102 protein-coding genes, 12 tRNA genes, 1 other RNA gene, 4 pseudogenes and 1 riboswitch (1 of these 120 cut by a window edge) are annotated in these 113636 nt (G+C 69.1%); of the genes and pseudogenes, 62 read left to right on the forward strand and 57 right to left on the reverse strand.

The features are described 5' to 3' along the window. Positions 1-584, reverse strand: partial view of an endonuclease/exonuclease/phosphatase family protein gene (locus AB0M87_RS18075; protein ID WP_365853919.1) — the 5' portion only. The gene continues 226 nt to the left of window position 1, outside the view; the window shows 584 of its 810 coding nt (coding positions 1-584); its start codon is at positions 582-584; its stop codon lies off the left edge, out of view. Positions 585-676: 92 nt separating this feature from the next. Between AB0M87_RS18075 and AB0M87_RS18080 the strand changes: the two genes are divergently transcribed. After that, a complete protein-coding gene (locus AB0M87_RS18080) occupies positions 677-1438 on the forward strand; it encodes a TetR/AcrR family transcriptional regulator (RefSeq protein WP_365853921.1) in 762 nt (253 codons plus the stop codon). A 50-nt stretch (positions 1439-1488) separates the two neighbouring features. On the opposite strand, the gene AB0M87_RS18085 is transcribed toward AB0M87_RS18080, so the two are convergent. The 4 genes from AB0M87_RS18085 to AB0M87_RS18100 form a co-directional block, all read right to left on the reverse strand. Next, entirely contained in the window at positions 1489-1959 is a 471-nt protein-coding gene (locus AB0M87_RS18085) for a PPOX class F420-dependent oxidoreductase (RefSeq protein ID WP_365853923.1), read from the reverse strand. Positions 1960-2044: 85 nt separating this feature from the next. After that, positions 2045-2863, reverse strand: coding sequence for a YceI family protein (locus tag AB0M87_RS18090; RefSeq protein WP_365853926.1), 819 nt, complete (start codon positions 2861-2863; stop codon positions 2045-2047). Between the two features lie 126 nt (positions 2864-2989). Then, the gene (locus AB0M87_RS18095; protein WP_365853928.1) at positions 2990-5524 is read right to left on the reverse strand and encodes an MFS transporter; all 2535 of its coding nucleotides are present in this window, start codon (positions 5522-5524) and stop codon (positions 2990-2992) included. A gap of 50 nt (positions 5525-5574) precedes the next feature. After that, entirely contained in the window at positions 5575-6045 is a 471-nt protein-coding gene (locus AB0M87_RS18100; protein WP_365853930.1) for a MarR family transcriptional regulator, read from the reverse strand. A 211-nt stretch (positions 6046-6256) separates the two neighbouring features. Here AB0M87_RS18100 and AB0M87_RS18105 point away from each other — a divergent pair, with 211 nt between their 5' ends. Then, complete coding sequence (locus tag AB0M87_RS18105) at positions 6257-6469, forward strand: hypothetical protein (protein WP_365853933.1); 213 nt, start codon at positions 6257-6259, stop codon at positions 6467-6469. A 90-nt stretch (positions 6470-6559) separates the two neighbouring features. On the opposite strand, the gene AB0M87_RS18110 is transcribed toward AB0M87_RS18105, so the two are convergent. The 7 genes from AB0M87_RS18110 to AB0M87_RS18140 all read right to left on the reverse strand — a co-directional run bounded on the left by AB0M87_RS18110 (position 6560) and on the right by AB0M87_RS18140 (position 10515). Further along, on the reverse strand, positions 6560-7411 hold the full coding sequence (locus AB0M87_RS18110) for an RNA polymerase sigma factor SigF (RefSeq protein ID WP_365853935.1): 852 nt from the start codon (positions 7409-7411) through the stop codon (positions 6560-6562). Positions 7412-7623: 212 nt separating this feature from the next. Beyond that, on the reverse strand, positions 7624-8475 hold the full coding sequence (locus AB0M87_RS18115; RefSeq protein WP_365853937.1) for an RNA polymerase sigma factor SigF: 852 nt from the start codon (positions 8473-8475) through the stop codon (positions 7624-7626). 243 nt (positions 8476-8718) lie between these two features. Further along, positions 8719-8883 carry a hypothetical protein gene (locus tag AB0M87_RS18120; RefSeq protein ID WP_365853939.1) on the reverse strand — a complete coding sequence of 55 codons (165 nt, stop codon included), beginning with the start codon at positions 8881-8883 and terminating at the stop codon, positions 8719-8721. 127 nt (positions 8884-9010) lie between these two features. Beyond that, positions 9011-9095 (reverse strand) — tRNA-Ser (locus tag AB0M87_RS18125). A 49-nt stretch (positions 9096-9144) separates the two neighbouring features. Then, positions 9145-9609: a tRNA adenosine(34) deaminase TadA gene (tadA, locus tag AB0M87_RS18130; protein WP_365853941.1), complete on the reverse strand. Its 465-nt coding sequence runs from the start codon at positions 9607-9609 to the stop codon at positions 9145-9147. A 17-nt stretch (positions 9610-9626) separates the two neighbouring features. Further along, the gene (locus tag AB0M87_RS18135; protein WP_365854141.1) at positions 9627-10154 is read right to left on the reverse strand and encodes a hypothetical protein; all 528 of its coding nucleotides are present in this window, start codon (positions 10152-10154) and stop codon (positions 9627-9629) included. Positions 10155-10308: 154 nt separating this feature from the next. Then, entirely contained in the window at positions 10309-10515 is a 207-nt protein-coding gene (locus AB0M87_RS18140; RefSeq protein WP_365853943.1) for a hypothetical protein, read from the reverse strand. Positions 10516-10609: 94 nt separating this feature from the next. Between AB0M87_RS18140 and upp the strand changes: the two genes are divergently transcribed. Beyond that, positions 10610-11245, forward strand: a complete 636-nt coding sequence (upp, locus tag AB0M87_RS18145) for a uracil phosphoribosyltransferase (RefSeq protein ID WP_365853945.1) — start codon at positions 10610-10612, stop codon at positions 11243-11245. 70 nt (positions 11246-11315) lie between these two features. On the opposite strand, the gene AB0M87_RS18150 is transcribed toward upp, so the two are convergent. From AB0M87_RS18150 to AB0M87_RS18170, 5 genes are all read right to left on the reverse strand, one after another. Further along, positions 11316-11945, reverse strand: a complete 630-nt coding sequence (locus AB0M87_RS18150) for a LytR C-terminal domain-containing protein (RefSeq protein WP_365853947.1) — start codon at positions 11943-11945, stop codon at positions 11316-11318. 93 nt (positions 11946-12038) lie between these two features. Continuing rightward, on the reverse strand, positions 12039-12335 hold the full coding sequence (locus AB0M87_RS18155) for a type II toxin-antitoxin system VapB family antitoxin (protein ID WP_328537923.1): 297 nt from the start codon (positions 12333-12335) through the stop codon (positions 12039-12041). 81 nt (positions 12336-12416) lie between these two features. Then, complete coding sequence (locus AB0M87_RS18160) at positions 12417-13061, reverse strand: TetR family transcriptional regulator (protein ID WP_365853950.1); 645 nt, start codon at positions 13059-13061, stop codon at positions 12417-12419. Between the two features lie 361 nt (positions 13062-13422). Beyond that, the gene (locus tag AB0M87_RS18165) at positions 13423-14361 is read right to left on the reverse strand and encodes an AraC family transcriptional regulator (protein ID WP_365853952.1); all 939 of its coding nucleotides are present in this window, start codon (positions 14359-14361) and stop codon (positions 13423-13425) included. Between the two features lie 43 nt (positions 14362-14404). Then, a complete protein-coding gene (locus AB0M87_RS18170) occupies positions 14405-15328 on the reverse strand; it encodes an NADP-dependent oxidoreductase (RefSeq protein WP_365853954.1) in 924 nt (307 codons plus the stop codon). A gap of 204 nt (positions 15329-15532) precedes the next feature. Here AB0M87_RS18170 and AB0M87_RS18175 point away from each other — a divergent pair, with 204 nt between their 5' ends. After that, the gene (locus AB0M87_RS18175; protein WP_365853956.1) at positions 15533-15931 is read left to right on the forward strand and encodes a VOC family protein; all 399 of its coding nucleotides are present in this window, start codon (positions 15533-15535) and stop codon (positions 15929-15931) included. A 20-nt stretch (positions 15932-15951) separates the two neighbouring features. Here the strand turns inward: AB0M87_RS18175 and AB0M87_RS18180 are convergent, their stop codons facing one another. Further along, a complete protein-coding gene (locus tag AB0M87_RS18180; protein ID WP_365853959.1) occupies positions 15952-17457 on the reverse strand; it encodes a SulP family inorganic anion transporter in 1506 nt (501 codons plus the stop codon). 266 nt (positions 17458-17723) lie between these two features. Next, a complete protein-coding gene (locus AB0M87_RS18185) occupies positions 17724-19094 on the reverse strand; it encodes an MFS transporter (protein ID WP_365854143.1) in 1371 nt (456 codons plus the stop codon). Positions 19095-19525: 431 nt separating this feature from the next. On the opposite strand from AB0M87_RS18185, the gene AB0M87_RS18190 reads away from it, so the two are divergent. Both AB0M87_RS18190 and AB0M87_RS18195 read left to right on the forward strand, forming a co-directional pair. Next, positions 19526-20284 carry an IclR family transcriptional regulator C-terminal domain-containing protein gene (locus tag AB0M87_RS18190; protein WP_365853961.1) on the forward strand — a complete coding sequence of 253 codons (759 nt, stop codon included), beginning with the start codon at positions 19526-19528 and terminating at the stop codon, positions 20282-20284. Positions 20285-20506: 222 nt separating this feature from the next. Continuing rightward, positions 20507-21692, forward strand: a pseudogene (locus AB0M87_RS18195) (PP2C family protein-serine/threonine phosphatase). A 187-nt stretch (positions 21693-21879) separates the two neighbouring features. Here AB0M87_RS18195 and AB0M87_RS18200 read toward each other — a convergent pair. Beyond that, positions 21880-22071, reverse strand: a complete 192-nt coding sequence (locus AB0M87_RS18200; protein WP_365853964.1) for a DUF2795 domain-containing protein — start codon at positions 22069-22071, stop codon at positions 21880-21882. Between the two features lie 125 nt (positions 22072-22196). After that, on the reverse strand, positions 22197-22634 hold the full coding sequence (locus tag AB0M87_RS18205) for a DUF2267 domain-containing protein (RefSeq protein ID WP_365853966.1): 438 nt from the start codon (positions 22632-22634) through the stop codon (positions 22197-22199). A gap of 270 nt (positions 22635-22904) precedes the next feature. Between AB0M87_RS18205 and AB0M87_RS18210 the strand changes: the two genes are divergently transcribed. The 4 genes from AB0M87_RS18210 (at position 22905) to AB0M87_RS18225 (ending at position 25173) form a co-directional block, all read left to right on the forward strand. Beyond that, a complete protein-coding gene (locus AB0M87_RS18210; RefSeq protein WP_365853968.1) occupies positions 22905-23315 on the forward strand; it encodes an SRPBCC family protein in 411 nt (136 codons plus the stop codon). Positions 23316-23344: 29 nt separating this feature from the next. Continuing rightward, positions 23345-23839 (forward strand): cupin domain-containing protein, encoded by a 495-nt coding sequence (locus AB0M87_RS18215; RefSeq protein ID WP_365853970.1) that lies wholly within the window; start codon positions 23345-23347, stop codon positions 23837-23839. Positions 23840-24008: 169 nt separating this feature from the next. Continuing rightward, positions 24009-24350, forward strand: a complete 342-nt coding sequence (locus AB0M87_RS18220; RefSeq protein ID WP_365853972.1) for a hypothetical protein — start codon at positions 24009-24011, stop codon at positions 24348-24350. Between the two features lie 127 nt (positions 24351-24477). Then, the gene (locus AB0M87_RS18225; RefSeq protein ID WP_365853974.1) at positions 24478-25173 is read left to right on the forward strand and encodes a 1,4-alpha-glucan branching protein; all 696 of its coding nucleotides are present in this window, start codon (positions 24478-24480) and stop codon (positions 25171-25173) included. Between the two features lie 77 nt (positions 25174-25250). On the opposite strand, the pseudogene AB0M87_RS18230 reads toward AB0M87_RS18225, so the two are convergent. Together AB0M87_RS18230 and AB0M87_RS18235 are read right to left on the reverse strand one after the other, a co-directional pair. Beyond that, a pseudogene (locus AB0M87_RS18230) lies at positions 25251-25667 on the reverse strand (HNH endonuclease); the annotation flags it as partial. Between the two features lie 78 nt (positions 25668-25745). Continuing rightward, positions 25746-26627 carry an SDR family oxidoreductase gene (locus tag AB0M87_RS18235; protein ID WP_365853976.1) on the reverse strand — a complete coding sequence of 294 codons (882 nt, stop codon included), beginning with the start codon at positions 26625-26627 and terminating at the stop codon, positions 25746-25748. Positions 26628-26712: 85 nt separating this feature from the next. On the opposite strand from AB0M87_RS18235, the gene AB0M87_RS18240 reads away from it, so the two are divergent. The 3 genes from AB0M87_RS18240 (at position 26713) to AB0M87_RS18250 (ending at position 29178) form a co-directional block, all read left to right on the forward strand. Next, positions 26713-27291: a helix-turn-helix domain-containing protein gene (locus AB0M87_RS18240; RefSeq protein ID WP_365853978.1), complete on the forward strand. Its 579-nt coding sequence runs from the start codon at positions 26713-26715 to the stop codon at positions 27289-27291. 1331 nt (positions 27292-28622) lie between these two features. Beyond that, positions 28623-28892, forward strand: coding sequence for a type II toxin-antitoxin system Phd/YefM family antitoxin (locus tag AB0M87_RS18245; protein WP_365854145.1), 270 nt, complete (start codon positions 28623-28625; stop codon positions 28890-28892). A 4-nt stretch (positions 28893-28896) separates the two neighbouring features. Then, entirely contained in the window at positions 28897-29178 is a 282-nt protein-coding gene (locus AB0M87_RS18250) for a type II toxin-antitoxin system RelE/ParE family toxin (RefSeq protein WP_365853980.1), read from the forward strand. A 992-nt stretch (positions 29179-30170) separates the two neighbouring features. On the opposite strand, the gene cutA is transcribed toward AB0M87_RS18250, so the two are convergent. The 5 genes from cutA to AB0M87_RS18275 form a co-directional block, all read right to left on the reverse strand. Next, positions 30171-30494 (reverse strand): divalent-cation tolerance protein CutA, encoded by a 324-nt coding sequence (cutA, locus tag AB0M87_RS18255; RefSeq protein ID WP_365853982.1) that lies wholly within the window; start codon positions 30492-30494, stop codon positions 30171-30173. A gap of 200 nt (positions 30495-30694) precedes the next feature. Further along, positions 30695-30874 carry a hypothetical protein gene (locus tag AB0M87_RS18260; RefSeq protein ID WP_365853984.1) on the reverse strand — a complete coding sequence of 60 codons (180 nt, stop codon included), beginning with the start codon at positions 30872-30874 and terminating at the stop codon, positions 30695-30697. Positions 30875-31386: 512 nt separating this feature from the next. After that, the gene (locus tag AB0M87_RS18265) at positions 31387-31812 is read right to left on the reverse strand and encodes a PIN domain-containing protein (RefSeq protein ID WP_365853986.1); all 426 of its coding nucleotides are present in this window, start codon (positions 31810-31812) and stop codon (positions 31387-31389) included. Then, positions 31809-32090 (reverse strand): CopG family transcriptional regulator, encoded by a 282-nt coding sequence (locus AB0M87_RS18270; protein WP_365853988.1) that lies wholly within the window; start codon positions 32088-32090, stop codon positions 31809-31811. The genes AB0M87_RS18265 and AB0M87_RS18270 overlap by 4 nt, the downstream gene beginning before the upstream one ends. A gap of 104 nt (positions 32091-32194) precedes the next feature. After that, positions 32195-32500: a hypothetical protein gene (locus AB0M87_RS18275; RefSeq protein WP_365854147.1), complete on the reverse strand. Its 306-nt coding sequence runs from the start codon at positions 32498-32500 to the stop codon at positions 32195-32197. A 481-nt stretch (positions 32501-32981) separates the two neighbouring features. Here AB0M87_RS18275 and AB0M87_RS18280 point away from each other — a divergent pair, with 481 nt between their 5' ends. Together AB0M87_RS18280 and AB0M87_RS18285 are read left to right on the forward strand one after the other, a co-directional pair. Beyond that, positions 32982-33173, forward strand: coding sequence for a hypothetical protein (locus AB0M87_RS18280; RefSeq protein WP_365853990.1), 192 nt, complete (start codon positions 32982-32984; stop codon positions 33171-33173). Between the two features lie 158 nt (positions 33174-33331). Beyond that, positions 33332-34015, forward strand: coding sequence for a hypothetical protein (locus tag AB0M87_RS18285; RefSeq protein ID WP_365853992.1), 684 nt, complete (start codon positions 33332-33334; stop codon positions 34013-34015). A gap of 96 nt (positions 34016-34111) precedes the next feature. Here AB0M87_RS18285 and AB0M87_RS18290 read toward each other — a convergent pair whose 3' ends face one another. Together AB0M87_RS18290 and AB0M87_RS18295 are read right to left on the reverse strand one after the other, a co-directional pair. Continuing rightward, a complete protein-coding gene (locus AB0M87_RS18290) occupies positions 34112-34648 on the reverse strand; it encodes a hypothetical protein (RefSeq protein ID WP_365853994.1) in 537 nt (178 codons plus the stop codon). 55 nt (positions 34649-34703) lie between these two features. Next, positions 34704-37076: a hypothetical protein gene (locus tag AB0M87_RS18295; RefSeq protein WP_365853996.1), complete on the reverse strand. Its 2373-nt coding sequence runs from the start codon at positions 37074-37076 to the stop codon at positions 34704-34706. A gap of 348 nt (positions 37077-37424) precedes the next feature. On the opposite strand from AB0M87_RS18295, the gene AB0M87_RS18300 reads away from it, so the two are divergent. Next, on the forward strand, positions 37425-37892 hold the full coding sequence (locus AB0M87_RS18300) for a GntR family transcriptional regulator (protein WP_365853998.1): 468 nt from the start codon (positions 37425-37427) through the stop codon (positions 37890-37892). Continuing rightward, positions 37889-38461: an HD domain-containing protein gene (locus tag AB0M87_RS18305; RefSeq protein ID WP_365854000.1), complete on the forward strand. Its 573-nt coding sequence runs from the start codon at positions 37889-37891 to the stop codon at positions 38459-38461. Before AB0M87_RS18300 ends, AB0M87_RS18305 begins: the two co-directional genes overlap by 4 nt. On the opposite strand, the gene AB0M87_RS18310 is transcribed toward AB0M87_RS18305, so the two are convergent. Together AB0M87_RS18310 and AB0M87_RS18315 are read right to left on the reverse strand one after the other, a co-directional pair. Further along, the gene (locus AB0M87_RS18310) at positions 38449-38922 is read right to left on the reverse strand and encodes an NUDIX domain-containing protein (RefSeq protein WP_365854002.1); all 474 of its coding nucleotides are present in this window, start codon (positions 38920-38922) and stop codon (positions 38449-38451) included. The two genes, AB0M87_RS18305 and AB0M87_RS18310, sit on opposite strands and share 13 nt — an antisense overlap. Before the next feature lie 2 nt (positions 38923-38924). Continuing rightward, complete coding sequence (locus tag AB0M87_RS18315; protein WP_365854004.1) at positions 38925-39683, reverse strand: helix-turn-helix transcriptional regulator; 759 nt, start codon at positions 39681-39683, stop codon at positions 38925-38927. 658 nt (positions 39684-40341) lie between these two features. Here AB0M87_RS18315 and AB0M87_RS18320 point away from each other — a divergent pair. From AB0M87_RS18320 to AB0M87_RS18380, 13 genes and pseudogenes are all read left to right on the forward strand, one after another. After that, on the forward strand, positions 40342-40638 hold the full coding sequence (locus AB0M87_RS18320; RefSeq protein WP_365854006.1) for a hypothetical protein: 297 nt from the start codon (positions 40342-40344) through the stop codon (positions 40636-40638). Next, entirely contained in the window at positions 40635-41654 is a 1020-nt protein-coding gene (locus AB0M87_RS18325; protein WP_365854008.1) for a DUF2637 domain-containing protein, read from the forward strand. Before AB0M87_RS18320 ends, AB0M87_RS18325 begins: the two co-directional genes overlap by 4 nt. Continuing rightward, the gene (locus tag AB0M87_RS18330; protein WP_365854010.1) at positions 41651-42295 is read left to right on the forward strand and encodes a GGDEF domain-containing protein; all 645 of its coding nucleotides are present in this window, start codon (positions 41651-41653) and stop codon (positions 42293-42295) included. Before AB0M87_RS18325 ends, AB0M87_RS18330 begins: the two co-directional genes overlap by 4 nt. Then, positions 42295-42683 (forward strand): annotated as a pseudogene (locus AB0M87_RS18335) (RRQRL motif-containing zinc-binding protein). The gene AB0M87_RS18330 and the pseudogene AB0M87_RS18335 overlap by 1 nt, the downstream one beginning before the upstream one ends. A gap of 141 nt (positions 42684-42824) precedes the next feature. Beyond that, positions 42825-45047 carry a cell division protein FtsK gene (locus AB0M87_RS18340; protein ID WP_365854012.1) on the forward strand — a complete coding sequence of 741 codons (2223 nt, stop codon included), beginning with the start codon at positions 42825-42827 and terminating at the stop codon, positions 45045-45047. Between the two features lie 139 nt (positions 45048-45186). Beyond that, positions 45187-45438, forward strand: a complete 252-nt coding sequence (locus AB0M87_RS18345; RefSeq protein ID WP_365854014.1) for a hypothetical protein — start codon at positions 45187-45189, stop codon at positions 45436-45438. 155 nt (positions 45439-45593) lie between these two features. Continuing rightward, positions 45594-45782: a hypothetical protein gene (locus AB0M87_RS18350; RefSeq protein ID WP_365854016.1), complete on the forward strand. Its 189-nt coding sequence runs from the start codon at positions 45594-45596 to the stop codon at positions 45780-45782. An 11-nt stretch (positions 45783-45793) separates the two neighbouring features. Then, on the forward strand, positions 45794-46408 hold the full coding sequence (locus AB0M87_RS18355) for a hypothetical protein (protein ID WP_365854018.1): 615 nt from the start codon (positions 45794-45796) through the stop codon (positions 46406-46408). A gap of 1 nt (position 46409) precedes the next feature. Next, positions 46410-46733, forward strand: a complete 324-nt coding sequence (locus AB0M87_RS18360; protein WP_365854020.1) for a hypothetical protein — start codon at positions 46410-46412, stop codon at positions 46731-46733. A gap of 85 nt (positions 46734-46818) precedes the next feature. Next, a complete protein-coding gene (locus AB0M87_RS18365) occupies positions 46819-47745 on the forward strand; it encodes a bifunctional DNA primase/polymerase (protein WP_365854022.1) in 927 nt (308 codons plus the stop codon). Further along, entirely contained in the window at positions 47742-49136 is a 1395-nt protein-coding gene (locus tag AB0M87_RS18370; RefSeq protein ID WP_365854024.1) for a phage/plasmid primase, P4 family, read from the forward strand. The genes AB0M87_RS18365 and AB0M87_RS18370 overlap by 4 nt, the downstream gene beginning before the upstream one ends. A gap of 124 nt (positions 49137-49260) precedes the next feature. Beyond that, the gene (locus AB0M87_RS18375) at positions 49261-49506 is read left to right on the forward strand and encodes a helix-turn-helix domain-containing protein (RefSeq protein WP_365854026.1); all 246 of its coding nucleotides are present in this window, start codon (positions 49261-49263) and stop codon (positions 49504-49506) included. Positions 49507-49515: 9 nt separating this feature from the next. Further along, entirely contained in the window at positions 49516-50775 is a 1260-nt protein-coding gene (locus AB0M87_RS18380; RefSeq protein ID WP_365854028.1) for a tyrosine-type recombinase/integrase, read from the forward strand. Positions 50776-50868: 93 nt separating this feature from the next. On the opposite strand, the gene AB0M87_RS18385 is transcribed toward AB0M87_RS18380, so the two are convergent. Beyond that, positions 50869-50953 (reverse strand) — tRNA-Ser (locus AB0M87_RS18385). 74 nt (positions 50954-51027) lie between these two features. On the opposite strand from AB0M87_RS18385, the gene ffs reads away from it, so the two are divergent. From ffs to AB0M87_RS18415, 6 genes are all read left to right on the forward strand, one after another. After that, positions 51028-51122: signal recognition particle sRNA small type (gene ffs, locus AB0M87_RS18390), an RNA gene on the forward strand. A gap of 57 nt (positions 51123-51179) precedes the next feature. Continuing rightward, positions 51180-53456: a DNA polymerase III subunit gamma and tau gene (locus tag AB0M87_RS18395; protein ID WP_365854030.1), complete on the forward strand. Its 2277-nt coding sequence runs from the start codon at positions 51180-51182 to the stop codon at positions 53454-53456. Positions 53457-53528: 72 nt separating this feature from the next. Continuing rightward, positions 53529-54779, forward strand: coding sequence for a phosphoribosylamine--glycine ligase (gene purD, locus AB0M87_RS18400; protein ID WP_365854032.1), 1251 nt, complete (start codon positions 53529-53531; stop codon positions 54777-54779). Between the two features lie 245 nt (positions 54780-55024). Next, the gene (locus AB0M87_RS18405; protein ID WP_365854034.1) at positions 55025-56677 is read left to right on the forward strand and encodes a hypothetical protein; all 1653 of its coding nucleotides are present in this window, start codon (positions 55025-55027) and stop codon (positions 56675-56677) included. A 231-nt stretch (positions 56678-56908) separates the two neighbouring features. Beyond that, the gene (locus AB0M87_RS18410) at positions 56909-58369 is read left to right on the forward strand and encodes a N,N-dimethylformamidase beta subunit family domain-containing protein (RefSeq protein WP_365854036.1); all 1461 of its coding nucleotides are present in this window, start codon (positions 56909-56911) and stop codon (positions 58367-58369) included. A gap of 237 nt (positions 58370-58606) precedes the next feature. Then, a complete protein-coding gene (locus tag AB0M87_RS18415) occupies positions 58607-59506 on the forward strand; it encodes a phosphoribosylaminoimidazolesuccinocarboxamide synthase (RefSeq protein ID WP_365854038.1) in 900 nt (299 codons plus the stop codon). A gap of 60 nt (positions 59507-59566) precedes the next feature. Here AB0M87_RS18415 and AB0M87_RS18420 read toward each other — a convergent pair. The 8 genes from AB0M87_RS18420 to AB0M87_RS18455 all read right to left on the reverse strand — a co-directional run bounded on the left by AB0M87_RS18420 (position 59567) and on the right by AB0M87_RS18455 (position 64182). After that, positions 59567-59639 (reverse strand) — tRNA-Gly (locus tag AB0M87_RS18420). A 22-nt stretch (positions 59640-59661) separates the two neighbouring features. Further along, positions 59662-60306 (reverse strand): response regulator transcription factor, encoded by a 645-nt coding sequence (locus tag AB0M87_RS18425; protein ID WP_365854040.1) that lies wholly within the window; start codon positions 60304-60306, stop codon positions 59662-59664. Beyond that, entirely contained in the window at positions 60303-61661 is a 1359-nt protein-coding gene (locus AB0M87_RS18430; protein ID WP_365854042.1) for a histidine kinase, read from the reverse strand. The genes AB0M87_RS18425 and AB0M87_RS18430 overlap by 4 nt, the downstream gene beginning before the upstream one ends. 16 nt (positions 61662-61677) lie before the next feature. Next, on the reverse strand, positions 61678-62445 hold the full coding sequence (locus AB0M87_RS18435; protein ID WP_365854149.1) for an ABC transporter permease: 768 nt from the start codon (positions 62443-62445) through the stop codon (positions 61678-61680). An 11-nt stretch (positions 62446-62456) separates the two neighbouring features. Further along, positions 62457-63365 carry an ABC transporter ATP-binding protein gene (locus AB0M87_RS18440; RefSeq protein ID WP_365854044.1) on the reverse strand — a complete coding sequence of 303 codons (909 nt, stop codon included), beginning with the start codon at positions 63363-63365 and terminating at the stop codon, positions 62457-62459. A 108-nt stretch (positions 63366-63473) separates the two neighbouring features. Beyond that, positions 63474-63546, reverse strand: a tRNA-Gly gene (locus AB0M87_RS18445). Between the two features lie 101 nt (positions 63547-63647). Beyond that, positions 63648-63719, reverse strand: a tRNA-Gly gene (locus AB0M87_RS18450). A gap of 145 nt (positions 63720-63864) precedes the next feature. Further along, a complete protein-coding gene (locus AB0M87_RS18455; protein WP_365854047.1) occupies positions 63865-64182 on the reverse strand; it encodes an Lsr2 family protein in 318 nt (105 codons plus the stop codon). Positions 64183-64524: 342 nt separating this feature from the next. Between AB0M87_RS18455 and purS the strand changes: the two genes are divergently transcribed. The 7 genes from purS (at position 64525) to purM (ending at position 72416) form a co-directional block, all read left to right on the forward strand. After that, a complete protein-coding gene (gene purS, locus AB0M87_RS18460; protein ID WP_365854049.1) occupies positions 64525-64776 on the forward strand; it encodes a phosphoribosylformylglycinamidine synthase subunit PurS in 252 nt (83 codons plus the stop codon). Further along, positions 64773-65453 carry a phosphoribosylformylglycinamidine synthase subunit PurQ gene (gene purQ, locus AB0M87_RS18465; protein WP_365854051.1) on the forward strand — a complete coding sequence of 227 codons (681 nt, stop codon included), beginning with the start codon at positions 64773-64775 and terminating at the stop codon, positions 65451-65453. The genes purS and purQ overlap by 4 nt, the downstream gene beginning before the upstream one ends. Next, on the forward strand, positions 65450-67699 hold the full coding sequence (gene purL / locus AB0M87_RS18470) for a phosphoribosylformylglycinamidine synthase subunit PurL (RefSeq protein ID WP_365854053.1): 2250 nt from the start codon (positions 65450-65452) through the stop codon (positions 67697-67699). Before purQ ends, purL begins: the two co-directional genes overlap by 4 nt. A gap of 231 nt (positions 67700-67930) precedes the next feature. After that, complete coding sequence (locus tag AB0M87_RS18475; RefSeq protein ID WP_365854055.1) at positions 67931-68752, forward strand: sterol carrier family protein; 822 nt, start codon at positions 67931-67933, stop codon at positions 68750-68752. Between the two features lie 72 nt (positions 68753-68824). Beyond that, positions 68825-69625: an META domain-containing protein gene (locus AB0M87_RS18480; RefSeq protein ID WP_365854057.1), complete on the forward strand. Its 801-nt coding sequence runs from the start codon at positions 68825-68827 to the stop codon at positions 69623-69625. Between the two features lie 80 nt (positions 69626-69705). Then, a complete protein-coding gene (gene purF / locus AB0M87_RS18485; RefSeq protein WP_365854059.1) occupies positions 69706-71232 on the forward strand; it encodes an amidophosphoribosyltransferase in 1527 nt (508 codons plus the stop codon). Positions 71233-71330: 98 nt separating this feature from the next. Next, positions 71331-72416, forward strand: coding sequence for a phosphoribosylformylglycinamidine cyclo-ligase (gene purM, locus AB0M87_RS18490; RefSeq protein WP_365854061.1), 1086 nt, complete (start codon positions 71331-71333; stop codon positions 72414-72416). Positions 72417-72587: 171 nt separating this feature from the next. Here the strand turns inward: purM and AB0M87_RS18495 are convergent, their stop codons facing one another. Together AB0M87_RS18495 and AB0M87_RS18500 are read right to left on the reverse strand one after the other, a co-directional pair. After that, the gene (locus tag AB0M87_RS18495) at positions 72588-72839 is read right to left on the reverse strand and encodes a DUF3073 domain-containing protein (RefSeq protein ID WP_365854063.1); all 252 of its coding nucleotides are present in this window, start codon (positions 72837-72839) and stop codon (positions 72588-72590) included. Positions 72840-73118: 279 nt separating this feature from the next. Beyond that, positions 73119-74213: a Glu/Leu/Phe/Val dehydrogenase dimerization domain-containing protein gene (locus AB0M87_RS18500; protein ID WP_365854065.1), complete on the reverse strand. Its 1095-nt coding sequence runs from the start codon at positions 74211-74213 to the stop codon at positions 73119-73121. Between the two features lie 162 nt (positions 74214-74375). On the opposite strand from AB0M87_RS18500, the gene AB0M87_RS18505 reads away from it, so the two are divergent. Together AB0M87_RS18505 and bldC are read left to right on the forward strand one after the other, a co-directional pair. After that, positions 74376-75218, forward strand: coding sequence for a hypothetical protein (locus AB0M87_RS18505; protein ID WP_365854068.1), 843 nt, complete (start codon positions 74376-74378; stop codon positions 75216-75218). A 489-nt stretch (positions 75219-75707) separates the two neighbouring features. Continuing rightward, positions 75708-75914 carry a developmental transcriptional regulator BldC gene (gene bldC / locus AB0M87_RS18510; protein WP_003949541.1) on the forward strand — a complete coding sequence of 69 codons (207 nt, stop codon included), beginning with the start codon at positions 75708-75710 and terminating at the stop codon, positions 75912-75914. A 570-nt stretch (positions 75915-76484) separates the two neighbouring features. Here the strand turns inward: bldC and AB0M87_RS18515 are convergent. Continuing rightward, positions 76485-76559: transfer RNA gene (locus AB0M87_RS18515), tRNA-Asp, on the reverse strand. A 110-nt stretch (positions 76560-76669) separates the two neighbouring features. Beyond that, entirely contained in the window at positions 76670-80599 is a 3930-nt protein-coding gene (gene hrpA, locus AB0M87_RS18520; protein WP_365854070.1) for an ATP-dependent RNA helicase HrpA, read from the reverse strand. Positions 80600-80712: 113 nt separating this feature from the next. Here hrpA and AB0M87_RS18525 point away from each other — a divergent pair, with 113 nt between their 5' ends. Then, the gene (locus tag AB0M87_RS18525) at positions 80713-81771 is read left to right on the forward strand and encodes an ABC transporter permease (RefSeq protein ID WP_365854072.1); all 1059 of its coding nucleotides are present in this window, start codon (positions 80713-80715) and stop codon (positions 81769-81771) included. Positions 81772-81825: 54 nt separating this feature from the next. Here the strand turns inward: AB0M87_RS18525 and AB0M87_RS18530 are convergent. The 4 genes from AB0M87_RS18530 to AB0M87_RS18545 all read right to left on the reverse strand — a co-directional run bounded on the left by AB0M87_RS18530 (position 81826) and on the right by AB0M87_RS18545 (position 83758). Next, positions 81826-81899, reverse strand: a tRNA-Phe gene (locus AB0M87_RS18530). Between the two features lie 22 nt (positions 81900-81921). Beyond that, positions 81922-81996 (reverse strand) — tRNA-Asp (locus AB0M87_RS18535). A 38-nt stretch (positions 81997-82034) separates the two neighbouring features. Continuing rightward, positions 82035-82107: transfer RNA gene (locus AB0M87_RS18540), tRNA-Glu, on the reverse strand. 181 nt (positions 82108-82288) lie between these two features. Continuing rightward, positions 82289-83758 carry a metallophosphoesterase gene (locus AB0M87_RS18545; RefSeq protein WP_365854074.1) on the reverse strand — a complete coding sequence of 490 codons (1470 nt, stop codon included), beginning with the start codon at positions 83756-83758 and terminating at the stop codon, positions 82289-82291. Positions 83759-83895: 137 nt separating this feature from the next. On the opposite strand from AB0M87_RS18545, the gene AB0M87_RS18550 reads away from it, so the two are divergent. From AB0M87_RS18550 to AB0M87_RS18575, 6 genes and pseudogenes are all read left to right on the forward strand, one after another. Beyond that, positions 83896-84246: a metallopeptidase family protein gene (locus AB0M87_RS18550; RefSeq protein WP_365854076.1), complete on the forward strand. Its 351-nt coding sequence runs from the start codon at positions 83896-83898 to the stop codon at positions 84244-84246. An 823-nt stretch (positions 84247-85069) separates the two neighbouring features. Then, positions 85070-87355, forward strand: coding sequence for a DEAD/DEAH box helicase (locus tag AB0M87_RS18555; protein WP_365854078.1), 2286 nt, complete (start codon positions 85070-85072; stop codon positions 87353-87355). Between the two features lie 146 nt (positions 87356-87501). Continuing rightward, positions 87502-89049: pseudogene (locus AB0M87_RS18560) on the forward strand (amino acid permease). A gap of 151 nt (positions 89050-89200) precedes the next feature. Beyond that, positions 89201-89273, forward strand: a tRNA-Lys gene (locus AB0M87_RS18565). A gap of 265 nt (positions 89274-89538) precedes the next feature. Then, complete coding sequence (locus AB0M87_RS18570) at positions 89539-90915, forward strand: S53 family peptidase (RefSeq protein ID WP_365854080.1); 1377 nt, start codon at positions 89539-89541, stop codon at positions 90913-90915. Between the two features lie 65 nt (positions 90916-90980). Then, positions 90981-91054: transfer RNA gene (locus AB0M87_RS18575), tRNA-Met, on the forward strand. An 80-nt stretch (positions 91055-91134) separates the two neighbouring features. Here the strand turns inward: AB0M87_RS18575 and AB0M87_RS18580 are convergent. Next, positions 91135-91836, reverse strand: a complete 702-nt coding sequence (locus AB0M87_RS18580) for a DUF4386 domain-containing protein (protein ID WP_365854082.1) — start codon at positions 91834-91836, stop codon at positions 91135-91137. A gap of 77 nt (positions 91837-91913) precedes the next feature. Between AB0M87_RS18580 and AB0M87_RS18585 the strand changes: the two genes are divergently transcribed. The 6 genes from AB0M87_RS18585 (at position 91914) to AB0M87_RS18610 (ending at position 96746) form a co-directional block, all read left to right on the forward strand. Next, positions 91914-92441 carry a MarR family winged helix-turn-helix transcriptional regulator gene (locus tag AB0M87_RS18585; RefSeq protein ID WP_365854084.1) on the forward strand — a complete coding sequence of 176 codons (528 nt, stop codon included), beginning with the start codon at positions 91914-91916 and terminating at the stop codon, positions 92439-92441. Positions 92442-92486: 45 nt separating this feature from the next. Further along, positions 92487-92560: transfer RNA gene (locus tag AB0M87_RS18590), tRNA-Met, on the forward strand. An 86-nt stretch (positions 92561-92646) separates the two neighbouring features. After that, positions 92647-93027 carry a hypothetical protein gene (locus AB0M87_RS18595; RefSeq protein WP_365854086.1) on the forward strand — a complete coding sequence of 127 codons (381 nt, stop codon included), beginning with the start codon at positions 92647-92649 and terminating at the stop codon, positions 93025-93027. A gap of 124 nt (positions 93028-93151) precedes the next feature. Continuing rightward, on the forward strand, positions 93152-94303 hold the full coding sequence (locus AB0M87_RS18600) for a PP2C family protein-serine/threonine phosphatase (protein ID WP_365854152.1): 1152 nt from the start codon (positions 93152-93154) through the stop codon (positions 94301-94303). Between the two features lie 213 nt (positions 94304-94516). Then, positions 94517-94658: riboswitch (cyclic di-AMP (ydaO/yuaA leader) on the forward strand. Between the two features lie 11 nt (positions 94659-94669). Then, positions 94670-95737: a M23 family metallopeptidase gene (locus AB0M87_RS18605; RefSeq protein WP_365854088.1), complete on the forward strand. Its 1068-nt coding sequence runs from the start codon at positions 94670-94672 to the stop codon at positions 95735-95737. Between the two features lie 64 nt (positions 95738-95801). After that, a complete protein-coding gene (locus tag AB0M87_RS18610; RefSeq protein WP_365854090.1) occupies positions 95802-96746 on the forward strand; it encodes an aldo/keto reductase in 945 nt (314 codons plus the stop codon). A gap of 5 nt (positions 96747-96751) precedes the next feature. On the opposite strand, the gene AB0M87_RS18615 is transcribed toward AB0M87_RS18610, so the two are convergent. The 4 genes from AB0M87_RS18615 to AB0M87_RS18630 form a co-directional block, all read right to left on the reverse strand. Next, positions 96752-98104, reverse strand: coding sequence for a PrsW family intramembrane metalloprotease (locus AB0M87_RS18615; protein WP_365854154.1), 1353 nt, complete (start codon positions 98102-98104; stop codon positions 96752-96754). A gap of 114 nt (positions 98105-98218) precedes the next feature. Beyond that, on the reverse strand, positions 98219-99055 hold the full coding sequence (trmB, locus tag AB0M87_RS18620; RefSeq protein WP_365854092.1) for a tRNA (guanosine(46)-N7)-methyltransferase TrmB: 837 nt from the start codon (positions 99053-99055) through the stop codon (positions 98219-98221). Positions 99056-99125: 70 nt separating this feature from the next. Continuing rightward, complete coding sequence (gene lhgO, locus AB0M87_RS18625) at positions 99126-100370, reverse strand: L-2-hydroxyglutarate oxidase (protein WP_365854094.1); 1245 nt, start codon at positions 100368-100370, stop codon at positions 99126-99128. Positions 100371-100474: 104 nt separating this feature from the next. Beyond that, positions 100475-101896 carry an MFS transporter gene (locus AB0M87_RS18630; protein WP_365854096.1) on the reverse strand — a complete coding sequence of 474 codons (1422 nt, stop codon included), beginning with the start codon at positions 101894-101896 and terminating at the stop codon, positions 100475-100477. A 572-nt stretch (positions 101897-102468) separates the two neighbouring features. Here AB0M87_RS18630 and AB0M87_RS18635 point away from each other — a divergent pair. Further along, positions 102469-104544, forward strand: coding sequence for an asparagine synthase-related protein (locus AB0M87_RS18635; protein ID WP_365854098.1), 2076 nt, complete (start codon positions 102469-102471; stop codon positions 104542-104544). Positions 104545-104661: 117 nt separating this feature from the next. On the opposite strand, the gene AB0M87_RS18640 is transcribed toward AB0M87_RS18635, so the two are convergent. Both AB0M87_RS18640 and AB0M87_RS18645 read right to left on the reverse strand, forming a co-directional pair. Beyond that, positions 104662-106617 (reverse strand): sigma-70 family RNA polymerase sigma factor, encoded by a 1956-nt coding sequence (locus tag AB0M87_RS18640; RefSeq protein ID WP_365854100.1) that lies wholly within the window; start codon positions 106615-106617, stop codon positions 104662-104664. 190 nt (positions 106618-106807) lie between these two features. Next, positions 106808-107620, reverse strand: a complete 813-nt coding sequence (locus AB0M87_RS18645) for a helix-turn-helix domain-containing protein (protein ID WP_365854102.1) — start codon at positions 107618-107620, stop codon at positions 106808-106810. 326 nt (positions 107621-107946) lie between these two features. Here AB0M87_RS18645 and AB0M87_RS18650 point away from each other — a divergent pair, with 326 nt between their 5' ends. Next, on the forward strand, positions 107947-109323 hold the full coding sequence (locus AB0M87_RS18650) for an NAD(P)/FAD-dependent oxidoreductase (RefSeq protein WP_365854104.1): 1377 nt from the start codon (positions 107947-107949) through the stop codon (positions 109321-109323). A 144-nt stretch (positions 109324-109467) separates the two neighbouring features. Beyond that, a complete protein-coding gene (locus tag AB0M87_RS18655; RefSeq protein WP_365854106.1) occupies positions 109468-111108 on the forward strand; it encodes an ATP-binding SpoIIE family protein phosphatase in 1641 nt (546 codons plus the stop codon). Between the two features lie 45 nt (positions 111109-111153). Here the strand turns inward: AB0M87_RS18655 and AB0M87_RS18660 are convergent, their stop codons facing one another. Further along, positions 111154-112422, reverse strand: a complete 1269-nt coding sequence (locus AB0M87_RS18660; protein ID WP_365854156.1) for an MFS transporter — start codon at positions 112420-112422, stop codon at positions 111154-111156. A gap of 178 nt (positions 112423-112600) precedes the next feature. On the opposite strand from AB0M87_RS18660, the gene AB0M87_RS18665 reads away from it, so the two are divergent. Further along, positions 112601-113149: a MarR family transcriptional regulator gene (locus tag AB0M87_RS18665; protein ID WP_365854108.1), complete on the forward strand. Its 549-nt coding sequence runs from the start codon at positions 112601-112603 to the stop codon at positions 113147-113149. Positions 113150-113636: the final 487 nt, after the last annotated feature.

Below are 113636 nucleotides of genomic sequence, written 5' to 3' on the forward strand. Positions count from 1 at the left end.
AGGATCTTGCGGCCGCTGTCCTCGGCCATGATGCGCCGGGTGTCCGCGACCTGGGCGACCCGTACCGAGGGGTCGGCGCGGTAGTCGAGGTGGGTGACGTAGACGTGCAGCGGTACGCCCCGCACACGCAGGACGACCTCACCGAAGCCGGGAGCGGGGGCCGGGACCGGGTCGGGGACCTGGGTGGAGAGGCGGGTGATCTCGTGGTTGGTGGCGCCGAGGATGCGGTACCTGGAGAGCACCGCGACGCCGAACTCACGCCCGTCGATGCGGTAGATCGGCGCGAACGACACGTGCATGCCGAGCCGCTGCGCCAGCTCGCCCGCGAGGTCGCGCCACTCGCTGCGGGCGTCCCAGTGCACGTCGACCTCCTCCAGGCCGATGACGTCGGCGTGCAGCGCGCGCAAGGCCTTCTCCTGGCGGTCCAGATCGAAGACGTTGTCCATACCGGCGCCCGCATGGATGTTGTAGGAGGCGACGCGCAGCGGAACATCGCGGCCCTGGGCCTGCGCCGGCGGCACCGCGGTTGCCGCCAGGAATCCCGCGGTCAGCAGCACTTCAGCGGCACGACGAGTCGGCTTCATCAGCCGACGGTACCCGGGCACGCGAGGGGTAGCCGGTAACGGCGTCATAACATCGGTACGGGGCGGATCCCGAATCTCGGAGGAGGCATGCCATGGCGACTGCGGCCGACCGTGCGAAGGGCCCGGCCCGGACCAGTGTCTGGCTGGGCGGGAAGGCGGCACGCACACCCCGTGCGGACCAGCCGGCCGGTCTGAGCCTGGAGAAGATCACTGCGGCCGCCGTCCGGCTGCTGGACTCCGAGGGCCTGTCGAAGTTCTCCATGCGCCGTCTGGCGTCCGAGCTCGGGGTGACGGCCATGTCGGTCTACTGGTACGTGGACACCAAGGACGACCTCCTGGAACTCGCCCTGGACGCGGTGCTGGGCGAGCTGTCCATCCCGGACCTCGACGACGGTGGCCAATGGCGCGGGCAGCTGCGTCAACTCGCGTCCGGCTACCGCGCGGTACTGGTGCGGCATCCCTGGGTCTCGCGGCTCATCGGGGAGTTCCTCAACATCGGCCCGCATGCGGTGGCCTTCTCCGCGGCGGCTCAGCGGGTGATGCGCAGCAGCGGTCTCCCGCTGCACGGCCAGGCCGGCGGACTGTCCGCCGTCTACCAGTTCGTGTACGGGTTCGGCACGGTCGAGGGACACTTCAGGGACCGCTGCGAGCGGGCCGGGATGAGCCAGGACGCGTACTTCCGGCAGGCCATGGGCACGATCAGCGAACAGCCGCGCCTCCGCGAGACGTTCGAGGAGACGCAGAACGTTCGGGAGGCGGGCGGCGGTGACACGGTCGAGGAGATGCGCGAAAGAGACTTCCGGTTCGCGCTCGATCTGCTGATCGCCGGCATCGAGGCCAAACGGGCGGGCTAGCGTTCCTCCGCAGGCCGGGGCAGGTCAGCTGCCCTCCGCCGGCCGGGCGGTCAGCCGCTCTCCGCGAGCCGGGCCGGGAAGCCACCGGTCGCGATCGGGCTCCAGCGCTCCGGGGTGATCCGGATGATCGACTTGCCCTGCTTCACCATGGCGGCGCGGTACTCGTCCCAGTCCGGGTGCTCACCCGAGATGTTCCGGAAGTACTCGACGAGCGGCTCCACGGAGTCCGGCGCGTCGATGACCTCGGCCTTCCCGTCGACCTGGACCCACGGCCCGTTCCACTCGTCGGACAGCACGATCACGCTCACCCGTTCGTCGCGCTTGGCGTTGCGGGTCTTGGCGCGCTCGGGGTACGTGGACACGACGATCCGGCCGGAGTCGTCCACCCCACAGCTCAGCGGGGACCCCTGAGGACGCCCGTCGGCGCGGGTGGTCAGCAGGATCGCCCGGTGCCTGGGCCGTACGAACTCCAGGAGCTGCGCCAGCTCGACGGGGGTGTTGGTTGCGATGTTGGGTGCCATGGCCCCCACGTTAGCCAAGGCGTCCCGGACTGTCCGGCTGGACAGTCCGGGACGGTGGCCGACGGGTGAGCCGGGGCGGCGGGAGTCAGACCGCCGGCAGCGAGTCCCCCTGCACCGCCTGGATGTCGAGTTCGACCTTCAGTGTGGTGCCGATCGCCGAGATCCCCGCCTGGACCACCTGGTTGTAGTTCATGGCGAAGTCCTCGCGGCGCAGTTCCGCCGTGGCGTGGAAGGCGGCGCGGACGCCGCCCCACGGGTCGGGTCCGGTGCCGAGGTAGGTCAGATCCAGGTCGACCTCGCGCTGCACGCCGTGCAGGCCCAGTTGGCCGTGCACGGTCCAGCGGTCGGGGCCGGCCGGGGTGACCCCGGTGCTGCTGTAGGTGATCTGCGGGAAACTCTCGACGTCCAGGAAGTCCGGGGACTTCAGGTGGCCGTCCCGCATGCCGTTGCCGGTGTCGATCGAGCCTGCCGCGATGACCGCCTCGACCCGTGACTTCTCGACGTCCTCGGCGATCTCGACGCGGCCCACGAACTCGGTGAAGCGGCCGTGCACGCTGGAGATGCCCAGGTGCTGGGCGACCGCGCCCACCGAGGAGTGCGCGGGGTCGAGCGTCCAGGTGCCGGGCGGTGGGAGTTCCACGCCGCCCTGCCGGGCCAGCACCACGGTGCCGACATCGGCACGGCCGCCGGCCGTGACGAACGCGGTCGAGGCGGCGGGGGCATAGCCCACGGCCGTCACGATGACGGTGTGCGGGCCCGGCGCCAGCGGCGCGTCCGCGAGCACCGCACCGTTCTCGTCCACGGCCTCCCGCAGCACCTGGTTGCCGGTCATGTCGGTCACGGTCACCACGGCGTGCTGTACGGCCCAGCCGTCGCGCGTCCGTACCTGTGCGCGAAGTCCCATCCCGTTCTCTCTCCTCCAGAAATGTGGGCCCCGGGCGATGGTGGCGGGCCGTCCCCTGCTCGCCACCATCACCTCCGGGGCCCATGCCCCACATCCGCTGGGGCAGCTTGTTGCCGCGGGCCGGTCCTACTCGCCCGGGTGGGCGAGTTCGATGTCGTGTCCGTCGACGCCGCTGCCCGCGACCGTCAACGAGCCCGCCACCGGGGGGTAACCGGTCGCGATGAGTGTGTACTCGCCCGAGTTGAGGTCGGCGAAGCCGTACGCCCCGTCATCGCCGGTGGTCGCGGTGGCGATCACGTTCCCGGCCGCGTCGACCAGGGTCACCCGCGCGTCGGGCAGTGGGCGCCGGTCGGCTCCGCCGCGTACGACGCCCTGGACCAGGGCGCCGGACTGCAGAGCGGCCTCGATCCGGGTGACGCCCTGACCGCCGATCTCCACCGGCAGCGCCATCGGCCGGAAGCCGGACGCGTTGACCGCGACGGTCACCGATCCGGGGATCAGCTCGGCGAAGGTGAACTCGCCCTGCGCGCCGGACTTTCCGGTGGCCAGTACATCGCCCCGGACGTCGGTGACGACGACCATGGCGCCCTCGATGGGCGTGCCGGCGTCGGCGGCCCTGACCAGACCGGCGAGGCCGCTGGTGCCGGAGAGCAGGATGTCGTACGAGAGTTCCTCGTCGGACACCACCACGGTGGACGCCTGCGGCTGGAAGCCGTCGGCCGACGCGATCAGGACATACGAGCCGGAGCCCGGCGCGTCCACCGCGTAACCACCGTCGGCCTGCGAGACCGCACGGCCCAGCTGGCGCCCGGCCAGCGAGATCAGCGTGACGGCCGCATGACCGACGGGTGCGCCTTCGGCGCCTCGGACCACACCGCGAATGGCGATGCCGGAGGTGGGGGCGGGCTGCATCGGCATCGTCTCCTCAGGCCGGACACTGGAAACGTTCGGAACTTGTGGAACGCTCGGGACACTCTCCACCGCGACGGGGGCGACCGCGTCGGGAGCCACCTCGGTGGTCTGCGCGGGCGCTTCCGCTTCCGCCCCGACCTCGGCAGGCACCGGGTCCGGAGCGCCCACGGCGCGGGTCCGCAGCGGGATCTCCTTGATGAACAGGGTCACCAGGAAGGCGATCAGCGCACAGGGGGCCGCGAACAGGAAGATGTCGGCGACACCGTGCCCGTAGGCGCTCTCCATGATCGTGCGGAGCGGGTCGGGCAGCTTGGAGAGATCGGGGACCGAACCGTCGCCCGCCGCCTTGGAGGCCAGCGCGGCGCCCTTCGGACCGAGGTCGGTGAGGCCGTCGGTGACGAAGTGGGTGACGCGGTTGGCGAGCACCGCACCCAGCGCCGAGACGCCGACCGCACCACCGAGTGAGCGGAAGAAGGTCACGGTGGAGGACGCCGAACCGAGGTCCTTCTGGGAGACCTGGTTCTGCGTGCAGAGCACCAGGTTCTGCATCATCATGCCGATGCCGAGACCCATCAGTGCCATGAAGATCGCCACGTGCCAGTACGCCGTGTCGTACCGGATGGTGGAGAGCAGGCCGAGTCCTGCCGTGACCAGCAGACCGCCGCTGACCAGCCAGGCCTTCCAGCGGCCGGTCCGGGTGATGAACTGGCCCGAGACGGTCGACGAGATGAACAGACCGCCGATCATCGGGATCGTCATCACACCGGACATCGTCGGCGACTTGCCGCGCGCCAGCTGGAAGTACTGGCTGAAGAAGACCGTGCCGGAGAACATCGCGACACCGACGAACAGCGAGGCGATCGAGGCCAGCGTGATCGTGGGGTTGCGGAAGAGCCGCAGCGGGATGATCGGCTCACTCGCCTTGGACTCGATGAGAACGAAGAGCAGGCCGAGAACAAGGGAACCGCCGACCATGGCGTAGGTCTGCCAGGAGATCCAGTCGTACTTGGTACCGGCGAAGGTGATCCAGATCATCAACAGCGACACGGCCGCCGCGACGAAGAAGGCGCCGGCCCAGTCGACCTTGACCTCGCGCTTGATGACCGGGAGCTTCAGGGTCTTCTGGAGCACGATCAGCGCGACGATGGCGAACGGCACACCGGCGTAGAAGCACCAGCGCCAGCCGAGCCAGCTGGTGTCGGTGATGACACCGCCGAGCAGCGGTCCGCCGACGGTCGCGACTGCGAAGGTGGCGCCGAGGTAGCCGCTGTAGCGACCCCGCTCGCGCGGGGAGATCATCGCGGCCATCACGATCTGCGCGAGGGCGGAAAGACCGCCGACACCGACGCCCTGGACGACGCGGAAGATGATCAGGGTCGAGGAGTTCTGCGAGAGACCGGCCGCGGCCGAGCCGAGCACGTAGGTGCTCAGGGCTATCTGGACCAGCAGCTTCTTGCTGAACAGGTCGGACAGCTTGCCCCACAGGGGGGTGGTCGCCGTCATCGCGAGGAGCGATGCGGTGACGACCCAGGTGTACGAGGACTGGCTGCCGTGCAGGTCGGAGACGATCTTGGGCAGCGCGTTGGTGACGATCGTCGACGACAGGATCGCGACGAACATGCCGAGCAGCAGACCGGAGAGCGCCTCCATGATCTGCCGATGAGTCATCGGCGCGCTCTCATCGGGGGAGGCACTTCCCCCGTGCTTGGCGTGGCCGCCCCGCACACCTGCCGGTGTGGTCGTAGCCATGAAATTCCTCTGTCTCTACTTACGTGGGCTTTGCGGGTTCGAGCGGGGTGTTAAACAGGCGTTCCGGTGTGTTCGGGCCGACCGGCCCAGGCCCGGCAGTCGCCGAAGCTGCTGCGCAGTCGGGCCAGCAGTGAGTTGAGCTGTCCGACTTCGTCGTCGGACCAGTCGCTGAGGGTCCGAGCGAGCGTCGCGATATGGCGCTCGGCGAGGTCGTTGAGCATGTCGGCCCCCGCGGCGGTGAGCCGCAGGATGCGGGAGCGCTTGTCGGCGGGGTCCGCGGACCGCTCGATCCAGCCGCGCTCCGCGACGTGGGCCACATGCCGGCTGGTCACCGACATGTCCACGGCGAGCAATTCGGCGAGCCGGCTCATCCGCATCTCGCCGTGCTGGTCGAGCAGGGACAGCACGGCGGCCGACCCGGTCGGGCACTCCGGCGGGAGGATGCGGGCGAGGCCGCGTTTGACGGCGCCGATGGCGCTCAGTTGTCTGGCCAGTTCCTCGAACTGACTGCGTTCCGCCACGACACCTCCCTGTGCGGTTCGTATGTTGTTGCTTGAGGCAACCATAAAGCCGTTGGTTGCTGCAGGCAAATGAAACGGTACCGAGGAAGGTAAAGGAAGATAAAAGGCTTTGCATGTGCGAGGTCAACGAAGGGCCGGGCGGTGGTCCGGGGGCCTGCCGCTCCCGCCCGGGGGTTGGGCGGGACCCCCAGGTTCGCTAGGGTCCTGCCTCATGGCACACAACCCCCAAGCGCCCCAAGGCCCCGAGGGCAACTATGACCCGGCGGGCAGCACCCAGATGTTCCGCGCCTTCGTCGACGAGGGCGCTCCGCAGGGCGCGCAGCCTGCGGCCCCTCAGCAGCAGGCGGGCCCGAGAATCGGGCTGATCGTCGCTGTGGTCGCGGTGATCGTGGTTCTCATCGGTATCGGCGCGCTCGCGCTCTAGTTCCGGCCACGACCGGGCCCGGGGCCGCGAGGCCCCGGGGTTCGGGACGTGCCGGGCGTTCCTGCCCGGCAAGGACCGACCGGACAGGGCCTAGTCGGCGATGAGGCCCTCGCGCAACTGGGCCAGCGTTCGCGTCAGCAGCCGGGAGACGTGCATCTGCGAGATCCCCACCTCCTCGCCGATCTGCGACTGGGTCATGTTCGCGAAGAAGCGGAGCATGATGATCTGCCGTTCGCGCGGCGGCAGTTTGGCCAGCAGCGGCTTCAGCGACTCCCGGTACTCGACGCCCTCCAGCGCCGTGTCCTCGTAGCCCAGGCGGTCCGCCAGGGACCCCTCGCCGCCGTCGTCCTCGATGGAGGGCGAGTCCAGCGAGGACGCGGTGTACGCGTTGCCCACCGCGAGCCCGTCGACCACGTCCTCCTCCGAGACGCCCAGCACCGCGGCGAGTTCGGCGACGGTGGGCGAGCGGTCCAGCTTCTGGGCGAGTTCGTCGCTGGCCCGGGTCAGCGCCAGCCGCAGCTCCTGCAGGCGGCGCGGCACCCGCACCGACCACGAGGTGTCACGGAAGAAGCGCTTGATCTCGCCGACCACGGTGGGCATCGCGAACGTCGGGAACTCGACGCCCCGTTCGCAGTCGAACCGGTCGATCGCCTTGATCAGGCCGATGGTGCCGACCTGGACGATGTCCTCCATCGGTTCGTTCCGGCTGCGGAACCGCGCCGCCGCATAGCGAACCAGCGGCAGGTTGAGCTCGATCAGCGTGTCCCGCACATAGGTGCGCTCCGGACTGTCCGGTTCCTGGGAGGCCAGCACGGCGAGCCGCAGGAAAAGGGAGCGGGACAGAGTGCGGGTGTCGATGGCTCCTGAGCTCGGCAATTCGGAGCTGAGTGTCTCCGGTGCGTCTTTCGTGAGCACCTTCGAGCTGCCCTGTTCTGCGGACATGCCACCCCCTTGAGGTCGCGGACGGTCGCGGCGGACGCTCCCGTCGGAGGAACGCAGCCTCCACCTGAATACCGGCGGGGGGACTGCGGCAAACGCTCTTCCAGCAGAATGTCACATGTCGTCAACACGCTGTAGCGCCAAGTCGACATAACTGCGCTGGAAAGAGAGGGTGTGCGGCATTTCTTCCGGAAGTGCGGGACCACCCGTACCGGTTAGGCCTCGATACGATTTGCGGATCGAAGCCGCGCGAAGCTCCTGGCCAGCAGCCTTGACACGTGCATCTGGGAGACCCCCAGTTCCTGGCTGATCTGTGACTGGGTCAGATTGCTGTAGTAGCGCAGCATCAGGATGCGTTGTTCGCGCTCCGGCAGCTGGACCAGCAGGTGCCGGACCAGATCGCGGTGTTCGACACCGGCCAGCGCCGGATCCTCGTAACCGAGCCGGTCCAGCAGCCCGGGCAGCCCGTCGCCCTCCTGCGCCGCCTCCAGGGACTGGGCGTGGTAGGAGCGGCCGGCCTCGATGCAGGACAGCACCTCCTCCTCGGTGATGCGCAGCCGTTCGGCGATCTCCGCGGTGGTGGGGGACCGGCCGTGCAGCGTCGTCAGGTCCTCGGTGGCGCCGGTGACCTGGACCCAGAGCTCATGGAGCCTGCGGGGCACGTGCACGGTCCGTACGTTGTCACGGAAGTAGCGCTTGATCTCGCCGACCACGGTGGGCATCGCGAACGTCGGGAACTGCACCCCGCGTTCCGGATCGAAGCGGTCGATCGCATTGATGAGACCGATGGTGCCGACCTGGACGACGTCCTCCATCGGCTCGTTGCGGCTGCGGAACCGGGCGGCGGCGTAGCGCACCAGGGGCAGGTTCGCCTCGATCAGCGCCGCCCGTACCCGGGCATGTTCACGGCTGCCCCGCTCGAGTGCCGTCAGCTGCGCGAACAGCACCTGGGTCAGCGCCCGGGTGTCCGCGCCGCGGCTCCTGGCGGGTGGGGTCTCCTCGATCGGGGGCAGTTGTGTCTCGGCCTGGGGCGACGCTTCAGGCGCAGTACTGGCCGGCACGGTCAACGCCACCCCTTTTTCGGTCAATTCATCCGTCAAAAGCGGTCATAGCATCACAAGACAGGTGCTCTGTGCGCAAGCACCACATAACGCCGTGTTGGTTGTCAATCTGGGTCATATGCATAAAAACGCCCCGGACCGGGAAGGCGCGGGGCCACGTTTCAGCAGGGCCGGATGGCCGCTCCACCCCCACTGGATGGCGGAGCAAGACGTACCCCTTACGGGTGCACGGGTCGCGGACGTACGGGCTCAGCTCACCAGTTCGGTCATGAACTGCCCGACGCTCTTCGCGGCGTTCGAGACGCCCTCGAAGCCCACTTGCACCAGGTCGGCCGACCTGGCGGGGGAAGTGATGATCGTGTACAGCACGAAGACGACGACCATGTAGAGGATTATCTTCTTCGCTTGCACCATTCGGCCCTGCTTCCCCTGAGGTCCCTGAGCATCGCGCGAGTCTAACCGCACAGGGCTTCGAAGGATCAAGAGACTCCGAACGGAAGCGCGAAGGGCCCCGGCAAACTGCCGGGGCCCTTCGTCGGAGCGGTAGCGGAGGGATTTGAACCCTCGGTGAGTTTCCCCACACTCGCTTTCGAGGCGAGCTCCTTCGGCCGCTCGGACACGCTACCGAGAGAGAGCTTAGCCCAAGGTCGGCCGTGCTCCGAAATCGGCTTCCGGTCAGCGCTCCCGGAAGAAGGAAGTCAGCTGCCCGGCGCACTCCTCGGCGAGTACCCCGGCCACCACCTCGGGCCGGTGGTTGAGCCGGCGGTCCCGTACGACGTCCCAGAGCGAGCCCGCGGCGCCCGCCTTCTCGTCGACGGCGCCGAAGACCACCCGGTCCACGCGGGACTGGACGATCGCGCCCGCGCACATCGTGCAGGGCTCCAGCGTGATCACCAGCGTGCAGCCGGTCAGCCGCCACTCGCCCAGCGCGGCGGCGGCCCGCCGGATCGCCAGTATCTCGGCGTGCGCCGTCGGGTCGCCGGTCGCCTCGCGTTCGTTGTGCCCTGTGGCGAGCAGCGTGCCGTCCGCGGACAGCACGACGGCGCCGACCGGCACATCGCCGGACTGCGCCGCGTGCCCGGCCTCGGCGATGGCACGCCGCATCGGCACGGCCCAGGGATCGCGGACAGGGTCGTGCATCAGGTCGTCACATTCATCTAGCGGACGGTCTCCAGCACTTCGGCGGCGCCCAGGGCGTCGGCGATGTCCGTGAGCGCATCGGTGCCCAGGGTCAGCAGCTCCTCCTCCGGCACGCCGAGATCGGCGAGGATCGTGATGTCCCCGAGCGGGCCCGGTGGCACGGCGTCGCCCGTGTCGGTCCCGTCGTCCTCGTCCGCCTCGCGCTCACCGTCCTCCGTACCGTCGAGGTCGACAAGTTCTTCCAGCACGTCCGGGTCCTGAGGGTCCCGTCCGAGCAGCTCGTCGGTGAGCAGGATCTCTCCGTACGAGGAACGGCTTGCGGCTGCGGCGTCCGAGACGTAGATCCGTGGATCCTCCTCACCGTCGACCCGGACGACGCCGAACCAGGCGCCCTCCTGCTCGATGAAGACCAGGACCGTGTCCTCGTCCGGCGAGGCTTCCCGGGCGAGGTCGGTCAGATCGCTGAGGGTTTCCACATCGTCGAGCTCCGTGTCGCTCGCTTCCCACCCGTCTTCGGTGCGCGCGAGCAGTGCGGCGAAGTACACCGTGACTCTCCCACTGGTCATAGGTGTGATGTTCCGAAAGGGCGACCTGTGCCTCGCCCACTGGGAATCGTGGCAGAAACCTGGGCATTGCGAGAGGTCTTCGGCCTCAGGTTTCCGTGTTGCTTCGGGAACCCGGTAAAACCTTGGGCAGTCGTTACCAGCGGAAGGTGCGCATCCGCATCGCCTGGCGCATCCTCGCGACCTTGGCGCGCCTGGGCTGTACGCGATCGCGGAGCTCCTTGGCCTCGTTCAGATCGCGGAGGAACTTCGCCCGGCGCCGACGGCGTTCGGCGGCGCTCTCCCGGGTGTGTCCCGGCTCGTGCCCCTGGTCGTGTTCCCGCTGGTTCTCGGACTCCGGCATCGACGACACCACCTTCGTACGTCCCCACCTTCCCTCCGGCTGGGGGGTTGATGCCAGCGCGGGGGGCGGCTCGTGGCCCGGTTACCGTTGTCGCATGCGTATCCATGTCGTCGACCACCCGCTGGTGGCGCACAAACTCACCACGCTGCGCGACAAGCGCACCGACTCCGCGACCTTCCGGCGGCTCGCCGACGAGCTGGTCACTCTGCTCGCCTACGAGGCCACCCGGGACGTGCGGACCGAGCAGGTCGACATCGAGACCCCGGTGACGGCCACCACCGGAGTGAAGCTCTCCTATCCGCGGCCGCTGGTCGTGCCGATCCTGCGGGCCGGTCTGGGCATGCTCGAGGGCATGGTGCGGCTGCTGCCGTCCGCCGAGGTGGGCTTCCTGGGCATGGTCCGCAACGAGGAGACCCTGGAGGCCTCCACCTATGCGACCCGGATGCCGGACGACCTCTCCGGCCGCCAGGTGTACGTACTCGACCCGATGCTGGCCACTGGCGGCACGCTGGTCGCCGCGATCCGCGAGCTGATCAAGCGCGGTGCCGACGACGTGACCGCGGTGGTGCTGCTCGCGGCGCCGGAGGGCGTCGAGATCATGGAGCGCGAGCTGGCAGGGACGCCGGTCACCGTGGTCACGGCGGCCGTCGACGAACGGCTCAACGAGCAGGGCTACATCGTGCCCGGGCTCGGCGACGCCGGCGACCGGATGTACGGGACGGCCGACTAGAGCCGTGACCGGCACCGATCCTGTACGGGTCCGCCGGGCCCGGCACAGATCGGCCGGACGGGGAGTCGCGTCAGCACTTCCGGGAGGGCGCGGGTGCCGGGTGGGTCAGTACGGTCATCGCCTTGGCCGCGTCCTGCGGGGTGGCCAGCGACGTGAACGCGCTGCCGATGATCAGGTCGACGTCCTGCGTCTTACGGGTGTCCGTCTTCTGCTGGGCACCCGTCACCTGCGTCCCGAGTACCGCGAAGGCGCCCCGTGAGGTCTTGGCGGCGCCGATCAGCAGACCGGACCCCTTGACCTTCTTGTCGTAGGCGGGCGGTGCGTTGCCCACCTTGCCGACCGCGAAGCCGCGCTTCTTCAGAGCGTCGGCGGTGGACCTGGCGAGGCCGCCGCGGGGGGTCGCGTTGTAGACATTGATCTTGATCTTCGCCGGCTTCGGCAGCGCACCGGGCGGCGCCTTCCGCGGCGCGGGGGACGCCGAGGACCCGCAGTTCTGCCCGGCCGCCGACGCCTTGTCGGATCCTCCGGTGAAGACATCGATGAGCTGCAGTGACCCCCAGCCGACCAGGCCGAGGGCGACCACGGCAGCCAGCACGCCGAAAATAATCCGGCCGCGGCGCCGGGGGCGGCGCATTCTCGGATACGTGTCGCCCGTGATGCGGTACTTTCCGCCCATGCCGGGGGGTGTGAGCATGCTCATGAGCGCAGCGTAGTGCGGCTCGGCTGCGTTGCGAACTATCTGATCATCAGATGGCAGCCGGATGGGCAAAAAAGGCCCCGAAAGGCCCAGTGATCAGCCCATTTCAAGCACGCGGGCGTGCAGCACCTGCCGCTGTTGGAGTGCCGCACGGACGGCTCGGTGCAGTCCGTCCTCCAGATAGAGGTCGCCCTGCCACTTCACGACGTGCGCGAAGAGGTCGCCGTAGAAGGTGGAGTCCTCGGCGAGCAGCGTTTCGAGGTCCAGCTGGCCCTTGGTGGTCACGAGCTGGTCCAGCCGGACGGGACGCGGCGCGACGTCCGCCCACTGCCGGGTGGATTCCCGGCCGTGGTCGGGGTACGGCCGGCCGCTTCCGATGCGCTTGAAGATCACACGGAAAGCCTACCGGGGAAGCGAGTGCGGGCGCAGCCATGGCGCAGGAAACACAGCCCGTGACCGTGACCGGCGGGTGGCTCAGCGCAGGGCGGGCAGGCCCGCGGCGAGCCCGGCGAGGGTCCGGTGAAGCGTCGGAAGCAGCGGCGGGCGGGCCGCGTCCAGTTCCGGTTCCTGGGCGTACAGCTCGATGAGCACCGGCGGCGGGGTGGCCACCGGATAGAGCATGCCCGCGAGCGCGGCTGCCGTCGTGACCAGGTCCCGGCCCTCGTCCTCGGTCAGGCCGGGGAGCGACCGGCATACCTGCGCGGCCAGTGCATGGACGGTTCCGAGCGCGGTGTGCTTGAAGGTGCGCGCTGCTTCCAGCGAGATGTTGTGTTCCAGGACGGTCGCTGTGACGCTCAGGAGGTCACAGAAGAGCGGCAGTTCGACCAGTGTCCCGGCCAGCGCGCCGACTACGTCATCGCCTGCTTCGAGCCGTTCGCTCACCGCGTCCCGCCATTGCTGCCAGCCCTCCGCCGCGAGTACCAGAAAGATCTCTTCGCGGGTGCTGAAGTACCGGATGACGTTGGACTTGGCGAGGCCCACCACCTCGGCGACGCTCCCCAGCGTCACCCTGTTCGCTCCTTGCTCAAGGGCAAGCCCGCGAGCGGCCGCGAGAATGGTGTCGCGCCGCTGCTGCTTCTGCTCCGGTCGGCGGGCCCGGGCGAATTCCTGTGATGACATGGCTCGGTCAGCATACGAGAGGCTCAGCAGACCTGCATTGCCTTATTATCGCACCCTCGTTCTGTTATCGGACCGCTCGTCACGACAATTAGGCCCGGTGCTTCCGGACGTGATTCAGCGGCATTTCACAGAGTTATCAACGGCCGTCTCCAATTGTGCAGCGGAACCCGGGAGTTGCTGCTTTTCCCTCCCTACTGATGAGTACGCGAAGTACGCGGAGTGCTGCTTTTACCGGAGGGCCCGGGTGGGCTGCCGAGCCGCGCGGAGCCGTCCGCCCTCGGTGAACTCGCCGAAACATGTGCACCTCCTTGTGTGGCGGCCGCAACCGCGCGACGAGCTTCCCTGTCGAGTCGAGTGAGCGTCAGGCCGGCTGCCTGCTACGGCGATAGCCGCCGGGGGCCACGCCGTACTCCCGTTTGAACGCCTTGCCGAAGGCGAACTCCGAGCCGTATCCGGCCCGGGCGGCGATCGTGCTCAGCGGGAGGTCCACATCTCGCAGCAGCCCGGCGGCCGTGGTCATGCGCCAGCGTGTCAGGTAGGCGAGCGGAGGTTCCCCCACCAGTGCGGCGAACCGGCGGGCGAAGGCCGCACGGGAGAGACCGGCCCGGGAGGCGAGCGACTCGACGGTCCAGCGGGCCGCCGGGTCCTCGTGCATCGCCGCCAGCGCCGGGGCCACCGCCGGATCACGCAGAGCGGCGGCCCAGCCCTCGGCGCCCTCGACGGGCCGGCTCTCCAGCCAGGCGCGCAGGATGTACAGCAGCAGCGCGTCGATCAGCGACGTCACTATGCCGTCCGAACCGCTGCGCGGACTCTCCAGCTCGGTCCCGAGGAGCTGGACGGCGGCGGCGAGTTCTGGATGGCGTCCGCGGTCGGCCGGCAGGTGGATCAGCTCGGGCAGTTGGCGGACCAGGGGATGCGGCCTCCCCTGGTCCAGGTGGTAGCTGCCGCAGAGCAAACTGGTCCGCGCGCCGTCCCCGCCGAGCGTGAGCATGCCGATCGGCGGCCCCTGGCTGTAGCCCTCGTCCTCGGGCTCGGTGACCGGTGACGACGGGTCGTCGGCGAGGATGTGGCCCCGGCCGTCCCGCAGGAAGACCACATCGCCGGGCGCCAGGTGCAGCGGCCGGGTGCCCGGTGTGCTGCCGGCCAGCGGGACCAGCCAGCAGGTGCCGTGCAGCACCACGTGGAAACCGGCGCCGGACACGGGTGACAGCCGCAGTCCCCAGGGCGCGCGTCCCTCCGTACGGATCGACGCGGGGCGGCCCGTCCGCATGGAGCCCAATGCCTCACTGAGTACGTCCATGTGCCACTTCTCCCCGGTCCGGTGTCTGCTGCGAGCGGTGCGCTCAGATGGTCAGGACGATCTTCCCCTGGGTGCGGCCGGATTCGATCAACTCGTGCGCCTTGCCGACCTCCTCGAGCGGGAAGGTCTCCGAGACATGAGGGCGGATCCGACCTGCGTCGACCAGTTCCGCGATGGCCTCCAGCGAGGCGTAGTCCGGCTCCACCGAGACCCCGGCGAAGCGCATCCCGGCTGCTTCCGTCCGGGCGATCAGCTCTGCGTCGCCGTGTTCCAGGATGCTGACGAGCACGCCGCCCGGGCGCAGCGCCCGGAGCGACCGCGCCCCCTGGGCCGTGGAGTCGAGGACCACGTCGACGTCCCGTACCGCATCGGTGAAGTCGGTGGTCCGGTGGTCGATCACCTCGTCGGCGCCCAGGCCGCGTACGAAGTCGTGCTTGGCGGCGCTCGCCAGAGCGATCACCCGCGCACCGCGCGCCTTGGCGATCTGTACGGCGAGGTGGCCGACCCCGCCGGCCGCTCGGTGGATCAGTACCCGCTGACCGCGGGCGAGTCGTGCCGCGTCCACCAGTCCCTGCCAAGCGGTGAGAGCGGCCAGCGGCAGTGCCGCGGCGTGCACGTGGTCGATCGAGGCCGGCTTGCGGGCCACCTGTCGTGACGGTACGGCGACGTACTCGGCGTACCCGTGGGCGGCGCGCGGGAAGAACGGCATCCCGTAGACCTCGTCCCCGATCGCGAACCGCGCGCCGGGTCCCGCGCTCTCGACGACGCCGGACACGTCCCAGCCGACGCCGAACGGCGGCTCACCGAGCAGCGGGAAAGCGCCCGATCTCACCGCCGCGTCCACCGGGTTCACCGCACTGGCGTGGACCCGGATCAGCACCTCCCCGGAGAGTGGCTGCGGACGTTCCCGCTCCACGAGCTCGAGGACTTCGGGGCCGCCGAACGAGTTCTGGACGACTGCGCGCATGGGAATCTCCCGGTGTTTCCTGGAGGGGTGGGTTGATGTGCTCAACCGTAGGGAGATCGGATGAGACGCAGAATGGCTTTTCGTCTCGTCTGCATGTCCCACCGTCTTCCCGGGGCGGAGGTCCCGTCCGCACGGGCCGGCCCCGGATATAAAGATCGCTGTACGAAGGTCATGGGATGAGGTCACCGGATGAAGGGGAACGCCATGCGCGTGATCGGCTTCGACCACCTGGTTCTCAACGTCGCCGACGTCGAACGCTCGCTCGCCTTCTACTGCGGGCCACTCGGTCTCGAACCGGTCCGGGTCGACGAGTGGCGGGCGGGCAAGGCGCCCTTCCCGTCGGTACGGGTGAGTCCGACGGCCATCATCGACATCGTGCCGGAGCCGGAGGGGCCGGGGCAGTTGTCCCCGGCGGCCAATGTCGATCACTTCTGCCTGGTGGTCGAACCGCTCGACTGGAAACAGGTCATCGACGCGGGCGAGCTGGCGGTACTGGACGGCCCCGGCAAGCGGTTCGGCGCGCAGGGGACCGCCGAGTCGGTGTACGTGCAGGACCCGGACGGCAACACCATTGAGCTGCGCTGGTACCCGCCGGGCACCTGACCCGTGAGGCGGCCGCCGTCTCAGCTGCCGGTGAGTTCCCCGCTGAGGGTGCGGTGCAGGTCGGCGCTCGGCTGGTTGAGCCCGATGATCTCGGCCCTCTTGCCGCGCTCCCGGTACTTGGCGGTGACCGCGTCCAGCGCGGCCACCGACGAAGCGTCCCAGATGTGCGCGGCGGTCAGGTCGATGACGACCTGGTCCGGGTCACCCGCATAGTCGAACCGGGTGACCAGGTCGTTGCTGGACGCGAAGAAGAGTTCGCCGCTGACGGAGTAGACCACCTGGCCGCCGTCGGGGTCGGTGACCGCCGTGACATCGGCGTGGTGGGCGACGCGGCGGGCGAAGATGACCATCGCGATCACCGAGCCGACGACGACGCCGATGGACAGATTGCCGGTGGCGACCACCACGGCGACCGTGATCACCATGACCGCGGTCTCGCCCAGCGGCATCCGCTTCAGGGTGGCCGGCTTGATCGAGTGCCAGTCGAAGGTACCGACCGAGACCAGGACCATGACGGCGACCAGCGCCGCCATGGGGATCTCGGACACCACGGGTCCGAGCCCGACGCAGAGGATGAGCAGGAAGAACCCGGCGAGGAAGGTGGAGAGCCGGGTCCGGGCGCCGCTCTTCACGTTGATCATCGTCTGGCCGATCATCCCGCAGCCGCCCATGCCACCGAACAGCCCGGTGACGACATTGGCGATGCCCTGCCCGACGGATTCGCGGGTCTTGTTGGAGCGGGTGTCGGTGAGGTCGTCGACCAGGCGGGCGGTCATCTGGGATTCCATCAGTCCGACCAGCGCCATCGCCAGCGCGTACGGGGCGATGACCGTCAGCGTGTGGACGGTGAACGGCACGTCCGGCAGCCCCGGCACCGGGAGCGCGGAGGGCAGCTTGCCCTTGTCGCCCACGGTGGGCACCGCGATGCCGGCGGCGACAGTGATCACGGTCAGGATGACGATGGACACCAGCGGCGCGGGCACCGCCCCGGTGATTCTCGGGAACAGCACCATGAGCGCGAGTCCCCCCACGACCAGCGGATACACCTCCCACGGCACATCGTGCAGATTGGGGATCTGGGCCAGGAACAGCAGGATGCCCAGCGCGTTCACGAAGCCGACCATCACCGAACGCGGCACGAACCGCATCAGTTTCGCCACGCCGAGACCGCCGAGGACGATCTGGATCACCCCGGCCAGCATCACGGTCGCGATCAGGTAGCCGAGGCCGTACTGCCGGGCGACGGGCGCGACGACGAGAGCGACGGCGCCGGTGGCGGCGGAGATCATGGCCGGGCGGCCACCGACGAACGCGATCGTCATCGCCATGGTGCACGCGGCGAACAACCCCACCTTGGGGTCGACACCGGCGATCACCGAGAAGGAGATCGCCTCCGGAATGAGCGCCAGACCGACCACCAGGCCGGCCAGCACCTCGGTCCGCAGGACCTTGGGGGAGGACAGCCACGGTGGGCGCCGGTAGCCGCGCAGCCGGGCAGCGGGGAACCGAGCGGAAGCAGTCTGCAAGGAGGCACCCTGTCGTACTCGGGCACACCCGTCGTCGTGGGGCACGGGCGGGCCTGGGCGTACGGGAGGCCGGGCGGCATCCCGTGATCGCCCGCGCGGGCGGGCGGAAGTCTTGGGGGCACCGGGGATCGGAGCCCTTCGCCGGGGAGCGTCATCGGCCCGGCGGCTCGCGGGTGGCGGTCGCTCTCTCCGGCCCCGCGCCCCGGCTGCGCCCGTCAACTCTACCGGGCACCCGGCGCCGCCTCCGAAAGCTGCTGCTGCGGGGGTCAGGCGGCCGGCACGAGCTCGGGCAGCGGAGCTCCGGCGGACCGCAGAGCGGGGCTCGGCGCGCGGCCGGTGATGCGGTGCCTGTTCAGGTAGCCCGCGGCGATGGTGCCGGCGATGAGCAGGCCGCCCGACACCAGCGCTCCGCGTGCCCCGGCGAACTGCAGCAGCAGGCCCAGCAGTGGTGGGCCTGCGAGGTTCCAGCCGGTGCTCGCGCTCCGCCAGACGCCGAGCACCCGGCCGCGCATCTCGGGTGCCGGCTCCGTCTGGAGTACGGTCGCGCCGGCCGTGTCGGAGAGCGACTCCACCGTGGCCATCGGGATGACCAGCAGGATCAGCACGGTCAGTCCGGGTGACAGCCCTGCCGCGACCTGGAGCAGTGCCCCGCCGGCCGCCAGGGCGCCCACCAGCCGCACCGAGGGTTTCCGCATCCGTCCGGCGAGCAGCGCGCCGGCGATGCCTCCCACGGCGAGCACGGTGGAGACCGTCCCGAAATCGCCCTGGCTCGCGTGCAGCGGACCGGTGACGAGTACGACGAGAGTCAGCTGGTAGTTGCGGCCGAAGACCGAACTCAGACCGGTGATCGCCGCCAGGGCGACCAGCCGGGGGCGCCGCAAAAAGTACGTGAGCCCCTCACGGACCTCACCGCCGCCCGGGACACGGGTCCGGCCGCTGCCGCTCTTCCGCTCGCCCCGCGGCGGGCGCCGCGCGGCAGCGACCTGGGCGGCCGTGGCACGTACGGCGTGGGCTGCCGGCCGCAGAAAGGGGATGACGGCCGCCACGAACAGGAAGGACACACCGTTGGCGACGTAGGCGGCCGACGTACCGAGGAGGCCGATGGCGACGGCCGCCAGAGCCGTGCCGATGAGCCGGCCCGCACTGTGCACCACCGAGCCGAGAGCGATCGCCGACGGCACGTCCTCGGCGGGCACCAGATCATTGCCGAGCAGCGAGGTCGCGGGTCCGTCGATGGTGTTGACGATCCCGGTCACCGCGGCCAGCACCAGCAGGACCGGCATGTTGAGCATGCCCAGGCCCAGCAGGGCGGCGGTGCAGAAGGCGACGCCCGCGAGAACCGTCTGGCTCACCATCGCGGTGAGCTTGCGCGGCCAGCGGTCCACGGCGGCGCCGCCCGCGAGCCCCAGCAGCAGTCCGGGCCCGGCCTGCACGGCCAGTGACAGGCCGGTGGCCGCGGGGGAACCGGTGATCTGCAGTACCAGCAGGTTCTGCACGGTGAGCTGCATCCAGGCGCCCATGTTGGACACCAGGTTGGCCGCGGACCACCAGCGCATGCTGGGTATGCGCAGACAGCGCCAGGGATTCCGGTCCGCCGCGCCGCGTGACCCGCGGCGTCCGGGCCGGAGCCGGGACAGGACGGTGGACGGCGGCGAGGACGGTTCGTCCGGGGCGGCAGGTTCGTCGGGCGCAGTGGGTTCGTCGGGCGCGGCAGGGCGCGGTGAAGCGGTAACAGAGGGGGGCAAGGCGCAGCCTTTTCGTTCCGGGGTCCGGGAAATGAGGGACTCGGACCCGGGCTCACCTCCGGTCGAGACTTCTCGAATGCCGGACGGTGCGGAGGTCGTTGAGCAGGGCCGTCTCCACCTGACCGGCGATTTAATGTTCACAAACCCTTCGCGGATCCGGAACCGAGTGCCCGCCCGGCCCGCCGCATGTGGCCTCAACTCCCGTGCCCCCAGGGCGCATCCGGGCTGCGGTGGCGTTGCTCACAGGGCCGCCGGCGCCGGGCCGCCGAGAAGATCTTCAGCACGCCTTGCCGACCCGCCGGGCCGGGGCGCAAGCTGGTCGCATGGGTGCTCAGGACGGCCCCACGCTCATCACGTCGGTGCAGCGAGCCTTCCGCCTGATGGAAGCCGTGGGGGCACATGAGGGCGGCGCCCCGGCCAAGCAGCTGGCGCGCGAGGCGGGGCTGCCCCTGGCCACCACGTACCACCTGCTGCGGACGCTCGCGCACGACGGATATCTGCGGAAACTCGACGACGGCGGGTTCGTCATCGGGGACAAGCTGCACCATCTGCACACCGGAAGCCGCGGGCAGGAACTGCTCAATCGGGTCCGTCCCACCCTCGGCGCGCTGCGCGACCAGGTATCGGCGGCGGCCTACCTGACGTTCTACGAGGAGGGCGAGATCCGGGTCGCCGAGATCGTCGACGGCCCGGGGGCGCCCCGGGTCGACCTCTGGGTGGGGTTCGAGGACGCCGGACACGCCACCGCGCTCGGCAAGTGCGTGCTGCGGGAGCTGGACGACGAGTCACGCAGCGACTACCTCTCCCGGCACTCCCTCAGCGACCTCACGCCCCGCACCATCACCCACCCCTTCGAGCTGCTGCGCCGCCTCGACGCATCGCCGGCCGCTCCGGGCGTCATGGACCTGGAGGAGTACGCCCTCGGCACGGTCTGTCTGGCGGTGCCCGTGTACAGCGGGGACAAGCTCGGTTCGCTCGGGGTCTCCTTCCGAGCGGACCGGCTGGCCCAGACCGACCAGGTGCGGGCCCGGCTGTTGTCGACGGCGGCGCGGGTGACCAGGGGTCTTTCCCTCTCCGGGTGACCGGGTGAGGCGGTGACCGTTGCTCCGGGATCTACCCGTTCATCATTTGAAAAGGTGGCCCTTGTGGCACACCCACTGCTCCCTGTTTCCTAGACAAAACGGACATGAACGTGCGTACGCGAACGGAGCAGCGGAGTGCGGGGAAAGATGAGCCGGGCCCACGACCACCAGCGGCACCACCGGCCGGTACGGGGGCTCACCGAGCGGTCGACCGGCGGGCGGGTGCGCGGCCGTACGGGTGTCGCCGCCCAGCTGACCTCCGCATTGCCGGCACTGATCGTCACTGCCGTGGCGCTTCTCGCGCTGATCGGCGGAGCCGGTACGATCTGTCTGCCACTGCTCGTCGTCGGGCCCGCGCTGGCCGCCGCGATCAACCGGCCGCGTGCCGTCCTCGCGATCGGGCTGCTGGCCGCGGCGCTGGGCGCGGTACTCGGCGTACGCGGCGGAGCGCCGGGCGCCGAGCAGGCGATCGTGCTGTCGGCTCTGGTCGCCGTCGTCCTGGCCAGCAGCCTGGACAGCGAGCTGCGGTGCCGTCGCGAACGGGTGCTGGCGGACGTCCGGTCGGTCGCCGAGGCCGCGCAGCATGCTCTCCTGCGGCCGGTGCCCGAGGCGGTCGGGGGCTTCCAGGTGGCGGTCCGCTACAGCGCCGCCGCCGCGGAGGCCCGGATCGGCGGCGACCTGTACGCCCTGCTGTCCACCCCGTACGGGGTCCGGCTGATCGTCGGTGATGTGCGGGGCAAGGGACTGCCTGCGGTCGGTACCGCGGCTCTGGTGGTCGGTGTCTTCCGCGAGGCCGCATACGACGAACCGGATCTGCTGGACGTCGTGCGCAGGATCGAGCGGAGCCTCGCGCGGAATCTCGGTGCGGACGACTTCGTCACCGCGGTCGTCGTCGGCTATCCCCGGACCGGGTTCATGGAGATGGTCAACTGCGGTCATGTGCCGCCGCTGCTGGTGCGCCGGACGGGTGTCACCGCTGCCGAAACCGCTTGTCCGGCGGCCCCCCTCGGTCTCGGCGCCATGGGCGGCCAGACACCGACCGTCCAGACGCTGCCGTTCGATGACGGCGACCAGCTGCTCGTCTACACCGACGGTGTGACCGAGGCCCGTGACCAGAACCGGGAGTTCTACCCGCTCGGGGAGCGGCTGGCCGAGCAGGTGTCGGAACGACCCGGCCGACACGCTGGACCTGCTGCACGAGGAGCTGCTGGCGCATGTGGGCGGCCACCTGCACGACGACGCGGCCCTGCTGCTCGTCCGGAAACCGGCCACCACCGTGCCGACAGGCCAGGAACCCGCTGGGCCGCAGCTCGCCGGGCCGAGGCACGCCATGTCGGATCCCGGCGGGCGGGAAACCGTGGGGGCGAGGCCCCCCGCGCCCCTGCGGGCCGAACCGTCCGCGGCCTGACCCGATGGCCCGGCGTACGTGGTCGGGCCGCGCCGCCGGCCCGACCGCCGGCTCCGGACCGTTCAGTGGTGCCCGCCCCGGGGAGGTGGCCGGCTCCGGGAGACCGGCCACCCCGCAGCCCCGGCCGCAGGGTGCGAGCGGAACCGGGCGCGCGGGGACTCGCCGCGCCCGACCGCCATCCGCTCGTTCACTCGTTGAAGATGGCCTTCTGCACGTCATTCGGCCCGTCGAACCGGTCGGTGCCGGCCGAGGACAGTTTGTCGACGAGCGTGTTGTCGGCGCCGTTCTCCTTGGCAACCTCCGCGAGGTGCTTCCGGTCGGTCGGGTATTCGGCGCCCTTGAGTGCCTTCTGCAGGTCGATGGGGTTGATGTCTGCCATGGCTCCTGCGTCCTTTCCTGGGGGCCTCCGAGTACCCGGCCCCGATCGGGGAAACGGGCAATCCGGTCGGAAGCCACCAGGTCCGGCGCGCTGCCGGCCGGAGCGGCGCCCGGTCAGGCTTCCGGTCAGGCTTCCGGCTCGTCGGCCCGGGAGCTCGGCAGCAGCTCGCGGATGTCCGCCGGGAGTGCTTCGGCCACCTTCTCCATCAGCTCCGGGGTGACCGCCGCGTCGAGCACCTCCAGCACGGCGGTGGACTCCCGGATGGCGCTGTCCTCGGTGGTGCCGGCCCGGCCCGCGACCCGGCCGGTGAACGTGACCAGGTCGAAGCGCTCGCCGTGACCGCCGGAGAGCCGGCCGTGCAGCGCCTCCTGCGATGCCGTCGTCGCCGAGGTGATGGCCGTGGCCAGGGTCGGCGGAAGCTGCGCGGCCAGGTGATCGGCCAGCCCGGGTGGCACTCGTTCGGCGAGCGTGGTGAGCACCGCCCGGGTCGCCTGCTCGGCGGAGCCGCGGCTCGGCAGCTGGGCGAGCGCCTGAACCTTGCCGATCAGTTCGTCGTGCTGCATGGTTCTCCACGTCCTTCCCGGGAGGTTCCGCCGACCGGCCGTCGCCGATCATGGTCGATCGCCGTCGCCGTATCCGGAGGGCGGCCACTGTGTCGGTCCGTAGGCCCGCCGGGTGCCCGTGCGTACCGGGAACAACCACCGCGCCGGAGGAGCGCGCAGTTCGCCAGCACTCGCCGGGCGACCGGCCGTGAGGCAGCGTGGAACGGGAGAAGCAGAGGCAGACCGGTGAGGCCGGCGAGGGCCGGGCCCCGTTCCCGAGGAGCGAAGCAGATGGCCGAGTACGAATGTTCCCGCACCATGCCCGGCTTGCCGGAGGCTGTTTTCGACCAGGCCTGCGACCTGAACAGGCTCGACAGCTGGTTGCCGCGGGACCTGCACGTGCACCCCGATGATCCCCCCGCGGTCAGCGTGCACGAGGACACGACCGGGCAGGACGCCGCGGGCCTGGTGCGGGTGCGGAAGGACCAGATGCGGATGGAGTGGGGCACCCGCAGTGACGGCCGGTACGCCGGGTGGCTCCAGGTGGCCGGTATCGGCAGCGGTGCCAGCCAGGTGACGGTTCACCTGTCCTTCTTCGAGGGATCGCACCCTCCCGAGGACCGGGCGCTCGAGGAGCGGCTCGAACAGAGCCTCGACCGGCTCGCCGAACAGGTCCGGATGCATACCGACACCGCCGGGTGACACCGGCTCGGCCGGGGAAGGCCCTACAGATGTCGCTGATCGTTCCGGAATTCGATGAGTCCGTCGTGGTGCGTTCCGCGGAAGCGGAAGTGCTCGGCCGGGCGCCGACCACCGTCCGCCTGCTGGCGGACAGCAGCGCGACCGGCGGGGCGCTGTCCACCCAGCGGGTCACTCTCGCCGACGGCGCGAACGGCGCGAACCCGCACCGCCACGCCAACTCCGCGGAACTGTTCTACCTGTTGGACGGCAGCGCCCAACTGCTTTCCGGGGAGCAGGTGGTGACAGCCGAACGCGGCGACCTGGTGGTGGTTCCGCCGGGCGTTCCGCACGCCTTCGCCGCCGCGCCGGGTGAGGCGGCCGACATCCTCATCGTCATCACCCCGGGCGTGGAACGCTTCGAGTATTTCCGGCACCTGGAGCGCATCGCCTATGGGAAGGTGCCGCCGGAAAGCCTGTTGGAGGTGCAGGAGATCTACGACACGTACTTCCTGCAGAGCAAGGTCTGGGAAGAAGCCCGGACCTGACACCGCTGCGGCACCGGTGCATTCCCAGAATGCTTCCCGGGCCGACGGTGGGCGGGTCGGCCCCTGGGGACGGTGTTTCGCCGATTGCCCTTTTGAGGTCGCTCGACGCTCAATTCCCGTGCGCCCACCGACAGATGGGAATCCCCGTCCGTGTGAGTTCGCCATCGACGTGACGAAAGTCCGCGAAGCGGCGCCGAAGAACATCACCGAGGTCGCCCGTGCCACCACCGGTCTGCAACGCCTCATCGAGGTACTCAACCGGGTAGTGGTCACCGAAATGGTGCGCTGCCTGCGATATGCGCGGAATTCGATCGTGACGCAGGGAATCGATCGGGAGCAGATGACCGCCATGTTCCGGGAGCACGCCGGCGAAGAACCCGACCACTTCCGGCGCGTGTTTCGGACCGGATCAACCAGTTGCGCGGAGGTGCCGACGTGGATCCGGGCACACTCGTCGCCCGTTCCCTCGCCCCATGCGCGGAGCCCGCGGAAGCCGGTCTTCAGGGAATGATCCGGGAGAACTTCGTCGCCGGGACCACACGGACGAATTGAACGACCTGCACCAGTTCCCGTCGGCCGGGGCCGCGCGACCGAGCGGGTGGCAGGCTGGGCGCAGCCAACAGCAGAGGAGCCGGGACATGGCCATCATTCACCGCACCACGCTCATGCCGACGAAGCTGGAACTTCTCACGCCGTGGCTGCCCGAGCAGCCCTGGTACCTCGGCGGCGGACGCAAGCCGGAACTCGCCAGGGCCGGCGGCTTCCGGCTGGACGACCCGCAGGGCGAGGTCGGGATCGAACTCATGGTGGTCACCGATACGTCCGGGGCGCAGCCGGTCTCGTACTTCGTGCCGCTCAGCTACCGCGGTGCACCGCTCGACGGAGCCGAGCATGCGCTGATCGGCACCTCGGAGCACGGGGTGCTGGGGCGGCGGTGGGTGTACGACGGCGTCCATGACCCGGTGGTCGTGGCTCAGTTGTTTGCCCTCCTGCTCGGCGAGGCCGTGCCCCAGGCACAGAGCGAGAGCAATGTCGCAGACCCCTCCGTCACCAGTGCCTTCACCGGGGAGGGCCTCTCGGTGACGGCCGTTCCGACGGATGTGACCCATGGCCCGGGCGTCACCGACCTCGTCGTGCCCGCCGCGACCCCAGGGGTTCCGTCCGGGCACCTGACCGTCCGGGTGCGTCGCGCGCTCTCCGCCGACCCGCAGGCACCGGCGTCCGCCCGCACCTCACCGGACCTGGGGCACGTCACGGCCGGCTGGCTCCTGGCCGACGGAGCCACGGCCCGCGCACCGTTCGTCGTCGTCCGGGACACCGCCGGGCAACTCTGAACGAGCGGCTTTCTGCGAACGGCCTTTCCCCCAGCCGTCCTTCCCGGTCGAGGCGTCGGGCGCCCGCAGAAGCGAAGTCAGCTCACGGGCGCCGGACGCGGGACACCGCGGAAGACCTGGCTCGTGTGCCACGAGCGGTGGGCCGCGGCGACGGGGCGGCTGCCCGGCTGGGGGCCGACGAGTACGCGGCCCGCCAGCGCTATGACGTGCCGGCGGGCGGCGCTGCTGCGACCGACGAAAATCTGCGAGACCAGGATGCGGTGGCTCTCCCCGAGACCGAGGACGCCTTTGTCGAAGAGCTTGTGGTGCAGCGAGCACAGACACAGCCCGTTGTCGACGTCATCGGGGCCGTCGAAGGCCCACCACCGCACGTGCGCGGCCTCCAGCCCCACCAGTACCGCTCCGATGCTGCCGTCGTAACCGCAGAAGGCGCACCGGTATTCATAGGCTGTCAGCACCAGTTCCCGCATCCGCCGGTCCCGCTGCCGACGCACGGCCGAGTACTTCCGCGTACCTCCTGGCGTGGCCCGTCAGTGTCCGCAGCGGGCCTGCTGTGGACACTCCTCCGCTGGTCAGGGCCGGATGTTCTCCAGGTCCTCCAGAAGGCTGGGGTGCTTCGGCTCCCAGCCGAGCGCCTGCCGGGTATGGGTGCTGGACGAGGGCTGGTCGTTCAGGAAGATCTCGCCGAGCGGGCCGTAGGTCTCCGATGGCACCGACTCGACCGGCAGGTTCAGCCGTCGGCCGATGACCGCGGCGATGTCACGCACCTTGTCTCCCTCGTCGGCCACGGCGTGCCAGGAGCTACCGGCCGGCGCGAGCTCCAGGGCGAGCCGGAAGAGGACTGCCGCATCGAGTGCGTGCACGGCCGGCCAACGCTGTGCGCCGTCGCCCGGGTAGCCGGACACCCCGGTCCGGCGTGCGAATTCGGTCAGAAATCCGGCGAACCCGCCCGTGCCTCGGTTGTGCACCGTGCGCGGCAGGCGTACGGCCGCGCTCCGGACCCCGCGCGAGGCCAAGCCGAGGGCCGCCGTGACCGCGAGGCCGCGTCCACCGACCGGCCCGTCGGTGGACGCCGGGTCGGCCTCGGTGGAGGCACGGCCCGGCACCTGGGGCGTACCCGAGACGGTGACGAAGGGGCGGTCGCTGCCGACGAGTTCCTCTCCGAGGGTCGCGATGGCGGCGCTCTCCTCGGCGACCGCCTTTGCGAGGGCGTCGAAGCTGCTGAAGTCGTTGGTGAATGCCAGGTGGATCACCCCGTCGGTCCGGGCGGCGCCGGCGCGAAGGACGTCCCGATCGGCGAGAGCTCCCCGGAGCGGCTCGGCGCCGGCCGCTTCGGCGGCCAGCGCGGATACCTCGGAGCGGGCGAGTGCGAGGACGGTGTGGCCATTGCCGAGCAGTTCGGCGACGACGGCGGACCCGATCAAACCGGTGCCGCCGGTGACGAAGACGCGCATGGGACTCTCCCTCAGGTGATGGGACTCTTGTCCCATCACTCTACCGGAGCGATGGGACAAGAGTCCCATCGCATAGGATGGGTCCATGGGTCGTTGGGAACCAGGAGCGCGCGAACGCCTCGTCGTGGCTGCCGTCGACCTGTTCACCGAGCAGGGGTACGACGCCACGACGGTCGCGCAGATCGCCGAGCGCGCCGGGGTCACCAAAAGCACTTTCTTCCGGCACTTCCCCGATAAGCGCGAGCTGTTGGTGGCCGGGCAGGAGACGCTGAGCCGGCTGCTGGCCGAGGGGATCGCCGAGGCGCCCGTTCATGCCGGGCCGCTCGAGGCCGTCGCCGCCGGTCTTGAGCGCGCCTCGACCGCGATGGGCCCCATGAATCGCGAGCTTGCCCCTCGGGTGAAGGCGGCCGTCGCCGCCAGCGCCGAACTGCAGGAGCGTGACGCCCTCAAGAGCGTCAGCCTCGCGGCCGCGATGACCACCGCTCTGATCGTCCGCGGTGTGCCCGATCCGACTGCGGCTCTCGCGGGCGAGCTGGGCGTCCTCGCCTTCAAACGAGGGTTCTCCGCATGGTCCGAGGGCGACCGGGGCCCCACGGACGAGCTCGCCGGGTACGTCCTGGCGGCCCTGGACGAACTGCGCGCGGCGAGTGCGTCGCTGGGCTGACGGGACACTCCCGGGCACAATTCCTTGATCGCATCCGGCGCGACCTCAAGGTCGCTGAGACCAAGGACGCACCCGTCCCACGATCGTGGTCTCATGCGGATCGCACATCGCGGAGGCGACCCCGGCACCGATCTCATCGTGAGACAACCAACGAGTTCCTGCCGGCCCGTCAGTGAAACCGAGAATCACCCGCTGATACCGGAACCGGTCAGACCGGAACGGTTCAGGCCGGATGGGCTCGTCGGCGGTACGGGAGGGGTCGGCGGTTCCGCTCCCCAACACGTCCATCGCCGTCGCATGGTGCGCAACACACTCCGCGACCGCCTTATGAACGCCACTGCGGTGTGGTGAGTGGACCCAGCACACAGCCAGAGCGAGACGCTCTTCGGCCTGGGTGAACTGCAGCAACGCACGCCGAAGTCCTGCCGGATCGCTGTAGTCGCAAGATATGGGTGTCACAAGATTCGGTCGATCGCTCGATGCTGCGACGGCAGCGGTCCTCGCCCGGTCCCTCGCTACGACCGCGACCCGTTGCCCCTGCTGGACGAGACGATGCACAACACCCGTCAGCATGGCTGTCCCACCGACGACCAAAGCGGGCCCCTCGGAAAGCTTCATCGAAGCTCGCAATCTTGCAGTCGGCCATCAAGAGACCCCCATGGCAGATGATCACGCCACTTGGGCACGCGTAACGCTACCCAGCACGCTGTCACACGAACTCACCACGACCAGGCGACCGTTTTCGGTCACAGCAGCCGGCCGACGGCAAGGTCACCCGCTCGACCATCACCCCCGGGGCCTCGTATCCGCTGGGTGGAGTCGTAGACCGATCGTCGATCGAAGGTGGGCGGCTTGGCATGGATGGTCCTCCGCCGCAGTGGCAGCCCGCTATCAGCCCGTGATGGGCGGCTTCCTCGCACCAAGGGCTGCGGCATGTGCTGCTTCCACTGCTACGTCGTCGGCGAAGGATTCCGCAATCGGCAAGCACGAGGCCGCCAGGTGGGAAGAGCAGGCTCAGGGGACGGGTTGGGCACAATCCCACCCGCCCATTGCTGTCCTCCCTGGTGAGGACCAGCGAGATCCTTCGCATCAAATATCGCTCGATCGAACGGAAACCGTTCTGCTGCTTGTCGCACCTGCCCAGTTCGCCGTCACGCTACGGCCTACATGAGGGAGAGCACGAAGAGACTGGTTGGACGATCATGTCCAGTCCCACCTCAGCCGGTCCGAGACGCCGCCCGGTCCCGGATGGGACTCTCGCGGAGATCGATGTCGGCCGCGGCATCCTCGACGCCGTGTACATCTGCTACATTTGTGACATGAGTGATCCGATGGTCGAGTCTATGGCTGATGTCCGCAGCCACCTTGCTGACGTCATCGATCGAGCTCGTCGGGAGGCAACCCCGACGATCATTACTCGGCGTGGCAAGCAGGAAGCGGTCGTGATCGACATCCAGGAATACCAGCGCCTGCGTGAGATCGCGGAGAGCACCGAAGAAGCGTGGCTCAACCAGATGGCCGACGAATCCGAGTCCGAGGGCGTGGAGGGGTCGGTCTCCCTCGAAGAGATGGCTGCCTTGCTGCGCGCTCAACAGGGCTGACCTCATGGGGTACGTCACCCGCTTCACGCCGCACGCTCAGCGGGACATGCTCAAGGTCCCACGCCCGGACGCCCTGCGCATTCTGCACCGCCTCACCGAACTCCAGAAGGCGATGGACGCGGGAGACACCGCCTCGTTCGACATCAAGGCACTCCAGGGGCACAGTGCCCGATGGCGGCTCAGGGTCGGCGACCATCGCGTCGTCTACACCGTCGAGAACGGTCAGCTGATCGTGTGGGCCCTGGCTGTTGGCAATCGTCGCGACATCTACCGCCAAGTTCCGTAGCGGGGCGCAGTTTGGTGCCGACTGCCCGCCGGGGGTTACGGAAGCGTGCGCTTGCCTGTTTATCGAGATGTCCTGAATATCGCCTGTAAACGCAACCAAGACTGCAACCGACGCACGCCGAGAAGCCGAGCCGCAATCGCGGCTCGGCTCCTCGTTTCGCATGATCAGGCGGCTGCGAGGGATAGGGGATTCGAACCCCTGAGGAGTCGCCCCCAACACGCTTTCCTAGTCTGTTGATGGGGTGTTGGGCTGAGTGTGCCACCGGTGGTCCTAGAGGTGACCTCGCCACCATGGCACGTCCAGGCTGTCGGCTGGGATGACCTTGGCCCTCGCCAGAATCCTCTTATCCAGGGCCCGCACGAGGGCGCGCAACTCTCGTCCGCTCTTCCTCGGCAGAGCGTGCAGCACGGTCTCAAGATGATCCCGGAAGGCGGCGCCGTAACACCCGCACTCAGAGATGCCGCAATCAAAACCTGCGAGCGGGTCTGCAAGTTGCCGGAGGGGGCCATGAGCAAAGGCCTTCCAGTGCCAGAACGCTTCTTCTGTGGCTTCGGGCCAGAAGCGGGTCCGCTCCAGTCGTCGCAGGTCAGCTGTGCAAGATCCGGAAAGGCGATCAATGAACGGGTACCGCCGGCGTCTCTGGGAGCGGGTAGGGAGGTCGCCTCGCAGGGCTGACGGGCGCCTACGCGGCATTGCCCCTTTGGTTGTCGGTCATGGGGGCAAGGTACAGAACTACGTGCCACGTGGCCACCACGTATCCGTTGGCCGAAGCCCTGAGCTTGCGCCGGAGGCATGTCCTTGACCGGTCCCGGTGCCTACGGGTCTCGTCTCATGCCCTCGGGCCTATCCACTGCGGGCGCGCGTCGGCGGCGGCAGCGTCGAGCGGGCCGAAGGCAGGAGCGTGGGCGCAGCCAGAGCCGGGAAGCGCGCCCGGCGGAGCGGAGCGCAGCCGGGTGCCTTGATGAGGTAGAGAAACCTGTAACAACCCCGTGCTACAACCGCTCGGTCTGCTCAATGATCCACCGGAGATACGCGGGATTGCCGCTCAAGATGGGCGTCGAGACGACGCATGGGACTTCGTACGGGTGCCGTGCATCCGCTCGGGCGACGATCTCTGCTACGTGATCAGAACGCGTGTGCAGGGCGACGTGAGCCTCGGCAACATCGTGCACTTGATCTTGCCACCGGTAGATGGACCGAATCGGCGTCGTGATGTGACTGCCGGCGCACAGCCGATGCGCCACGAGGTCACGGACAAACTCGGCAAGCCAGTCTGAGTCCGGCGCGGTGATGACGACTGAGCAGACCTCGGTCACGAGGGGACTCCTTGGTCCTCTTTCAACTTCTCGATCAAACCCCGAGCTTCCTCTTCGCTCCGGGCTGCTGCTCCCCAGCCAGTCATGATCTTCCCGTCGTAGCTGAGCCCTACCCACCTGCCGGATAGTGCGATTCCGTGAGCGTGCAGCGTGAAGTAGAACGTTCCCTTCGAGCGGACGGCCCCATTTGCCGCGACGTATCACCCCATGAGGATCTCGTTGTCCCAGAGCCGTAGCTCACCGCGCCACATGTAGCCGCCGTCGTCCACGGAGATCCCGCGAGTAAGGGTGTCGAGCCGGATGAGGACGCCCTGCTGTTGAAACTGCACCTCTTGCGCGGTGATGACCTCGTGGCTGTCCTTCGAGGTCTGCCAGGACATCCACCACTCCCCGGAAAGATCCACTCGCTGCGTGGGCATTCCCGCGAGTTCATCCACAGAGATCTCAAGGGCCGTCGCGAACGGTCCTGCTGTTGCTCGGCGTTCCGGATGTCGTGGTGGACGCGATCATGGGTTGGGAGCCTGGGGGAGCGGCGCGGACGCGGGCCCGGTACATGCACGTCACGGGACCGATGTTGAAGAACGTCTCGAACCAGGTGGGCGAAGCACTGTGGGGGTCCGCCGGCTCCGAGTGAGACGGAAACTGAGACGGAGAACGAAGGAAGCCCCGACCTTGATCAGGTCGGGGCTTCCTTCTGCCCTGCTGGGCCAGTGCGGAGGATACGAGATTCGAACTCGTGAGGGGTTGCCCCCAACACGCTTTCCAAATGTTCGCCTTGGTGTTCGGCGGGGGACAGGGGCGTCCTGACCTGGGACGGAGCCTGGCGTCGAACGGTTGTTGAACGGCGCTGGACGGGGGCGAATGAGACCGAAACTGAGACCAGGGCGCCGGGTCACACCTTCTTGACGACGATCGACTCCGGAACCAGCTTCTCCAGGTCGTCCACGTCCGAGGTAAAGACGGTGACCTGCCCCTTCTGCTGGCGCGCGATGACGGCGAGCACCGCGTCGATCGCGTACTTGTGGCCGTGCAGCTTGGCGTCAGCCAACAGGCGGCGGGCCTGGCGTGCCTCGTCCTTTCCGATGTCGGCGACCCTGAGCCGGGAGAGCACCCAGTCCCAGCGCTGCTCGGTGGTTCTGCCGTCGTACGCCTCGACCAGCGTCATCGGGGAAGTCACCACTTCGGCCTCACCTCGTGCCGCAAGGTCGAGCCAGGCGATCATCTTCCGGTCGCCGCGCACGGCCAGGGACAGGGCTTCGCAGTCGAGTACGAAGACGCGCAAGGGGCGCTGCCTCTGCTCGGTGGCCCGCTTCTTCACGCGGCCTCTCCGGCACTGAGGCTTGCGGCGGCGCGGCGGCGCTCGTGCTCGGCATCGAGTTCCTCCAGCTCCTCGAGCGCGCTCGTGCCCTCATCCTCGCTGAGGGGGCCGTGTTCCTCCTGTAGCCAGTCGGACAGTTCGCGCAGCCGGTCCCGGTCGCGCTTGAAGCGCAGGGCCTCGGCGACGTATGCGGACAGGCCCCGCTCTGCCGCTTCCGCGCGGATCTCGTCCAGGAGATCCTCGGGAATCGTCACCGTTACCTTCTTGGTCGTCGCCATACAGGAGACCATACTCCTGGTATTCGCCCCCTTACCAGCGTGTGCCGCGAAAGGGGGCGTGACTGGACGGCTCGTCCTTCATGCCCTTCAAGGTGCCGTGAGGCTCAGAAGTCGGTCGTTGGCCTCGTCCGGCGCGAAACGGTCAGGGGGAATTCCGTGGCGGACGGGAGTCCGAGCCACTCCAGTATGGCGCGGTGTTCCTCGTGCGCCGGGTCGGCGAGGGTCATTTTGAGGGCGCTGTAGCCGGGGGCGCCGCCGCAGTCCTCTTTCCGGCCCCTACGACAGCCCGCGCACGGTGGTCCAGACCCTCGAACGCACCTGCGGCACGGGCAACTACGACTACGTTGCCCATCCAGGAACGGAACGGGAGCGACCCTCGGCCAGGTCCCGGAGTGCAGACCGAACGGAATGACCGCCGAGAGGGAGCCACGTCACGACGCCCGGGTAAAATGTCGCGAAGGTCGGAAATAAACGAGACTAAAACTGAGACCAGGGCACGTTGAAGGGCCCCACCGCGAGCGGTGGGGCCCTTCAACGTATTGCCCGGTGAGAGCAATGGCGGAGGATACGAGATTCGAACTCGTGAGGGGTTGCCCCCAACACGCTTTCCAACTCTGCATGGCCGTGTGCATCCTGGTTCGTACACGTCCACTCGGCAGGTCGCAGACAGGCTTGCCGGGACGATGAACGACCGCGTACAGCTGTGAACGAGACTGCGGATGAGACTGCGCCCGATGCGGGCGCAATACGTCCCCGCTGCGCCCGCTGCGTAGGAAAAGCCCTCTAGAGGCCCCTGGCGACTGCAGACTGATCAGCGGAATCCCTGCCGGAGTATCGGCGACCCCGTACCAAAGCACTGTCTCCGACGAGGCAGTCACGTCTCTCGCGAGAGTGCCGTACCGCCTGCAGCACGGCGGCCCATCTCTGTGCATCAAGGCCGAGGTGGACTCGGTGGAGCTGGTACGTCGCGTCAGCCACAGCCAAGCTGTCCTGCGGAAGTTTTGTGCGAAGGTCCTGCGCGGACATCAGGACGCCTCGAAGGGCATGATCGATATGGCTCTGGAAGCCAACGAAGACGCCTGACCGTGTGGCAAACCTGGCCACAGGTTGGCCACCGTGCTGGTCAAATGCAGCCCTTCCCCACCAATCGGAGCAATGGTTCACTCAAAGAGGGGTCTTGCTGGTGCGGTTTTCAGCGGGGCATGAGGTGATTGCTCTAATGCCCCGAAAGGAGACCGGCGGTGAGCGCCCTTCTAGAGCCCCCAACCTTTCCCCGTGAGTTCTGGAAACATTTCGTCGAGGACCTAGCACCTGCAATGGATCAACTTTCCAAGAGCGGGAATCTGACCGAAATCGGCCTCATTGTAGAGGTTGATGATTCTTCCGTGCCGCATGTCGCGCAGCTACTCGACGAGGTAGACAGATGGTTTCGATGGGGGCAGGCGGTCGGTGCTCTTCGCCATAAGTACTCACCTGATAATCCGCCCCCGGCGCACACGTACCCCGTATCCCCGAAGGAATTTACCTTTGAGATCGCCAGGGTGGAGAACGGCTCGCTCCGCGCATTCCTCAAGGCCACGGGCGGAACTCTGACCGGCATGGCTCTAGTGCTGGAAGTATTTCATGGGGTGACAGGGCAGAGTCCTCTCGAGTTCTTCAGCGAGGACCATGCGAACAGCTCCGTCCGTGTGCCCGGCCCGTCGGAGAAGGTTGTTGAGCAGGAGCGCGGTCTCTTTGGAGTGCGAGAAGGTGGCGGCGGCGTGCACATTGCCAGCGCGCACTTGACTTTCAAGCTAGATGATGGAGCAACCTTTTCATGTCCATTCAAGGTTGCTTCCAGGGTTGTGGACAATGACGGAATGTTCGTTTCCGATATTTCTGCTACATGTACACAATTTCAGGAGGCAGACGATCGGCCCTCGTAGGTACACGAGGTCAACGAATACCGGTCCCGGAGGGCCAACGTGCAGCAGGGGCATCGTCGCAACTTCCATATCGGACGCCCCGCACGTAGGTGAGACTCAGGCCGATAGCGCATCGATGATCATATAAGCGAGCAGAATTATGTAACCCATGGTAAACAACAGGGGCATAGCTTGCTCGGCGCTGGTGAGGCGCAAATATTTGCCGTGCTGGCCCGACCGCACGAGAGCATGCCATTCTCCTTGAGAGTATGCGCGGGCAGGTAGCTTTTCTTCGAGTACCTCGATTACCGAATATTTTGCCTTATTGAGCAAGCGATATGAGCGCAAAGTGTGGAACCAAACGAAACACTGCCCACACAGTATTAGGATGGCAATCGACAACGCGATTGAATTAAGCCCTTGATCGATTTTTGGTGCGAGCGCCGCAACGGCACTAATCGCCGCCAAGTTCAAGGTCAGGAAAAAAGAATTGGTCAGCCCTCGTCTCGTGCTAACCCGGTCAGCCATTTCCACGCAAATCTTGTACTGTTCAAATATCATCTGCTGCTGGAAGCTTGTGTTCTCAGGCCCCCCGGCCTGAGAACAGCTAGCGTTCCAAACCGCATCACGTAGCTCTTGCGAAGGTCCGGACATGAGCACCTAGTCCTCTAGGGTGTAAATGACACATATTGTCGATGGATTTTTAAGGCTACTCCCCGATTTCAAGGAAGTGTCGGTACGCAGCATGTACTTCGTACCTCTCCTTCCTATCTCCACGCCGCGAAGCCTTCCGCGCTAGAATCTTTGATTTTCTCAAGTCGTCTGCTCTGTCGGGGTATGCGAATTTATTTTCGCTGACCTCTATGCCGAGGAAAGAAATCTTCATAAGCCCCTCTAGGTACTCAGCTGCACGATCTGCGCCCAATCCGGGGATTTCTTCGATTAGTTCCAGTACTTCCGCCTTAGTCACCACAGAGGGCAATCCGGCAAATTCGTATACCATTTCCTCCAGTTGGTTTATCGTTGATCCATATTCAACAAGGAGCGCGTCTAGGGCAAACTTGCTATAGCTTTTCTCTGCCTCCCTGATGTCCTCAGGTTCGACCCGTGAGTGTCGAGCATTAGCGGCGTTAAAGACAGCGGCCTTGCAGAAGAATACGAGATCTCGGGGCCTGTGCAGAATCGTCGAGAGGATATGGTCAAAGGTCGGTAGGGCGCCGATATGTGAGCAGAAGAAGCGGTCCCAAAGCTCGTCCGGTTCTGTCCCCTTAGGGCGCACGGATAGATATCGCTCATCCATGACCCGCTTCAATATATCGGGTTGGTTCCAATCAATCCTCTTCGTATTGATTTTATCTGGCTCGCGGGCTTCCTTAATAACCTCATCATAGATGTCAGATCTAAGAAATACGCTGATTGTTACGTGCACGGATTGAAGTCGATTGTTTTCCTTTTGGAAATCCTCTGCGATTTTACTTACAGTGCTAAGCAGTCCTACGAGCAGCACTGCCTGTGACTTGAGCTCGGCAGATTTCCTCCAACCGCTGTCAAGATTGTCCACTAGCAAAGCTACGCGATGACGGTCACGCAAAGCCTCTCCGAGCAGACGTCGAAGATTTCCGACAAACTTTGCCTGTAGGGCCTGCGCAACACGTTCTCGCTGCTTCTCAATGGAATGCTTCTGGGCAGCCTCTTGCAATTCCTTGCGTACGGAATTGATGACACGCTCTAGGCGAACCGAAAAATCATCCGATATGTCGTTCTGGTGCAGGTAATCTCGAAGCCTCGCCATGGGAGTCCCCTCGCCGATGCCGGCCGGAAGTCTGTCGGCGGCGGCTACGGCCTCGAGCGAGATTTCTGAATAAAGCAGGAACCGCCAGAAGCTTTCCACCAGGAAATATTGGTTCCCGTCGCCGCCAACGGATTGGAGTACGTCCACGAGGCCGTCCAAGTCGTAATTGGTAGGGCGGACTACGCAGACCAAGTTCCGCTTATCGTCCCGCAAAACTTGCGAGGCTCGAATCATGTTCGCGGACTTTCCCATACCCTTTCGTCCGACGAACACAACGCTGCTTTCGGTCAGCACCGCCTCGTACTCTGCTGTCTCAACAAAATATTCGTCTAGCGTGTCAGACTCATTTTCGGCAACATACTCACCAAATTTCAAATCTCTAAGCTCAGTGGCAAGTTCTATTTTAGGGGCAGGTGTCTGGCTTACTGGACCTTCCTTCCTCCAGGCTTGGAAGGAATTTGCAAGCCACAGCTGCAGCTTTTCCGCGAGTCGCTTCTTGTTATGGTAGGTGTACAGGATGTCCTTGTAGTCAACCGGCCCCCGGTAGTCTTCCTCAACGACTACGAGCAAAGGACGTTCGAGCCCTCTCGCCAGACCTGCGATGAACGCACTCCGGGAATTATGTAGGCGATTCCGGTCGTGACTTTCTCCTGACATTTGGAGCAATGTGGCAGCGGACGAGTAAACGGCGTTGACATACCAAGCTAGTGGTGCCGAGCCCTGCTCTGCTGGATCTGCGATCGTTACCTTGGTCCCTAGGTCCCTTTCCTTTCCGATCATTCTGCGGAGATTTCTCTCAGCCTCGGAAGTGTGATACGTAGGCACATAGAATACGGAATCTTTGGACGTTCGATCAAGAGACTGGGATACGTCATCCCACAGCGTCTTCTCGCTCGCCGCCGTTATCCCTGCCATGAATCTAGCGGCTAGCTCGCTCCCATTCTCGTAGAAAATGCAGCCGATCGTGGAGAAGATATCGAACGTCTTCCAGTCGTGAAGCGACTCCTTGGACTTGCAGACCGATAGGACGATATGCTTACGTTGACTAAATGCGTATCCGACTTCAAAAAGCACATTTTGGCTCAATGTTGTTACATCGAATAGGCAAATGGTACTTTCGTTGATGTCTTGCAGGACGGTCTCTATTATGATTCTTCCAGTGGCTGGATTCTCCTCCCATGTTTTCGCATCGGCGAAGCCGCTCTTGTTTATCACTGCCGCCGCATTTTGAATCTCTTGAGAGACGCCGACTGGATTTTTTGAGTAACCGAGAAAGACCTTGTAGTGCATGGCGCCCCCAAAACTGGTGCTGTCGCCTAGGTGTCATCCCTTGGTGTTCCGCCACCGGGGGACTCCCGTCAACGCGTAGCTGTTACCCCTGATGCCCAATTGCTCTAGCTTAGGCAGCGGGCAGCTGGTTCGGGCGCTTTCCCGCAGATTCGGCGTAGTTGAGCCGTCAGATGCTCATCCAGTTCGACCATCGCCCTGCCCTATCCCAAGTAGAGGCTGAGGTGGAGGGGTGAGGCCTCAGACGATCCTCTGACCCGCTCGCACGCCCGAGACGCCACAAGGCCTGGGGGCTACCCATACCTTTGGAGGGGCGTGGAAGGGTTGAAGGGGCTACGAGAGGAACGAGGCGTGTCGCAGCAGGTGAACCCGCGGGGGACCTTTCTGAAGATCGCAGCAGTAGTCAGGACGCAGATCGAGACCGATGATGAGTTGTCCGAACTACCCTCAGCTGCAGAGCTGATGCGTGAGCACGGTGTGTCTCGCGGCGTCGCCCTGCGGGTCTTCCTGGTCCTGCAGAGGGAGGGGATCGCAGAGCCAGTGCCTGGTGGGCGGTGGCGAGTGGTGCGGTCTGGAATGGGCATCGACCGTCGGCCACTCGCTGAACGTGTGGCCGACGTAATCACGGATGAAGGCCTCACCGTGGGGGAAGCCTTCCCGAGCGCGACGGCTCTGAGCACCCGGTTCGGCGTCTCGCGACCCACCGTAAGCAAAGCTCTCGACAAGCTGGAATCTGCCGGCCTGCTGTCCGAGGCTCGGCAAGGGAAGCAGCGCACCGTGCGGGCGCTACCGAAGCGAACGGAGTCTCCGCAATTTTGACGACCACGGGACTGACCGAGTGGGCCTACCCCCTCGCAGAGAAGCTGCTTGCCGAGCCGTTGCCACGTCGGTGGGCGCATTGCCAGGGCGTGGCCGAGCGGGCCCGGACCCTGGCCCCGATCCTCGGAGACGACGCCGAGCTGCTGGAGGCCGCGGCCGTTCTACATGACATCGGGTACGCGCCCGACCTGGCCAAGACCGGCTTTCACCCGCTGGATGGCGCCCGGTACCTCCGGGACGTCGCGCACGCGGACGAACGCATCGTGCGCCTGGTCGCTCACCATTCCTGCGCGTGGATGGAAGCCGAGGCGCGCGGGATGCGCGACGAGCTGGAAGCCGAGTTCCCGCGCGAGCACCCAGACCTTGCCGACGCGCTCTGCTACTGCGACATGAACACGACGCCAGACGGCACCTCGACGAACCCCGTGGACCGGGTGAACGAGATCACAAGCCGGTATGGGCCGGACAGCCTCATCGGTACGTTCATCCGGCGTGCGGAACCGGAGATCCTCGCCTGCACTGCGCGGGTCGTGCTGCGGCTCGCAGAGGTCAAGCGTCAGCCGATGTAGGGCGCCGGCCGCGCCTCGTCCATGGCGTGCTCGATTCGGAGCCGCATGGTCGAGTGGATGTCATACGTGGACAGGTCCGCTGGGGTGACCCAGCGGACCTGAGTTGTTTCGTCGCTCGTCCGTACGTCACCACCGACGGGGCGAGCGCGGAAGCAGATGCTGAACTGCTGCCGTGCCTCTCCGTCGTCGTAGAGCATCACGTGCCCGGGGTCGGTGTAGATCCCAGAGATGTCTATGACTTCGGCCTTGATGCCGGTCTCTTCCCAGACCTCGCGCACCACGGTGTCACTGATGGCCTCGCCGACATCATGGCCGCCACCAGGCAGCGCCCAACGGCCGTTATCCGACCGCTGAATGAGCAGTACGGCACCTTCGTCGTTCCGCACGAACGCTACGACGGACGGCACCACCGAGTTGGCCGGCGGGGCGTCCGGGTCGTGAAGGTAGTCGATGCGTCCCATGTTCAGGCTCCCACCATGTCGTCGTCGGTGACCGGGCGTGCGCTGCCCCAGGTCTGTTCGATGCTACGGGCGTAGGTGTCGAAGAGGCCGCCGCCGGGCAGTCGGCGCAGGTGTAGGACCGGAGCCATGTAGGCGCCGATTCCGTAGACGTGCGTGTTCACGAGCATCTCGTCGTCGGACCGGAAGAGTGAGTTGTAGAGCGTGGCGTCATGGAGCCGGAAGCCGACGTCTGGGTGGCTCGTGAAGAGCGGCTGGTAGTTCACCAGGGCATTGCGGATCTTGCCGTCCATGATGCGGTGCCCCTCGTCTATGCCGCGCTGTCGCACAGCGTCGCAGCCGGGGTCCCCAAGCATGATCCGCACCTGTGCGTTGCTCTCGACCTTGGCTTTCAGCAGGTTGTGGAAGAGAGGGTCCTCCGAGAGCCAGAGCCCGGAGTAGACCAGCACATCGAGGTGGCTGCGGGCCCGCGCGTACAGCTCCCGCCACAGTCCGTTCGGGACCATGTGGCGGTGCGGGTAGACCGTGACGATCTCCGCCTTGCTCAGGTCGGTAGCGCTGTCGACAGCCCTGCCGTCGTCCCACAACGTCGTGACGTCCACGGCGAGCACGGAAGCCGTCGCGTACTGATGGCGTCGGTACGGAACCTTCCCCTGCGTGATCCATCGCTCCACTGTCTTGGCGTTCACGTCGATGGCTTCGGCCAGGTCGCGGACGGTCATGCCCTGCGCGAGGAGCGCCGAACGTAAGCGTTCGTTGGTCATCTCTACCCCCGGTGGGACGTCTTGGGACTTCTCGAAGGTAGCCAGATGTACCCAAGGTGTCTACGGAGGGGGTGACCAACACCCCTGGCCTGCAGCGATGCTGATGGTGCGCCAAGAAGTTCCGGCGCAGAGCCCAGAGGTTCCGTCGATGAGCTTGACGGCAATCGATGCAGTACCTGTAATAGAGGTACTGCATCACCTCGGGGTGATCACAGTGAACGGCTCAACCTGCGCCCGGAGAGCTCCGTGAAACGGGTTCGAAGGAAGCGCTCGTGGCTTGAGAACTGAACAGCGTGCCAAGAACGAATGACGGGGTGGAAGTCCTCGTCCCCGCGGTGACCGGGCGATGTCATCCGGCGGCCCGACCTTCTGCGCAACGGCTCTGGAGAACACCTGACAACACCTCTGGGTGCCACCCGTGTGCGCGCCGCCCTGCTGGCGTCAGAGCAGCAACGATGACGCGCCCGATTCCCCAGGCTCGGGACCTGTTGGCCGTGGCTTCGGCCGACAGGTGAAGCCCTGTGTCTCACCGCTCGGAGGCTGATCGCTTCGCTGATCATCGCCGCCGTCTGATCCCGCTGCACCCGGGGCGGTCACCTCTCGCCAAAAGACCGCGACCGCCCCGGTTCCCGATCCCTTCGTAGTCCTGGAGTTCCTCATGCGTATGTACATCGGCGGCCACCAGGTCGTCTCGGACACCGACTTCGTAGAACTGGCCCTTGGCACCCCGCTGGATCTCTGGCTGGGTGTGGAGGGCGAGAGCAAGATGGAGCGGGCGGCCCGTCTGGACGCGGCCCGCGGTATCCTCGCCGACAACCCCGACCTGCCCGACCGCGTGAGCGAGGCCGCCGCCGAGGCGATCCAGGCTCACGCCCCAGAGCTCTTCAACGTCGCTCTCCTCCCCGCCCGCCGGGCGGCCGGCCGACGGCAGTACCGGGGCGGTGCGGCGGCATGACGACCACAACGCACAGCAAGGATCGGCCGGCGGTTCCGCCGCTGACCCGCCCGGAACTGGGATTGGCCGGTGTCGGTGCGCTCGCCGCGGCCGGTGTCGGTGCGCTCGGGCTGATCTCCTCGTTCGACGCGGTCTCGGCCGCGGCGGCCCGGTGGGGATTCGGTGAGCCGTGGATGGTGCCGGTCGGCATGGACGTCTCCATCCCGGTGTTCTCGGTGGCGAACCTGCTGCTGATCCGGATGGACATGGCGCTTGCCTGGGTCCGGTTCGTCCCCTGGATCCTGACCCTGGTGACCTGCGGACTGAACATCTCCGCCGGACACGGCCTGTGGGCCAAGGTGGCGCACGGAACGATGCCGCTGCTCTGGGTGGTGTTCTCCGAGATCGGCGCCCACATCTACGCCTCACGCATCGGCGCCGTCACCGGCCGCCGTATGGACAAGATCCGTGCCTCCCGGTGGCTGCTCGCCTTCCCCTCCACGTTCGCCCTGTGGCGCCGGATGACGCTGTGGGAGGTCACCTCCTACGTCGATGCGCTGGCCCGCGAGCGGGAACGACTGCTCGCCCGTGCCGAGCTGCGCGAGCAGCACGGCCGCCGGTGGCGCTCGCAGACGCCCCGCCGGGAACGCGTCCTGCTCAAGCTCGGGGAGCTCAACCCGGCCACCGAGCAGGACCCGCCTGCCGAGGCCGAGCCGGTACCGGCCTCGGAGGGCAGCGAGGAACCGAAGGTGGAGCCGACGGTTCCTGCGAAGCCTGCTCGCCGCAGCGCCAAGCCGAAGCCGAAGCCGCGGCGGTCCCTGGACGAGATCCTGGCCGAGGCCCGTCAGGTCACCTCGGCGTGGCCGGACGCGGCACTGACCGCAGACGGTATCCGCACGGCGGTGCACGTCTCGCAGGCCACCGCCCGCATGTTGCGCGACACCCTCAAGGCCGAGCGCGCCGCAGCGCCGCTGCATTCCGTGGATACGGAGCAGGACAACGACGGTGACGAAATGGGCGGGGCGATGGCGGCATGAGCACCCTCTTAACCGCCCTCGCCGCAGCAGTGCCGATCGCGGCCGGATGGTCGGTTCACTTCCTGTGGCTGCGCCGCTCTCTGCGTAGCGCTCGTAGGGACCCGCTCACCGGGCTGCACACAAGGGACGGCTTCACCCGCCGAGCGACCGTCCTGCTCAAGGATCCGCGGGCGGTGGTGGTCCTCGCGGACGTCGACCGCTTCAAGCAGATCAACGACAACTACGGCCACGCAGCGGGGGATGCCCTGCTGCGGGCAACCGCGGACCGGTTGGCCCACTACGTCGGGCGGGCCGGGGTCGCCGGACGGCTAGGCGGCGATGAGTTCGCCGCAGTCGTCATCGACGACCACGGCACCGTCGCGGACCTGCTCGCCGTCCTGCACGGCGTGCTCGCCCGCCCCGTAGACGGTTTGGATCCGGCGGTGCACACCACAGTGTCCCTCGGCTGGGTCCGTGCCGCAGACCACCCCGGAGAGGACCTCTCCGGTCTGCTGCGCCGTGCGGATGAGGCCATGTACGCGGCAAAGCAGGGCCGGGCCGGTGTCCGTCGGGCGGGACTCGGCAGGCTCTTCGCTACGTGGTCTGGCCGTCGCGCCGGCCGACGCGGCACCGCACTCGCCGGACCTCGGGACGCGGCCTGATGTCCCCCGTGTTCGGCAAGTGCTACGACCCGACCGGGGCCATGCACGGCATACCAACGTTCCCGTGGAAGTACGCACCTGACGCTACGCCACCCGCCGCCAACTCCGTGCCCGCGGGCTGCGGCCCGGCGGGCAGGAAGTGGCCGCGCAGATCATGCGCCGCTCGCGCCGCCGGAAGGCCGGTGTGGCCGTCGCCTACCTCTACCGCATCGACCGTGCCAAGCCCGTTCGTCCTATGACTCCGGGCCGCGCTGCGGCGCTCGCTAAGGCGATGCTCGCCCGTCGCCCCTGCCCGCAGTGTCTGCAGGACGCCGGGTACTGCATCCCCACCTCACTCGGTATGTGCCCCTCCTGCGCCTACCTCGAAGAACAGCGCCCCGCAGCGTAAACGAACGCACGAACGAGGGGCGCAAACCGCGCCCCTGCCCCTTGCTCCGGGGCCCGAGCATCAACGACATGGGCCCGGCCGCTCACCTCTCACAGCGTCGGCCGGGCCCGCGTCCACTCCCTTGTCCAGGAAGGACAATCAGTGAATCACGACGACGAAAGCGAACTCTTCAACCGACTCGAAGCCGACATGAACACCCCCACCGCACCCGACTCGGGTGGGGAAGTGGTCGACCTCGACAAGGTCCGGTCGGCCCGGACCGAGTCGGCCGACCCCCACGCCGACCGGTCGGCCGACTCGCCTCCCGCCGGGTCGGGTGACGGGTCGGGCGACCCGGACGAGCCGATGATGGTCGACGGTCCGGCGGAAGTCGGGCCCGGGTTCATGGGCCGGATCATCGGCGCCAAGCGGCGGGCGATCGTCCCCGCCTGGCTCCGGTCGTCGGCCGAGCTGCGGACCGCGACCCGGTGGGCCGCAGGGCACTACGGCCACCTGGCCGGGTACCACGCACTGCGCTCCCCGTACTACGCCGCCCGGCTCACCTTCCAAGCCCCGGTCGGGGCGGCGAAGTTCGTGGGCGGGTCGATGCGGTGGGTGTCCGACCGGGAGGGCGAGCCGGTCCGGCTCGCGTCCGTCCGGCGCGAGGACGCAGCCGAGTACCTCAAGCTCTCCCGCCAGCGCGACGGCCGGGTCCGGCTGAGGACCCTGGTTGCGGTGCTGGGCATGTCCGTCGGGCTCGGTGTCGCGCTCGCCATCTACGTCCTCGCCCCCGGCTGGCTCCAGGTCCTCTCGGTCGGAGCCCTGCTCCTGGCCCTCGGATCGGCCGGCACTCAGGCAGACGCCCCGGTCATCACCCGCGCGGTCGAAATGACCAAGGCACCCAAGCTCACCTCGGACATCGTGCTGCGCGCCCTCGGAGCACTCGGCATCACCGCGATCAACCAGGTGCAAAGCAAGGGCCGCGACGGATTCACCTTCACCGCCCCCATCACCCGCGACGGCCCCGGATGGCGCGCGGAAGGCGACCTCCCCTACGGCGTCACCGTCACCGACGTCATCGAGCGCCGCGACAAGCTGGCATCCGGTCTGCGCCGCCCGCTCGGCTGTGTGTGGCCCGAAGCCGTCCCGGACGAACACACCGGGCGCCTCGTGCTCTGGGTCGGTGATCAGGACATGTCCACGGCCACGAAGCCCGCATGGCCCCTGATCAAGGGCGGGTCCGTCGACCTGTTCAAGCCGGTCTCCTTCGGCACCGACCAGCGCGGCCGCTGGGTGGACATCACCCTGATGTACATCGCCGGTGTCATCGGGGCGATCCCCCGGATGGGCAAGACGTTCCTGCTTCGTCTGCTCCTGCTCATCGCCGCCCTCGACGCACGGGCCGAGGTCCACACCTACGACCTCAAGGGCACCGGCGACCTCGACCCCGTGGGCGAGCGAGTCTCGCACCGCCACCGGGCCGGGGACGATGACGAGGACATCGAATACGCCCTGGCTGACCTGCGGGAACTGCGCACCGAGCTCCGGCGCCGGGCCAAGGTGATCCGGTCCCTGCCGCGGGACATCTGCCCGGAGTCGAAGGTGACGTCCGAGCTGGCCAACAAGCCGAAGCTCGGGCTGCACCCGATCGTGATCGGGGTGGATGAGTGCCAGGTCTGGTTCGAGCACCCCAAGCACGGCGGGGAGTTCGAAGAGATCTGCACCGACCTCGTCAAGCGCGGACCCGCCACCGGCATCGTGCTCCTGCTCGCCACCCAGCGCCCGGACGCAAAGGCCCTGCCCACCGGCATTTCGGCGAACGCGTCGGCTCGGTGGTGCCTGAAGGTCATGGGCCAGCTGGAGAACGACATGGTCCTCGGCACCTCCAGCTACAAGCGGGGGATCCGGGCGACGATGTTCAGCTGGAAGGACAAGGGGATCCACTACTTCGTCGGTGAAGGCGCCGACGCGCGGATCGTCTCTTCCGTCTACGTCGATGCACCCACGGCCGAGGTGATCGGGCTGCGGGCCCGCCGCCTGCGCGAGGCAGCCGGACGGCTCACCGGGCACGCCGCGGGCGAGTCGTTCGAGGACCGCGAGACCAGTGGATTCGATCTGCTCGCGGACATCCTCGCGGTGGTGCCGGCCGAAGAGCCGAAGCTGTGGTCCGAAGTCGTCGTGGCCCGCCTGGCCGAACTCCGGCCGGACATCTACGGCGGCTGGGAGCCCGAGCAGCTGGCCGCAGCCCTCAAGCCGCACGGCGTCAGCACCGGCCAGGTCTGGGGCAAGACCGAGACCGGGAAGGGCGCCAACCGGCGCGGCATCGAACGCTCCCACATCCTCACCATGATTGCGGAGCGTGACGGAAACCGGGACGCGGGCTAGCCCCGCTCGCCGCTAGACCTAGCGCCACACCCCGCTAGGTCTAGCGGCACCGCTAGCGGCACATTCGCCGCTTGATCAGGCCACTAGCTTCTAGCGCCCCACCTGCGCAAACCCCTGAAACAGGCCCGGGAGGCCCTTCATGACCCCTGTCCTGCTCGCTAGCGCACTCCTTCTGCTCATCACGTTCTGTTACGCGTCTCTGTGTGCGGCCAGCCCGTTCGGGGACTGCCGCAAGTGCCGTGGTTGGGGCTTCGCGACGAAGACCGACCGCAAGGGCCGTGCCAAGCGCGGCAAGGACTGCCGCCGCTGCAAGGCCACCGGCAAACGCATCCGGATCGGCCGCCACCTCTACAACGTCGCCGCCCGCCTCCACCGCGACGGCACCCGCTAACCACTCAGGGGAACGGCGGTCACCCGCCCTGAGGCGATCCCGACCATGTCAGGCGCTCGCCAGCGTGACCGCCGGTCCAGGCCCCGAGCTTGCGAGCACCCGGGGCCCCCGCACCCTACCCAGCACTCCCCATCAGCCTCAAAGGAGTTCACCTCGTGGCCGTCACCATCTCGCTCGTCCTCCTGTTCGGCCTGGTCCTGTTCTTCCTGCTCCGCTCCAACACCCTCGGCTGGGGCGCCGCGTTCATCGCCGTCATGTTCGGGTTCTTCCTCGCCTCCACCGGCGCGTCCGGCCCGATCAACGAACTCACCACCGCCGTCATCGACGCCATCCCCGACCTGTGAAGGGGCACGCCATGAACGACCCGCTGATACAGCACCACTGGGCCGCACTCGCCGCGCCCAAGGTGGCGCCCGCACTCGCCACGTCCACCGTGCTCATCCTGGGCCGGATCTGGAACGCGAACGGCGCCGAGCACTCCGTGGGCAACGCGGCCTTGATGGTCGTCCTCGCCGCCGGAGCCGCAACGGCCGGCGCATTCGCCGCAGCCGGACGCAGTGGCGGTGACGGGGCCCTCGCCGCGACCGCGTTCGCCACCTCCGGAGGACTCGCACTCGCAGGCGTCGCCGGATACGCCGACGGCCTGCCCCTCCCGCTGCTGCTCTGGGCGCTCGCCACCGCAGTGGCCTACGGGGTCGCCGCCCGCTACTGGCGTACCGACCGCCGCGACACCGTCGCCTACGACCGGCAGACCACCGTGCGGCGCGAAGAGCACGGGCACATCGAGCGGGTGGAACTGCTCCGCAGCCGTACTCAGATCGAGGTGGCTCGCGAGACATCCACCGGCTACGCCGAAGCGCTCGCCGCAGCCCTCACCGCCCGCGCGACCCTGCCCAGCTTCGACCCGCAGGCACTCACCCGCGCCGGACTCCCCGAACTCCCCACCACCGACACCACCAAGGAGCACTGACATGAGCACTGACACCGAGCGCTGGCCCACACCGGACACGGCGTACGCCGAAGCCCCGGGCATCGTCCGTGAGATCGGATGGACCGCTCAGGCCGCGGCCGACAAGCCGTTCGGTACGACGCTGGGCCGGGAGTTCTGGCTCCGTAAGGCGGCGCTCCTGGACCGCATCGCGCTGGCCGAGGGAGCCGAGGGCCGGTGCCTTGACGCCGCCGGAGCTGCCGAGCACGCCGCCGCGCGGCTGATGGACGTGGACGACACGGACGTCATCTGCGACCCGCGCCACTACGTCCGCCAGCAGTACGCCCTGTGGGCCGACGAGCAGTAGCTATGCCCGGGGCGGTCGCCTCTCGCCAAAGACCGCGACCGCCCCGGTTCCCTTGCCCCTTCGCGGAAACAGGAGAACCCCCAGCATGACACCAACCCCTGCCCCAACGCTGCTGAGCGCCGCCCTGGCTGCAGCAGAGCGAGGCTGGCCCGTCTTCCCTCTGCGCCCCGGTGACAAGCGGCCTGCCGGGCACCCCGAACGCCACTGCCCCGGCGCCGGCCGGTGCTCGGAAGGTCACCGCACCCCGGAGCAGCGCGCCACGCTCGATGGCAATCAGATCGCTCAGTGCTGGCAGGCCACCCCGTACAACGTCGGCATCGCCACGGGCCCCGCGAACCTCGTGGTTGTGGACCTGGACGTACCCAAGGACGACACCGAGACCCCGCCCACTGAATGGGCGGGAGCGGCCGACGGCCTGGACGTGTTGGCCATGCTCTGCGAGCGCGCCGGGGAGCAACTGCCGACCGAGACTTACACCGTGCGCACCCGCCGCGGCGGACAGCACCTGTACTTCACCGCACCCACGAAAAGGCGGCTACGCAGCACGGCCAACGTCCTGGGCTGGAAGGTCGACACCCGTGCCTGGGGTGGATACGTGGTGGCCGCCGGCAGCACCGTGGGCGGAGCGCCGTACGAGATCATTGACGACGCGTGTCCGGCCCCCCTCCCTGCGTGGCTCGGTGACCTGCTCACCCCCAAGCCCGCACCGGCTCCCATGCCGTTGGCTGAGCTGTCGGCCCGGATGCGCAACGCCACCGCTTACAGCACCGCCGCACTGCGCGGGGAGCTCGAAAAGGTGCTGTCCGCCCGCGAGGGCGGTCGTAATCGTGCTGTGTACTTCGCGGCCTACGCCCTCGCACGGATGATCCGGAGCGGGGACCTCACCGAGGCCGCGGTAAGCAGCGAGCTGAGCAGCGCCGGGCAGTCGATCGGCCTGCCCGCCGGAGAGTGTCGCACCGCGATCCGCTCCGGACTCATCCGGGGTGGGGCGCCGGAGGCGAGTGCAGCATGAGCGAGCTGGAAGAACTGCCCGTGCCGTCCAACCCAATGGCCGTGGCGCGTCGTCTGCTCCCGAGCTGGCAGAACGAGAACAAGCGGCTCGTGTACCGACGCTGGCGCGGATCGTGGATGCGCTGGACCGGCACCTGCTGGCGCGAACTGGACGATCAGCAGATGCGGTCCTCGCTCTACAAGCGGCTGGAGTACGCGGTCTACAGCGTTCCGGGCAAGGACGGCCAGCCCGAGATCCGTGACTGGGCACCCACGAAGCAGAAGATCAGCAACCTGCTCGATGCACTGGGAGCCATCACGCTCCTGCCCACCGACACCGACGCCCCCTCGTGGGTCGAGCAGGACGCCGATGGCAAGGACGGCAGCCCGATCGTGGCCTGTGAGAACGGCTTGCTTCGCATCCGGGACCGGGCCCTTCTGCCGCACACCCCCGGCTTCTTCAACCTGGTATCCGTCCCGTTCCACTACGACCCCGCCGCCACGGCGCCGACATGGGAACGCTTCCTTCGGCAGATCTGGCCGGACGACCAAGCAGCCCTGGACGCACTGCAGGAATGGTTCGGCTACGTCCTCTCCGGCCGCACTGACCAGCAGAAAATCCTGCTCATCAAGGGGCCGTCCCGCTCAGGCAAAGGCACCATCGCCCGGGTCCTGAAGGAACTGGTCGGACGCGAGAACCTCGCCGGGCCGACGCTCGCCGGCCTCGGCAGCAACTTCGGTCTGTCCACGCTGCTCGGCAAGCCGCTCGCCGTCATCTCCGACGCCCGTCTGTCCGGCAAGGACGGCGGCCAGGTCGTCGAACGGCTGCTCACCATCTCCGGTGAGGACACCATCGACATCGACCGCAAATTCCGCGACCCGTGGACCGGCAAGCTGCCCACGCGGCTGATGATCCTCACCAACGAGCTGCCGAGCTTCGGGGACTCCTCCGGGGTCATCGCCCGCCGGTTCATCGTGCTCAACATGACCGTGTCCTGGCTCGGAAAGGAAGACACGGCCCTCACCGACAAGCTGGCCACCGAGATGCCCGGGATTCTCAACTGGGCTCTGGAAGGGCTGGCACGCCTCCAGCGCATCGGCCGGATCACGGACCCGCCTTCCTCTCAGGAAGCGGTCATCACGATGCAGGACACCGCCTCGCCGACGAGCGCGTTCATTCGCGAGCGCTGCACCGTCGGTGCCGCCTGTGAGGTCCCCGTCGACACCCTGTGGGCGGTCTGGCGCGAATGGGCCGAGGACAACGGCGTACGGGCCGTGGGGACCAAGCAGATGTTCGGACGGAACCTGCTCTCCGTCGTCCCACAACTCCACCGGGCCCGCCCCCGCGACGCGTACGGGCGGCAGGTGCCCACGTACACCGGCATCACGCTCACACCGTCCGATCCGCGATAGCCCGTGCCGCGACTCAAGCGACTCACGCCGCCTCCACCGTACGGCCTCTGAGTCGCTTGAGTCGCGACACACAGCAATGCGGACTCCACACACACCAGCTCGCGTGACCGCACCGAGGAGTGCCATGTCCCGGCTCGAATTGCTGAAGAACGACGAGAACCCGCAGGACCTCGATCTCACGCTCCTCGCGGTGACAGTCGAGGAAGCCGCCCGCCGCCTGAGCATCGGCCGGACCACGATGTACGGCCTTATCCGTGACGGAGCCGTCCAGACGGTCCCGTTCGGTCGCAGTCGACGCGTCCCCGTTCAGGCGCTCATCGACTACCTGAACGAGCGCATGCAGACCCGCAACAACCACGCCGCGGCGTAAGGAGCATCCATGGTCAAGCGGCCCAAGCGCCCGGATGGGGCGTCGTCCATCTATCTCGGCAGTGACGGTTACTGGCACGGCCGAGTGACCGTGGGCACCCGTGATGACGGCAAGCCGGACCGGCGCCATGTCATGAGCAAGGTCAGCGAAGGGGAGGTGATCAAGAAGGTTCGCGCGCTGGAGAAGCAGCGGGACGAAGGCAAGGTACGAAAGGCCGGCCGCGCATGGACCGTGAAGGCGTGGTTGCTGCACTGGGTGGAAGAGATCGCCAAACCGTCGGTGCGGGAGAACACGTACGCCGGTTACGAGGTGGCTGTACGGGTCCACCTCGTGCCCGGTGTCGGGGCTCACCGGCTGGACAAGCTGGAGCCCGAACACCTTGAGCGCTTCTACAGCCGGATGCTGACCAACGGCAGCAAGCCCGCAACCGCCCACCAGGCACACCGGACGATTCGTACCGCCCTGAATCACGCGCTGCGCCGCGGCCACGTCACACGGAACGTCGCCACCCTCGCGGTCCCTCCGAGGATCGAGGAAGAGGAGGTGGAGCCGTACGACATCGAAGAGGTGCAGCGCCTGCTCTCGGAGGCCGCCAAGCTTCGGAACAGCGCTCGCTGGTCCATCGCGCTCTCCCTGGGCCTCCGGCAGGGGGAGGCGCTCGGGCTGCGGTGGGCAGACCTCGATACCGGCAGCGGAGTCCTGCGCGTCCGGAAGAACCGGCTGAGGCCGAAGTACCTGCACGGCTGCGGCGGCGATTGTGGCGCGAAGCCGGGGTACTGCAAGAAGCGGGTCAGGAAGAACGAGGACACGGCCAACACGAAGTCGCGCGCCGGCCGACGCGTCATCGGCGTTCCTGACGAACTGGTGAGGCTGCTGGAGCTCCACCGCAAAGAGCAGGCACGCGAGCGGGCGATCGCGGGGGAGGAGTGGCGAGAGTCCGGGTTCGTCTTCACCTCCCCGGTGGGTGAGCCGCTGGTGCCGAGCACGGACTACGACACCTGGAAGCGGCTCCTGGCCGATGCGAAGGTTCGGGACGGGCGCCTGCACGATGCCCGGCACACCGCGGCGACGGTTCTGCTCATCCTCGGTGTCCCCGAACGGGTCGTGATGCAGATCATGGGCTGGTCGTCCACGGCGATGGCGGCCCGGTACCAGCACGTGACGGGTGGCATCCTCGCCGACGTCGCGCAGCGGGTCGGAGGACTCATCTGGGAGGTGGCTAAGGAGCCCGACGAGGGCAGCGCGGACGGCTCCGCAGGGTCTCAATGAGACTGCAGATGAGACTACGGGCCTAGAGGAACGTCGTAGGGCCCCACCGAGAACGGTGGGGCCCTACGACGTTGTGCCCGGTGAGGGCAACTGCGGAGGATACGAGATTCGAACTCGTGAGGGGTTGCCCCCAACACGCTTTCCAAGCGTGCGCCCTAGGCCACTAGGCGAATCCTCCGCGACGAACAATACAAGACGTTGAGCAGTGCTAGCGAACTCGATTCTCACCCGGTGGATCAGCTAGGGTGGGGGCCAGCCCCTCACGTGGCGCTATCTGACTGAACTCCCCCAGGGCCGGAAGGCAGCAAGGGTAGGTTGGCTCTGGCGGGTGCGTGGGGGGCCCTTTGCGTTCGGGGGAGCGATGAGGGCGTTGGTTGTCGGTGCGCCCCGATAACCTCGTAGGTGTGTCGTCCCTTGCGCTGTACCGCCGTTATCGCCCCGAGTCGTTCGCCGAGGTCATCGGGCAGGAGCATGTCACTGCCCCGTTGCAGCAGGCCCTGCGGAACAACCGGGTCAATCACGCGTATCTGTTCAGCGGACCGCGGGGGTGCGGCAAGACCACCAGTGCCCGGATCCTCGCCCGGTGTCTGAACTGCGCGGAGGGGCCCACCCCGACCCCGTGCGGTGTGTGCCAGTCCTGCCAGGACCTCGCGCGGAACGGACCGGGATCGATCGATGTCATCGAGATCGACGCGGCTTCGCACGGTGGCGTGGACGACGCCCGTGACCTGCGGGAGAAGGCGTTCTTCGGACCGGCCGGCAGCCGGTACAAGATTTACATCATCGATGAGGCGCACATGGTCACATCGGCGGGGTTCAACGCCCTGCTGAAGGTGGTCGAGGAGCCGCCGGAGCATCTCAAGTTCATCTTCGCGACCACAGAGCCCGAGAAGGTCATCGGGACGATCAGGTCGCGCACGCACCACTACCCGTTCCGGCTGGTGCCGCCCGGGACACTGCGCGACTACCTCGGAGAGGTGTGCGAGCGGGAGGGCGCCCGGATCGCCGAAGGGGTGCTGCCGCTGGTGGTGCGGGCCGGTGCGGGGTCGGTGCGTGACTCCATGTCGGTGATGGACCAGTTGCTGGCCGGCGCCGGTGAGGACGGTGTGACGTATGCCATGGCGACGTCCCTCCTCGGGTACACCGACGGGTCGCTGCTCGACTCGGTGATCGATGCCTTCGCCGCGGGGGACGGCGCGGCGGCCTTCGAAGCCGTGGACACGGTGATCGAGGGCGGGAACGACCCACGCCGCTTCGTGGCCGACCTGCTGGAGCGGCTGCGCGATCTGGTGATTCTCGCCGCCGTGCCGGACGCGGGCGATAAGGGACTGATCGACGCCCCGGCCGATGTGGTGGAGCGGATGCAGGCGCAGGCCTCGGTGTTCGGCGCTGCCGAGCTCAGCCGGGCCGCCGACCTGGTCAACACCGGGCTCACCGAGATGCGCGGGGCCACCTCGCCCCGACTGCAGCTGGAGCTCATCTGTGCGCGGGTGCTGCTGCCTGCCGCTTTCGACGACGAGCGGTCGATGCAGGCCAGGCTCGACCGGCTGGAGCGGGGCGGCGGCCTGGTGTCCGGAGGACAAGGGCCCGCCATGGGATACGTACCGGGGCCCGAGGCGCATCCGGCGATGAGCTCCACGGCGGCGGGGCCCGGTGTTCCGCCCGGGAGCGGGCCTGCCGCAGTGCGGGCAGCGGCGCGGGGGGACGCCGGCGCCCGGGTCGCTTCCGGTGGGTCGGGAGCTCCTGGCGAGTGGGTTGCCGGTAGCCCCGGTGCCGGTGCTGGTGCCGGTGGCGGTGCTGGTGGTGGTAGTGCCGGTGCTGCGCCGGCGCCTGCACCGTCCGGCGCGCAGGCCGTTCCCGAGCAGCCGCCGACCCCGGCGGCCGAGCCCGCGGTTCGCCAGCCCGGGGCATGGCCGGGCGCGGGGGGCGCCGGTCAGGCGGCGCAGCCTGCGCGTCCGGCCGGCAGTTGGCCGTCCGCTGTCGCCCCGGGGCAGGGGCCGGGGCAGCCCACGTCACAGGCCGCCCCCCCGGCGGCCGCCGGGGGGGCGGCTGCCGAGCCGGCCGGAGCACCCGGGCCCGGAATGGCTCAGGGAGCCGGCCAGGTGCGGAACATGTGGCCCGACATTCTGGAGGCGGTCAAGAACCGCCGCCGCTTCACCTGGATCCTGCTGAGTCAGAACGCCCAGGTCGCCGGGTTCGACGGGACCACCCTCCAGCTCGGCTTCCCCAACGCGGGCGCCCGGGACAATTTCGCGTCCAGCGGCAGTGAGGACGTGCTGAAGCAGGTGCTCGCCGAGCAGTTCCGCGTCCAGTGGAAGGTCGACGCGATCGTCGATCCCTCGGGCGGTACGCAGCCTCCCGGCGGCAGCAATCACCCCGGCCCGGGGCCGGGCGGTTCGTCGCCCGCACCGCGTCGACCGGGGCCGCCGGCCGCCTCGGCCGCGCCGGGCCCCGTGCCGCCGTCGCCTGTGTCCGCTCCGGAGCCGCAGCAGCATCAGCGGCCCCAGGCCTACCGGGAGCCCGAGCCGCCACCGGTCCCGGACGGGCCGCCGGCCGTTTCGCTGGAGGACGACACCCCGGAGGACGACGACCCGGACCTCGCCGACTCAGCGCTCTCCGGTCACGATCTGATCGTCCGCGAGCTCGGAGCGACGGTGGTGGAGGAATATACGAACGAGTAGCGAGGCCGGTTCAGGAGGTCCGGACAAGGGCCGCGCCCGGCCGGGCCTGCCTCGCGGGCTAGGCTTCGCACCGTGAAGGTCCTTGTCATCGGCGGCGGCGCCCGCGAACACGCCCTGTGCCGCTCTCTTTCCCTCGACTCCGCAGTCACCTCCCTGCACTGTGCCCCCGGTAACGCGGGCATCGCCGAGGTGGCCGAGCTGCACCCGGTGGACGCGCTGGACGGCGCTGCCGTCGCCCGGCTCGCCGCCGAACTCGATGCCGAGCTGGTCGTGGTCGGTCCCGAGGCGCCGCTGGTCGCCGGTGTGGCCGACGCGGTACGCGCGGCGGGCATCCCCTGCTTCGGACCGAGCCGCGAAGCGGCCCGGCTGGAGGGGTCCAAGGCCTTCGCCAAGGACGTGATGGCGGCGGCGAACGTGCCGACCGCCCGGGCCTACGTGTGTACCACCCCGGCCGAGATCGACACCGCGCTGGACGCTTTCGGCGCCCCCTACGTCGTCAAGGACGACGGGCTCGCCGCAGGCAAGGGCGTCGTGGTGACCGATGACGTCGAGGCCGCCCGCGCCCATGCGCTGGCCTGCGGCCGGGTCGTGATCGAGGAGTTCCTGGACGGCCCGGAGGTCTCGCTCTTCGCGATCACGGACGGCGTCACGGTCCTCCCGCTGCAGCCCGCGCAGGACTTCAAGCGTGCGCTCGACGGCGATGAGGGCCCCAACACCGGTGGCATGGGCGCCTACTCGCCGCTTCCCTGGGCCGACGCCAAGCTGGTCGACGAGGTCATGGAGACCGTGCTGCAGCCGACCGTCGACGAGCTGCACAGGCGTGGCACACCCTTCGCCGGGCTTCTGTACGCGGGGCTCGCCATCACGTCGCGCGGGGTACGGGTCATCGAGTTCAACGCCCGTTTCGGCGACCCGGAGACCCAGGTGGTTCTGGCCCGGCTCAAGACCCCGCTGGCCGGTGTCCTGCTCAACGCGGCCAACGGCACGCTGGCGAGCGAACCGGCGCTGAACTGGCTCGACGACGCGGCGGTCACGGTCGTCATCGCTTCGCACAACTATCCCGAAACCCCGCGCACCGGCGACCCGATCGAAGGCCTGGACGAGGTGGCGGCCCATGATGCCCCGCAGGCGTACGTGCTGCACGCCGGAACCCGGCGGGACGGCGATGCGATCGTGAGCGCGGGCGGCCGGGTGCTGTCGGTGACGGCGACCGGTGCCGGTCTGGTCGAGGCCCGGGAGCGTGCGTACACCGCGCTCGCCCGGGTGCGGCTGGACGGGTCGCAGCACCGTACGGACATCGCGGCGAAAGCAGCCGGCATCTGACCGGCAGCCGTATCCGACAGCCGGCCGCAGCTGCCAGAAATGGCGTGCATTCGTCAGCACCTTTGCCCACAGCCATTCCATCGGGTGACGGTAGGCCCATCCGGATGACGCTCGGCAGAGCCCCAACTAGTCTGCGCCCCAAGCATTCCGGCAGTTGGCCCATCGGCATTGCGATGTCAGTGCCGGATGCCACAGTGGGGGAGTGAGCAAAGCCGTCGCGGAGGCAGAGGGGGTGACGTCCGGCCATGTCCATCAGTGGTACGAGTGAGAAACGTGGTGCGCAGGGCGCCCGGGCCCATGCGCTGGCCGTGCTGCGCATCAGGGGCTGGGCGCTGGCTGCGGCCCTGCTGCCCGCCGCGGTGGCCGTGGTGCTGCTGGCAGGCGGCGCCACGGGCCGCCTCACCGGCGGAGACTGGGACAGGGCGCGCTGGGTGGTGGCGGCGCTCGCCGTCGTGGTGCTGCTGCTGGCGGGCACCGTAGCCGCAGTGATCGCCAGAGCCGGTCCCGCCGTCAGCCCGACGGTGGCGCTCACCGAATCGTCGGCGCCCGACCTGCACCGCATGGTGCGTGACCTGGCGACCCGGCTGGATGTGCCCGTGCCCTCGGCGATAGCACTCACCCCGGACTGTGACAGTTGGCTCGAGGACCGATCGCATCCCGCACAGTCCATATCCGGCAGTCGGCTGCCCGCCGTGCACGCGCTGCGGGCCCGCCGGGTGACGACCGCGCCGGTGCTGGTCATCGGCTCGCCGTTCCTGTGGTGGATGCGGGTGGCCGAGCTGCGGGCGCTGCTCGCGCCGGTCGTCGCGGGCACCGGGCCTTCGGCACACCCCGACATCGCAGCCTCCCGCCGCTTCGTGCGCGGTCTCGACGCAGCGGTCGCCGTGGCATCCCGGCCGGGGGCGGGACCGGTCGGCCGGGTCGGGTACGGCTTCATCGGGCGGGTCGCTCGGCTGCTGTTGCGCAGTTGTCGCGGTCATGCCGCCGAGATGGAGCGGGGGGTCGCCGCAGCCGCATCCGAGCGGGCGCAGGCGGTGGATTACGGACTGCGGGTCGTCGCCCAGGAACAGGTCGGCCTGGCGTACGCCGGCTGGGACCGTTTGCTGACCCGGGTGGCGCTGCCGGCCTGGCGGATGGGCCGCTGGCCGGCCCGGCTCGACGCCGGGGTGGTCTCCGCCCTCACCGAGCTCTCCCGCCGAGACCGGCTGGCCGACGGCTTCACCTCCCGGCTGGGCGAGCGTCCCGCCTGCGACCTGCTGGAGGAGCCCGGCGCGGTCGACGAGGCGACCTCGTTGCTGGCGGCCCGGCTCTTCCACGGCGGACCCGCCGAGCGCAGCCCCGACTGGTCGCCGGTGGACTGGCAGCAGTATCCGGAGGAGGTGGTCGACCGGAAATGGCGCACCGATGCGGCCAGGCTGCACCGGGTGCTCGACCGGCTGGGCCCCCGGCGCGCGGGCGATCCCGGCGGGCCGACACTGGCCCGGGTGATGAACCATCTGACGGCCGACAGCAGTGAGGCGCTGGCGGCCGGCATAACGGCCGAGGTGGCCCGGGAGGACGCTGCTGCCCCGCCACCGGTGCCCCGCGGCGGCGCGGCGGGCGAGGACCTCTGGGACACGGAGGCGATTCCGCTCTTCCCCCTCCAGCCCCCGCGCACCGGCCGCGACCTGCTCGCCGACCACGTCACCGCGATGGTCTGCTGCGCGGCGGTCGACACGGCCGGGGCGACGCCGGGGCTCGACTGGCTGGACGGACCGACGTTGCTGGTCCGGGGGGAGCGCGGGGCCGACCTGGGCGGCCCGGTGGTGAGCCTGGTGGAGGAGGGCGACGCGGAGCCGCTGCGCGAGTGGCTGGCGACGGTGGGGGTCCGCCCGGAGAAACCGGTGCGGCTGGTCTGACAGTGCTGAGGCAACCTCGGCAGGGGCACGAACGGGTGGGGCGTCCGCATCACCCCGGAAGAGCCCCACAACGGCCCGAAGTACCCAAGCCCACCCGGAATATGGGCTTCCGCTCCCGTCAATTCGCGACGAACAGTGACGGAGTACGTGCCTTATGTGATGTGCTGGGACCGGTCGCTGACAGTCGGTGCATCACTGTTGTGCCTGAGCGACCGAGAAGGGGGGAGCCGCATGGGGGCGGAGCAGATCCGACGCTGGGAGTCAGGAGCCCTCGCGCACGCCGTCTCGGACCCGTTCGGGCAGGGGCCGCTGCCGTGGCTCCGTGGCAGCGAGCACTACTTCGACGACACCGGCCATGTCGTCCCCTGGTACGCGGACCCCGACGCGGCCCGTAACCGTTCGGGCGGTCCCCGTACCGCCGACGACGTGAAGCAGCAGATCAAAGGTTTCTCGTCGACCGGTGCGGCCGCCCCCGGCGAGGCCATCGACTTTCATGTCACCGTCGACCCGCCGCAGCAGTTCGCCGTCGACATCTACCGCATCGGGCACTACGGCGGGGATGGCGCCGCCAAGATCACCACCAGCCCGCGGCTCTCCGGCATCGTCCAGCCGACCCCGCTCACCGCCGACCGCACGGTCTCCTGCCACCACTGGTGGCTCTCCTGGCGCCTGCAGATTCCCTCGCACTGGCCGATCGGCGCGTATGTCGCCGTACTGACCACGGTCGACGGCTACCGCTCCCATGTCCCCTTCACGGTCCGCGACAGCCACCCGGCCGATCTGCTGCTCCTGCTGCCCGATATCACCTGGCAGGCGTACAACCTCTACCCGGAGGACGGCAGAACCGGCGCGAGCCTCTACCACGCCTGGGACGGCGCGGGGCGGCTGCTCGGTGAGGAGGACGCCGCGATCACGGTCTCCTTCGACCGGCCCTACGCGGGTGCCGGGCTGCCCCTGCATGTCGGCCACGCCTACGACTTCATCCGCTGGGCCGAGCGGTACGGCTACGACCTGGCCTACGCCGACACCCGCGATCTGCACGCCGGCCGCATCGACCCGACCCGGTATCGCGGCCTGGTCTTCCCCGGCCACGACGAGTACTGGTCCGTCCCCATGCGCAGCACCGTGGAAGCCGCCCGGGAGCACGGCACCTCGCTGGTTTTCCTCTCCGCCAACACGATGTACTGGCAGGTCGAGCTCTCCCCTTCGCCGTCCGGCGTCCCCGACCGGCTGCTGACCTGCCGTAAGCGCAGAGGCCCCGGAAAAGCCGCGCTCTGGCGGGAGATCGACCGCCCGGAGCAGCAACTGCTGGGCATCCAGTACGCGGGCCGCGTCCCCGAACCGAACCCGCTGGTCGTGCGGAACGCCGAGCACTGGCTCTGGGACGCCACCGGCGCACGCGAAGGCGATGAGATCCAGGGGCTGGTCGCCGGCGAGGCGGACCGTTACTTCCCGCGCACCGCGCTGCCTCCGCACGAGGACCGCATCCTGCTCGCGCACTCCCCGTACCGGGACAGCGAGGGCGCCCCGCGCCACCAGGAGACCTCCCTCTACCGGGCACCTTCCGGCTCGCTGGTCTTCGCATCGGGCACCTTCGCCTGGTCCCCGGCGCTGGACCGCCCGGGCCATGTGGACCCCAGGATCCAGCGCGCCACCGCCAATCTCCTCGACCGGATCTGCAAACGCGACTGATCGCGAAAGCGACTGACCGCAAGCGTGACTGACTGAGAATGTGACTGACCGCGCAAACGCGACCGACTGAGAAGCGACTGACTGAGAGCGCGCCGGGACCCGACTGATCCGGTGGCTCACGCTCCGGCCGCCCCCCGGCGCCCACTCGCCGCGGCGACCCGGTGGCGTGCGACGCGCCGTGCATACGGGAGAATCGGACTCGACCCCAGCGTATGGACAGAACCACGGGGAGGAACCGTGTCCGGATTCGTAGAAAAGCCCGAGGCCGTGCAGGTGCCGGGCCTGGTGCACCTGCACACCGGCAAGGTGCGCGATCTGTACCAGAACGAGGCGGGCGACCTCGTGATGGTCGCCAGCGACCGCATGTCCGCGTACGACTGGGTGCTGCCCACCGAGATCCCCGACAAGGGCCGGGTGCTCACCCAGCTGTCGCTCTGGTGGTTCGGCCAGCTCGCGGACATCGTCCCGCACCATGTCATCAGCACCGACCTGCCGTCCGGCGCTCCCGCCGACTGGGCGGGTCGCACCCTGATCTGCAAGTCGCTGCGGATGGTTCCCGTGGAGTGCGTCGCGCGCGGCTATCTGGCGGGGTCCGGCCTCCTGGAGTACAAGGCGAGCCGCACCGTCTGCGGACTCGCGCTGCCGCACGGCCTGACGGACGGTTCCGAACTTCCGGCGCCGATTTTCACCCCCGCCACCAAGGCGGCGGTCGGTGACCATGACGAGAACGTGAGCTATGAGGACGTCGCCCGCCAGGTCGGCGCGGAGACTGCCGCCGATCTGCGCCAGGCGACGCTCGCCGTGTACAGCCGGGCCAGGGACACCGCGCGTGAGCGGGGCATCATCCTCGCCGACACCAAGTTCGAGTTCGGTTACGACGGTGACCAACTCGTCATCGCCGACGAGGTGCTGACCCCTGACTCGTCCCGCTTCTGGCCGGCCGCGAGCTGGCAGCCGGGACGCCCGCAGCCCTCGTACGACAAGCAGTACGTGCGCGACTGGCTGACCTCGGACGCGTCCGGCTGGGACCGGCGCAGCGAGCAGCCGCCGCCGGCCCTCCCGGAGCAGGTGGTGGACGCGACCCGGGCCAAGTACCTGGAGGCGTACGAGCTGCTGACCGGGCTCCCCTGGACATAGCACTCGGCAGGCGGAACGAAGAAGCCCCGGTCGGATTCCGACCGGGGCTTCTTCTCACTGAGCGGACGACCAGGTTCGAACTGGCGACCTCAACCTTGGCAAGGTTGCGCTCTACCAACTGAGCTACGTCCGCATGCGCCGTGGCGCGACAACCACTATACCCAACCCCGTCGTCGGGCGAGACGCACCGCGGCATGACGGTTCTCAGCGTTCAGTTTCGACGCGGCGGACGACAGATAGTTGCGTACCGTCCCCTGAGACAGCGAGGCCCGTGCGGCGATCTCCGCGATCGGCGCCCCGTCGGCCGCCAGCTCCAGCACCTCGGCCTCTCGCACGGTCAGCGGAGAATCCCCCGCGGAGATGGCGTCGGCCGCCAACTCCGGGTCCACGTAACGCCCCCCGGACTGCACGGTCCTGATGATCTCGGCCAGCCGACGCGCGGAGACCGTCTTCGGCACGAACCCGCGCACGCCTGCGGCGAGCGCTCGTTTCAGGTGGCCGGGGCGCCCGTGACCGGTGACGATCATGCAGCGGCAGTCGGGGAGTTCACCACGCAGCGATGTGGCCACGCTCACACCGTCGGCCCCCGGCATCTGGAGATCGAGCACCGCCACATCGGGCCGGTGCGCCCGCGCCATGGCGAGTGCCTCCGGCCCCGAGGCCGCCTCGGCGACCACCAGCAGATCGTCCTCGAGCCCGAGCAGCGCGGCCAGTGCACCGCGGATGAGGTGCTCGTCGTCGGCAAGCAGGACCCGTACCGGTGCGGACGGGACGGCGGGTACCGGTTGGGGCCCGGTCATGCGAGAGCCCCTTCGCCCCAGGCGGCCCCACTCGCACCGGTCGTCCCCCCCGCACGCCCCGCATCCCCCGCGCCGCCGGCTTCAGCCACCCCGCAGGCCCTCCCCGCACCACTCGCCCCGTCCGACCCGCCCCGTACCGCGCCCAGCGGCACCTCCGCGGTGAGCCGGAACCGGCCGTCCCCGGCCCGGCCCGCCACCAGCGTGCCGCCGAGCGCGGCGAGCCGCTCCCGCAGCCCGGCGAGCCCCGACCCGGTGGTGGCGGCCCCGGCCGTCCCGGCGGCGCCGTTGTTGTCGACGGTCAGCCGGGCGTCCGAGGCCGATCGGGAGACGTCGATGACGCACCGCCGGGCGTCCCCGTGCCGCAGCACATTGGTGGCCGCCTCACGGACCACCCAGCCGAGCGCCGACTGCACGTCCCCGGTGAGCCCGTCCGCCGAGCCCGTCACCTCGCAGGTGATGCCCGCGGCCTCCAGCACGCCCCGCGCCCCCTCGAGCTCGACGTGCAGATCCGTGTCGCGGTAACCCCGCACCACCGCGCGGACCTCCCGCTGCGACTCCTGGGCGAGGCGCTGCACCTCCTCCATCTGCGCCACCGCCTCGGGCCGGCCGCGCCGCGCCAGGCCCACCGCCAGTTCGCTCTTCAGCGCGATGACCGCGAGGTTGCGCCCCATCACATCGTGCAGATCCCGACCGAACCGCAGCCGCTCCTCGGCGACCGCCAGCTGCGCCTGTACGTCCTGCGCCTGCTGCAGCTTCCACATCACCCTCAGATACCAGGCGGAGCAGCGGGAGGCACAGGCGAACCAGGCGGGCCCGCAGGTGAACGAGATCAGGCAGGCCACGATCAGTGCGCCCGCCGTGCCGAGCAGCGCGACCGTCCCGCACACCGCGACCAGCAGGACCAACTGCACGAGGACCGTGGTCCGGCGCCGCACGATCAGACAGTGCCCTAGCGTGAACGGCACCACCGGCGCGCACAGGAGCACGCTCGCCCCTGGCACCTCGGCCATGCCCACGGTCGAGGTCAGCGCCAGTACGGCCGCGAGGTCCGCCACCATCAGAGCAGCCGCCGCAGCGATCAGCCGGCGCGGAACTGCCGCGCCACCCAGATACGTGCGCAGCGCACCCGAGGTCAGCGCGGTGCTGCACACCCCCTGCGCCACCGCGAGCAGGCAGGAGGCGGTGATCAGCGCGACCGGTGCGTCGGAGTGGCGCACCGGCCGGGTCACGGAGAGCGCCACCTGCACGGCAACAGCCAGCCAGAGCAGAAAGTACAGCGATCCCCGGGTGTACAGATCCAGTTGCGCGAGCCCCCCGCGCCCGCGCACACCCCGTATCCATGTCAGTGCAGCCACCTCACGCCTCCCTCCGTCAGCGCCGGGGCTCCCAGCGGAACCACCGCCGTACAGCAAACACCGCGAGGACCGTCCAGGCCACCGCCGTCAGCACATGCCCCAGGACGTCCGCCCCGGACATCGACCCGGTCCAGCCGCCGCGCACCAGCTCCACCACCGGGGTCAACGGCAGCAGTTCGCACGCGGATGCCAGGCTGTCGGGGAAGACCTCCAGCGGGACGGCCACCCCGGAACCGGCAATCGACAGCAGCATCATCGGGAGCACCGTCAGCTGGGCGGCCTCGGCGGACTTGGTGACACCGGCCGTCGCCGCGCCCAGAGCGCCCAGCATGACGACCCCCAGCACCACGCCCAGCACCACCAGCAACGGCGCCGGCGGCAGCCCCATGTCGAAGACCACGGCGCAGCCCACGGCCAGCAGCACGCACTGCACCAGCGCGATGATCAGCGACGGCAGCGAAGCCCCGGTGAGGATTTCGACATCACGCGCCTCACCGGTGCGCAGCCGTTTGAGTACGAGTTGTTCACGTCGTACCACCAGCACCCCTGTCACCCCGTTGTAGAGCGCGAAGAGCAGCCCGAAACCGATGGCCCCGGGCAGCAGTACCGCTCCGGCCGTGAGCCCCGCCTTGTCCAGGGTCTCCTGGTCGGTCGTCGTCGAGAACACGAAGGTCATGGTGACCGGCAGCACCAGCATGGTGAAGAGCGAGGCCTTGCTGCGGCCGAGCAGGGTCAGCTCGGCGCGGGCCAGCGCTGCCATCCGCCGGGTGTTCAGCGTGGGCATGGTCGATGAGCTCACGGGGCGACCTCCTGCTTGCGTGCGATGTTCAGAAACGCCTCCTCGAGCGAGGCCGACCGGACATCGAGTCCGTGCAGTTCGACCCCCCTGTCCCTGGCCCATACCAGCAGTTCGGTGGCGGACCGCTGGAGCTCGGCGGTCCGCAGCCGCACCGCCGGACCGGCACGGTGATACGCCCCCAACGGCGGTAGGTCATCGACGGCGAGTCCCTCGGGGAGCGTGAACGAGATCTGTGAGGGCTGCTCGGCGACCACCTCGTCCAGCCGCCCCTCGGCCGCGATCCGCCCCTCGTGCAGGATCGCGATCCGGTCCGCCAGGACCTCGGCCTCCTCCAGGTAATGCGTGGTCAGCAGCACGGTGGTGCCGCCGTCGCGCAGCTTCCGCACCAACTCCCAGGTCTCCCTGCGCCCTTCGGCGTCCAGGCCGGTCGTCGGCTCGTCGAGGAAGAGCACCTCGGGCCGCCCGAGCAGCGCCATCGCGAGGTCCAGCCGCCGCTTCTCGCCCCCGGACAGCTGTTTGACCCGCACGTCCGACCGGCCGCTGAGCCCGACCATCTCCAGGCCCTCACGCACGGGCCGGGCCCCCGTGGTGCATCCCGCCCACATCCGTACGGTCTCGGCGACCGTCAGATCCGGTGGGAAGCCGCCTTCCTGGAGCATCACCCCGGTGCGCGGCCGGATGGCGGCGCGTTCGCCGTACGGATCGTGTCCGAGTACCCGCACCCGTCCCCCGCTCGGCCGGGCGAGGCCCTCCAGGAGTTCCACCGTGGATGTCTTGCCCGCGCCGTTCGTCCCCAGCAGGGCGAAGAGTTCGCCGGCGGCCACCGAGAAGGAGATCCCGGAGACCGCCTCGAATCCTCCGGCATAGGTGCGCCGCAGATCTTCGGCCTCGATCACATCTGTCATGAGTCCAGACTGCTGCCGGACCCGTGCCCGCGCCGGTGACAAATGTCATCTGATCAGCGGCATACGAAGAAGCCCCGGTCGGAACCCGACCGGGGCTTCTTCTCGCTGAGCGGACGACCAGGTTCGAACTGGCGACCTCAACCTTGGCAAGGTTGCGCTCTACCAACTGAGCTACGTCCGCATTGCTGCCGCTCGCGGACTCTCCATAAGGGATCCGCCGGGCGGTGCGAGCATTACTCTACCTGATCCTCGGAGTGGTCCGAGCCAGGAAAAGTGATGCAGAGCGGGTGACAGGAATCGCACACTGCGCCTTCCCCCTGGAAGGGGGATGTTCTACTACTGAACTACACCCGCACGCTGCGTGAAGCGGGACCTCGCGGCCTCGCCCTTCGGCGTGTTCCAGACTCTAGCTGATCAGCCGGGGTGGAATGCAAGTCGGGCACTCCGGCCGGGAGTCGGTGGTCCCCCGGCCGGGGGACCACCGATCTCGTCGAGGCGGTCAGCTCGCCGCGTTGAACGCCTCGTAGACCTTCTTCGGGATGCGCCCGCGGGCCGGCACGTCCATCTTGTTGGACCGCGCCCAGGCCCGGACGGCCGCCGGGTCGGGGGCCACCGCTGTGTGCCGGTACGCCTTGCCCGACTTCGACTGCTTTCGGCCTGCCTCCAGGAACGGGGTCAGCGCCTTGCGCAGTTTCTTTGCATTGGCGGTATTGAGGTCGATCTCGTACGACTTCCCGTCGAGGCCGAAGGTGACCGTTTCCGCCGCTTCCCCGCCGTCGATGTCGTCGGAGAGCGTGACCACTACTCGCTGAGCCACGGACTTCGGTCCTTTCCTGCGACACCGCTTCTCTGACGTGCGGCGATGTCGGCCTTACGGCTGGTTTTTTGTTACGCCATTTCCTTTGTACAGCGGAAGGCGTCGCATTGTGAAGCCCACCCAATTACATGCGCGCGTCCGGGGCAATCGTGGCGGCCGGTTTTTTCGAGGATTTTTGGCGGATGTTCTCTCCGCCATCTCCTGTCATCTCCCTACTCATCTCGCGGCCCCTCTCGCACCCGATATCGCGTTGTGATCAGTCCGCTCCGATATCTACTCGCGTAGACTTTCCGGCCGGGTACGCTGAGTGGACCGCCTTCGCACCACACACCGGGAGTGCCAGTGGCACGCGTCGTAGTCGACGTCATGCTCAAGCCGGAGATCCTCGACCCGCAGGGACAGGCGGTGCAGCGTGCACTGCCCCGTCTCGGCTTCGATGGAATCGCCGACGTACGTCAGGGAAAGCGTTTCGAGCTCGAGGTCGAGGGGCCGGTCGATGACACCGCCCTCGCCCGCATCAATGAGCTGGCCGAAACGTTCCTCGCCAACACCGTCATCGAGAACTTCACCGTGAAGGTCGAGGAGGAGAAGTGACCGCTCGTATCGGCGTCGTCACCTTCCCCGGCACCCTCGACGACCGGGACGCTCTGCGCGCCGTGCGCGTCGCCGGTGCGGAACCCGTCTCGCTCTGGCACCGCGACAAGGGCCTCCAGCAGGTCGACGCGGTCGTTCTCGCGGGGGGTTTCTCCTACGGCGACTATCTGCGGGCCGGAGCCATCTCCCGCTTCTCGCCGGTGATGGAGACGATCATCGAGCAGGCGAAGGCCGGCCTGCCGGTCCTGGGCATCTGCAACGGTTTCCAGATCCTCACCGAGTCGCATTTGCTGCCGGGTGCGATGCTCCGCAACAACCACCTGCACTTCATCTGCCGCGACCAGAAACTGCGCGTCGAGAACGCGGAGACAGCCTGGACCGCCGACTACACGGCCGGCCAGGAGATCTCCGTCCCGCTCAAGAACATCGACGGGCGGTACGTCGCCGACGAGCGCGTCCTCGATGAGCTGGAGGCGGAGGGCCGGGTCGCTTTCCGGTATCTCGACGGCAATCCGAACGGGTCCCTGCGCGACATCGCCGGCATCACCAACGCGGCCGGCAACATCGTCGGCCTGATGCCGCACCCCGAGCACGCCGTGGAGCCGCTGGTCGGTACGGGGCGTACCGACGGCCTCGGATTCTTCACCTCGATCCTGAAGAAGCTGGTCAACGTATGAGCCTCGACACCGTCAAGCACGCCGCCGAGACCCCGGACGCCGGGCAGCCCTGGAAGGAGCTCGGCCTCAAGGAGGACGAGTACGCGCGCATCCGGGAGATCCTGGGCCGCCGTCCGACCGGCGCCGAGCTCGCCATGTACTCAGTGATGTGGTCCGAGCACTGCTCCTACAAGAGCAGCAAGGTGCACCTCAAGCAGTTCGGCGAGAAGGTGCCGGAGAACGACGCCATGCTCGTCGGTATCGGCGAGAACGCCGGTGTCGTGGACGTCGGCCAGGGGTACGCGGTGACCTTCAAGGTCGAGTCGCACAACCACCCCTCGTACATCGAGCCCTACCAGGGTGCGGCCACCGGGGTCGGCGGCATCGTCCGCGACATCCTCGCCATGGGCGCCCGCCCGGTCGCGGTCGTCGACCCGCTGCGGTTCGGCGCGGCCGACCACCCCGACACCAAGCGGGTGCTGCCCGGTGTGGTCGCGGGCATCGGCGGCTACGGCAACTGCCTGGGCCTGCCGAACATCGGTGGCGAGGTCGTCTTCGACGCCTGTTACCAGGGCAACCCGCTGGTCAACGCAGGCTGCATCGGCGTGATGAAGCACGAGGACATCCATCTCGCCAAGGCGTCCGGCGCCGGCAACAAGGTCATCCTGTACGGCGCCCGTACGGGCGGCGACGGCATCGGCGGCGTCTCGGTGCTGGCCTCAGAGACCTTCGAGTCGACCGGTCCTGCCAAGCGCCCGGCGGTTCAGGTCGGTGACCCCTTCCAGGAGAAGCTGCTCATCGAGTGCACCCTGGAGATCTTCAAGGAGAAGCTGGTCGCGGGCATCCAGGACCTCGGCGGCGCCGGGCTCTCCTGTGCCACCTCCGAGCTGGCCTCGGCCGGTTCCGGCGGGATGCGGGTCGAGCTGGACACCGTGCCGCTGCGTGACTCCTCGCTCTCGCCCGAGGAAATCCTCATGAGCGAGTCGCAGGAGCGCATGTGCGCGATCGTCGAGCCCGGCAAGACCGAGCGCTTCCTGGAGATCTGCGAGAAGTGGGACGTCATCGCCACCGTGATCGGTGAGGTGACCGAGGGCTCCCAGCTGGAGATCTTCTGGCACGGCGAGCAGATCGTGGACGTACCGCCGAGGTCCGTCGCGCACGAGGGCCCGACGTACAACCGGCCGTACGCCCGTCCCGACTGGCAGGACGCGCTGCAGGCCGACGACGCGGGCAAGCTGGCCCGGCCCGCAACCTCCACGGAGCTGCGCGAGCAGGTCCTGAAGCTGGTGGCGTCGCCCAACCAGGCCTCGAAGGCGTGGATCACCGACCAGTACGACCGTTTCGTGCAGGGCAACACGGTGCTCGCGATGCCCGAGGACGCCGGCATGATCAGGATCGACGAGGAGTCGAACCTGGGCGTGACCATGGCCACCGACGGCAACGGCCGGTACGCCAAGCTCGACCCCTACACCGGCGCGCAGCTGGCGCTGGCCGAGGCGTACCGCAACGTCGCGACCACCGGCGCCAAGCCGCTGGCCATCTCCGACTGCCTGAACTTCGGTTCGCCGGAGGACCCGGACGTCATGTGGCAGTTCGCCGAGGCCACCCGTGGTCTCGCGGACGGCTGCCTGGAACTGGGCACGCCGGTCACCGGCGGCAACGTCTCGCTCTACAACCAGACCGGTGAATCGGCGATCCACCCGACGCCGGTCGTGGCGGTCCTCGGCGTGATCGACGACGTCAACCGCCGTACTCCGATGGCGTTCGCCGAAGAGGGCCAGCTGCTCTACCTGCTCGGCGACACCCGCGAGGAGTTCGGCGGGTCGGCGTGGTCCCAGGTCGTCCACGACCATCTCGGCGGACTGCCGCCCCGGGTGGACCTGGCGCGCGAGAAGCTGCTCGCGGAGATCCTGATCTCGGCCTCCCGTGACGGCATGGTCGACGCCGCGCACGACCTGTCCGACGGCGGCCTGATCCAGGCGGTCATCGAGTCCTGCCTGCGCGGCGGTCACGGTGCGCGCCTGGTGGTCCCGGACGGACTCGACGCGTTCACCTTCCTGTTCTCCGAGTCGGCGGGACGGGCGGTCGTCTCGATCCCGCGCAGCGAGGAGCTCCGCTTCAACGACATGTGCGGGGCGCGTGGCCTGCCGGTCACCCGGATCGGTGTGGTGGACGGCGCGGACATCGAGGTCCAGGGCGAGTTCACGCTGCCGCTGACCGAGTTGCGCGAGGCCCACGAGGCGACGATTCCGGCTCTGCTCGCCTGACGGGCGCAGCGGGACACCCAGAAGCGCCGGTGTCCGGGAACCGAGTTCCCGGACACCGGCGCTTTCCGGTCGGTCAGTACGCCGGGGCCAGCTTGGGGTTCGGCCCGTGCGCGTTGATTTTTGTAAGCTCGCCGGGAACAGGGACGGGGTTCGGGCCCTGGCCGGTTCCCTGGCAGTCAAGGCGTACGGTCGCAGACAACCCGCCGTCGGCCACCGCCTACGCTCGCCCCCATGCCGCCCTCTCAGAAGCGTGCCCGCCGCTACGACCCAGCCCGCACCCGCTCGGCCGTCCTCGCCCAGTTCGGCAACGTCCGGGAGGCCGTCGGGACGCTCAGCGCCGAGCAGCTCGACCTCCCCACCCGCCTCGGTGACTGGACCGTCCGGGAGCTGGCCGCGCATCTCGTGATGGCTGTCGAGAGCGTCAGCCGCCACCTCGACGAATCGGCGCAGCCCCCGGAGACGTCCGCAGGAAGCACCGGTGGGCAACGGGAGATCACCGTTCTGGAGTGGGCCGCCACCACCGGCCCGGCGGCGGGCCGGATCGCCGAGGACACCCGGGGCATCGCCGCGAGCGTCACCACGGAGCAGCTCTTCGACCGCGCGGCAGCCCGGATCGCCGAACGGCTGCCCGCAGCGGCGGACGATCTGCTGCTGCCCGGCAGGGTGGGAGCCATGCGGCTGGGCGACTACCTGGTCACCCGCTGTGTGGAACTGGTCGTGCACACCGATGACCTGAACCACGCCACCGGGCTGAAGGTCCCGTACGACCGGCAGGCCCTTGCCACCTGCACCCGGCTGCTCGCGGACGCCCTCGCGGCGAAGGCCCCCGGCGCCTCCACCGAGGTGCGGATTCCGCCGTACGCGGTGGTCCAGTGCATCGAGGGGCCCCGGCACACCCGCGGCACCCCGCCCAATGTCGTCGAGACCGATCCGCTCACCTGGATCCGGCTGGCCACCGGGCGTACGGAGTGGACGGCGGCGCTGGAGGACGCACAGGTCACCGCGAGCGGGGAGCGGGCCGACCTCTCCGAGCTGCTGCCCGTCATGAGCTGACGGACCCGCCCGGCCGACGGGCTCCGGGTGACGCCGTGGAACCGGACCGACCACCGGGCCCGTCAGACCTCCATGGACAAGCAACGTACGGCCAAGCAACGTACGGCCATCGCCGCCCTGGCCCTCCTCACGCTGGCCGCCTGCGGCACGGAACACAGTGGCAACGGTCCGAGCAGCTCGGTAGCGCCGGATATCCCGCTGGCCGGCACCGACTGGCGGGTGGACAGCGTCACGGTGGATGGGAGGACGGTGCCCGTGCCGCACGGTGCGGACGTCTCGTTCGACCAGGGCCGGGTGAGCGGCTCCTCCGGCTGCAACCACTTCAGCGCCCCGGCCACCGTCAAGGGCGACACCCTCACCGTCGGTGACAGCACCTCCACGCTCATCGGCTGCCCGAAGAACATCCAGGCGTACGAGAAGGCGCTGCTGAAAACCTTCAGCGGGAAGCTCACCGCGAAGCTCCAGGACGGAAGGCTCACCTTGAAGGCCCCGGGTGGCGACTCCGTCGTGCTCCGGTCCCAGCGGGCCGCCTCACTCACCGGCACCGACTGGAAGGTGACCTCGCTGGTCGAGGACGGCACGGCGTCGTCGCTGCCGCCGGGCGCCGCGGGGAAGGCGCGGATGACCTTCGGAAAGGACGGATCGGTCCACGGCAACCTGGGCTGCAACCGATTCAGCAGTATGGCAAAGGTCACGGACGGGACCATCACGTTCGGGCGCCTCACCACCACCCGCATGGCGTGCCGGGGGCCGGCCATGACCGTCGAGAGGCACCTGCTCAAGCTGCTGCACGGGCCTGTCCGGTACGAAATCCAGCAGCACGCACTGAAGCTCAGGGCACCCGACGCCAGCGGGATCGACGCCACCGGATAGCAACGCATACCGGGGCAGGAGGGGCATCCTCCGAGATCCCCAATTCGGACCAGTGGTCGATCTCGCCTACACTCGGTGGCGTGCCTCGTGGTGATGGACGACTCAACCACGACCTGCTCCCCGGCGAGAAGGGCCCCCAGGACGCTTGCGGCGTCTTCGGAGTCTGGGCTCCGGGTGAAGAGGTCGCCAAGCTCACCTATTTCGGACTGTATGCCCTGCAGCACCGTGGACAGGAGTCCGCGGGCATCGCAGTGAGCAATGGGTCCCAGATTCTGGTCTTCAAGGACATGGGTCTGGTCTCACAAGTCTTCGACGAAACCTCTCTCGGCTCTCTCCAGGGCCACATCGCGGTGGGTCACGCCCGCTACTCCACCACCGGAGCCTCGGTGTGGGAGAACGCGCAGCCGACCTTCCGTGCGACCGCGCACGGCTCGATCGCGCTCGGTCACAACGGCAACCTGGTCAATACCGCCCAGCTCGCCAAGATGGTCGCGGACCTGCCCAAGGAGAACGGCCGCTCCACCCAGGTGGCAGCCACCAACGACACCGATCTGCTCACCGCGCTGCTCGCGAGTCAGACGGATGACGAGGGGAAGCCGCTGACCATCGAGGAAGCAGCCGCCCAGGTGCTTCCCGCCGCGCAGGGCGCCTTCTCGCTCGTCTTCATGGATGAGCACACGCTGTACGCGGCCCGCGACCCGCAGGGCATCCGCCCGCTGGTGCTCGGCCGCCTCGAGCGTGGCTGGGTCGTCGCTTCGGAGTCCGCCGCCCTGGACATCTGCGGCGCCGCCTTCGTGCGTGAGGTCGAGCCGGGCGAGCTGATCGCCATCGACGAGAACGGTCTGCGGACGTCGCGATTCGCAGAAGCGAAGCCCAAGGGATGCGTCTTTGAGTACGTCTATCTGGCGCGCCCGGACACCGACATCGCCGGCCGGAACGTCTATCTCTCGCGCGTCGAGATGGGACGGAAACTGGCCGAGGAAGCCCCGGCCGAGGCCGACCTGGTGATAGCGACGCCCGAGTCGGGGACGCCCGCAGCGATCGGTTACGCCGAGGCCAGTGGCATCCCGTACGGCTCGGGCCTGGTCAAGAACGCCTATGTCGGCCGGACCTTCATCCAGCCGTCCCAGACGATCCGCCAGCTCGGTATCCGCCTCAAGCTCAATCCGCTCAAGGAAGTCATCCGCGGCAAGCGCCTGGTGGTCGTCGACGATTCGATCGTGCGGGGCAACACACAGCGCGCTCTCGTCAAGATGCTCCGGGAGGCCGGCGCCGCCGAGGTCCACGTCCGGATCTCCTCCCCCCCGGTCAAGTGGCCGTGCTTCTTCGGCATCGACTTCGCCACCCGCGCGGAGCTGATCGCCAACGGTATGACCGTGGACGAGATCGCCACCTCGATGGGCGCCGACTCGCTTTCGTACATCTCCATCGACGGCATGATCGAGGCGACCACCATCGCCAAGCCGAATCTCTGCCGTGCCTGCTTCGACGGCGAGTACCCGATGGACCTGCCCGACCCCGAGCTCCTCGGCAAGCAGCTGCTGGAGACCGAGCTGGCCGCCGGGCCGGCGAGCACCGCCGCCAACGATGCACTTCGTCGCCCGTAAGCAAGCGCCGCAGCCCGTAAGCGTGCAGCCCGTAAGCGTGCAGCCCGTAAGCGTGCAGCCCGTAAGCCCTGCAGTACGACACGAAAGTTCCCAGAGCCATGCCTCCTGAGACCAGTGGTGCCAGCTACGCAGCCGCGGGCGTCGACATCGAAGCCGGTGACCGTGCCGTCGAGCTGATGAAGGAGTGGGTGAAGAAGACCCAGCGCCCCGAGGTCGTCGGCGGCCTCGGTGGATTCGCTGGTCTCTTCGACGCCTCCGCGCTGAAGCGCTACGAGCGTCCGCTGCTGGCGTCCGCCACCGACGGTGTCGGCACCAAAGTCGATCTCGCCCGGAAGATGGGCGTGTACGACACCATCGGCCACGACCTCGTCGGCATGGTCGTCGACGACCTGGTGGTCTGTGGCGCCGAGCCGCTCTTCATGACCGACTACATCTGCGTCGGCAAGGTCTTCCCGGACCGGGTCGCGGCGATCGTGAAGGGCATCGCGGAAGGCTGCGTGCTGGCCGGCTGCGCACTGGTCGGCGGCGAGACCGCCGAACACCCCGGACTGCTCGGCGAGGACGAGTTCGACGTCGCTGGCGCCGGTACGGGCGTGGTCGAGGCCGATCGTCTGCTGGGCGCGGATCGTATCCGTAAGGGTGACGCGATCATCGCGATGGCGTCGTCCGGACTTCACTCCAACGGGTACTCACTCGTCCGCCACGTCGTCTTCGACCGGGCCGGCTGGGCACTGGACCGGCAGGTCGAGGAGTTCGGCAGGACGCTGGGCGAGGAGCTTCTGGAGCCGACCAGGATCTACTCGCTGGACTGCCTGGCGCTGACCCGTACGACCACGGTGCACGGCTTCAGCCACATCACCGGCGGCGGCCTGGCCAATAACCTGGCCCGGGTGATCCCGGACGGTCTGCACGCCATCGTCGACCGTTCGACCTGGCGGCCCGGTGCGGTCTTCGACGTGGTCGGCAAGGCCGGCCAGGTCGAGCGTGCGGAGCTGGAGAAGACCCTCAACATGGGCGTCGGCATGATGGCCGTCGTCCCCGAGGAGTCGGTCGACGCGGCGCTCACCACGCTCGCCGACCGGGGGCTGGACGCCTGGGTCGCCGGGACCGTCGTCGAACGGCAGAGCACCGGGCGCGGCGCGCACACCGCGGGCGCGGAGCTCACCGGGGAGTACGCGAAGTAGACCCCCAGGACAGCACTGACCCGGTCCGGGGCGGATGCCCCGGACCGGGTCGGATGGTGACCATGCTCCATATGTCGAACTCAGCGGCCCGTGTGCTCAGTACCCCGAGCCCTGATGTGCTCGGTGATACAGCGCCCGGTCAGGAGCTGCGCTCTGCGAGGTGTACGTACGTCAAGCGCCGCGGCGCTCGGACGAAGGACCGGACTGATCGTCCTCGTCCTGATCCTCGTTGTAACGATCCGCGTACTGTGCGTACGGGTCATCTTCCTCTTCGTCGTCCTCGAACGGCTCCGCGTTCGGTGGCTGACTCGTAGGAGATGCGCCCAGCTCATTGGCCAGGCGTGACAGGTCTGTTCCGCCGCTGCTGTACTTCAGCTGGCGGGCGACCTTCGTCTGCTTGGCCTTTGCCCGGCCGCGCCCCATGGCTCGACCCCCTCGGTGACGGGGCTCGACGGCCCCAGAGTCTTGACACCCGTGCATGATTCGGAACGGACTCTCCGTAAAGAGTCCGGTCCGTAGGGCTTCAACGGTACCTGCTTCCGCGGCCATACGGTACGCCGCCCGCCGGAAGCACCGCGTCGCAGAACCGGCGAGGAGCCCCGTCCTCGCTGGTCAGCTGCGATTTTAACCTCTTCTGGGCGGCCGACCCGCCGACGGGGGTGAGTCACGTCTCCCCGACAGCGGGTCAGTGGCCGTACACCGTCAGTGGCCGCGCGCCTCGGCCATCCGCTGCTCGGCGATCCGGTCGGCGGCGGCGGCCGGCGGAATACCGTCGTCATTTGCTCGAGCGAAGATCGTCAACGTGGTGTCGAAGATTCCGGCGGCCTTCACCTTGCAGCGGTCGAAGTCGAAACCGTGCAGCTCGTCGGCGACCTGGATCACCCCGCCGGCGTTCACCACGTAGTCCGGCGCGTAGAGGATCCCGCGGTCCGCGAGGTCTTTCTCGACGCCCGGGTGCGCCAGCTGGTTGTTGGCGGCGCCGCAGACCACCTTCGCGGTGAGCACCGGCACGGAGGCGTCGTTGAGCGCGCCGCCCAGCGCGCAGGGGGCGTAGATGTCCAGGCCTTCGACGCGGATCAGCGCTTCGGTGTCGGCGACCGCGGTCACCTGTCCGGCGTGCTTGTCGATGACGTGGCGCACGGTGTCCTCGCGGACATCCGTGATGACGACCTGGGCGCCGTCCGACAGCAGGTGCTCCACCAGGTGGTGGCCGACCTTGCCGACGCCCGCGACGCCGACCTTGCGGCCGCGCAGCGTGGGGTCGCCCCAAAGGTGCTGGGCACTGGCCCGCATGCCCTGGAAGACGCCGAAGGCGGTCAGCACCGACGAGTCGCCCGCGCCGCCGTTTTCGGGGGAGCGCCCGGTGGTCCAGCGGCACTCGCGCGCCACCACGTCCATGTCGGCCACGTAGGTGCCGACGTCGCAGGCGGTGACGTAGCGACCGCCGAGCGAAGCGACGCAGCGGCCGTAGGCCAGCAGGAGTTCCTCGGTCTTGATCACACCGGGATCCCCGATGATGACGGCCTTGCCGCCGCCGTGGTCCAGCCCGGCCATGGCGTTCTTGTACGACATGCCGCGGGCGAGATTCAGCGCGTCCGCGACGGCCGCCCCCTCGCTCGCATACGGGTAGAAGCGGGTCCCGCCGAGGGCCGGGCCCAGAGCGGTGGAGTGGATGGCGATCACGGCCTTCAGGCCGGAGGCACGGTCCTGGCAGAGCACGACTTGCTCGTGTCCGCCCTGTTCCGAGTGGAACAGGGTGTGCAGTACATCGACAGGAGCGCCGGTCACATCGGTCACTGTGGTGACTCCCAAGTACGAAGCGGCGAATTTCGGTTGCTGGACCTTCTTACGGGTGGAGAGAGCCCGGCTGGCAGCAGATTAGGCCCTACGCGCCCGTAGATCAGGCGCAGTGCGCAGGATCACCCCCTGGTGGAGCAGTGCCATGGGACGATTCAGCTCATGGCGGTGGTGTCCTCGGTGATCGTGCCCTATACGTCCTATCTGCGGGTCTACGAGCCGCTGGCGGCCTTTCCGGAGGCCGAACGCGAGCATTGGACCCGCTATGCACGGAGAGTCGATCTGCCGACCGCACAGGACGAACTGAGGCGTTCGCTGGCGGATCTGCTGCCGATGCCGCCGGTCGCCGTGCCGGTGCACGAGAGCGCCGAGGCGTTCGTGGCCGAGCTGGACGGGGTCGTCTGTGTCTGCCCCTGGCGGACCAGGCTGCGTGGCTGGCAGGCTCTGGAGGAGCTCTCCGAGCAGTACCCGGCGGCGGTGCTCGACGTGGTGCTGCCCCCCGTGGTGCGCCGGCAGGCCGCCGCGGACTACGAGCGGTGGCGGGAGCGGAACCCGGATGCCCGGCCCTGGATCCGGACCACGGTGTGGCACGTCCCGGTGCGCTGGTTCACACTTTTCGACGACGCGGAGCGGGAATACGCCAAGGCGTCGGACGGTGCGCCGCCGGTGCTGCGTTACCGGACCCCGATGGTGCAGGCCAGGCGCCGGCTGGCACGCTCGTTGAAGACGCTCAGGGAGCACTTCGACGAGGGGCCGCTCATTGACGGCCTGGTCGACGTCGGCAAGTGGCTGGAGGAGTTCCACCCCCGGTCGCTGGTCGAGCTCGACTACGGCGGTCTGGTGCACGCGCTGCCCGACGCGCAGTTGGCCGACGACCGGTCCGCCGCCGATGTGGCGGCCGCGGTCGCCGCTCTGCGGACCGGGGACGATGACGCCGCGGACGCTGCCTACGAGCGGCTTTCGGACCGCTGGAGGGCCGTTCGGGAGCGGCAGGTCGCCAACTGACCCGGCGAGGCCGACCGTCCGGGAAGGTCTGTCGGCCCCGCTCGATGACCTAGGTCCCGATACGGGCCTTTGTGTCAAGCGTGATGGACCGCACTTACCGGGGCCTTGCGCCCATCCCCCATCCTCGTGCCAAAATAGGACAAGGAGTCCGGAGTGGGCTCCTTCCGCCCAAGTAAGGGCGGATTTCTCGGCATTGTCCTCTTTGGTGGATCTGGTGTCTCCTGATCACCATGTGACTGATCGTCACTGTGGTGTGACTGTCCGCTATGGCATGGTCCATCGGACTTCCGCCACTGATGAACACCTGAGAGGGCAATTCCATCGGTTTGGCCGACGTGGCTGGACGGATGGTGTAGTTGTAGTGCCGAAGACAAGCCGTTCGTCCTATAACCGACTCGACCTGCGGTGCGCCATTTCGGGCAACGCGGGTCAAGGTGCAGAATTTAGAGGAATGAACCGAGATGGTTCGGTTCTCCGAGGAGGCCGCTCATGACCGCTCGCACCCCTGATGCCGAGCCGCTGTTGACCCCGGCTGAGGTTGCCACGATGTTCCGTGTGGACCCGAAGACGGTCACACGCTGGGCAAAGGCGGGCAAGCTCACGTCCATCCGCACGCTGGGTGGACATCGCCGGTATCGCGAAGCAGAGGTCCGTGCACTGCTTGCGGGCATCCCGCAGCAGCGCAGCGAGGCCTGAACACCCCGATAAATCGGGTGTTTCCGGGCCCCTAACCCGGATTGCCCGCTATTGCTTCACATGGCAGTTGTCCGCCCCAACGGACGGCGGCCCTTGATCGCGCTGGACTCCGCCGGGTCCAGCGCGATTTTTTTTGCGCCGAGTCCTGGTCGGCTGCGGCTCCGTGGGGTCGGCGCTCGCGCCGACCCCACGGCAGGTCCCAGGGGCGTACGAGGCGTGGCCGGCTGCCGCGGAGACCGTGCGGGGGCAGGGTTATGGCCTTGTCGGCGCCTGTCGGCCCGCTCGCAGTCCGGCCGGTCGGTACGCCCGGCACGGTGGTGCAATTGCACATATTAAATTGGCTTCGTGTAGGGCGGGGTTAAGTTCGTCCGTTGTAAAAACTGATTCAGTGACACCCGTCACATGGCGCGCCCCTTGCCAAACCGTCAGCTCGCCCTGATAAGGCGCCCGTTGGGTGGGTTCGGGTCATTCGGTCGCGGGCTCCCCGCGCTTGCCGTGCCGGTCCTGCGGCGAGCCGCAGGCAGGACAGAAGAAGACCCGCATCCTACGGATGCGGGTCTTCTTCTACTGCGGTCCTGACGGGATTTGAACCCGCGGCCTCCACCTTGACAGGGTGGCGAGCACTCCAAACTGCTCCACAGGACCAGGTTTCGCGGCCGTGCCGGGCGACTGGGTCGCACAGGCTGACTTCCGTTCGGCTGCGAGACAGACTGTACAGGAGGCCGGGCCCCTGGTCGAACCGGATAGCGGGGTGCTCAGCGGGAAGCAGTCAGCGCTTGGTCGATGGCCTTCACGATGCGTTTGTCGGAGACGGTCATGGCCGTACCGAGCGCATGCGCGAAGTAGCTCACCCGCAGTTCCTCGATCATCCAGCGGATGTCGGTGACCTGCTGCGGGACAGGCCGCCCCGGCGGCAGCTGTTCGAGCAGCCAGGCGTACTCGTCCTGCATCTCGTGCACCTTCTCCATGCGGGTGGTGTCCCGCTGGACCGCCGTCGGCATCTGCTGGAGGCGCCGGTCGGCCGCCACCAGATACCGCATCAGGTCGGGCAGCCGGCGCAGCCCCGTCGCGGTGACGAAGCCCGGCTTGATGAGCGCCGCCAACTGGGTCCGGACATCGGTGAGGTTGGCCAGCAGCACCGGGCTGGTGGTGGCCTTCAGCCGCCGCTCACAAGCCTGCCAGGCGGCCAGGATCTGCTGCACCTGGTCGACCGTCCTGATGGTCGTCTCGACGAGGTCGGCGCGCACCTTCTCGTACAGCTTCCGGAACGACTCCTCGTCCCAGGCCGGCCCGCCGTGCTCGGCGATCAGCTTGTCGGCCGCCGCGCTCGCACAGTCCTCGAAGAGCGCCGGGATCGAACCGTGCGGGTTACGGGACAGCGCGAGCTTCGCCTGATTGGTGAGCCGGTCCGACGCGAACTTGGCGGGGTTCACCGGGATGTTCAGCAGGATCAGCCGGCGGGTGCCCCGCCACATCGCCTGCTGCTGTTCGGCCGGGGTGTCGAAGAGGCGTAGCGAGACGCTCTCACCGGCGTCCAGCAGTGCGGGGAACGCCCGCACCGGCTGGCCGGCCCGCCGGGTCTCGAAGACCTTCTCCAGTGTGCCGATCGTCCAGTCGGTGAGGCCGGTGCGCTCGACGGACTCGCCTGTCGGGCCCGCCGTGGCCGCGGCGGCCTGGGAGATCGCCTGCCGGGCCTTGGGGCGCAGCGCGACCTTCAGGGCCTCCAGGTCCTTGTCCTCGGCCACCTTGCGGCGCCGTTCGTCGACGACCCGGAAGGTGATCTTCAAATGGTCCGGGATCCGGGACAGATCGAAGTCGTCCGCGGTGACCGGCACTCCGACCATCCGCTGCAGCTCCCGCGCGAGCGTCAGCGGCAGCGGTTCCTGTCTAGGCACCGCACGGTCCAGGAAGGCCCCGGCGTAGTTCGGCGCGGGCACGTAGTGCCGGCGGATCGGCTTCGGCAGCGAGCGGATCAGCTCGGTGACGACCTCCTCGCGCAGCCCGGGAATCTGCCAGTCGAAACCCTCCGGCGTGACCTGGTTGAGCACCTGGAGCGGGATGTGCACGGTGACGCCGTCGGCGTCCGCGCCCGGCTCGAACTGGTACGTCACCCGGAACTTCAGCTTTCCCTGCCGCCAGGAGTCCGGATAGTCGTCCTTGGTGACCGACCCGGCCTTCTCCGTGATGAGCATCGAGCGCTCGAAGTCCAGCGCCTCGGGCTCCTCGCGCTGCTTCTTCTTCCACCAGGAGTCGAAGTGCGCCCCGGAGACGACATGTTCGGGGATGCGCTCGTCGTAGAAATCGAAGAGCGTCTCGTCGTCCACCAGGATGTCGCGGCGCCTGGCGCGGTGTTCCAGCTCCTCGACCTCGGCGAGCAGCCTGCGGTTGTCCGCGAAGAACTTGTGGTGGGTACGCCAGTCGCCCTCGACCAGTGCGTTGCGAATGAAAAGTTCCCGGCTGGTCTCCGGGTCGATCCGGCCGTAATTGATCTTCCGCTGGGCGACGATCGGCACGCCGTACAGCGTCACCCGCTCGTACGCCATGACGGCCGCCTGGTCCTTCTCCCAGTGCGGCTCGCTGTAGGTGCGCTTCAGCAGATGCTGGGCGACCGGCTCGATCCACTCGGGCTCGATCTTCGCGTTGACCCTGGCCCAGAGCCGCGAGGTCTCCACCAGTTCGGCGGACATGATGAAGCGCGGCTGCTTCTTGAAGAGCGCCGAACCGGGGAAAATCGCGAACTTGGCACTGCGGGCGCCCAGATACTCGTTCTTCTCGGTGTCCTTGAGCCCGATGTGCGACAGCAGCCCGGCCAGCAGCGAGGTGTGCACGGACTGCTCGGGAGCGTCCTCCTCGTTCAGGTGGACGCCCATCGTCCTGGCGACCGATCGCAGCTGCGCGTAGATGTCCTGCCACTCGCGGATGCGCAGGAAGTTCAGATACTCCTGCTTGCACATCCGGCGGAAGCTGGACGAACCGCGCTCCTTCTGCTGCTCCTGCACATAGCGCCAGAGGTTGAGGAAGGCCAGGAAGTCGGAGGTCTCGTCCTTGAAGCGGGCGTGCTGCTGGTCGGCCTGCTGCTGTTTCTCCGAAGGCCGTTCGCGCGGGTCCTGGATGGAGAGCGCCGCGGCGATCACCATGACCTCGCGCACACAGCCGTTGCGGTCCGCCTCCAGCACCATCCGGGCCAGCCGCGGGTCCACCGGCAGCTGACTGAGCTTGCGGCCTTCCGGAGTGAGCCGGCGTTTGGGGTCCTTCTCCTTGGGGTCCAGCGCGCCGAGCTCCTGCAGCAACTGGACGCCGTCCCGGATGTTGCGGTGGTCCGGCGGATCGATGAAGGGGAACTTCTCGATGTCGCCGAGCCCGGCCGCTGACATCTGGAGGATGACGGAGGCGAGATTGGTCCGGAGGATCTCCGGATCGGTGAACTCCGGGCGGGTGAGGAAGTCGTCCTCGGAATACAGCCGGATGCAGATGCCGTCGGACGTACGACCGCAGCGGCCCTTGCGCTGGTTGGCGCTGGCCTGCGAGATCCGCTCGATGGGCAGCCGCTGCACCTTGGTGCGGTGGCTGTAGCGGGAGATCCGCGCAGTGCCCGGGTCGATCACGTACTTGATGCCGGGGACCGTCAGCGAGGTCTCGGCGACATTGGTGGCCAGCACCACGCGTCTCCCGCTGTGCTGCTGGAAGACCCGGTGCTGCTCGGCGTGCGACAGCCGGGCGTACAGCGGAAGCACCTCGGTATGCCGGAGGTCGCGTTTGCCGAGTGCGTCGGCGGTGTCGCGGATCTCCCGCTCGCCCGACAGGAAGACCAGCACGTCGCCGGGACCCTCGCCCTGGAGCTCGTCCACCGCATCGCAGATAGCGGTGATCTGGTCGCGGTCCGAGTCGTCGCCCTCCTCCTCCAGCAACGGCCGGTACCGCACATCCACCGGATAGGTACGCCCGCTGACCTCCACGATCGGCGCATCGCCGAAGTGGCGCGAGAAACGCTCGGGGTCGATGGTCGCCGAGGTGATGACGACCTTGAGATCGGGCCGCTTCGGCAGCAGCTGGGCCAGGTAACCCAGCAGGAAGTCGATGTTCAGCGACCGCTCATGGGCCTCGTCGATGATGATCGTGTCGTAGGCGCGCAGCTCACGGTCGGTCTGGATCTCCGCGAGCAGGATGCCGTCCGTCATCAGCTTGACGAAGGTGGCGTCCTGATTGACCTGGTCGGTGAAGCGGACCTTCCAGCCGACCGCCTCGCCCAGCGGGGTCCGCATCTCGTCGGCGATGCGCTCCGCGACCGTACGGGCGGCGATCCTGCGCGGCTGGGTGTGGCCGATCATGCCGCGGACGCCGCGCCCCAGTTCCAGGCAGATCTTCGGAATCTGGGTGGTCTTGCCGGATCCCGTCTCGCCCGCGACGATCACCACCTGGTGATCGCGTATCGCCTCGGCGATCTCGTCCTTCTTCTGGCTGACCGGCAGCTGTTCCGGATAGCTGATCGCGGGCACCCGGGCAGCGCGGCGGGCGACCCGTTCCGCGGACTTCTCGGCCTCCGCGGCGATCTCGTCCAGCACCGCCTGCCGGGCCGCCGGCTTGTGGATACGGCGGGCGCCCTCGAGACGCCGCCCGAGCCGGTGCGCGTCGCGCAGCGACAGATCGTTGAGCGTGGCCTGGAGATCAGCGAAGGAAGTAGACATACCTGACCCAGGATCTCACTCGGCGGAACGGACTGGCGAACGGATTTGCCCGCGTCCGCTTATGCACCATTCTGACCGCGTACGCCCCCTATATCTGGTTTAGCGTGAACTTCATGTCCGACCCGATGGAACCGCGCGGCGCTCACTCCGGCTCGGCGACGCACCGCGCGCGGTGGGACGCCTTCAAGCGGTCGCCCTTCCTGCCGGCGACCGTGCTGGTCCTCATTCTGTCGGCAGCCGCCTCGCTCTTCGCCGGCTCCTACACGTACTTCATGGCGAACCCGACACCGCACCGCGTCCCCACGGCGGTGGTCGGTGCTTACGAGTCACCCGTCGGACAGCAGTTCATCCTCGGCATGGAGAAGGCCCTCGACGCCTCTATGCAGCTGCATCCCTATGCGACGGCCGCCGATGCGCGACGGGCGGTGGATCAGCAGCGGGTCTTCGCCATCGTGGACGTGCAGAGCACCGAGGTCCGGCTCGCCGTGTCCGGCGCCTCGGGCGCGACCGCGGCCCAGGTCATCTCCCAGGCGGGGCCGGAAGTCGGCAAGGTGACCGGCGTCCCCGTGCAGGTCCGGGACATCAGACCGCTCCAGCGGGGCGATCCGCGCGGGCTCGCGCTCTTCTACATCTCACTGGCCGCCGTGATCATCGGCTTCGTCGGCGCCATCCAGCTCTCGGTGCACGCACGGGCCCTCAATCCGGCGGAACGGATCGCCTTCACCGTGGCCTACGCGCTGCTCGGGGGATTCGCCATCGCGGCGGTGGTGGACTGGCTGCTCGGCGCGCTGGATCTGCCGTTCCTGGAATCCTGGATGATCCTGGCGCTGACCATGTTCACCTCGGGCATGGTCTTCACCATGTTCAACACCCTGCTGGGCCGCTGGGCGATGCTTCCCACCTGGGGGCTGATGGTGCTGCTGGGCAACCCGTCGTCGGGCGGCGCGGTGTCCTGGCCGCTGCTGCCCTCCACGCTGGGGCGGATCGGGCAGTGGCTGCCGCCCGGCGCCTCGGTCAACGCCCAGCACACCGCGGTGTACTTCGGCGAGTACCAGCACGCCTTCCCGTTTCTGGTGCTGGCCGGCTGGGCGCTGGTGTCCTGCGCGATCTTCTGGACCTGGCGCCACCGGCACCCGGGTGGCCGAACGCCGGCCGCGGAGCCCGCGGACTGAGTGGGCCGGCGGACACGCGGAAGGCCCCGACCGAGGTCGGGGCCTTCCGGGAAGTGGCTGGGGCCGGGATCGAACCGGCGACCTATCGCTTTTCAGGCGATCGCTCGTACCAACTGAGCTACCCAGCCACGCGGCTCATTCGAGCCACAGCGGTCCTGACGGGATTTGAACCCGCGGCCTCCACCTTGACAGGGTGGCGAGCACTCCAAACTGCTCCACAGGACCAAGCAATGTGCGACCACTAGTTTCGCACAGATTCTGCGTGCCCCCAACGGGATTCGAACCCGTGCTACCGCCTTGAAAGGGCGGCGTCCTGGGCCACTAGACGATGAGGGCAAAACTGCAAGCGTTGCTGCTTCTGTGTCTGTAGACCCCAAGCAGCGAGGACGTCAGAAGCATGTGACTCCGCTTTCCCCCAAAAGGTTCCGCTTCTTCTTCAACCACTAAGGTTTCGGAACGGTCAAGCCCTGACCGGCGCCCTTGGGCACGTCGGAGACTGTACTACGGTGTTTCGGCGTCAGCCAAACCGAATAGGCGAAGGTGTCGGTCCGGGTCGGGGCTCGTTCGCGAGATGGCGGCTGACCTCGGCTGTCGTCAGCCCCAGGCCGCCCAGCGTGATCTCGTCCCAGGCCTGCAGACGGCGGGTCGTGCGGTCCAGATAGAGCACCGAGGCGAGCACCTTCTCCGGATGCTTGTTCTGCACGGCCCGCAGGCCGCCACCACCCGTGGAGCCCTCAACCTTGAGCCGGGTGCCAAGCTTCAGGATCTCGTTCTCGCGGTGGTGCACGTGCCCGGCCAGCACCAGCGGCACCGTGCCGTCCGTCTCGCGCGCCGCCACCGGCTCGTGCGCGACGGCGATGTCGACCGGCGTACCGGCGGCCTTCTGGTCGCTGATGGCCGAGGCGAGCCGGATGCCGGCCAGCCGTTCCGAGGCGTCCCCGCCGGGCACGACGGAGCGGTCCGGGGTGAACTGCGGGTCTCCGGTGCCGGCTATCCGCAGACCGCCGACCGTCACGGCACGGCCCTCGTCCAGTACCCGCACGTTCCTGAAGTGCCGCAGGTACTTCTGGGTGGTGGCCGAATCGTGGTTGCCGCGCACCCAGACGTAGGGCACGCCCAGGTCCTTGATCGGGTCGAGGAACTGGTTCTCGGCGGCGGTGCCGTGGTCCATCGTGTCGCCGGAATCGATGACCACGTCGATCCGGTACTGCTTCACCAGCGAGGCGATGATCGGCCAGGACGCCGGATTCAGATGGATGTCCGAGACATGCAGGACCCGGATCGTGCCGGGGTCGGGCTGGTACGCCGGCAGGGTCGAGGCCGCGTCGTACAGCTTGGTCACATTGGTGACCAGACGCGCCAGTTCCTCCTGGTAGACGTCGAAGTCGCTCACGATCGAGCGGGCGTTGCCCACCAGCTGCGGGGCGGACGACAGCAGCCCGGAGTACTTCGGCTCCAGGACCGATTTCGGGTTCCAGGTGGCGTATGCGCCGACGCCCGACGCCGCCAGCAGGGCCAGCGCGAGACCGCCGGCCGCCAGGGCGCGGCGTGGGCGGCGGTAGACGAGCAGACCGAGCGTGGTGCCTCCCACGACGACGGCGGCGCAGGAGCGCACCGCCAGGTCGAGGGTGCCGTGCTCGATGTCGTGGGCGATCTCGTCCTGAAGGCCGGAGATCCGCTCCGGGTGCTGCACCAGAGCCTGGGCCCGGACCGGATCCAGCCGGTCGACGTCCACGTCGAGGCGGATGGGGGCGGTGTGCGAATCGAGCTCCAGGGCGCCCAGCGGAGCGATGTTGATCTTTGTGCCGCCGGTGAGGGAGGGACGCAGGGTCATCGTGGTGTCCATCGGCCCGACCGGCGTACGTACGTTCCCCACGACCAGCAGTCCCAGCCAGGCGCCGAACAACACCACCGTCACCAGGCCCAGAGCGCGGGCCCAGGGGCGCGGGGTGCGGACGAGGTGCCGGAACGGTTCGGCTGATGCCATTCGTGCCGTATGCCCAAGCGGAGAGCCGGTCATGCGGGCCGGGTGCACGCGGCCCGGGTGCACCCGGACTTGACGCACGCCGACTTGGTGCGCGCGGGCATCCGGCGCGTCCGGGCGTACTACGTGACAATGGCCGGGTGCTGGAGATGACGCGTGAGGAGTTCGAGGAGCTTGTCGCCGAGGCGCTGGACCGCATCCCACCGGAACTGACGCGGCTGATGGACAACGTCGCCGTCTTCGTCGACGACGAGCCCACCAGCGACAACCCCGAGTTGTTGGGGCTCTACGAGGGCACGCCGTTGACCGAGCGCGGCGAGTGGTACGCGGGGGTGCTGCCGGACCGGATCACCGTCTACCGGGGGCCGGCGCTGCGGATGTGCGGCTCGCGCGAGGAGGTGGTGGCGGAGACGGAGATCACCGTGGTGCATGAGATAGCCCACCACTTCGGCATCGACGACGCCCGGCTGCACGCCCTGGGGTACGGCTGATCCCGCGCCGGGCGTGTCCCTTGCGGGGGAAAGAGAGTTGAGCACTGCGACCTCGTTCACCCGTCCGCTCCCGGAGGTGCGCCTCGTGCGCCAGTTGCCCGTCCCTGCTCGATTGGTCGTCGCCGTGATGGCGGTCGCGGCCTCGGCGGGGTGCGTGAGTGTGACCGACCATCCGGGAAAGCCGGGGTCCTCGGCCTCGTCGGGGCCGCACGGCAGTCAGGCGAGGCCGGACGGTGCGGTGGCGGCGCCGGGCGGCGGCGGGGGCCGCGCCCAAGGCGTGACGGGGAAGAAGGCGAAACACGGCGGGACGGGCAAGAAGGGTGCCAAGCACCAGGGTGACTCCGCGTCAGCCGAGCCGGGGCCGAAGCCGTCCGCTCGCGTCGGGGCGCCCGCACCCGGCAGGCCCGGCCCGGCGGAACCCTCGGTTCCCGGCGGCAGGCCACCGGGGCCGCCCGCCGACAGCCCGACGCCACCTCCGCCGCCGGCGGATCAACCGGCCGCGAGCGCTTCGCCCGACCCGGGCAGCACCCCGCCGGGAGCCACCCCGCCACCGTCGGCGGAACCAGCGAAGCGGACCGGCGCAATGCCGCTGCCGCACGCATCACCGCAGGTGGCAGCGGCTTAGCAGCGGTCGGTTTGCCAGAACTGGGGGAGGGTGCGTATGGTAGTAGATCGTTTGATCCCATTGCCCGGCGCCGACACAGAAGAGCGCCGTGTGGCGCGTACTCTCCCTTGCCGTGGCTGGACCGCATTGAGGCGGTCGAAATTGCGAATCACGGAGTTATGGGCGCGTGCCGAGACTCCGGAAGGTTTCGCATTTCGCATGTCCAATTTCAGTTCTGACCACGCCGTCCTGCCCGAGAACGACGAGATCATCGCCGACGCCGAGGCGGTCGTGGTCCAGGCCGAGACGGCTGTCACCGAGGCCGCAGTGGCCGAGGAAACCACCGCCGAGGCCACGCCCGGGACGGTCACCGAGACCGCCCCCGCCGCCGAAGCCGCCGCCGACCGGACCGCCGATGCCGCTGCGGACGCCGACCCGAGCGCCGACGCCGGCGAGTCCGCCGACCCGACCGCCGACGCCGGCGAGTCCGCCGAGCCGTCCGTGACCTTCGGGTCGCTGGGCCTGCCCGACGGCATCGTCCGCAAGCTCGCGCAGAACGGCGTCACCGCCCCCTTCCCGATCCAGGCGGCGACCATCCCGGACGCCCTGGCCGGCAAGGACATCCTCGGCCGCGGCCGTACCGGCTCCGGCAAGACGCTCTCCTTCGGTCTCCCGATGCTGGCCACCCTCTCCGGCGGTCACACCGAGAAGAAGAAGCCGCGCGGCATCATCCTCACCCCGACCCGCGAGCTCGCCATGCAGGTCGCGGACGCGCTCCAGCCGTACGGCGACGTACTCGGCCTGAAGATGAAGGTCGTCTGCGGCGGTACGTCCATGAGCAACCAGATCTACGCCCTGGAGCGCGGCGTCGACATCCTCGTCGCCACGCCGGGCCGACTGCGCGACATCATCAACCGCGGCGCCTGCTCGCTCGCCAACGTCCAGGTCGCCGTGCTCGACGAGGCCGACCAGATGTCCGACCTGGGCTTCATGCCCGAGGTCACCGAGCTGCTCGACCAGATCCCCGGCGGCGGCCAGCGGATGCTCTTCTCCGCCACCATGGAGAACGAGATCAGCACGCTGGTCAAGCGCTACCTGACCAACCCGGTCAGCCACGAGGTCGACAGCGCCCAGGGCAACGTCTCGACCATGAGCCACCACGTGCTCGTCGTGAAGCCCAAGGACAAGGCGCCGGTCACCGCGGCGATCGCCGCCCGCAAGGGCCGCACCATCATCTTCGTGCGCACCCAGCTCGGCGCCGACCGCATCGCCGAGCAGCTCGCCGAGTCGGGCGTCAAGGCCGACGCGCTGCACGGCGGCATGACGCAGGGTGCCCGCACCCGCGTCCTGGAGGACTTCAAGAAGGGCTACGTCAACGCCCTGGTCGCCACCGACGTCGCCGCTCGCGGCATTCACGTCGACGGCATCGACCTGGTCCTGAACGTGGACCCGGCCGGTGACCACAAGGACTACCTGCACCGTTCGGGCCGTACCGCCCGGGCCGGCAAGTCCGGCGTGGTCGTCTCACTCTCGCTGCCGCACCAGCGCCGCCAGATCTTCCGGATGATGGAGGACGCCGGCGTCGACGCCGCGCGCCACATCGTCCAGGGTGCCGGTGTCTTCGAGCCCGAGGTCGCCGAGATCACCGGGGCCCGTTCGCTGACCGAGGTCCAGGCCGACTCCGCGAACAACGCCGCCAAGCAGGCGGAGCGCGAGGCCAAGGACCTCACCCGTGAGCTGGAGCGCGTCCAGCGCCGGGCCACCGAGCTGCGCGAGGAGGCCGACCGTCTGGTGGCGCGTGCCGCCCGCGAGCGCGGTGACGACCCCGAGACGGCCGTCGCCGAGCTCGCCGCTGCCACCGCAGCCGAGCTGGCCGCCGCAGCGGTGCCCGCGCAGCCGAGGGCGGAGCAGCGCGAGGAGCGCCGCGACGACCGCGGCAGCTTCCAGCGCCGTGACGACCGCGGTGGTTCGCGTGGCGGTGACCGTGGTGGTTTCCAGCGCCGTGACGACCGCGGTGGTGACCGTGGCGGGTTCCGTGGCGGCGACCGCCGTGACGACCGTGGCGGTGACCGTGGTGGCTTCCGCCGTGACGACCGTCCTTCGGGCGGCGACCGTGGTGGCTTCCGCCGTGACGACCGTCCGTCCGGTGGCTTCCGCCGCGACGACCGCCCCTCGGGTGGCTTCCGCCGTGACGACCGTCCCTCGGGTGGTTACCGTGGTGGCGAGCGCCGCGACGACCGTCCGTCCGGTGGTTACCGTGGCGGCGAGCGCCGCGACGACCGCGGCGGCGACCGTGGTGGTTTCCAGCGCCGTGACGACCGCCCCTCCGGCGGCCACCGTGGCAGCGACCGTCCGTTCAACCGTGACGACCGTCCCACCGGCGGCTTCCGCTCCGGCGGCGACCGTCCGAGCGGCCGCCGTGACGACCACCGCACCACCGGCACGGGGACCGGCACCGGTTCCTTCGGCCGCCGCGACGACAAGCCGCGCTGGAAGCGCAGCTGACACCGTCCCAGGTGCTCCACCCGGGCGTACGCGCCTGAGTCTGTGACCTGCCGAAGCGGGCCCGTCCCTCCCGGACGGGCCCGCTTTCGTTTTCGTCGGCGGCTGCCCGCGCATGTGGTGCCCCCGGCGAGGGAATCGCTGGGGGCATGACAAACGACTCTCCCGGCCGGTCCGCAGGGTCCACCGGCTCCGACGAGGACCGCCTCGCCGAACTCGGCTACACCCAGGTCCTCGCCCGCCGGATGTCCGCCTTCGCCAACTACGCCGTCTCCTTCACCATCATCTCGGTGCTCTCCGGCTGCCTGACGCTGTATCTGTACGGCATGAACACCGGAGGCCCCGCCCTCATCACCTGGGGCTGGGTGGGCGTCGGCCTGATGACCCTCTTCGTGGGCCTGGCCATGGCCGAGATCTGCTCGGCCTACCCCACGTCGGCCGGCCTCTACTTCTGGGCCCACCGCCTCGCGCCACCGCGGTCGGCCGCGGCCTGGGCCTGGTTCACGGGTTGGTTCAACGTGCTCGGTCAGGTCGCGGTCACCGCCGGCATCGACTTCGGTGCCGCGTCCTTCCTCGGCGCGTACCTGAATCTCCAGTTCGGCTTCCACGTCACCCCCGGCCGTACGATCCTGCTCTTCGCGGCGATCCTGGTCCTGCACGGCCTGCTGAACACCTTCGGCGTCCGGATCGTCGCGATCCTCAACAGCGTCAGTGTCTGGTGGCACGTGCTCGGCGTCGTGCTCATCGTCGGCGCGCTCACCTTCGCCCCGGACCACCACCAGTCGGCGTCCTTCGTCTTCACCCACTTCGTCAACAACACCGGCTTCGGCAGCGGCTTCTACGTGGTCCTCATCGGGCTGCTGATGGCGCAGTACACCTTCACCGGCTAGGACGCGTCCGCGCACATGACCGAGGAGACCCACGACGCCTCCACGGCGGGCCCCAAGGGCATCGTCCAGTCCATCTGGACCTCGTGGATCGCCGGTTTCGTCCTTCTCCTCGGTTTCACCTACGCCATCCAGTCCTACGACAAGCAGCTGGCGTCCCCGACCGGTGCGCCGCCCGCCCAGATCCTGCTCGACGGGGTCGGCGCGACCGGCGGCAAACTGCTGCTGCTCGTCGTCATCGGCGCACAACTCTTCTGCGGCATGGCGTCGGTGACCGCCAACTCCCGCATGATCTACGCCTTCTCACGGGACGGAGCGCTGCCGTTCTCGCACATCTGGCACAGCGTGAGTGCCCGTACCCGTACGCCGGTCGCGGCGGTCTGGCTCGCGGCGCTGGGCGCGCTGGTACTGGGACTGCCGTACCTGATCAACGTCACGGCCTATGCGGCGGTGACCTCCATCGCGGTCATCGGCCTGTACATCGCCTACGTCATTCCCACCCTGCTGCGGCTGTGGCGCGGCGACGACTTCCGGCGGGGCCCGTGGCACCTGGGCAAGTGGTCGCGGCCGATCGGCATCGTGGCGGTGGTGTGGGTGGTGGTGATCACGGTCCTCTTCATGCTCCCGCAGGTCTCCCCGGTGACCTGGGAGACTTTCAACTACGCGCCGGTGGCCGTGCTGGTCGTCCTGGGTTCCGCCGCGGCCTGGTGGTTCGCCTCGGCCCGCCACTGGTTCCTGAACCCGCACCACGCCCGTACCCTCGCCCGCGAAGCCGCCCGCAAGGGCGCCCCGGAGCCGGTGGACCCCTAGCCGACGCCGTTTTCCCTGCCTCCGCCGACCTCCGTCCGCGCTCCGCCGGACTCGCCCCACGACCAGCCGTACCACCGGTGACGGGCCCGAGAACCGATACCCGATCGGCTGCCCGGTCCGCTCCCGCTATGCTCGTGGGGTGCGCAAGCACGGACCGTTAGCTCAATTGGCAGAGCAGTGGACTTTTAATCCATTGGTTGTGGGTTCGAGTCCCACACGGTCTACCGGAAACAGGCGGTGGATTAGCCCCCTGACCTGGTGTCCAGCGCCTTAGCGCCTCAGTCCGCGTCGCCGACTGGGGCGCTTCGTCGGTTCCGGGCCCGTGACCGCTCCGTCGGTTGGCCATGAGTCGGCCATGAGTGGACCAAGGATTCGCCGTTAGGCAAAGCGTTCGACATCAATGAACCAACGCTCTTGTTCTGTGCATGCCCTCCCGGATGGGATCACGGCAGCCGCTTCGCGCGACTCCGCTCCACACAAGGAGAATTCATGCGCACAACACGCCCCCGGTCCCGCACCGGGGCCGCGACGGCCGGGGCCACCGCCCTCGTGGCCGCCGCGGTGATAGCGACCCCGCTGGGCAGCAGCGTCACCGTCGCATCCGCTCAGGCCGCACCGGGGACCAAGGCGGTCCCGGCCGTCGCAGGTCATCAGCTGGTCAGTGGGGTGAGCAGTCCGCTGCCCTCCGAGCAGTGTCAGGCGAAGTGGAAGATCGCCTGTTATACCCCGATCCAGTACCGCCAGGCGTACAACCTCAACCCGCTGTACCGGTCCGGCATCACGGGCAAGGGCCGCACGATCGTGATCGTCGACTCGTTCGGCTCGCCGACCGTGCAGCACGATCTGGACGTCTACAGCAAGCAGTTCGGGCTGAAGAGCACCAAGGTGCGGGTCGAGAAGTGGGGACACGTGCCCAAGTTCGACCCGAAGAACTCCGACATGACCGGCTGGGCCGGCGAGACGACGCTCGACGTGGAGATGGCGCACGCCGTCGCGCCCGACGCCAAGATCGTGCTGGTCGAGACCGCGGTCGCCGAGACCGAGGGCGTCACCGGTCTGCCGGAGATGATGTCCGCCGAGAAGTCCCTCATCGACCACGGAGTCGGTGATGTGATCACGCAGAGCTTCGGCGCCACGGAGAACACCTTCCCGGGCTTCGACAAGGGCGACTTCTCCAGCATCGGCAAGCTGCGTTACGCGTTCAAGGACGCAGCCCGGCACGGGGTGACCGTCCTGGCCTCCTCCGGTGACGGTGGTGCCACCGACAACACCGCCGACGGCAACGGTTACTACACGAAGCGCGTCAACTCCTGGCCCTCCTCCGACCCGTTGGTGACGTCGATCGGCGGCACCCAGCTGCATCTGGACGACAAGGGCAACCGCACCGCGCCGGAGAGCGTGTACAACGACTACGGCGCCGGTGGCGGCGGCCAGTCGCACGTCTTCCGCCGTCCCGCGTTCCAGAACGGCGAGAAGAAGGTCGTCGGCAGTCGCCGCGGCACCCCGGACATCTCCATGGCCGCCGCTGTCAACGGCGGGGCGTGGGTGTACTCCAGTTACGACCCGACCGCTGTCGGCTGGGACGTCTCCGGCGGCACGAGCGAGGCGAGCCCGCTGTTCTCCGGCATCGTCGCCCTCGCCGACCAGGCCGCCGGTCACCGGGTGGGTGACATCAACAAGGCGCTGTACACCCTGGTCCACCACCGCTCGTCCGGCATCGTGGACGTCAACGACGGGACGGACAACAGCTACCAGGGGGTGACCGGCTACCCCGCCGTCAACGGCTACGACATGGCCACCGGCGTCGGCACCGTGGACGCGGCCCGGTTCGTGCCGGCGCTCGCCCGTGCGAGCCGCCACGGCTGACCACCGTACTCACCGGATGTTGGTCCGTGGCGACCGGCCGCATGCCGTAGGGTTGGCTTCACCGACGCGGGGTGGAGCAGCTCGGTAGCTCGCTGGGCTCATAACCCAGAGGTCGCAGGTTCAAATCCTGTCCCCGCTACTTGTGAACGAAGGCCCGGCACATCATGTGCCGGGCCTTCGAGCGTTCCCGGCCGCTGTCCGGTGCTGTTGGCGCCGGGCCTACTGGTGGCGGGACGGGCGGGTGCGGGGCAGCCTGACCGCGACGATCACCAGCCAGAGCAGGCCGCCGAAACGGGCGATCGGCAGGAGGTACTGGAACCCGTCGACCACGAGGGTCAGTTCGCAGACCAGGCCGACCGCGGCGAGTACCAGTCCTGGCCAGGCCAGCGCCCGTGGAAGCAGGCCGGCCAGCAGGCCGGTGACCGAGATGCCCGCCATGAGCAGGGCGAAGGTCGTGGCGTACGCGGGACCGCCGGCCAGGAACGAGAGGTCGGCCAGGGCCCTGGCCAGGGCGGGGCCCCCGTCGGAGGACAGCCGGCCGCCGGCCCAGCCGAACATGCCGCTCAGCGCGAGCGCACTCGAGGCCAGTACCCCGCCGACCAGGGTGATCGCGGAGCCGGGAGCGGTGATCCCCAGGGCGCGGAGCCGCCGGTAGAGGATCGCGGCGGTCAGTGCCAGGGGCACCGAGGAAGCGAAGAGCAGCAGTGATCCCGCCTTCGCGGTCGTGCGATGGGCCGAGGCATAGCGCAGCACCTCGGCACCGGTCGCGTCCAGGTGCGGGGTGGACCGGTTGACGATCACGTAGGCGATGGTCAGGACGGCGAAGGCCAGCACGGGGGCCAGCAGGGGTGGACCTCCTTGCGGGCGACGGCTCGGGGCCTCTGCTCGCCGGGGCGCGGGGTCGGCGGATGCGGTGGTCACGGTTGCCTCCTCGATATTCGTCACCTTACCAGAATGATTACAGTCCCGAACGATTGTCAAGCTGATATCATTTCTCCATGGAACTGGATGAGGAAGCACCGGGCGCGCGGCCCCCTCAGGGGGTCGCCTTCTTGCTGGCTCAGCTGGGGGCGCACGCGGCGGACCGGTTCGCCGAGCGCATCGCGGAACTGGATCTCACCCCCGCCCAGGCGGGACTCCTGCGCCTGCTGGCGGGGATGTCGGGGCGCAGCCAGCGCGAACTGGCAGACGTGCTGGGCATGCCGCCCAGCCGGTTCGTGGCGTTCGCCGATGAACTCGAGGCGCGCGGGCTCATCGAACGCAGGCGCAATGCCGCCGACCGGCGGCAGTACGCGCTCTTCCTGGCCGACGAGGGTGTCGCGCTGCTGTCCCGGCTGCGGGAGGCCGGCGCCGCGCACGAGCAGCAGATCTGTGCGGGGCTCTCTGTGGACGAGCACCGGCAACTGGGCATGCTGCTCGGCAGGCTGGCCGAGCAGCAGGGACTCTCCCCCGGGGTGCACCCCGGATTCGGGAAGGTGCGCGCGGGCGGCGGCCGCTCGGGAACGGCCGGCCGGTCCGGACGTTAATGGTGAGGAGCATCGCTGCGGATGCCGTAGGGTTGGGTTCACCGACGCGGGGTGGAGCAGCTCGGTAGCTCGCTGGGCTCATAACCCAGAGGTCGCAGGTTCAAATCCTGTCCCCGCTACTTGTGAACGAAGGCCCGGCACATCATGTGCCGGGCCTTCGAGCGTTACTCCGGCGGGTGGCGCCGGCACGTATCAGGGGGCTGACGTGTTCGTTCTGCGGGTCACGCTGACCGTACTGCTGCTGCTGGAGGTCGTGCCGTCGGCCCTGGTCGGCCTGACGCGGGCGCGGGTGGGGCTCGAGCGGCTCGACGAGCTGACCCGGCTCGGGGTGCTGCAGGGGCGGCGGCTCCGGGTCGTTTCGCTGCTCGCCGTGGTACATACGCTGGCCACTGCTGCCCTGCTGTTCGGCCTCCATTGGCCGCCGGCGGGCGTCGCAGGTGCGGCGGCGGAGGCCGTGGTGTTCGGGTGGGTGCTGACGCGGCAGTGGGCGGCGGGCGACCGGGGGCGGGTTCTGGGGGCCTACACGCTGTTCCTGGGTATGGCGCTGGCTGTGCTGGCGGTGGATCTGCTGGCGTGGGCCTTCTGAAACGGGCCGGTGCCCAGCCGTTCCCCCGGTTGGCCGACGTCGGATCGCCGGTCGGCGTGGTTGCGGACAGCCTGGGTGGGGCGCGGTACTGTCCGCAGCCGGGTATGGACCGGGCAGGAGACCACTGGTGGGGCAGCGAGCACAGCGCGGCACGGCACGCCGGTTCCTCCTGGCGCTGCCGCCGGTGCTGCTGGTCGGTGGGATCGCATTCGACCTGGCGACTCCGGACCCCTTCACCCCGGTGCCGTTCTTCTCTGCGGCACCGCTGATCGCCGCTCCGTTCTTCTCGCTCCGAGCCACGCTGCTGACCGGGGTGGCTGCCGTCGTGGCCATGGCGGGACTCCACGCCTACAACGGCAGCAGCGCCCATGCCAGTGCTGTCACCGAGCTACTCACGGTGATCACTGTGGCGGCGCTCGCGCTGATCATCAACCGGGTGGTGCGCCGTAGCGGTGAGCAGCTCGCGTCGGCCCGGGTCATCGCCGAGACCGCGCAGCGCGCGGTGCTGCCGGTGCCCCTCGAGCGGATCGGTGGACTGCACGTCGCGGCGCGGTACGAGGCGGCACAGGCCGGCACCTTCATCGGCGGGGACCTCTTCGCGGTGCAGGACACGCCGTACGGGGTCCGGCTCATCGTGGGTGATGTGCGGGGCAAGGGGCTCGGCGCGGTGGAGGCCGTGGCGGTGGTGATCGGAGCCTTCCGGGAGGCCGCCGAGCAGGAGAGAAGCCTGGAAGGGGTGGCCCAGCGTCTGGAGCGTGCGCTGACCAGGGAGGGCACCCGGCGGGAGGGCCTCGACGCCATCGAGGGCTTCACCACCGCCGCGCTCGCCGAAGTGCCACGCGGCGGCCGGGACCGGATCCGGGTGGTGAACCGCGGTCATCCCGAGCCCCTCCTGCTGTACGCCGACGGGGGGCTCGACGCGGTCACGCCGACCGATGCCGCGCTGCCGCTGGGGATGGCGGATGTGGCCTCCTGGCCGGATCGTGCCGACGAGTTGCCGTTTCCGCCGGGGGCCACGCTGCTGCTCTACACCGACGGGCTGTCCGAGGCGCGGAACGCGGCAGGGGTCTTCTACGATCCGAAGGAACGGCTGCGCGGCCGGATCTTCCCGGGGCCCGACGAGCTGCTCACGGCGCTGTCCGACGATGTGCGGCGGCATACCGGGGGGCACTCGACGGACGACATGGCGTTGCTCGCGGTGGCCCGTCCGACGGACGATCAGCCCCCGCGGCGCAGGACGGTGGAGATCGTACGGGGAATCCGTCGCGATGAGTGACCGGACGCACCGCTCTGCATAACATTTGATGAACGGTCAAGCAATGAGGGTTTCCTGAGCGCGCGTCAACTCGCCCGACTCCGCCCCCTTGTGCCCCGATTGGTCCAGGCCAAAATCGTTAATGATCAGTTGGAACGGCTTGGCTCCGGGGCGTGGGTCTATTAACGTTCGATAACGCAGCGCGGTTGTCCCAGTCGTCGCAAGAGGCGACACCGTGCGCACGCGCCGAATCCCGCAAGGGAACCGGGGAACCACTTATTGGGGTGAATCGGGCAGCTCCGCAAGGAACGGCCCGTAGGAGACCTTCCTGCTCCGAACCCGTCAGCTAACCCGGTAGGCGGTAAGGAAGGAAAGGAGTGCGCCTCCGTGGCGTCCAACAACCCTGCCCCCGAAACGCTTTACTTCCCGAACGACGAATCTCTCGGTTTCGGCGGTGAGGACGGCGGCACGTTCGACGAGTGGAACCCCACCGAGGAGTCCCTTCGTCCGCTGCGCGGCAAGCACCGGGTGGCCAAGCAGCGCGGCGGCATCGCGCGCAGCTCCACGGTCCTCGGCGTCGGCGTGATCGCTGCCGTCGGCGCGGGCGGCATGGCCAGCGCGCAGGCGAAGCCGCCCGTCTCGATCTCCCTCCCCGACCTTCCGCAGTCCGTCAAGGACAAGCTGCCGGACGCCGAGTCGCTGCCGGGCGTGGGAACGCTGATATCGGACATCGACGGCCACTCCTCGTCCGGTGACGCAACCGAAGCGGGCGCCGCCCATGCCGCGATCGGCACCGCATCGACCGGTGCCGTCGGCAGCGACTCGAACGCCGGCGAAGCGCTGCGGAGCCGCATCCTGCTCCAGGCCGAGCAGCAGCAGAGCGCGGTCGACGACCAGGCCGCGGTGGCGGCGGAGAAGGCAGCGGCCGCCAAGGCCGCCGCTGAGGCGGCGAAGCAGCAGGAGGCGGCAGCCGCCAAGGAGAAGGCTGCCAAGCAGAAGGCCGAGGCGGAGGCCAAGGCCAAGGCGGAGAGGGAACGACTCGCCAAAGTGGCCGCGAGCTACTCGCTCCCGGTCGCCTCCTACACCCTCACCTCGCACTTCGGTGACAGCGGCTCGATGTGGTCCTCCGGCTACCACACCGGCCTCGACTTCGCCGCTCCGACCGGTACCCCGATCAAGGCCGTGCACAGCGGTACGGTCAAGTCGGCCGGCTGGTCGGGGTCGTACGGCTATCGCACGGTCATCACCCTCGACGACGGCACGGAACTCTGGTTCTGTCACCAGTCGTCGATCGCCGTGAGCGCCGGCCAGAAGGTCACCACCGGGCAGGTCATCGGCAATGTCGGCGCCACCGGCAATGTCACCGGGCCGCATCTGCACCTCGAGGTCCGCCCCGGTGGCGGCGACCCGATCGACCCGCTGACCTGGCTGGCGAGCAGGGGCATCAACGCCTGACGGCTCCCGCGACCCCGGCGCCGTGCACGGAATAGTGCGGGACGGTGCCGGGGTTGTCCGCCCTATGACTTCTCTTTGCAGGCTCGGCACGTCCGACCTCCATGTCTTCCCGCTCGCCCTCGGCGGCAACGTCTTCGGCTGGAGCGCCGACGAGGCGCAGTCCTTCGCGGTGCTCGACGCGTACACCGCGGCCGGCGGCAACTTCGTCGATACGGCCGACTCGTACTCCGCGTGGGTGGCGGGCAACCAGGGTGGCGAGTCCGAGACCGTCATCGGCAACTGGCTGACCGCCCGCGGAAACCGCTCCGAGGTGGTGGTCGCCACCAAGGTCGGCGCACATCCCGCGCACAAGGGGCTCTCGGCCGGGACCATCAAGGCCGCCGCCGAGGAGTCGCTGCGCAGGCTGCGCACCGACCACATCGATCTCTACTACACGCACTTCGACGACCCGTCCGTCCCGGTCGAGGAAATCATCACCGCGCTCGACCAGCTGGTGAAGGACGGCAAGGTGCGTGCCATCGCCGCGTCCAACATCGGCCCCGAGCGCCTCGAGGCGTCTCTCGCCTTCTCCGCGGCCGAGGGGCTGGCCCGGTACGTAGCGCTTCAGCCGCACTACAACCTGGTCTCCCGCGACACCTACGAGGGCGGGCTGCAGGACACCGTCGCCCGGCACGGTCTGGCCGCAGTGCCGTACTACGCGCTGGCCTCCGGCTTCCTCACCGGCAAGTACCGCCCCGGCGCGGAGGTGGACAGCGTGCGTGCCGCGGGTGCGGCCAAACATCTGGAGAGCGAGCGGGGGCGGAAGGTGCTCGCCGCGCTCGACGAGGTGGCAGCGGCACATGAGGCCGAGCCGGCGACCGTCGCACTGGCTTGGCTGGCCGCCCGGCCGACCGTCGCCGCGCCGATCGCATCCGCCCGTACGCCCGAGCAGCTGCCCGCACTGACGGCGGTCGCCGAACTCCGGCTCACCGAGGCGGAGCTCGCCACCCTGACAGCGGCTTCGGCGTAACCGCGCTACTGCCGGTACGGGTTGTAGCCGCCGTAGTGGAGATACGGCGGCGGCACCCGTACCCGGCCGGTGGCCTGCGCCGCGTAGAGCAGTGCGGGCCCGGCTATGTCCTTGCGCTGCCACAGATGGTGCAGCAACTCCTGCTCGCGCGCCACGAAGTCCGGGCCCACCGAGCCGCGGCGGGCCCGGTGCCGCAGAAAGGCCAGCGTGGTCGCGAAGGCCTCGTACTCGTGGACCGCCCGGGACGCGGCTCTGGCGCCTGCCTTCGCCCCCGTCCTCCGGCCGGCTCTCCCACCCGGCTGCGGGTAGGCGTACGGAACGGTGTGGCTGCGTGCCGCGAAGTCGCGGGCCATCGACCGGGCCTTCATCGAGGAGAGCGCGGCCGGTTCGGCCGATGCCAGCCAGCCCGCTGCCGCGTATGCGGGCAGTTCGGTCGATATGGTGCGCAGTTCGCGCTGCCGGGTCCAGACGGCCAGCCAGGTGACCAGGCCGAAGGCCGGCACCATGAAGGCGCCGTAGACCACCAGGAAGCCGAACGTGCCGAAGACCGACGAGCTGTTCCACAGGGCGTGCATGCCCATCGCGCAGCTGAGCCCGAGAAGCGGCAGCGCGATCCGGCGCACCCGGTGGTGCGGCGCGCTCGACGCGGAGATGCCGAAGCCGATGCCGGTCATGACGGTGAATAGCGGGTGGGCGAACGGCGCCAGGACGATCCGGACGAAGAAGGTCGCCGCGGTCACCGACGACAGGCCCGAGAACCCCATCGACTTGTCCTCGCCGAAGGCGCTGCCCAGATAGAGGATGTTCTCGGTGAAGGCGAAACCGGTCGCGGTGAAGCCGGCGAAGACGACCCCGTCGACGATTCCGGTGAAGTGCCGTTTGCGGAACAGGAATATCAGCAGCAGCGCCGCCCCTTTGGCGCTCTCCTCGACGATCGGTGCTATCACCGTCGCCCCGATGGTGTTGGCGCTCGCCGGGTCCGCTGTGGCGGTCGCGACCCAGCGGGTCGCGAAGGAGTTGGCGATGATGGCGACGAGGGCCGCGGCGCAGGCTCCCCAGGCGAAGGTGAAGAGCAGATTGCGCCAGGGCCCGGGATCGACCCGGTCGAGCCAGCGGAACGCCGTCATCAGCAGGGGTACCGGCAGCACGGCGAGCCCGAGCCCGACCAAAAACCCTTCGGTGCCGGTCTGTTCACGGACCAGCGCGAGGATCACCAGACCGCAGAGCGCGAGCAGCACGATCACTGCCGCGGCGCGCAGTGCCTTGCTGCGCCAGAAGTCACGGCGCGGGGTGTACCGCCAGTGCGCGCGGGGCGGTACGGCGTCGAAGCGCGGCTGCTCCTCGTACGCCGGGACCATGGGGTGGGGCGCCCCGGGCGGCAAGCTCGACTCGTACACCTGATTGACCCTAACGAGCCGCACTGACATCTGCGACGCCGTATCGCCTTTCCGTCGCAGGGGTGCGCCCGGGCTTCAGCGGCGGAGGAACAACAGGTCGTGCACGGCGTGGCCCTTCTCGAGCCCTTGGCCCTCGAAACGCGTCACCGGCCGGAACGCCGGCCTCGGCGCATAGCCGCCGTCCGCAGCGGTGTTGCGGAACTGCGGGTGCGCGGCCAGCACGTCGAGCATCTGCCCGGCGTACGGCTCCCAGTCCGTCGCGCAGTGCAGTACGGCGCCGGGTGCCAGCCGGGTCGCGGCCAGGTCGAGGAACTCGGGCTGGATGAGCCGCCGTTTGTGGTGGCGGCTCTTGGGCCACGGATCGGGAAAGTACACCCGGAGCCCGGCGAGCGAGTCCGGTGTCAGCATTGCGCGGAGCAGAATGATCGCGTCACCGTTGGCCACCCGGATGTTGGACAGACCGTTCTGCTCCGCGAGACGGAGCAGGTTGCCCTGGCCGGGCGTGTGCACGTCGACGGCGAGGATGCCGGTGTCCGGGTCCGCCTCGGCCATCCGGGCGGTCGCCTCACCCATGCCGAAGCCGATCTCCAGGACGACCGGGAGCCCGCCGAACATCTCGTCGAGGTCCAGCACCCGCAACCCGTCGATGTCCAGGCCCCACTGCGGCCACAGACGCTCCAGGGCGTCGCCCTGACCGGTCGTGACCCGGCTGCGGCGGGGCTGGAAGCTGCGGATGCGGCGTTCGTGGTGGGAGCCCGCGGGGTCGGCGGCGGGACCGCCGGGGAAGCGCGGCTCACCCTTGGCGCGGCGCGGCGCGGGGGACCCGGCGGTGGGGACGCCCGGGCCGGGGGCGTCTGTGGGGGCGACGTCTGCGGGGGCGACGTCAGGGCCGGGATTCAGGAGATCGGACACAATGCCGTCAATTCTACGGCCGCCGCCGCGCCGCGCTCCCGTCGCCGCCGCGCCGCGGTGCCCGCCGCGCTCAGGTTCGGACCACCACCGAGGCCAGCGCCCGGCGGGCGATCTCCCGGCCGATCGGCAGGGCGGCGGTCGCAGCGGGCGACGGGGCGTTCAGCACGTGGACGGTGCGGGGCGCCTCCCGGATCAGGAAGTCGTCGACCAGCGTGCCGTCCCTGAGCACCGCCTGCGCCCGCACGCCCGCGGGTGCGCGGCGCAGGTCGGACACGTCGACGGCGGGCAGCAGCCGCCGTACCGCGGCTGCGAAGGCCGGCTTGGACAGCGAACGGTGCAGCTCGCCCGCGCCGTACCGCCAGTGGCGCCGGGCTATCCGCCAGGAGCCCGGCCAGGCGAGCGTGCTGCCCAGGTCGCCGGGGCGCACCACACCCCAGCCGTACCCCTCGCGGGCCAGCGCGGGCACCGCGTTCGGACCGACGTGTACACCGCCTTCGATGCCGCGGGTCAAGTGGACGCCGAGGAAGGGGAACGCCGGGTCGGGAACCGGGTAGACCAGCCCACGCACCAGTTCCGGGCGCGCCAGCGTGTAGTACTCCCCCCGGAACGGCACGATCCGCATCCCCGGCTGGTCACCCGCCAGGCGGGCGATCCGGTCGCAGTGCAGCCCCGCGCAGTTCACCAGCGAGCGGGCCCGCAGTACCGAACCGTCCGCGGTGGCGACCGCGACCCCTTCCGCACGGCGGGAGATCCGCACCACCTCGGCGCCGCAGCGGATCTCGGCGCCCGAGGCCGCCGCGAGCCGCTCGGCCACCGCGCCGTAGTCGACGATCCCGGTGGTGGCGACCTGGATCGCGGCCAGGCCCCGGACCTCCGGTTCGTACTCGGTGATCTGGGCGGGACCCAGCTCCCGCACCGGAATGCCGTTCTCCCGGCCGCGCTGGGCGAGGGCGTGCAGGCGCGGCAGCTCTTCCCGGCCGGTGGCCACGATCAGCTTGCCGGTGATCCGGTGCGCGATGCCCTCCGCCCGGCAGAACTCGGTCATCTCGGCCGCGCCGCGCACGGCGAAGCGCGCCTTGAGCGATCCGGGCCGGTAGTAGATTCCGCTGTGGATCACTCCGCTGTTGCGGCCGGTCTGGTGGCGGGCGGTGCCGTGCTCCTTCTCCAGCACCACCACCTGAAGGCCGGGCGCCGCACGGGCCAGCGCATACGCCGTCGACAGACCGACGATGCCGCCGCCGATGATCAGTACGTCGCAGTCGAAACCGCGGTCCATGACTGCGCCGCCACGGATCGAGCCCTTGCCGGATGACATCGCACCTCCTCCCACCCCGATAGTGCACTGGCCCACTGACAACGCGCTCAAACCAGCGCCGTACGACGAGCCTGCTCCACGCCCGCCTGCTCCGGACGAGCCTGCTACACCGGAGCGACGAGCAGCGGACGGGCCCGCTCGCGCAGTTCCATCACCCTCGGTTCGTCACCGTACGGCTCCAGGCGGTGCAGCAGATCCCTGACGTATTCGGTGGTCCGGGCCGAGGAGATGCGCCCGGCGACCTCCACCGCCCGGGTGCCCGCGGCGCAGGCCGCGTCGAGGTTTCCCGACTCCAGCTCGGCCACCGCGCTCACCACCAGGCGCAGCCCGTGTGAGCGGACGAACTCCTCCGTCGGCTTCGACAGTGCCTGTTCGGTGAAGCGTCGCACCTGACGCGGGGCCTTCAGGTCGTGGTAGCACTCCGCCGCATCGGCGGCGAACCGGTCGTAGGTGTAAAAACCCAGCCAGGACGGGTCCGCGTCACCGTCGCGGGAGCGTTCCAGCCAGCCCTCGGCTGCCTTCAGTGCCGCGCCGGCCGCCGACGAGTCACCGGCGCGTGCGTGCGCCCGTGCTTCGACCAACCGGAAGAAACTCATGGTGCGGGCCGTCGCGAGGCCCCGGTTACGCTCCACGGCTGCCTGTGCGAGGTCCACCCCTTCGTCGCCGAAGCCCCGGTAGACGGCCTGCAGCGACATCGAAGCCAGGACATATCCGCCCAGAGGGACGTCGGCCGCCGCGCGGGCGAGCCGCAGTGCCTGGATGTAGTACCGCTGCGCGGCCTCCTGCTGGCCGGTGTCGAAGGCCATCCAGCCGGCCAGTCTGGTGAGTTGGGCGGTCGCTCCGAAGAGCGCCCGGCCGACCTCGTCGGAGTACGAACCGAGCAGCAGCGGGGCCGCGTCGACGCGTAAGCACTCCGGCACCATCGAGGAACGCCAGTCACCGCCGCCGTACTTGGAGTCCCAGCGTCTCGCGTCCTCGGCCGCCTCCCGCAGCTTCGCCACATCACTGTGGCCGACCCGCAGCGCGGCAGGGTCCACCACTTCGTCCGCGCCCCTGGCGACCGAGGAATCCGCGGGTGTTATCAGCCATCGCGAGGCAGGCGTCGCATATGCCGTGACGGCGAACGATCCGGCAAGTGACTGCCAGATGCCGCCGCTCCCGGCGCGTCGGCCGGCCAGGTCGAGTCGGTACAGATCGGTCGCCGACACCACCGCCGCATGCACGCTGCGCGGGAACGCGAGACCGACCTCGGGGGCCGGATCCGCGTCCGCGAGACCTATCTCGTGCAGCGGTACCGGCCGGCCCAGTTTGGCGCCTATCGCCGCGGCGATCAGATGGGGCGCGGCGCCCTGGGGCACCATGCCCTTGGAGACCCACCTGGCCACGGAGGTCTTGTCGTAGCGAAGAGTCAGACCCCGCTGGGCGCCCAGGTCGTTGACCCGGCGCGCCAGCCCGGCGTTGCTGATTCCCGCGAGGGCGAGAACGGTGCCGAGTTTGTCGTTCGGCCCGCGTAGCTCCCTGGACATGCGCCACCCCTCGACACACAGACGGCCGCCACGTCGCGGCAACCCCTCTGATCTGAGAAGCCGTGCATGGCATTCGTAAACCCAGCGTAGTTCGCCGCATCCCTACCGTTAAGGGGTGATGTTCCGGATGGCGGGAATGTTGCCCGCCCGGAGCGGTTTCAACCGCGTGCCGTGCTCCTCGCGTGTGGCCGTGCGCCCGGCCGTGCGCTCTGGTCCGGGGTCGCCGGGAGCGCTTCCATGACCAGTGCGTGGGTCGGCCCGCTGTACTGGATCCAGCGGGCTGGGGGATACCGCCGCCCCAATCCCCGCGGGCGGCGAGCCGGTCCGGGGGGCGGACAACGCCTCCCGGACCGCAGCCCGTATGCCCGCGGCGTCCCGTTCGGGGCACGGGTGCCCCTTCGCCAGAATGGCCGGATAGCGACCCTTCTCGGGCACAGTCGACTGGCCTTTGCCGGGGGCGCATTCACATTTCGGTGCGCGCTTCCGTACTCCCTCCGCTACGCCGTTGTCATGGCAGCATGGACTCGAACGCCCTTGGCGTTCTTATCTGTCCACAGCCTGTGGAGGCGGCGATGCGGTGGTTGGTGGGGTGGAGCAGTGTCGCCGCGACCTTCGGTAAGGCCGGTTCCGTGGGTGCCACGGACGAGGGTCGCACCGTCCATCCCGTCGGCTCGCAACTGCTCTGGGGTGACCCCGATCCGCTCTGGGCGGTCGGGGACTGGCGGCCCGACGAGGTCCGCGTGATCACCGTCGATCCCTTCACCCGCCTTGCCGTACTGGGGTGTTGCGCGGCCACCGACGACCAGCTCAGAGTCGGCCTGTTCGCCGCCCGCGGAGGTGCGCTGCGCCACCTCACCGCATGGCCGGGCAGTTACACGGTCGTCGTGCAGTCCGGGCGCCGGGTCACCGTCATCGGTGATCTGGCGGGCGCCAGACCCGTCTTCCACACCCCCTGGGCGAACGGCACCGCCTACGCCACCGCCGCCCTCCCGCTCGCCGACCTGATCGAAGCCCAGCTGGACATCGGCCACCTGGCGGCGCTGCTCGCCTGCCCCGACGTGCCGGAGGCGCTGCGCGACTCCACTCCGTACGCGGGAGTGCGGCGCATTCCGCCCGGCCACGCCCTCATCCTGCGCGAGGGCTCCCGGGAGATCACCGGATACGAACCGGTGGCCTCGCTGGCGGTGGCCGCCGCGCAGGTCGAGGCCGACCGGGCGGTCGACGGTGTACGGGACGCGCTGGTCGAAGCCGTACGGGCCAGGCTCACCGCCCCGCGCCACGCCCCCGAGACCCGGGCGCCCGACCCGGGCCCGGTCCCCGGCATGGGACCCGCCGAGCGGCGGGCCGCCCGGGGCGCGCCGGCCCCCGGTATCGGCGCCGACCTGTCGGGCGGCAGCGCGTCGGCGACCCTCGCCCTGCTCGCGGCGGGACTGCCCGGTGTGCCCGGCACCCTGCTGGGCCACGGCACCGGCGCAGGGGAGCGGTTGCTCGCCGTCACCTTCAACGACCTGGCGGCGCGCGGTCAGGAACCCGAACTGGAGCGGGCCGGCGCCATCGCGGCCAACCCGCGGCTGCACCATGTGGTGGTCGCCGCCGGTGAAGAGGCCCTGCCCTACGCCGATCTGGAGAGCGGCCCGCTGACGGACGAGCCGAGCTCCTCGCTCATCACCGCCGAACGCCACCGCAGGCGGCTGGCCGCAGGCAGCGCCGACCACTTCGTGGGCGACGGCGCACGCCAGGTGCTGGACGCGCATCCGGCCCGGCTGGCCGACCTGTTGATGGACCGGCGCAGGCGCCACCTGGTGCGCCCGGTCACCGCACTGGCCAAGGCGGACAGCTCCGTCCTCGTCCCGTTCACCGTGTACCGGGCGGCGCGCAGACTGGCCCGTACACCCTACCGCTCGGGTATCGAGGCCGCCGCCGACCGGCTCCGCGACCGTGACTTCTTCCTGACCGCCGAAGGCTCCACGCTGGACGCCTCGCTGGCCGCGCTGACCTGGTCGCGGCCGGGGCCCGCGGCGCGTTGGCTGACCGGGGAGGCGCTCGCCGAAGTGTCGGTTCGTCTCCAGGAGTCGGCCCTCCGCCCTACCTCGGTGCAACGCCCCGGCGAGGCCCGGGCCCGCGCCGCACTGGCCCGTCGCGCCGCTGACCACCGGGTCTTCGAGCAGGCGGCGGAGGTCCGCAGCCAGCGGCTGCACGCCCCGTTCCTCGACAACCAGGTGGTACGGGCGGCCCGGGTGCTCCCCGAGTCGCTGCGGGTTCAGCCGGGGGCGCGGGCGGCCATCCTGCGTACGGTGCTGGCCGGTGCGGGCATCCGCGATCTGCCGCCCGGTTGGGGCGCACCCTCCCTTCCCACCGCGACAGCCGCCTTCCATCAAGGTCTGCGGGCATCCATCGACACCTTGGTCGCCCTCTTCGACGCCCCGCTGCTGGCCGATGCGGGCCTGGTCGAGGCCCGGGTGGTCCGCAAGGCGCTGCGCGCGGCCGCGGAGGGGGAACGGGTGCCGCTGGACGGCCTCGCGGACCTGATCTCCACCGAGCTGTGGCTGCGGCGGCTGCTGTCGCGTCGCGGTACCTGCTGGACGGGATCGGCCGCACCGAAGCAGCGGGCCGTGGCGGGCGGGGTCGTGCCCCGGCGCAGCCTGTAGGAGCCGCACCGGCGCAGCGTGAGGAGCCGCACCGGAGCCGAACCGGTGGCAGCGTGAGGAGCCGCACCGGAGCCGAACCGGTGGCAGCGTGAGGAGCCGCACCGGCGCCCCGACTGCTCAGCTACAGCTGATCTGCGACTGCGCCCAGTCGGCGAGCGCCACCGATCCGAGAGGGCCGCCCCGTTCGACCACCAGACGGATGCTGCCGCGGCCCGCGACCCCGACGGTGACCGGCACCGCGGGGTCCCCGCCGTGCAGCACGTCCGAGCGCCACAGCCGGGTCCCGTCGCCGTACACCGAGAAACGGGCCGAGCCGAGCCCCAGCGACAGATCGTCGATGCCGGCGAATGCCTGATAAGCGGAGCACCGGCGGTTCAGTTCGATGGTCACGCTGGACGGGGTGTGCACCGTGATCCCGTGGTCATAGGCCGTGCGGTCCACCCGCAGGTTCCCGCGCTGCCACACCCAGCTGCTGCCGCCGAGGTCGATCTCCGGCGCGGTGTGATCGCCCAGCAGGGAGTACGGGAGGCGGTTCACCCGGTACACGGTCGGCGCCGGGGGAGGCGGTTTCGGGGACGGCTTCGGTGGTACGGGCTCGGTGCTGGGGGGCGGCTTCGGCGGCGCCGGCTTCGGCGCCGGTTCGGGTGCCCGCTTCGGCGGCGTCGGTCCGGCGGTCGGTTTCGGCGCGGGGGCACGGGGCGGTGCGGGCACAGGAGGGGGCGGCGGTGGCTTCGGTCGCGGTGACGGCGGGGTGGTCGTGGGTGCGGGCGGGCTGACCGGCTGTGCGGCCGGCGGGGCCGCCTCGGGCTTCGCTCGGGGCGGCGCGTCACTGCCCGCGAGGGCGAACGCCAGTCCGGCGGCGGCCGCCACCACCACTCCTGCGGCGATTCCTGCCTTCACGGGCGCGCCCAGTCCCTCGGACGCGGCGGCTCCGCCGCCCGCGGAACCCCCGCCGGTGGCGGATGCGGCCCCCGCGCCCGCTGCCCCCGCCACGCCGCCCGCCGCGATACCGGCAGCCTTGAGCGCGGAGCCGCCGGCGAACCAGCCGATGACGGCGACCGGAACCAGCGCCGGGATTCCGGCGTTGACGTCCTTCAGTTCGCCCGCCGCCAGCCGGCACTTGGCGCACTCCTCGAGATGCTTCCGCAGCCCCCGCTCGGCCCGCATCCGCAGCCCGCCGCGGGCGTACGCGCCGAGCCGGTCGGCGTACCGCGCACAGTCGCCGCTCCCGGTGAGTGCCTGGTTCACATGCGCCTGGAGGTACGCCTGCTTGAGGCCCTCGCGGGCACGGCCGGCCAGCACAGCGGTCGCGTTGGCGGTGAGGCCGAACAGCGGCGCGACCTCACTCGGTGACTCCTTCTCGACAGTGGTGTGCCAGAGCACCGCCTGCCAGCGCTCGGGCAGCGAACGGAACGCCTCCATGGCGAGCGACTGCTCGGCGATCTGCATCGCCCGCACATCGGCTCCCAGGTCCAGGGTGTCCTGGTCGGACACCTCGGACGAGGACGACCTGGCGGCCTGGTCGGCGAAGAGTGCGAAATCCTCGACCAGTTGCTCCCGCTTGGCGGTCTTCGTCCAGGTGGCGGCGACGTGCCGAACCGTGGTCAGCAGATAGGCCCGCACGGCCTGCTTGGGCCCGGCCCCACCCCGTACCGCCTGGAGGGTGCGCGCGAAGACTTCGGCGGTCAGGTCGTCGGCGGTGTCCGCGTCACGGCAGCAGCTGCGGGCATAGCGGCGCACGGCGGCGGCGTGCCGGCGGAACAACTCCGCATAGGCGCTGTCCGTTCGGGCCGTGTCCGGGTGGGCGCCGTCCGCGCCGTCCCGCATCTGCTGGATCAACTCCGCGTCGGACGGCGGCAGGTCGAGCGAACGGGGCGGCGGCAGGACGCTGTCCGGTGCGTCGCCCTCCCGCTGTCGCTGCTGCGGCACGCTGCTGGACCGCTCGCCGCCCGTCGGACCGCCCGTCGGACCGTCATCCGTCGGACCATCGCCCGTCGGGCCATCCGTGGGGCCACCCTCAGCCGACAGCTTGCCGAGACTTTCGAGCGACTCGTCCCGCCCCTCAACGCTCATCGCGGCAAGCCCCCGTGTACACCTTCGGACCAGAACACCGGCCAAGCGTGGCACAGCGGGGAGCACAACAGGGCAGCCCTCGTGCGGCAACCACTCATCCGGGCGGTTTTCCCGGCCCGGAGCGCCGACCCGCGCCCGTAGGGGGCAGAATCAGCCAGTTGCCGGGATCATCGTGCGGACCGACCAGGACTCACGCGGTCCGCGATCGCAGCCCCTCCAGCAGAATGTCCAGCAGTCGCGAGGACGCGGCCACCTGCTGGGTCGCCTCGGGCAGCGTCGGCGCCGCGGTGGCTATCACCAGCAGCACATCGCCCACCGTGACACCCGCGCGGAGCGCCCCCGCGCCTCGCGCACGGTCCACCAACTGGCCCACGACCTCTACCAGTTCGGCGGAACCCGGGGCGTCCTCCTCGGAGAGGCCGGACAGCTCGGGCACTCCTGCCCCGGACCCCCGACTCCCGCCGGCCGACGAGGCGCCGTCGGTGTCGCCGCCGTCCCCGTCGTCGGAGGACCGGGACCCGGACCGTTGTTGCGGCACCCGGCCACCGTCCCGGACGGGGAGCACCGTGACGCAGTCCTCGGAGTCCGGGACGCTCACCCGCAGGACCTGGGGCGGCAGCAGCCGCCCCGCGCCCGAGGCCACCGAGGACCGCAGGAAGCGCGACAGCGCGGACCACGGTTCGTCCTCCTGTCCCAGCGCCGTACGCGCCTGGTCGGTCAGCCGGGAGGTCTCCTCCTCGGCTATCCGCCGCACCAGTACTTCCTTGCTCGGGAAGCGCCGGTACACCGTGCCGACCCCGACCCTCGCCCGACGGGCGACATCCTCCATAGGAGCGCCGTACCCCAGCTCGCCGAACACCTCGCGGGCCGCCCGCAGTACATGCTCCAGATTGCGCTGTGCGTCCACCCGGAGAGGCGCGGAGTGCGTGATCGTGCCCGCGCCCGCCCGTCCGTTTCCGTCCGCTGCCGCGGCGGTCTGCCAATGAGCATCCTGAATGTGCATAGCTGATCCCCCGGTAATGATGTCTCCCCCCGGAGACTCCCCGCCTGGTCGCCGGGGGCCCAGTCCCGGCGACCCCGACAAACTACGAACATAGTTGAGCCGGAGTCGATTCAGAAGAGGGTGGTTCCGCACGGAGCGCCCCCCGATCGGAGCATGGGCCGGAACGCTCCCCATTCCGCCCGGTCGGCCCCTACCTGCCCCACCCTCTGACCTGCGGGCACTCGATACGTACGGGGTCGGCGCGGCCCCCACGGCAACCGCGATATCCGGTCACACAATTTGCCGAGCCTGTGGACAAAGCCGAGCGGCCGTAGCCTCATGGGACAGTGACTGATCCCATCCCGCCGGGGACACCCCCCGGACCCCAGACCGGTCCGCGCATTCTCGTTGTCGGCGGCGGCTACGTCGGCCTGTACACAGCGCTGCGTCTCCAGCGGAAGCTGAGAAGCGACGAGGCGGAGATCGTAGTTGTCACCCCTGACCCCTATATGACGTATCAGCCGTTCCTGCCGGAAGCCGCCGCCGGATCCATTTCGCCCCGCCATGTCGTCGTCCCGCTCCGCCGGGTCCTGGACAAGTGCCGGATCGTCATCGGTGAAGCCATCGCGATCGATCATGCCGGGCGCACCGCGACCGTCACCACTCTCGCCGGCCCCGAGGACGGCACCGGCGCGGCGGAGATCCATTACGACGAGCTCGTCATCGCGCCGGGCTCCGTCGCGCGTACGCTCCCGATCCCCGGTCTCGCCGAGCACGGCATCGGCTTCAAGAGCATCGAAGAGGCCATCGGCCTGCGCAACCATGTGATCGAGCAGATGGACATCGCCTCCTCGACCCGCGACCCCGCCGTCCGGGACGCCGCGCTCACCTTCGTGTTCGTGGGCGGGGGCTATGCGGGAGTGGAGGCCATCGCCGAGCTGGAGGACATGGCCCGTTATGCCTCTCGCTACTACCACAATGTCGAACCCGACGACATGAACTGGATCCTGGTGGAGGCGGCCGACCGCATCCTGCCGGAAGTCGGCGACGAGATGGGGAAGTACGCCCTTCGGGAGCTGCGGAACCGCAACATCGACGTCCGGCTGAACACGCGCCTGGACAACTGCGAGCACCGGGTCGCGGTCCTCAGCGACGGCTCCCGCTTCCCCAACAGGACCCTCGTCTGGACCGCAGGTGTCAAACCCCACCCGGTCCTCGCCGCCACCGACCTCCCGCTCACCGAACGCGGCCGCCTGCGCTGTACGGCGATGCTCACCGTCGAGGGCGCCGCACACGCCTGGGCGGCCGGCGACGCGGCGGCCGTCCCCGACCTCACCGCGGACCGACCCGGCACGGAGACCGCCCCCAACGCACAGCACGCGGTACGCCAGGCCAAGGTCCTCGCCGAAAACCTCATCGCCTCGCTGCACGGCCGGCCACTCAGGAACTACGAGCACAAATACGTCGGTTCTGTCGCCTCGCTCGGCCTCCACAAGGGCGTCGCCCATGTCTACGGCCGGAAGCTGAAGGGCTACCCTGCCTGGTTCATGCACCGCGCGTATCACCTCAGCCGGGTCCCCACCTTCAACCGCAAGGCCAAGGTGCTCGCCGAGTGGACACTTGCCGGGCTCTTCAAACGGGAGATCGTTTCACTCGGCTCGCTGGAGCATCCGCGCGCCGAGTTCGAATGGGCCGCGGGCGGCGAGCGCCGCAAGCGGGACTGACGCCTGTCAGTGCCGTGGGTCACACTGGACGTGTGACCATAGGGGGACCGGACCAGCACAGAACCACCCGGATCCCGGCCGTGCAGCGCCGGGGCGGGCTGCCCGGTATCGATGGACGAAATGACGAACGAGGCTTGAAAAGCAGTGAACTTCACGCGCTGGAGCCCCCGGTTCCCCGGAACACAGCGCCGCGCCGCCGCGCGGCCCGATCACAGTTCCGTGCCAGCAGCCCGCGGTGAGTACGCACCCCGCCCCGACCAGGAAGCCGAAACGGACCCCGACCGCCTTTCGGCGCTCGACGAACTGTCCGTCCGGGAGGTGCTCGGTCATCTGCCCGCCCTCGTCGCCCTGGTGTACGGGCCCGAGCACCGCATCGCCTATCTCAACGATGCGTACACCGACGCCTTCGGCCCCCGCCCCGCCGGGGCCGCAGCGGCAGAAGCGATGCCCGAGCTCGACGAGCTCGGCCTGCTCCCGCTGATGGACCAGGTACTGCGCAGCGGCACCCCTCGCACGGTCAAGTCCCGCCGGGTGCGGACCCAACCCGGGGAGCGTTCGTACACGGTCACCTGCACCCCCATCAAGAACCTCCAGGAGGAGGGCGGCGTGCTGGTCTTCGCCGCCGACGTCAGCGACCACGCGGAGGCCGCCGAGCGGCTGCGGGCCAGTGAACGCCGACTGCGCGAAACCGCGGTCACCCTGCAGCGCTCCCTGCTGCCCCAGGAGCTGGAGCAGCCGGACGATCTGCGGATCGCCGCCACCTACCAGCCGGGCGGCACCGACGCCGCGGTCGGCGGCGACTGGTACGACGTGATCACCCTCGGCGCCGGGCGCACGGCCCTGGTCATCGGTGATGTGATGGGCCGCGGTGTCCGGGCGGCCGCCGTCATGGGCCAGCTCCGCACCGCCGTCCGGGCCTACGCCCGCCTCGACCTCCCGCCGCACGAGGTGCTGCAGCTCCTCGACGGCCTCGCTTCCGAGATCGACGCCAGCCAGATCGCCACCTGCGTCTACGCCGTGCACGACCCCAACGAGGGCCGCCTGGTCTACGCATCGGCCGGCCACCTGCCGATGCTGGTCAGGGACGAGGACGGTTCGATCCGCCGAGCGCCCGACCCGACGGGCCCGCCGCTCGGGACCGGCGGCTGGCAGCACACATCGGAATCGATCGCACTGCCGCCGGGATCGGCGGCCGTGCTCTACACCGATGGCCTGGTGGAGCGCCGGGGCGAGGACATCGACGAGGGGGTCGCCGCCCTGGAGCGCGCGCTGGCCGGCGCGACCGGAAGCCCGCAGGTGGTCTGCGACCGCCTCATCCGCGCGTTGGGCGTCACCGCAGACCACGACGACGACGTCGCCGTACTGGTGGTCCACCACCCGTCCCGTACGGGCCATACCGCGGAGCTCTTCCACAACGCGGCGCTCGAACTGCTCGGCGGGGTGGAAGCAGCCTCCCGGGCGCGGGCCTTCGCCTCCGGCGTCCTGACGTCCTGGCGGTTCCCCGTCGAGCTGCACGACCTGGGCGTGCTGGCGGCCAGCGAACTGGTCGCGAACTCCCTGCAGCACGGCGTCCCGCCGATGCGGCTGAGGCTGCGCCGCACCGACCGCCGTCTGATCATCGAAGTGACGGACGGCGACGACCATCTGCCGCGCCGCCGCCGCGCCGACCCGGTGGACGAGGCGGGCCGGGGCATCTCGATCATCGCGACCATCGCCTCGTCCTGGGGCTCGCGCCGCACACCCGGCGGTGGCAAGGCGGTCTGGTGCGAATTCGCCCTGCCGTAGCCGGCGCCGGGGAGCGGCCTTGCGCGAGTGCCCTGACGAGTGGCCTTACTGAGGGGCCGCCGCGGGCTCCGGGATGTGCGTCGCCACGATCCGCGAACCGTGGGCGAGCGCCGGCCGGTCCTGTACGGGCGTGAGACGTCGGCCCAGCCGCAGCGCCAGCAGGGTGATGCCGAGGGAGAAGACCACGAAGGTGCCGATGTACAGCGCGTGCTGCGAGGCGCCCATCGGCCCGCCCACTGCCGGACCGATGGCCAGCGCGAGCTGCTTGACCAGTGCGAACGCCGAGTTGTACTGGCCGACCATGGACTCCGGGGCCAGGTCGGCGACCAGCGGAGCGACGGTCGGCGACAGCATCGACTCGCCCAGGCCGAAGAGCCCGTAGGTGGAGACGAATGCCGCGGTGGCCATGGCCTGGCTGCCGTGACCGAGTCCCGCATAGCCCGCGATGATCCAGGCCAGGGCCCAGATCAGGCCGACGGCCGCGATCACCTGGGACCGCCGACGCCGCTCCACGACCTTCAGCACCACGAACTGCGCCGCGACGATCACCGCGGTGTTGGCGGCCAGCGCGATGCCCAGCGTGGCGGGCTGAATGCCGGCTGCCTCGGTCCCGTAGGCGGCGAGGCCGGACTCGAACTGTCCGTAACAGGCGAAGAAGACCACGAAGCCCAGCACACAGAGCTGCACCATGGCGCGGTGTCGCAGCAACGCCCGCAACCCGCCGCCCTTCGCCTGCGGCGCGAACTCCACACCGGGGGTACGGGGCAGCCGCACGGAGGCGGCGATCCCGGCCAGCACCAGGAACATCGCGGACTCGATGCCGAACAGCAGAGTGAAGCTGCCGGGCCGGTCGGCGTCGACGATCTGGCCGCCGACCAGCCCGCCGATGCCGAGCGCGAGGTTCTGCAGGAAGAACTGCAGGGCGAAGGCCCGGGTGCGGGTCGAGGGGCTGGAGCACCAGACGATCATCGTGGCCAGCGCGGGCTGCATCACGGCTGTACCGGCCCCGAGCAGGGCGGCGGACAGCACCACGGTGCTGACGCCGGCCGACAGCCCCATGCTCATCGCACCGATGGCGGACAGCACGGCGGCACCCACCAGGACCGGTAGCGGCCCGCGCCGGTCGATGGCGCGGCCGGTGAAGGGCAGCACGACCAGCGCCGCCACGGCAAAGATGGCGAGCACGGCACCCGCCGTGCTCGAGCCGAGGTCCCGCACCTGGGACACATAGATGTACAGATACGGCACCGTGAAGCCGATGCCGAACGCGCTCAGCGCGGTGCCTGCCTGAATCCGGCGCATCGCGGCACCCATCGCCTTGGTCACCACTCACCTGTCTCTCGTTCGTCTCTGGGAACTTGTCTCTGGTTGAAATCCGTTCAGTTCGAAGCTACGTAGCTTGAACGTGAAGACTTCGATACTAAACTTTGAACCTCAACAGTACACAACGAAGGACTTCGACGCCAACGACTTACGTGGGATACTCGCCGGCATGCCAGAGACCCCCCGCGCCCAGGAGCCGACGCTCGACGAGCAGATCGCCGCCTATCAGCGCGAATTCCGCGATCTTGACCCTCAGGTCGAGAAGGTCGTCTCGGCCCTGGACCGCCTCAACCGCCGCATGAACGTCGCGTACGGGCGGCAGGTCGTGGCCCTGGGCATCAGCAAAACGGAGTGGGAGGTACTGAAGACCCTGGTCCTCGCCGGCTCCCCCTACCGAATGGGCCCCGGCGAGCTGGCCAAGCGCCTTGGCCTCACGCCGGCCGCGATGACCCACCGCATCGACCGGATGGCCGGCGAAGGCTTCGTCACCCGGGACCGGGACGAGAACAACCGGGTACGAGTGATCGTCGAGCTCACGGACGAGGGTCGCGCGAAGTGGCTCGAGGCCATGAGGATGGCGACGACCTTCGAGGCAGACCTGCTCCAGGACCTGTCGACCGAGGATCGTGCGGCACTCGGGGAGATGCTGGACGTACTGCTCCGCCGGGTGGAAGACGCCCAGCCGGACGCCGGCGGCCGACTCACCGACCTGGAATGAGGCGGGCTGCTCCGCGGTGTCCGCCGCCCCGGACGCCGGAACTCGGTTGACAGCAGCCATCGGGGCGGGTTGACGCCCATCCAGTGGGTCTGTAAAGTTCTTCGAGTTGTCACGGAGCCGGAACGGTTCTGCGACAGCCGATCCGCCGCGAATGCGGCAAACAAACTCAGCACGATCTCCCACCGGGGAGAATTCAGGCCTGCCTGAATTCGAACTCGGCGACTCGATTATGAGTCACGCGGGAAATCCGCTAGGGTTTGAGACGTCGGAACGGCCCAACGGGCCGGGAGGACAGCCCGATCTGACTGGGAGTCAGCGCCGAAAGGTTCTGATAGAGTCGGAATCGCCGGAAAGAGAAACGCGAAAGCGCGGAACTGGAAAGCGGACCCCGTCGGCCGGGAATCGGACACGAAAGAGTCTGATAGAGTCGGAAACGCAAGACCGAAGGGAAGCCCGGAGGAAAACCCCAGAGAATGTTCTGCGGGTG

Source organism: Streptomyces sp. NPDC051320, assembly GCF_040682175.1.
Classification (GTDB): Bacteria; Actinomycetota; Actinomycetes; order Streptomycetales; family Streptomycetaceae; genus Streptomyces.

What these genes read in the sequence shown, in the direction of transcription:
- AB0M87_RS18080 (WP_365853921.1), top strand. Translation starts at nt 677, where the DNA reads ATGGCGACTGCGGCCGACCGTGCGAAGGGCCCGGCCCGGACCAGTGTC.
- AB0M87_RS18085 (WP_365853923.1), bottom strand. Translation starts at nt 1,959, where the DNA reads ATGGCACCCAACATCGCAACCAACACCCCCGTCGAGCTGGCGCAGCTC.
- AB0M87_RS18090 (WP_365853926.1), bottom strand. Translation starts at nt 2,863, where the DNA reads ATGGGACTTCGCGCACAGGTACGGACGCGCGACGGCTGGGCCGTACAG.
- AB0M87_RS18095 (WP_365853928.1), bottom strand. Translation starts at nt 5,524, where the DNA reads ATGGCTACGACCACACCGGCAGGTGTGCGGGGCGGCCACGCCAAGCAC.
- AB0M87_RS18105 (WP_365853933.1), top strand. Translation starts at nt 6,257, where the DNA reads ATGGCACACAACCCCCAAGCGCCCCAAGGCCCCGAGGGCAACTATGAC.
- AB0M87_RS18110 (WP_365853935.1), bottom strand. Translation starts at nt 7,411, where the DNA reads ATGTCCGCAGAACAGGGCAGCTCGAAGGTGCTCACGAAAGACGCACCG.
- AB0M87_RS18120 (WP_365853939.1), bottom strand. Translation starts at nt 8,883, where the DNA reads ATGGTGCAAGCGAAGAAGATAATCCTCTACATGGTCGTCGTCTTCGTG.
- tadA (WP_365853941.1), bottom strand. Translation starts at nt 9,609, where the DNA reads ATGCACGACCCTGTCCGCGATCCCTGGGCCGTGCCGATGCGGCGTGCC.
- AB0M87_RS18140 (WP_365853943.1), bottom strand. Translation starts at nt 10,515, where the DNA reads ATGCCGGAGTCCGAGAACCAGCGGGAACACGACCAGGGGCACGAGCCG.
- upp (WP_365853945.1), top strand. Translation starts at nt 10,610, where the DNA reads ATGCGTATCCATGTCGTCGACCACCCGCTGGTGGCGCACAAACTCACC.
- AB0M87_RS18150 (WP_365853947.1), bottom strand. Translation starts at nt 11,945, where the DNA reads ATGAGCATGCTCACACCCCCCGGCATGGGCGGAAAGTACCGCATCACG.
- AB0M87_RS18160 (WP_365853950.1), bottom strand. Translation starts at nt 13,061, where the DNA reads ATGTCATCACAGGAATTCGCCCGGGCCCGCCGACCGGAGCAGAAGCAG.
- AB0M87_RS18165 (WP_365853952.1), bottom strand. Translation starts at nt 14,361, where the DNA reads ATGGACGTACTCAGTGAGGCATTGGGCTCCATGCGGACGGGCCGCCCC.
- AB0M87_RS18170 (WP_365853954.1), bottom strand. Translation starts at nt 15,328, where the DNA reads ATGCGCGCAGTCGTCCAGAACTCGTTCGGCGGCCCCGAAGTCCTCGAG.
- AB0M87_RS18175 (WP_365853956.1), top strand. Translation starts at nt 15,533, where the DNA reads ATGCGCGTGATCGGCTTCGACCACCTGGTTCTCAACGTCGCCGACGTC.
- AB0M87_RS18190 (WP_365853961.1), top strand. Translation starts at nt 19,526, where the DNA reads ATGGGTGCTCAGGACGGCCCCACGCTCATCACGTCGGTGCAGCGAGCC.
- AB0M87_RS18200 (WP_365853964.1), bottom strand. Translation starts at nt 22,071, where the DNA reads ATGGCAGACATCAACCCCATCGACCTGCAGAAGGCACTCAAGGGCGCC.
- AB0M87_RS18205 (WP_365853966.1), bottom strand. Translation starts at nt 22,634, where the DNA reads ATGCAGCACGACGAACTGATCGGCAAGGTTCAGGCGCTCGCCCAGCTG.
- AB0M87_RS18210 (WP_365853968.1), top strand. Translation starts at nt 22,905, where the DNA reads ATGGCCGAGTACGAATGTTCCCGCACCATGCCCGGCTTGCCGGAGGCT.
- AB0M87_RS18215 (WP_365853970.1), top strand. Translation starts at nt 23,345, where the DNA reads ATGTCGCTGATCGTTCCGGAATTCGATGAGTCCGTCGTGGTGCGTTCC.
- AB0M87_RS18225 (WP_365853974.1), top strand. Translation starts at nt 24,478, where the DNA reads ATGGCCATCATTCACCGCACCACGCTCATGCCGACGAAGCTGGAACTT.
- AB0M87_RS18235 (WP_365853976.1), bottom strand. Translation starts at nt 26,627, where the DNA reads ATGCGCGTCTTCGTCACCGGCGGCACCGGTTTGATCGGGTCCGCCGTC.
- AB0M87_RS18240 (WP_365853978.1), top strand. Translation starts at nt 26,713, where the DNA reads ATGGGTCGTTGGGAACCAGGAGCGCGCGAACGCCTCGTCGTGGCTGCC.
- AB0M87_RS18245 (WP_365854145.1), top strand. Translation starts at nt 28,623, where the DNA reads ATGGTCGAGTCTATGGCTGATGTCCGCAGCCACCTTGCTGACGTCATC.
- AB0M87_RS18250 (WP_365853980.1), top strand. Translation starts at nt 28,897, where the DNA reads ATGGGGTACGTCACCCGCTTCACGCCGCACGCTCAGCGGGACATGCTC.
- AB0M87_RS18260 (WP_365853984.1), bottom strand. Translation starts at nt 30,874, where the DNA reads ATGTCCTGGCAGACCTCGAAGGACAGCCACGAGGTCATCACCGCGCAA.
- AB0M87_RS18270 (WP_365853988.1), bottom strand. Translation starts at nt 32,090, where the DNA reads ATGGCGACGACCAAGAAGGTAACGGTGACGATTCCCGAGGATCTCCTG.
- AB0M87_RS18290 (WP_365853994.1), bottom strand. Translation starts at nt 34,648, where the DNA reads ATGTCCGGACCTTCGCAAGAGCTACGTGATGCGGTTTGGAACGCTAGC.
- AB0M87_RS18295 (WP_365853996.1), bottom strand. Translation starts at nt 37,076, where the DNA reads ATGCACTACAAGGTCTTTCTCGGTTACTCAAAAAATCCAGTCGGCGTC.
- AB0M87_RS18310 (WP_365854002.1), bottom strand. Translation starts at nt 38,922, where the DNA reads ATGGGACGCATCGACTACCTTCACGACCCGGACGCCCCGCCGGCCAAC.
- AB0M87_RS18315 (WP_365854004.1), bottom strand. Translation starts at nt 39,683, where the DNA reads ATGACCAACGAACGCTTACGTTCGGCGCTCCTCGCGCAGGGCATGACC.
- AB0M87_RS18320 (WP_365854006.1), top strand. Translation starts at nt 40,342, where the DNA reads ATGCGTATGTACATCGGCGGCCACCAGGTCGTCTCGGACACCGACTTC.
- AB0M87_RS18325 (WP_365854008.1), top strand. Translation starts at nt 40,635, where the DNA reads ATGACGACCACAACGCACAGCAAGGATCGGCCGGCGGTTCCGCCGCTG.
- AB0M87_RS18330 (WP_365854010.1), top strand. Translation starts at nt 41,651, where the DNA reads ATGAGCACCCTCTTAACCGCCCTCGCCGCAGCAGTGCCGATCGCGGCC.
- AB0M87_RS18345 (WP_365854014.1), top strand. Translation starts at nt 45,187, where the DNA reads ATGACCCCTGTCCTGCTCGCTAGCGCACTCCTTCTGCTCATCACGTTC.
- AB0M87_RS18355 (WP_365854018.1), top strand. Translation starts at nt 45,794, where the DNA reads ATGAACGACCCGCTGATACAGCACCACTGGGCCGCACTCGCCGCGCCC.
- AB0M87_RS18360 (WP_365854020.1), top strand. Translation starts at nt 46,410, where the DNA reads ATGAGCACTGACACCGAGCGCTGGCCCACACCGGACACGGCGTACGCC.
- AB0M87_RS18365 (WP_365854022.1), top strand. Translation starts at nt 46,819, where the DNA reads ATGACACCAACCCCTGCCCCAACGCTGCTGAGCGCCGCCCTGGCTGCA.
- AB0M87_RS18370 (WP_365854024.1), top strand. Translation starts at nt 47,742, where the DNA reads ATGAGCGAGCTGGAAGAACTGCCCGTGCCGTCCAACCCAATGGCCGTG.
- AB0M87_RS18375 (WP_365854026.1), top strand. Translation starts at nt 49,261, where the DNA reads ATGTCCCGGCTCGAATTGCTGAAGAACGACGAGAACCCGCAGGACCTC.
- AB0M87_RS18380 (WP_365854028.1), top strand. Translation starts at nt 49,516, where the DNA reads ATGGTCAAGCGGCCCAAGCGCCCGGATGGGGCGTCGTCCATCTATCTC.
- AB0M87_RS18405 (WP_365854034.1), top strand. Translation starts at nt 55,025, where the DNA reads ATGTCCATCAGTGGTACGAGTGAGAAACGTGGTGCGCAGGGCGCCCGG.
- AB0M87_RS18410 (WP_365854036.1), top strand. Translation starts at nt 56,909, where the DNA reads ATGGGGGCGGAGCAGATCCGACGCTGGGAGTCAGGAGCCCTCGCGCAC.
- AB0M87_RS18425 (WP_365854040.1), bottom strand. Translation starts at nt 60,306, where the DNA reads ATGACCGGGCCCCAACCGGTACCCGCCGTCCCGTCCGCACCGGTACGG.
- AB0M87_RS18435 (WP_365854149.1), bottom strand. Translation starts at nt 62,445, where the DNA reads ATGCCCACGCTGAACACCCGGCGGATGGCAGCGCTGGCCCGCGCCGAG.
- AB0M87_RS18440 (WP_365854044.1), bottom strand. Translation starts at nt 63,365, where the DNA reads ATGACAGATGTGATCGAGGCCGAAGATCTGCGGCGCACCTATGCCGGA.
- purL (WP_365854053.1), top strand. Translation starts at nt 65,450, where the DNA reads ATGAGCCTCGACACCGTCAAGCACGCCGCCGAGACCCCGGACGCCGGG.
- AB0M87_RS18475 (WP_365854055.1), top strand. Translation starts at nt 67,931, where the DNA reads ATGCCGCCCTCTCAGAAGCGTGCCCGCCGCTACGACCCAGCCCGCACC.
- AB0M87_RS18480 (WP_365854057.1), top strand. Translation starts at nt 68,825, where the DNA reads ATGGACAAGCAACGTACGGCCAAGCAACGTACGGCCATCGCCGCCCTG.
- purM (WP_365854061.1), top strand. Translation starts at nt 71,331, where the DNA reads ATGCCTCCTGAGACCAGTGGTGCCAGCTACGCAGCCGCGGGCGTCGAC.
- AB0M87_RS18495 (WP_365854063.1), bottom strand. Translation starts at nt 72,839, where the DNA reads ATGGGGCGCGGCCGGGCAAAGGCCAAGCAGACGAAGGTCGCCCGCCAG.
- AB0M87_RS18505 (WP_365854068.1), top strand. Translation starts at nt 74,376, where the DNA reads ATGGCGGTGGTGTCCTCGGTGATCGTGCCCTATACGTCCTATCTGCGG.
- bldC (WP_003949541.1), top strand. Translation starts at nt 75,708, where the DNA reads ATGACCGCTCGCACCCCTGATGCCGAGCCGCTGTTGACCCCGGCTGAG.
- hrpA (WP_365854070.1), bottom strand. Translation starts at nt 80,599, where the DNA reads ATGTCTACTTCCTTCGCTGATCTCCAGGCCACGCTCAACGATCTGTCG.
- AB0M87_RS18525 (WP_365854072.1), top strand. Translation starts at nt 80,713, where the DNA reads ATGTCCGACCCGATGGAACCGCGCGGCGCTCACTCCGGCTCGGCGACG.
- AB0M87_RS18545 (WP_365854074.1), bottom strand. Translation starts at nt 83,758, where the DNA reads ATGGCATCAGCCGAACCGTTCCGGCACCTCGTCCGCACCCCGCGCCCC.
- AB0M87_RS18555 (WP_365854078.1), top strand. Translation starts at nt 85,070, where the DNA reads ATGTCCAATTTCAGTTCTGACCACGCCGTCCTGCCCGAGAACGACGAG.
- AB0M87_RS18570 (WP_365854080.1), top strand. Translation starts at nt 89,539, where the DNA reads ATGCGCACAACACGCCCCCGGTCCCGCACCGGGGCCGCGACGGCCGGG.
- AB0M87_RS18585 (WP_365854084.1), top strand. Translation starts at nt 91,914, where the DNA reads ATGGAACTGGATGAGGAAGCACCGGGCGCGCGGCCCCCTCAGGGGGTC.
- AB0M87_RS18610 (WP_365854090.1), top strand. Translation starts at nt 95,802, where the DNA reads ATGACTTCTCTTTGCAGGCTCGGCACGTCCGACCTCCATGTCTTCCCG.
- AB0M87_RS18615 (WP_365854154.1), bottom strand. Translation starts at nt 98,104, where the DNA reads ATGGTCCCGGCGTACGAGGAGCAGCCGCGCTTCGACGCCGTACCGCCC.
- lhgO (WP_365854094.1), bottom strand. Translation starts at nt 100,370, where the DNA reads ATGTCATCCGGCAAGGGCTCGATCCGTGGCGGCGCAGTCATGGACCGC.
- AB0M87_RS18630 (WP_365854096.1), bottom strand. Translation starts at nt 101,896, where the DNA reads ATGTCCAGGGAGCTACGCGGGCCGAACGACAAACTCGGCACCGTTCTC.
- AB0M87_RS18635 (WP_365854098.1), top strand. Translation starts at nt 102,469, where the DNA reads ATGCGGTGGTTGGTGGGGTGGAGCAGTGTCGCCGCGACCTTCGGTAAG.
- AB0M87_RS18640 (WP_365854100.1), bottom strand. Translation starts at nt 106,617, where the DNA reads ATGAGCGTTGAGGGGCGGGACGAGTCGCTCGAAAGTCTCGGCAAGCTG.
- AB0M87_RS18645 (WP_365854102.1), bottom strand. Translation starts at nt 107,620, where the DNA reads ATGCACATTCAGGATGCTCATTGGCAGACCGCCGCGGCAGCGGACGGA.
- AB0M87_RS18660 (WP_365854156.1), bottom strand. Translation starts at nt 112,422, where the DNA reads ATGGGTGCCGCGATGCGCCGGATTCAGGCAGGCACCGCGCTGAGCGCG.
- AB0M87_RS18665 (WP_365854108.1), top strand. Translation starts at nt 112,601, where the DNA reads ATGCCAGAGACCCCCCGCGCCCAGGAGCCGACGCTCGACGAGCAGATC.